General features: G+C 35.0%; 109 protein-coding genes, 1 other RNA gene, 2 pseudogenes and 1 riboswitch (1 of these 113 running past the window's edge). Of the genes and pseudogenes, 40 read left to right on the plus strand and 72 right to left on the minus strand.

The window, feature by feature from the left end; genetic code table 11:
* Nucleotides 1-340: 340 nt before the first annotated feature.
* Entirely contained in the window at nt 341-1240 is a 900-nt protein-coding gene (locus CD29_RS11435; RefSeq protein WP_036186830.1) for a DMT family transporter, read from the minus strand.
* 100 nt (nt 1241-1340) lie between these two features.
* Between CD29_RS11435 and CD29_RS11440 the strand changes: the two genes are divergently transcribed.
* Both CD29_RS11440 and CD29_RS11445 read left to right on the plus strand, forming a co-directional pair.
* Nucleotides 1341-2063, plus strand: a complete 723-nt coding sequence (locus CD29_RS11440) for an MgtC/SapB family protein (RefSeq protein WP_036186832.1) — start codon at nt 1341-1343, stop codon at nt 2061-2063.
* A gap of 14 nt (nt 2064-2077) precedes the next feature.
* Entirely contained in the window at nt 2078-3079 is a 1002-nt protein-coding gene (locus CD29_RS11445; protein WP_036186834.1) for a cation diffusion facilitator family transporter, read from the plus strand.
* 77 nt (nt 3080-3156) lie between these two features.
* Here CD29_RS11445 and CD29_RS11450 read toward each other — a convergent pair whose 3' ends face one another.
* From CD29_RS11450 to CD29_RS11465, 4 genes are all read right to left on the minus strand, one after another.
* The gene (locus CD29_RS11450; protein WP_036186837.1) at nt 3157-4317 is read right to left on the minus strand and encodes an iron-containing alcohol dehydrogenase; all 1161 of its coding nucleotides are present in this window, start codon (nt 4315-4317) and stop codon (nt 3157-3159) included.
* Nucleotides 4318-4436: 119 nt separating this feature from the next.
* Complete coding sequence (locus CD29_RS11455; protein ID WP_036186840.1) at nt 4437-5681, minus strand: Glu/Leu/Phe/Val family dehydrogenase; 1245 nt, start codon at nt 5679-5681, stop codon at nt 4437-4439.
* Nucleotides 5682-6052: 371 nt separating this feature from the next.
* On the minus strand, nt 6053-6427 hold the full coding sequence (gene yugI, locus CD29_RS11460; RefSeq protein ID WP_036186843.1) for a S1 domain-containing post-transcriptional regulator GSP13: 375 nt from the start codon (nt 6425-6427) through the stop codon (nt 6053-6055).
* Between the two features lie 209 nt (nt 6428-6636).
* The gene (locus CD29_RS11465; protein ID WP_036186845.1) at nt 6637-6897 is read right to left on the minus strand and encodes a DUF1871 family protein; all 261 of its coding nucleotides are present in this window, start codon (nt 6895-6897) and stop codon (nt 6637-6639) included.
* A gap of 86 nt (nt 6898-6983) precedes the next feature.
* Between CD29_RS11465 and CD29_RS11470 the strand changes: the two genes are divergently transcribed.
* From CD29_RS11470 to CD29_RS11505, 8 genes are all read left to right on the plus strand, one after another.
* Nucleotides 6984-8162 (plus strand): MalY/PatB family protein, encoded by a 1179-nt coding sequence (locus CD29_RS11470; protein ID WP_328286486.1) that lies wholly within the window; start codon nt 6984-6986, stop codon nt 8160-8162.
* 283 nt (nt 8163-8445) lie between these two features.
* Nucleotides 8446-9927: an ATP-binding protein gene (locus CD29_RS11475; protein ID WP_081976233.1), complete on the plus strand. Its 1482-nt coding sequence runs from the start codon at nt 8446-8448 to the stop codon at nt 9925-9927.
* The gene (locus CD29_RS11480; RefSeq protein ID WP_036186853.1) at nt 9924-10589 is read left to right on the plus strand and encodes a response regulator; all 666 of its coding nucleotides are present in this window, start codon (nt 9924-9926) and stop codon (nt 10587-10589) included. The genes CD29_RS11475 and CD29_RS11480 overlap by 4 nt, the downstream gene beginning before the upstream one ends.
* Before the next feature lie 182 nt (nt 10590-10771).
* On the plus strand, nt 10772-11815 hold the full coding sequence (locus CD29_RS11485) for a DctP family TRAP transporter solute-binding subunit (RefSeq protein ID WP_036186855.1): 1044 nt from the start codon (nt 10772-10774) through the stop codon (nt 11813-11815).
* Nucleotides 11816-11885: 70 nt separating this feature from the next.
* On the plus strand, nt 11886-12917 hold the full coding sequence (locus CD29_RS11490) for a DctP family TRAP transporter solute-binding subunit (protein ID WP_036186858.1): 1032 nt from the start codon (nt 11886-11888) through the stop codon (nt 12915-12917).
* Between the two features lie 75 nt (nt 12918-12992).
* Complete coding sequence (locus CD29_RS11495) at nt 12993-13490, plus strand: TRAP transporter small permease (protein ID WP_036186861.1); 498 nt, start codon at nt 12993-12995, stop codon at nt 13488-13490.
* Nucleotides 13471-14757: a TRAP transporter large permease gene (locus tag CD29_RS11500; RefSeq protein WP_036186864.1), complete on the plus strand. Its 1287-nt coding sequence runs from the start codon at nt 13471-13473 to the stop codon at nt 14755-14757. The genes CD29_RS11495 and CD29_RS11500 overlap by 20 nt, the downstream gene beginning before the upstream one ends.
* Before the next feature lie 9 nt (nt 14758-14766).
* Nucleotides 14767-15966 carry an MFS transporter gene (locus tag CD29_RS11505; protein ID WP_328286487.1) on the plus strand — a complete coding sequence of 400 codons (1200 nt, stop codon included), beginning with the start codon at nt 14767-14769 and terminating at the stop codon, nt 15964-15966.
* 142 nt (nt 15967-16108) lie between these two features.
* Here the strand turns inward: CD29_RS11505 and CD29_RS11510 are convergent, their stop codons facing one another.
* Both CD29_RS11510 and CD29_RS11515 read right to left on the minus strand, forming a co-directional pair.
* Entirely contained in the window at nt 16109-16330 is a 222-nt protein-coding gene (locus CD29_RS11510; protein WP_036186867.1) for a hypothetical protein, read from the minus strand.
* Nucleotides 16331-16350: 20 nt separating this feature from the next.
* Complete coding sequence (locus CD29_RS11515) at nt 16351-16938, minus strand: peptidylprolyl isomerase (RefSeq protein WP_036186870.1); 588 nt, start codon at nt 16936-16938, stop codon at nt 16351-16353.
* 179 nt (nt 16939-17117) lie between these two features.
* Between CD29_RS11515 and CD29_RS11520 the strand changes: the two genes are divergently transcribed.
* Both CD29_RS11520 and CD29_RS11525 read left to right on the plus strand, forming a co-directional pair.
* Complete coding sequence (locus tag CD29_RS11520; RefSeq protein ID WP_036186873.1) at nt 17118-18377, plus strand: MFS transporter; 1260 nt, start codon at nt 17118-17120, stop codon at nt 18375-18377.
* Nucleotides 18378-18471: 94 nt separating this feature from the next.
* Nucleotides 18472-20322 carry a transglycosylase domain-containing protein gene (locus CD29_RS11525; RefSeq protein WP_036186876.1) on the plus strand — a complete coding sequence of 617 codons (1851 nt, stop codon included), beginning with the start codon at nt 18472-18474 and terminating at the stop codon, nt 20320-20322.
* Nucleotides 20323-20447: 125 nt separating this feature from the next.
* Here CD29_RS11525 and CD29_RS11530 read toward each other — a convergent pair whose 3' ends face one another.
* Nucleotides 20448-21011, minus strand: a complete 564-nt coding sequence (locus tag CD29_RS11530; RefSeq protein WP_036186879.1) for a DUF5366 family protein — start codon at nt 21009-21011, stop codon at nt 20448-20450.
* A 163-nt stretch (nt 21012-21174) separates the two neighbouring features.
* Here CD29_RS11530 and CD29_RS11535 point away from each other — a divergent pair, with 163 nt between their 5' ends.
* From CD29_RS11535 to mnhG, 7 genes are read left to right on the plus strand one after another with little or no spacing between them, the layout of a single operon-like run.
* Entirely contained in the window at nt 21175-23592 is a 2418-nt protein-coding gene (locus tag CD29_RS11535) for a Na+/H+ antiporter subunit A (protein WP_036186882.1), read from the plus strand.
* Nucleotides 23579-24001: a Na(+)/H(+) antiporter subunit B gene (locus CD29_RS11540; protein WP_036186884.1), complete on the plus strand. Its 423-nt coding sequence runs from the start codon at nt 23579-23581 to the stop codon at nt 23999-24001. The genes CD29_RS11535 and CD29_RS11540 overlap by 14 nt, the downstream gene beginning before the upstream one ends.
* On the plus strand, nt 24001-24342 hold the full coding sequence (locus tag CD29_RS11545; protein ID WP_036186886.1) for a Na(+)/H(+) antiporter subunit C: 342 nt from the start codon (nt 24001-24003) through the stop codon (nt 24340-24342). The genes CD29_RS11540 and CD29_RS11545 overlap by 1 nt, the downstream gene beginning before the upstream one ends.
* Nucleotides 24335-25825: a Na+/H+ antiporter subunit D gene (locus CD29_RS11550; RefSeq protein WP_036186888.1), complete on the plus strand. Its 1491-nt coding sequence runs from the start codon at nt 24335-24337 to the stop codon at nt 25823-25825. Before CD29_RS11545 ends, CD29_RS11550 begins: the two co-directional genes overlap by 8 nt.
* Before the next feature lies 1 nt (nt 25826).
* Nucleotides 25827-26306, plus strand: coding sequence for a Na+/H+ antiporter subunit E (locus CD29_RS11555; protein WP_036186890.1), 480 nt, complete (start codon nt 25827-25829; stop codon nt 26304-26306).
* Nucleotides 26303-26584, plus strand: coding sequence for a Na(+)/H(+) antiporter subunit F1 (locus CD29_RS11560; protein ID WP_036186892.1), 282 nt, complete (start codon nt 26303-26305; stop codon nt 26582-26584). The genes CD29_RS11555 and CD29_RS11560 overlap by 4 nt, the downstream gene beginning before the upstream one ends.
* On the plus strand, nt 26568-26933 hold the full coding sequence (gene mnhG / locus CD29_RS11565) for a monovalent cation/H(+) antiporter subunit G (protein ID WP_036186894.1): 366 nt from the start codon (nt 26568-26570) through the stop codon (nt 26931-26933). The genes CD29_RS11560 and mnhG overlap by 17 nt, the downstream gene beginning before the upstream one ends.
* 223 nt (nt 26934-27156) lie before the next feature.
* On the opposite strand, the gene CD29_RS11570 is transcribed toward mnhG, so the two are convergent.
* Complete coding sequence (locus CD29_RS11570) at nt 27157-27366, minus strand: hypothetical protein (RefSeq protein ID WP_036186900.1); 210 nt, start codon at nt 27364-27366, stop codon at nt 27157-27159.
* Between the two features lie 94 nt (nt 27367-27460).
* The gene (locus CD29_RS11575) at nt 27461-28975 is read right to left on the minus strand and encodes a leucyl aminopeptidase (RefSeq protein ID WP_036186903.1); all 1515 of its coding nucleotides are present in this window, start codon (nt 28973-28975) and stop codon (nt 27461-27463) included.
* Nucleotides 28976-29123: 148 nt separating this feature from the next.
* Between CD29_RS11575 and CD29_RS11580 the strand changes: the two genes are divergently transcribed.
* A complete protein-coding gene (locus CD29_RS11580; protein ID WP_036186905.1) occupies nt 29124-29600 on the plus strand; it encodes a divergent PAP2 family protein in 477 nt (158 codons plus the stop codon).
* A 38-nt stretch (nt 29601-29638) separates the two neighbouring features.
* Here the strand turns inward: CD29_RS11580 and CD29_RS11585 are convergent, their stop codons facing one another.
* The 3 genes from CD29_RS11585 to CD29_RS11595 all read right to left on the minus strand — a co-directional run bounded on the left by CD29_RS11585 (nt 29639) and on the right by CD29_RS11595 (nt 31612).
* Nucleotides 29639-29968 (minus strand): YuiB family protein, encoded by a 330-nt coding sequence (locus CD29_RS11585; protein WP_036186907.1) that lies wholly within the window; start codon nt 29966-29968, stop codon nt 29639-29641.
* Nucleotides 29969-30512: 544 nt separating this feature from the next.
* On the minus strand, nt 30513-31016 hold the full coding sequence (locus CD29_RS11590) for an NUDIX domain-containing protein (protein WP_036186909.1): 504 nt from the start codon (nt 31014-31016) through the stop codon (nt 30513-30515).
* Nucleotides 31017-31234: 218 nt separating this feature from the next.
* Nucleotides 31235-31612 (minus strand): HesB/IscA family protein, encoded by a 378-nt coding sequence (locus tag CD29_RS11595; RefSeq protein WP_036186911.1) that lies wholly within the window; start codon nt 31610-31612, stop codon nt 31235-31237.
* Nucleotides 31613-31773: 161 nt separating this feature from the next.
* Between CD29_RS11595 and CD29_RS11600 the strand changes: the two genes are divergently transcribed.
* Complete coding sequence (locus CD29_RS11600) at nt 31774-32472, plus strand: DUF2225 domain-containing protein (RefSeq protein ID WP_036186913.1); 699 nt, start codon at nt 31774-31776, stop codon at nt 32470-32472.
* Nucleotides 32473-32520: 48 nt separating this feature from the next.
* On the opposite strand, the gene CD29_RS11605 is transcribed toward CD29_RS11600, so the two are convergent.
* Nucleotides 32521-32757, minus strand: a complete 237-nt coding sequence (locus tag CD29_RS11605) for a NifU family protein (protein ID WP_036186915.1) — start codon at nt 32755-32757, stop codon at nt 32521-32523.
* An 87-nt stretch (nt 32758-32844) separates the two neighbouring features.
* Here CD29_RS11605 and CD29_RS11610 point away from each other — a divergent pair, with 87 nt between their 5' ends.
* On the plus strand, nt 32845-33171 hold the full coding sequence (locus CD29_RS11610) for a YuzD family protein (RefSeq protein WP_408056622.1): 327 nt from the start codon (nt 32845-32847) through the stop codon (nt 33169-33171).
* Between the two features lie 84 nt (nt 33172-33255).
* Here CD29_RS11610 and CD29_RS11615 read toward each other — a convergent pair whose 3' ends face one another.
* On the minus strand, nt 33256-34329 hold the full coding sequence (locus CD29_RS11615) for an NAD(P)/FAD-dependent oxidoreductase (RefSeq protein WP_036186917.1): 1074 nt from the start codon (nt 34327-34329) through the stop codon (nt 33256-33258).
* 269 nt (nt 34330-34598) lie between these two features.
* Here CD29_RS11615 and CD29_RS11620 point away from each other — a divergent pair, with 269 nt between their 5' ends.
* The gene (locus CD29_RS11620) at nt 34599-34835 is read left to right on the plus strand and encodes a YuzB family protein (RefSeq protein WP_036186919.1); all 237 of its coding nucleotides are present in this window, start codon (nt 34599-34601) and stop codon (nt 34833-34835) included.
* A 959-nt stretch (nt 34836-35794) separates the two neighbouring features.
* Here CD29_RS11620 and CD29_RS11625 read toward each other — a convergent pair.
* Both CD29_RS11625 and CD29_RS11630 read right to left on the minus strand, forming a co-directional pair.
* Nucleotides 35795-36562 carry a TIGR01457 family HAD-type hydrolase gene (locus CD29_RS11625; protein WP_036186921.1) on the minus strand — a complete coding sequence of 256 codons (768 nt, stop codon included), beginning with the start codon at nt 36560-36562 and terminating at the stop codon, nt 35795-35797.
* Nucleotides 36559-37011: a DUF86 domain-containing protein gene (locus CD29_RS11630; protein WP_036186923.1), complete on the minus strand. Its 453-nt coding sequence runs from the start codon at nt 37009-37011 to the stop codon at nt 36559-36561. Before CD29_RS11630 ends, CD29_RS11625 begins: the two co-directional genes overlap by 4 nt.
* A gap of 89 nt (nt 37012-37100) precedes the next feature.
* Here CD29_RS11630 and CD29_RS11635 point away from each other — a divergent pair, with 89 nt between their 5' ends.
* A complete protein-coding gene (locus CD29_RS11635; RefSeq protein WP_036186925.1) occupies nt 37101-37367 on the plus strand; it encodes a DUF3055 domain-containing protein in 267 nt (88 codons plus the stop codon).
* A gap of 49 nt (nt 37368-37416) precedes the next feature.
* Here CD29_RS11635 and CD29_RS11640 read toward each other — a convergent pair whose 3' ends face one another.
* The 9 genes from CD29_RS11640 to CD29_RS11680 form a co-directional block, all read right to left on the minus strand.
* On the minus strand, nt 37417-37776 hold the full coding sequence (locus tag CD29_RS11640) for a YutD family protein (protein WP_036186927.1): 360 nt from the start codon (nt 37774-37776) through the stop codon (nt 37417-37419).
* A gap of 31 nt (nt 37777-37807) precedes the next feature.
* Nucleotides 37808-38734 carry a lipoyl synthase gene (lipA, locus tag CD29_RS11645; protein ID WP_235801822.1) on the minus strand — a complete coding sequence of 309 codons (927 nt, stop codon included), beginning with the start codon at nt 38732-38734 and terminating at the stop codon, nt 37808-37810.
* 194 nt (nt 38735-38928) lie between these two features.
* The gene (gene yunB / locus CD29_RS11650; protein WP_036186931.1) at nt 38929-39705 is read right to left on the minus strand and encodes a sporulation protein YunB; all 777 of its coding nucleotides are present in this window, start codon (nt 39703-39705) and stop codon (nt 38929-38931) included.
* Nucleotides 39706-39775: 70 nt separating this feature from the next.
* Entirely contained in the window at nt 39776-40879 is a 1104-nt protein-coding gene (locus CD29_RS11655; protein WP_036186934.1) for an HD-GYP domain-containing protein, read from the minus strand.
* 50 nt (nt 40880-40929) lie between these two features.
* Nucleotides 40930-42291 (minus strand): bifunctional metallophosphatase/5'-nucleotidase, encoded by a 1362-nt coding sequence (locus tag CD29_RS11660; RefSeq protein ID WP_036186935.1) that lies wholly within the window; start codon nt 42289-42291, stop codon nt 40930-40932.
* A 58-nt stretch (nt 42292-42349) separates the two neighbouring features.
* On the minus strand, nt 42350-43171 hold the full coding sequence (locus CD29_RS11665) for a sulfite exporter TauE/SafE family protein (protein WP_036186936.1): 822 nt from the start codon (nt 43169-43171) through the stop codon (nt 42350-42352).
* The gene (locus tag CD29_RS11670) at nt 43171-44031 is read right to left on the minus strand and encodes a DUF72 domain-containing protein (protein WP_036186937.1); all 861 of its coding nucleotides are present in this window, start codon (nt 44029-44031) and stop codon (nt 43171-43173) included. The genes CD29_RS11665 and CD29_RS11670 overlap by 1 nt, the downstream gene beginning before the upstream one ends.
* 250 nt (nt 44032-44281) lie before the next feature.
* Entirely contained in the window at nt 44282-46873 is a 2592-nt protein-coding gene (locus CD29_RS11675; protein WP_036186939.1) for a polynucleotide kinase-phosphatase, read from the minus strand.
* Entirely contained in the window at nt 46870-48228 is a 1359-nt protein-coding gene (locus CD29_RS11680; protein ID WP_036186941.1) for a 3' terminal RNA ribose 2'-O-methyltransferase Hen1, read from the minus strand. The genes CD29_RS11675 and CD29_RS11680 overlap by 4 nt, the downstream gene beginning before the upstream one ends.
* A 287-nt stretch (nt 48229-48515) precedes the next feature.
* Here CD29_RS11680 and CD29_RS11685 point away from each other — a divergent pair, with 287 nt between their 5' ends.
* Together CD29_RS11685 and CD29_RS11690 are read left to right on the plus strand one after the other, a co-directional pair.
* Entirely contained in the window at nt 48516-49739 is a 1224-nt protein-coding gene (locus tag CD29_RS11685) for a hypothetical protein (protein ID WP_036186944.1), read from the plus strand.
* 11 nt (nt 49740-49750) lie between these two features.
* Nucleotides 49751-50932, plus strand: a complete 1182-nt coding sequence (locus CD29_RS11690; protein ID WP_052124128.1) for a TRM11 family methyltransferase — start codon at nt 49751-49753, stop codon at nt 50930-50932.
* A gap of 76 nt (nt 50933-51008) precedes the next feature.
* On the opposite strand, the gene CD29_RS11695 is transcribed toward CD29_RS11690, so the two are convergent.
* The 7 genes and pseudogenes from CD29_RS11695 to CD29_RS20280 form a co-directional block, all read right to left on the minus strand.
* A complete protein-coding gene (locus CD29_RS11695; protein WP_036186946.1) occupies nt 51009-52007 on the minus strand; it encodes an HNH endonuclease in 999 nt (332 codons plus the stop codon).
* A gap of 362 nt (nt 52008-52369) precedes the next feature.
* Nucleotides 52370-53296, minus strand: a complete 927-nt coding sequence (locus CD29_RS11700; RefSeq protein WP_036186949.1) for a TIGR03943 family putative permease subunit — start codon at nt 53294-53296, stop codon at nt 52370-52372.
* A gap of 14 nt (nt 53297-53310) precedes the next feature.
* Entirely contained in the window at nt 53311-54312 is a 1002-nt protein-coding gene (locus tag CD29_RS11705) for a permease (protein WP_052124129.1), read from the minus strand.
* A gap of 299 nt (nt 54313-54611) precedes the next feature.
* On the minus strand, nt 54612-55811 hold the full coding sequence (locus tag CD29_RS11710; RefSeq protein ID WP_036186952.1) for a GTP-binding protein: 1200 nt from the start codon (nt 55809-55811) through the stop codon (nt 54612-54614).
* Between the two features lie 70 nt (nt 55812-55881).
* A pseudogene (gene rpsN / locus CD29_RS20015) lies at nt 55882-56151 on the minus strand (30S ribosomal protein S14).
* Nucleotides 56152-56233: 82 nt separating this feature from the next.
* A complete protein-coding gene (rpmG, locus tag CD29_RS11715) occupies nt 56234-56383 on the minus strand; it encodes a 50S ribosomal protein L33 (RefSeq protein WP_036186954.1) in 150 nt (49 codons plus the stop codon).
* 208 nt (nt 56384-56591) lie between these two features.
* A pseudogene (locus CD29_RS20280) lies at nt 56592-56732 on the minus strand (penicillin-binding transpeptidase domain-containing protein); the annotation flags it as partial.
* 167 nt (nt 56733-56899) lie between these two features.
* Between CD29_RS20280 and CD29_RS11720 the strand changes: the two are divergent.
* Nucleotides 56900-58087 carry a metal ABC transporter solute-binding protein, Zn/Mn family gene (locus CD29_RS11720; protein WP_036186956.1) on the plus strand — a complete coding sequence of 396 codons (1188 nt, stop codon included), beginning with the start codon at nt 56900-56902 and terminating at the stop codon, nt 58085-58087.
* 295 nt (nt 58088-58382) lie between these two features.
* A complete protein-coding gene (locus CD29_RS20705) occupies nt 58383-58511 on the plus strand; it encodes a site-specific integrase (RefSeq protein ID WP_235801826.1) in 129 nt (42 codons plus the stop codon).
* 174 nt (nt 58512-58685) lie between these two features.
* Here the strand turns inward: CD29_RS20705 and sufB are convergent, their stop codons facing one another.
* The 7 genes from sufB to gltB all read right to left on the minus strand — a co-directional run bounded on the left by sufB (nt 58686) and on the right by gltB (nt 70402).
* Nucleotides 58686-60083, minus strand: a complete 1398-nt coding sequence (gene sufB, locus CD29_RS11725) for a Fe-S cluster assembly protein SufB (protein WP_036186959.1) — start codon at nt 60081-60083, stop codon at nt 58686-58688.
* Between the two features lie 21 nt (nt 60084-60104).
* Entirely contained in the window at nt 60105-60548 is a 444-nt protein-coding gene (sufU, locus tag CD29_RS11730) for a Fe-S cluster assembly sulfur transfer protein SufU (RefSeq protein WP_036186962.1), read from the minus strand.
* A complete protein-coding gene (locus tag CD29_RS11735; protein WP_036186965.1) occupies nt 60538-61761 on the minus strand; it encodes a cysteine desulfurase in 1224 nt (407 codons plus the stop codon). Before CD29_RS11735 ends, sufU begins: the two co-directional genes overlap by 11 nt.
* Nucleotides 61761-63068 carry a Fe-S cluster assembly protein SufD gene (sufD, locus tag CD29_RS11740; protein WP_036186968.1) on the minus strand — a complete coding sequence of 436 codons (1308 nt, stop codon included), beginning with the start codon at nt 63066-63068 and terminating at the stop codon, nt 61761-61763. The genes CD29_RS11735 and sufD overlap by 1 nt, the downstream gene beginning before the upstream one ends.
* A gap of 20 nt (nt 63069-63088) precedes the next feature.
* Nucleotides 63089-63868, minus strand: a complete 780-nt coding sequence (gene sufC, locus CD29_RS11745) for a Fe-S cluster assembly ATPase SufC (protein ID WP_036186971.1) — start codon at nt 63866-63868, stop codon at nt 63089-63091.
* 525 nt (nt 63869-64393) lie between these two features.
* The gene (locus tag CD29_RS11750) at nt 64394-65872 is read right to left on the minus strand and encodes a glutamate synthase subunit beta (protein WP_036186973.1); all 1479 of its coding nucleotides are present in this window, start codon (nt 65870-65872) and stop codon (nt 64394-64396) included.
* Between the two features lie 15 nt (nt 65873-65887).
* On the minus strand, nt 65888-70402 hold the full coding sequence (gltB, locus tag CD29_RS11755) for a glutamate synthase large subunit (protein WP_036186975.1): 4515 nt from the start codon (nt 70400-70402) through the stop codon (nt 65888-65890).
* A 119-nt stretch (nt 70403-70521) separates the two neighbouring features.
* Here gltB and CD29_RS11760 point away from each other — a divergent pair, with 119 nt between their 5' ends.
* Nucleotides 70522-71424, plus strand: coding sequence for a LysR family transcriptional regulator (locus CD29_RS11760; protein ID WP_036186976.1), 903 nt, complete (start codon nt 70522-70524; stop codon nt 71422-71424).
* 55 nt (nt 71425-71479) lie between these two features.
* Here the strand turns inward: CD29_RS11760 and CD29_RS11765 are convergent, their stop codons facing one another.
* From CD29_RS11765 to CD29_RS11810, 10 genes are all read right to left on the minus strand, one after another.
* Nucleotides 71480-72364 (minus strand): MetQ/NlpA family ABC transporter substrate-binding protein, encoded by an 885-nt coding sequence (locus tag CD29_RS11765; RefSeq protein ID WP_036186978.1) that lies wholly within the window; start codon nt 72362-72364, stop codon nt 71480-71482.
* Between the two features lie 80 nt (nt 72365-72444).
* On the minus strand, nt 72445-73113 hold the full coding sequence (locus CD29_RS11770; RefSeq protein ID WP_036186980.1) for a methionine ABC transporter permease: 669 nt from the start codon (nt 73111-73113) through the stop codon (nt 72445-72447).
* Nucleotides 73106-74131: a methionine ABC transporter ATP-binding protein gene (locus tag CD29_RS11775; protein ID WP_036186982.1), complete on the minus strand. Its 1026-nt coding sequence runs from the start codon at nt 74129-74131 to the stop codon at nt 73106-73108. The genes CD29_RS11770 and CD29_RS11775 overlap by 8 nt, the downstream gene beginning before the upstream one ends.
* A gap of 240 nt (nt 74132-74371) precedes the next feature.
* Nucleotides 74372-74476, minus strand: a riboswitch (SAM riboswitch).
* Nucleotides 74477-74534: 58 nt separating this feature from the next.
* On the minus strand, nt 74535-74837 hold the full coding sequence (locus tag CD29_RS11780; protein WP_036186983.1) for a thioredoxin family protein: 303 nt from the start codon (nt 74835-74837) through the stop codon (nt 74535-74537).
* A 133-nt stretch (nt 74838-74970) separates the two neighbouring features.
* The gene (locus CD29_RS11785) at nt 74971-75312 is read right to left on the minus strand and encodes a toprim domain-containing protein (RefSeq protein ID WP_036186985.1); all 342 of its coding nucleotides are present in this window, start codon (nt 75310-75312) and stop codon (nt 74971-74973) included.
* Nucleotides 75313-75440: 128 nt separating this feature from the next.
* On the minus strand, nt 75441-75821 hold the full coding sequence (gene gcvH, locus CD29_RS11790) for a glycine cleavage system protein GcvH (protein ID WP_036186986.1): 381 nt from the start codon (nt 75819-75821) through the stop codon (nt 75441-75443).
* A 320-nt stretch (nt 75822-76141) separates the two neighbouring features.
* The gene (locus CD29_RS11795) at nt 76142-76498 is read right to left on the minus strand and encodes an arsenate reductase family protein (RefSeq protein WP_036186987.1); all 357 of its coding nucleotides are present in this window, start codon (nt 76496-76498) and stop codon (nt 76142-76144) included.
* 90 nt (nt 76499-76588) lie between these two features.
* Nucleotides 76589-78370, minus strand: a complete 1782-nt coding sequence (locus tag CD29_RS11800; protein ID WP_036186988.1) for an acyl-CoA dehydrogenase family protein — start codon at nt 78368-78370, stop codon at nt 76589-76591.
* A gap of 147 nt (nt 78371-78517) precedes the next feature.
* Complete coding sequence (locus CD29_RS11805) at nt 78518-79690, minus strand: acetyl-CoA C-acetyltransferase (protein ID WP_036186990.1); 1173 nt, start codon at nt 79688-79690, stop codon at nt 78518-78520.
* 69 nt (nt 79691-79759) lie between these two features.
* On the minus strand, nt 79760-82144 hold the full coding sequence (locus CD29_RS11810) for a 3-hydroxyacyl-CoA dehydrogenase/enoyl-CoA hydratase family protein (protein ID WP_036186992.1): 2385 nt from the start codon (nt 82142-82144) through the stop codon (nt 79760-79762).
* A 321-nt stretch (nt 82145-82465) separates the two neighbouring features.
* Here CD29_RS11810 and CD29_RS11815 point away from each other — a divergent pair, with 321 nt between their 5' ends.
* Together CD29_RS11815 and CD29_RS11820 are read left to right on the plus strand one after the other, a co-directional pair.
* Complete coding sequence (locus CD29_RS11815) at nt 82466-82780, plus strand: thioredoxin family protein (RefSeq protein WP_036186993.1); 315 nt, start codon at nt 82466-82468, stop codon at nt 82778-82780.
* A 156-nt stretch (nt 82781-82936) separates the two neighbouring features.
* Nucleotides 82937-83140: a 2-hydroxymuconate tautomerase family protein gene (locus tag CD29_RS11820; RefSeq protein ID WP_036186994.1), complete on the plus strand. Its 204-nt coding sequence runs from the start codon at nt 82937-82939 to the stop codon at nt 83138-83140.
* A 1152-nt stretch (nt 83141-84292) separates the two neighbouring features.
* On the opposite strand, the gene CD29_RS11825 is transcribed toward CD29_RS11820, so the two are convergent.
* Nucleotides 84293-84988, minus strand: a complete 696-nt coding sequence (locus CD29_RS11825; protein ID WP_036186995.1) for a YjjG family noncanonical pyrimidine nucleotidase — start codon at nt 84986-84988, stop codon at nt 84293-84295.
* A 91-nt stretch (nt 84989-85079) separates the two neighbouring features.
* Between CD29_RS11825 and CD29_RS11830 the strand changes: the two genes are divergently transcribed.
* The gene (locus tag CD29_RS11830; RefSeq protein ID WP_036186996.1) at nt 85080-85595 is read left to right on the plus strand and encodes a C39 family peptidase; all 516 of its coding nucleotides are present in this window, start codon (nt 85080-85082) and stop codon (nt 85593-85595) included.
* A 223-nt stretch (nt 85596-85818) separates the two neighbouring features.
* On the opposite strand, the gene CD29_RS11835 is transcribed toward CD29_RS11830, so the two are convergent.
* Both CD29_RS11835 and CD29_RS11840 read right to left on the minus strand, forming a co-directional pair.
* A complete protein-coding gene (locus CD29_RS11835) occupies nt 85819-86706 on the minus strand; it encodes a 5'-3' exonuclease (RefSeq protein WP_036186997.1) in 888 nt (295 codons plus the stop codon).
* A 109-nt stretch (nt 86707-86815) separates the two neighbouring features.
* Complete coding sequence (locus CD29_RS11840; protein ID WP_036186998.1) at nt 86816-87535, minus strand: hypothetical protein; 720 nt, start codon at nt 87533-87535, stop codon at nt 86816-86818.
* Between the two features lie 320 nt (nt 87536-87855).
* Here CD29_RS11840 and CD29_RS11845 point away from each other — a divergent pair, with 320 nt between their 5' ends.
* Both CD29_RS11845 and CD29_RS11850 read left to right on the plus strand, forming a co-directional pair.
* Complete coding sequence (locus CD29_RS11845) at nt 87856-89181, plus strand: SPFH domain-containing protein (protein ID WP_036186999.1); 1326 nt, start codon at nt 87856-87858, stop codon at nt 89179-89181.
* Between the two features lie 15 nt (nt 89182-89196).
* Nucleotides 89197-90306, plus strand: coding sequence for a primosomal protein N' (locus CD29_RS11850; RefSeq protein ID WP_036187001.1), 1110 nt, complete (start codon nt 89197-89199; stop codon nt 90304-90306).
* A 48-nt stretch (nt 90307-90354) separates the two neighbouring features.
* On the opposite strand, the gene CD29_RS11855 is transcribed toward CD29_RS11850, so the two are convergent.
* Nucleotides 90355-91119 carry a metallophosphoesterase gene (locus tag CD29_RS11855; RefSeq protein ID WP_052124130.1) on the minus strand — a complete coding sequence of 255 codons (765 nt, stop codon included), beginning with the start codon at nt 91117-91119 and terminating at the stop codon, nt 90355-90357.
* Nucleotides 91120-91271: 152 nt separating this feature from the next.
* On the minus strand, nt 91272-91553 hold the full coding sequence (locus CD29_RS11860) for an EAL domain-containing protein (protein ID WP_036187003.1): 282 nt from the start codon (nt 91551-91553) through the stop codon (nt 91272-91274).
* A 346-nt stretch (nt 91554-91899) separates the two neighbouring features.
* Between CD29_RS11860 and CD29_RS11865 the strand changes: the two genes are divergently transcribed.
* The gene (locus CD29_RS11865; protein WP_036187005.1) at nt 91900-92481 is read left to right on the plus strand and encodes a GNAT family N-acetyltransferase; all 582 of its coding nucleotides are present in this window, start codon (nt 91900-91902) and stop codon (nt 92479-92481) included.
* Nucleotides 92482-92594: 113 nt separating this feature from the next.
* Here CD29_RS11865 and CD29_RS11870 read toward each other — a convergent pair whose 3' ends face one another.
* Together CD29_RS11870 and CD29_RS11875 are read right to left on the minus strand one after the other, a co-directional pair.
* On the minus strand, nt 92595-93437 hold the full coding sequence (locus tag CD29_RS11870; RefSeq protein ID WP_036187070.1) for an aldo/keto reductase: 843 nt from the start codon (nt 93435-93437) through the stop codon (nt 92595-92597).
* Nucleotides 93438-93458: 21 nt separating this feature from the next.
* Entirely contained in the window at nt 93459-94661 is a 1203-nt protein-coding gene (locus CD29_RS11875) for an MFS transporter (protein ID WP_036187006.1), read from the minus strand.
* A 196-nt stretch (nt 94662-94857) separates the two neighbouring features.
* Between CD29_RS11875 and CD29_RS11880 the strand changes: the two genes are divergently transcribed.
* The gene (locus CD29_RS11880) at nt 94858-95229 is read left to right on the plus strand and encodes a winged helix-turn-helix transcriptional regulator (RefSeq protein ID WP_036187008.1); all 372 of its coding nucleotides are present in this window, start codon (nt 94858-94860) and stop codon (nt 95227-95229) included.
* Between the two features lie 111 nt (nt 95230-95340).
* Here CD29_RS11880 and CD29_RS11885 read toward each other — a convergent pair whose 3' ends face one another.
* The 3 genes from CD29_RS11885 to ssrS form a co-directional block, all read right to left on the minus strand.
* Nucleotides 95341-97938, minus strand: a complete 2598-nt coding sequence (locus CD29_RS11885) for a cation-translocating P-type ATPase (protein ID WP_036187009.1) — start codon at nt 97936-97938, stop codon at nt 95341-95343.
* Nucleotides 97939-98291: 353 nt separating this feature from the next.
* Nucleotides 98292-98933: a sporulation membrane protein YtaF gene (ytaF, locus tag CD29_RS11890; RefSeq protein WP_036187012.1), complete on the minus strand. Its 642-nt coding sequence runs from the start codon at nt 98931-98933 to the stop codon at nt 98292-98294.
* A gap of 133 nt (nt 98934-99066) precedes the next feature.
* Nucleotides 99067-99256: non-coding RNA, 6S RNA (gene ssrS / locus CD29_RS20025), on the minus strand.
* 304 nt (nt 99257-99560) lie between these two features.
* Between ssrS and CD29_RS11895 the strand changes: the two genes are divergently transcribed.
* A complete protein-coding gene (locus tag CD29_RS11895) occupies nt 99561-100967 on the plus strand; it encodes a peptide MFS transporter (RefSeq protein WP_036187015.1) in 1407 nt (468 codons plus the stop codon).
* A gap of 106 nt (nt 100968-101073) precedes the next feature.
* On the opposite strand, the gene CD29_RS11900 is transcribed toward CD29_RS11895, so the two are convergent.
* The 4 genes from CD29_RS11900 to CD29_RS11915 form a co-directional block, all read right to left on the minus strand.
* A complete protein-coding gene (locus CD29_RS11900) occupies nt 101074-101583 on the minus strand; it encodes a YfiT family bacillithiol transferase (RefSeq protein ID WP_036187016.1) in 510 nt (169 codons plus the stop codon).
* A 66-nt stretch (nt 101584-101649) separates the two neighbouring features.
* Complete coding sequence (locus CD29_RS11905) at nt 101650-103170, minus strand: succinate CoA transferase (RefSeq protein ID WP_036187017.1); 1521 nt, start codon at nt 103168-103170, stop codon at nt 101650-101652.
* A gap of 180 nt (nt 103171-103350) precedes the next feature.
* Nucleotides 103351-104274: a LysR family transcriptional regulator gene (locus CD29_RS11910; protein WP_036187020.1), complete on the minus strand. Its 924-nt coding sequence runs from the start codon at nt 104272-104274 to the stop codon at nt 103351-103353.
* A 197-nt stretch (nt 104275-104471) separates the two neighbouring features.
* Nucleotides 104472-105188, minus strand: a complete 717-nt coding sequence (locus CD29_RS11915) for a bifunctional nitric oxide dioxygenase/dihydropteridine reductase 2 (RefSeq protein WP_036187022.1) — start codon at nt 105186-105188, stop codon at nt 104472-104474.
* 407 nt (nt 105189-105595) lie between these two features.
* Here CD29_RS11915 and brnQ point away from each other — a divergent pair, with 407 nt between their 5' ends.
* Together brnQ and CD29_RS11925 are read left to right on the plus strand one after the other, a co-directional pair.
* Entirely contained in the window at nt 105596-106912 is a 1317-nt protein-coding gene (gene brnQ, locus CD29_RS11920; protein WP_036187024.1) for a branched-chain amino acid transport system II carrier protein, read from the plus strand.
* Nucleotides 106913-107034: 122 nt separating this feature from the next.
* Nucleotides 107035-107511, plus strand: coding sequence for a hypothetical protein (locus CD29_RS11925; protein WP_036187025.1), 477 nt, complete (start codon nt 107035-107037; stop codon nt 107509-107511).
* A 626-nt stretch (nt 107512-108137) separates the two neighbouring features.
* On the opposite strand, the gene CD29_RS11930 is transcribed toward CD29_RS11925, so the two are convergent.
* Nucleotides 108138-108578, minus strand: a complete 441-nt coding sequence (locus CD29_RS11930) for a CoxG family protein (protein WP_036187027.1) — start codon at nt 108576-108578, stop codon at nt 108138-108140.
* A gap of 286 nt (nt 108579-108864) precedes the next feature.
* On the opposite strand from CD29_RS11930, the gene CD29_RS11935 reads away from it, so the two are divergent.
* Nucleotides 108865-110379 (plus strand): stalk domain-containing protein, encoded by a 1515-nt coding sequence (locus CD29_RS11935; RefSeq protein ID WP_081976232.1) that lies wholly within the window; start codon nt 108865-108867, stop codon nt 110377-110379.
* 42 nt (nt 110380-110421) lie between these two features.
* On the opposite strand, the gene CD29_RS11940 is transcribed toward CD29_RS11935, so the two are convergent.
* From CD29_RS11940 to CD29_RS11970, 7 genes are all read right to left on the minus strand, one after another.
* The gene (locus tag CD29_RS11940) at nt 110422-111360 is read right to left on the minus strand and encodes an ABC transporter permease (protein ID WP_036187032.1); all 939 of its coding nucleotides are present in this window, start codon (nt 111358-111360) and stop codon (nt 110422-110424) included.
* Nucleotides 111347-112249, minus strand: coding sequence for an ABC transporter ATP-binding protein (locus CD29_RS11945; protein ID WP_036187033.1), 903 nt, complete (start codon nt 112247-112249; stop codon nt 111347-111349). The genes CD29_RS11940 and CD29_RS11945 overlap by 14 nt, the downstream gene beginning before the upstream one ends.
* Nucleotides 112250-112951: an ABC transporter ATP-binding protein gene (locus CD29_RS11950; RefSeq protein ID WP_052124131.1), complete on the minus strand. Its 702-nt coding sequence runs from the start codon at nt 112949-112951 to the stop codon at nt 112250-112252.
* A gap of 1 nt (nt 112952) precedes the next feature.
* Entirely contained in the window at nt 112953-113318 is a 366-nt protein-coding gene (locus CD29_RS11955) for a GntR family transcriptional regulator (RefSeq protein ID WP_036187037.1), read from the minus strand.
* A 185-nt stretch (nt 113319-113503) separates the two neighbouring features.
* Nucleotides 113504-114085 carry a hypothetical protein gene (locus tag CD29_RS11960; RefSeq protein WP_036187039.1) on the minus strand — a complete coding sequence of 194 codons (582 nt, stop codon included), beginning with the start codon at nt 114083-114085 and terminating at the stop codon, nt 113504-113506.
* A 521-nt stretch (nt 114086-114606) separates the two neighbouring features.
* Complete coding sequence (locus CD29_RS11965; RefSeq protein WP_036187042.1) at nt 114607-115224, minus strand: nitrite reductase; 618 nt, start codon at nt 115222-115224, stop codon at nt 114607-114609.
* Nucleotides 115225-115249: 25 nt separating this feature from the next.
* Nucleotides 115250-115343 carry the 3' end of a heavy metal translocating P-type ATPase gene (locus CD29_RS11970; RefSeq protein WP_036187044.1) on the minus strand. Its footprint extends 2333 nt past the window's final position, so the window shows 94 of its 2427 coding nt (coding positions 2334-2427); the start codon falls outside the window, past its right edge; the stop codon is at nt 115250-115252.

Below are 115343 nucleotides of genomic sequence, written 5' to 3' on the forward strand. Positions count from 1 at the left end.
GGCACGCCGCCAGCGTTCGTCCTGAGCCAGGATCAAACTCTCCATAAAAAGAAAATTTGATAAAGCTCAAATTTTTTCAGACATTCAGTCGAATGTCTGAAAAAACATCTGCTGGCATCAATTTTGATGTCCAAAATTTTGTTTCTATAATAGAAACGTTTAATTCATTAACGTTTTGTTGTTCAGTTTTCAAGGTTCATGTCGCTGTTTCTTAACAGCAACTTTTATATAATAACATGTCTCTAAAACAAAATCAAGTATTTATTTTATCAATTTTCTTTAAAAGAAAACTGCTTTGTTTTAAGGACAAGTAATAATATACTATATTATTTTTTATATATCAAGCTTTTTTATAAAAAAACTTTTTTATTAGTTTTAGATCAACTACAAATAATGTTATACCAAGCAAAACAACAATACCGCCAATTATTTGAGATGGCATTAAATTTTCAGAGAAAATATAATATGCTAAAATTGCAGCTCCAATCGGTTCAAATAATACAGCAATAGAAATTACATTTGTACTTACCCATTTAATAGCCCAATTAAATAATGTATGTCCTAATAAATTTGGAATGATTGCAAGTAATAAAAACCACATCCAGTTCATTGCAGAGTATGGTCCAAATGATTCTCCTTTTAATAGAACGTAAAAAAATAAACAAATAGTACTTATTGAATATACAACCATCGTATATGTTATTAATGATATTCTTTTTCTCACCTCTTGTCCAAATAATAAATACGCAGTAATAAGCGCACAAGCAATGAGTGCTAGCATGTCTCCATACAGTGCGATTCCACTAACTTGGAAATCCCCCCAACTAATTAGGAAACTTCCAAATATTGCGATTAAACCTGAAATGATCGTTTTTACTGAAAGAGGCTCTTTAAAGAAAAAATATGTGCCTACAAACGCAAATAAAGGTTGCAAGGTAACTAATACGGTTGAGCTTGCAACTGAAGTGTAATTTAACGATTCAAACCAAAGGATAAAATGAAACGCCAAAAAAATACCAGCTATTGATGAGAATAGCCAATCCCGTCCTGTTATTAACTTCAATTCTTTTGTATATTTCATGAAAAAGATTGGACTCATTATTAAGACCGAGAACAACATTCGATAAAAAGCAATTACTCCTGCATCCGCTTGTGCTAATTTAACGAAAATCGCAGAAAGTGAAATAGATATAACACCGATAAGTATTGGTATGTATGGATGAATCAATGGTTTATTCATATATTGTGGTCCCCAATCATATAATGATTCCTTAACTATTTATTATTACATTTTGTCAAATTTCCATAAAGTTAGCAATACGTAAAAAGGGGGAATCATTATGCACTTGCTTACAACTGATACTTTTTCCCTTGAAGTGCTAATCAAATTATTAATTGCTGCATTTTTAAGTTTGATCATTGGAATTGAGCGTGAATTAAAAAAGAAACCCGTTGGATTAAAAACTAGTCTAGTTATTTCTACGTTCAGTTGTTTATTAACAATTATTTCGACTGATACTGCGTATAATGTACCTTCTCGGGAGGATATTAATATTACACTCGATCCACTACGATTAGCAGCACAAATTGTAAGTGGTATTGGCTTTTTAGGAGCAGGTGTTATTTTAAGAAAGGGTAACGATAGTATCACCGGATTAACAACCGCAGCCATGATTTGGGGTGCAGCGGGCATCGGAATTGCAGTAGGTGCGGGATTTTATGTTCAAGCGTTTATCACAGTAGTAATCGTAGTAATTGGAATAGAAGTGATTGCACCTTTAATGTGGAAATTTGGTCCAAAACGATTACGCATGCGAGATGTATCTATTAAAGTTCAATTATTCGATCAACAAAATATTAATAATTTACTGAATTTCATGAAAGAAAATGACATGTATATAGATAATATTCGAATAAAAGACGTACAGTCTCCAGCTGAACATTTATTATATGAAGTAGATATAAGATTTTCCATTTTATTGAAAGTTGATACATTTGCTCTATTTAGTTTACTTCATTCCCTACCATATATTAAAAATATCGAAATAGAGATTTTAGCGTAATTGGAGGAAATTATATGAGTGAAATCTTTAAATTACTTAAAGGCGGAAACAAACCATCATTAGTGGCCGCATTTGTAAACCTTTTTTTAGGTTTACTTAAAGGTGCTGCCTATTTCTTCACTGGAAACGTTGCTATGTTTGCTGAAATGATGCACTCCCTGGGAGACTCTGCCAACCAGTTTTTCGTTTTTATAGGTTCAGCACTTTCTAAGAAAGCTCCAACTAAAAGATATCCTAACGGATTTGGGCGAGTAGTCAATCTAGTTTGTTTAGGAGCAGTTTTAATCGTAGCTATTCTTTCATATGAGACCATTAAAGAAGGATGGCATCACTTTTTACACCCAATAGAAAGCTCAGAGGGTATGTTCATTGCATTAGGAGTATTAGCAATTGGTTTCATTTTAGAAGCCTTTGTACTTCATAAAGCTGCAAAAGAAGTTCTTCACGAAGTCGGTAAGGAACATGCAGGTCTTCTTGCAATACCTAAATCCATCGCTTACTTAAATCGTGCTAAACCTGCAACAAAGCTTGTTTGGATGGAAGATTTAGTTGCTACTAGCGGTAATATTCTAGCCTTTTTAGCAATTGTTATTGCATATTTCACTGGGTTCTATGCATTAGAAGGGCTTATATCTATGGTTATTGGCTTAATGATGTTTTATGTTGTTGGGCGAGTATTCCTAGATAATGCTCGAGGCGCTATCGGTGAAACAGATGAAGAAATGTTAGTTCATATCGGTAATATGGTAATGGAAGACCCACACGTTACTGATATCCAACGATTAGAAGTCGTAAAAGAGGGAGAATTTTTACATGTGGAGCTAGTTGCTGAAACAGACCCCAATCAGTCTTTAGCCTATCTTGATGATGTTCGGGATCACCTAAAAGATTTAATACTTAGTCAAAAAGGTGTTAATAAAGTCACCATTGCTTTCGATGAGGAAGATGGTATAACTGAATGGAAACATTATAAAACAAAGGATAATACAGATAGTGATCGTAAAGAGAGTTTCTAAAGCAATTCATAAGTTAGCCTATTAAAATAACTGGGAGTATCTTGAACGTTTTACATTCAAGATACTCCCTTTATTTACTATAAAGACATCTCCAAAATTTTTCTTACATCTTCAGCTTGGAGTTTTTTAAATACACCTAGTGGCCTAGCCATTGCTTTTTCAACAAGTATATCTAATTTTGAATCGTCTATTTCATAATCAGCTAATCTACTTGGTGCGCCAATTGAAATCCAAAACTCACTTAGGCGATTAATTCCTTCATATGCAATTTCCTCTGCGGATTTCCCTTCCGGATTAACACCGAAAACGCGGGTTGCTAATTGAGCAAAACGATCTGGGTTTACATGAACATTATGTCTCATCCAATTAGGGAATAAAATTGCTAACCCTCCACCATGTGGAATATCGTAAACAGCTGATACTGCATGCTCAATATCATGTGTTGCCCAATCACCTGTTGAACCCATAGATAAAAAGGTATTTAATGCAATTGTTCCTGAAAGAAGAATTGTTTCACGGAGTTCGTAGTTCTCTAAGTCATTTACTAGTTTAGGTCCAGTTGCTATAACTGTTCTTAAAACTCCTTCACACATCTCATCTGTAACTGGTGTATTTGTAGCATTGTGGAAATATTGTTCAAACACATGAGCCATCATATCAACAATTCCGTATACCGTTTGGTTTCGAGGTAAAGTAAATGTATAAGTAGGATCTAGTATTGAAAATTTAGGGAATACAAATGGGCTACCCCAACCAAACTTCTCCAACGTTTCTTCATTTGTAATAACTGAGCCAGCGTTCATTTCTGAGCCAGTGGCAGCAATAGTTAAAATCGTTCCAAGAGGTAGCGCATCCTTCACTTCCGCTTTTTTAATAACGATGTTCCATGGATCTTCATCAATCATCGCTCCAGCAACAATTAATTTCGAACAGTCAATAACTGATCCACCACCAACAGCAAGCACAATATCAATTTCTTCTTTTTTACAAATTTCAATACCTTTACGTGCTGTACTTACACGCGGGTTTGGTTCTACACCACTTAATTCGAATACCTTCATTTTTAAATTTTCTAAAATAGTCATTACTTCATTATATAAATCGTTTCTTTTAATACTTCCTCCACCATAGACGACTAATATTTTATCCCCGTACTTTGGGAGCTCCTTTTCTAGTTGTGTAATTTGTCCTTTCCCAAAATGTAAGCGGACTGGATTATAAAATGTAAACTCGTTCATTAGTAAAACTCCCCTTTTCATATATTCAACAAACAACATATCATAATAACTTTACCCAAAATTAAAAAAGGCTATGTAAAAGAGATTAAAATTCCCTTTTACATAACCATAATAAACAATTACACCCAGCCACGGAAACGAGAAGCTTCCGCAGTACGGCGAACACCCACCATATACGCCGCTAATCGCATATTAATATTGCGAGTTGTTGCAGTTGTATATACATTCTCAAAGGCTTCGACCATTTTTTGATATAACTTTTCTGATACTTCTTCTTCAGACCAATAGTAACCCATGTTATTTTGAACCCATTCAAAATAAGAAACTGTTACACCACCAGCAGATGCTAATACGTCTGGTACTAAAAGAATTCCGCGATCAGTTAAAATTTTAGTTGCCTCTGCAGTTGTTGGCCCGTTAGCTGCTTCAACAACGATATTTGCTTTTATTTCATTTGCATTTTCAGCAGTGATTTGGTTTTCAATCGCAGCTGGTACTAAAATATCACATTCAAGTTCTAATAATTCTTTGTTTGTAATTGTATTTTCAAACAGTGTTGTTACTGTTCCAAAACTATCACGGCGATCAAGTAAATAATCAATATCTAATCCTTCTGGATCATGAAGAGCACCATAAGCATCAGAAATTCCGATTACTTTTGCACCTAAATCACTCATAAATTTCGCTAAGAAGCTTCCAGCATTACCAAAACCTTGAATAACAACGCGTGCACCCTGAATATCAATGCCACGTTTTTTTGCAGCTTCTTGAATAACGATTGTTACTCCTTGAGCTGTTGCTCTATCACGGCCTTGTGAACCACCTAGTACGATTGGTTTTCCTGTAATAAAACCTGGTGAGTTAAATTCGTCCATTCGACTATATTCATCCATCATCCATGCCATAATTTGGGCATTTGTAAATACGTCTGGAGCTGGAATATCTTTTGTTGGTCCTACAATTTGACTTATTGCTCGAACATAGCCACGGCTCAATCTTTCGAGCTCTCCCATCGACATTGTACGTGGATCACAAATAATTCCACCTTTACCTCCACCATAAGGAAGGTCAACAATACCACATTTTAAAGTCATCCACATTGAAAGGGCTTTCACTTCATCTTCATTAACACCAGGATGGAAACGTACGCCACCTTTTGTCGGTCCTACTGCATCGCTATGTTGTGCTCTATAAGCAGTAAATACTTTTGTCGTTCCATCATCCATTTTCACTGGAATACGCACATGTAACATACGAAGTGGTTCTTTTAATAATTCATACATTGCTTCATCATAACCAAGCTTATTTAGCGCTTCTTTAATAACATCTTGTGTAGATGTAAGAAGGTTTAGATTCTCAGACATTTAAATTCGCCTCTTCATTCATATAATATTTAATGTCGCACATATTGTAACATACATTGCTACAATATGGGATTTTAAAAGCATAATACTATGCAATCAATTACTTAGAAAATCACTTTCAAAACTATTATATTTATAATATCAATTATCCGTTATTTTGTTAGATAATTCAAATGAGAGCAGATGCTGCGGTCGCCTACTTTTCATTTTTCACTAATCAATAATGTACAAGTAATACATACATTATTTTTATGTTAGAAATCTATATTATTATTTCGCTTCTATAACAGTTTCTATACACACCAACGAAAAGAGGCTATCTTGAAAGATTTTAATGATTCTTTCAAAATAGCCCCTTACTATTCGACTACTTATTGACCTGATTGTTCAATCCAATCTTGTAATTTGTCCCTTAATGATTTAAAACCATTAGCATCATTTTCATCTACACGTTCTTGCAATGATTTTCTTGGTTGAACTTCTTTCTTTTTTTGTAGTGGTGCTTCTTGTAGTGCACGGGTTGATAAACTAATTTTTTCTGAAGTTCCATCAATTTCTAAAATCTTTACTTGAATTACGTCACCGATTTTTAAGTAATCCTCAATATCCTTCACAAAACCGTATGTGATTTCTGAAATATGGACTAGTCCTTGTGTTTCTTCATCCAACGCTATGAAAGCTCCATATGGCTGAATTCCCGTTACCTTTCCCGCTACTACTTCACCTACTTCGTATTTTTTTGCCATAGCGAATTTCCTACTTTCTAATTCTTACGTAAATGTCATGTTAAATTATAACATACAGTAGGGTTCATTAACAAAAATTCATCACATTTGGTTGAAATATTCAAACATTTTAATAAACAAATGTAGAGTGAAAAAGATGAATCACAAATAGGGTATCTAATTAGTGAGCTTCACTAATATAAGACACCCTACTTATATAATCTCTGAAGCTATACAATGCACTTAGCTTCAAATTTAATAGCTATTAATTTATATGAGATGGAGACACACTCTTCAAAAGGGATCCATAATTCAAATGAATGCTCATAGATAGTTTGTATCAATTTTGCTAGTTTTGAAGGATCATCAATACTTTGAAGAGCTGCAACGACATCAGCCGATTCAGTATCATAATTATCAGCACCAATGTGAAACGGGTCCCATTCTTGTATAGTTACCAAAGCTTTTTGATTCATCAAAATATTGTCCATTTTTTCACCTATTACACTTTTATACTTATTCGTTATGGTATCATAGAATATAAAAATAATAAATGAAATGAGTGATAGTTTTGTCTTTGAATTTTGATGCGCTTTATAATCGGAAGAATACCAACTCTCTAAAATGGGACCAATTTAAGGATCGAATAAGAGATAAATATAACGTCCATGATTCTGATGATATTTTACCAATGTGGGTTGCTGATATGGATTTTGCTATTCCACATGTAATTACGGATGCAATTAAAGAAAGATTAGATCACCCAATTTTCGGTTATTCCTATGTGAGTGATACATGCAAACAAGCGATTCAACAATGGTTTGAAAAACGCCATAATTGGTCTATTGATCCAAAAACAATTTTATTTCACCAAGGAGTTGTTCCTGCGATAGCAACAGTTATCGAAACATTTACTGAACCGGGCGATAAAATATGTGCCTCTACCCCTGTATATCCTGCTTTCTTCTCGATTCCGAAAGCACAAAAAAGAGAAGTTGTTACATGTGATTTAGTTGCTAATGAGAATGGTTATGAATATGATTTTGTTGCGTTAGAAGATGCATTTAAAACTGGAGTAAAAGTTTATATACTCTGTAACCCGCATAATCCAGGTGGAGTTGTTTGGTCACAACAAGATCTTGAAAAACTTGTACAGTTATGTATCAAATATGATGTATTACTTCTTTCAGATGAAATTCATGCAGATATAGTGTTTGATGGATATAAACATATCCCTACATTAACTATTAAAGATGCAGACAAAGCTAAAATTGTTACTACCATTGCACCTACTAAATCATTTAATATTGCAGGAATCCATGCGGCAATGATGGTTGTGCCTAATGAAACGTTACGATTAAAACTAACAGAAAATTTACAAGCTCATGGCCTAGGCGAAATTAATTTATTAGCCTCAGCTGCAGTGCAGGCTGCTTATGAAAAAGGCGAAGAATGGTTAGATGCAATGATTCAGTATACTTCCAATAATATGGACTACGTTGTGGAAGAGTTAAACAAAATAGATGGAATAACTGTAACAAAACCAAATGCAACCTACTTAATATGGATTGACTATAGTAAAACTGGAATTACTGAAAGCGAAATGATGCAACGTTTACTGGTAAAAGGTAGACTTGCTATAGAACCTGGGACAAAATATGAAGAAGCTGGTAGAGGATATTTACGAATGAACCTAGCATGTCCTTTTGAAACAGTTAAAGATGGCGTAGAAAGATTTAAAAAAGCATTATCTTAAAATAACAAAAAGAACAAGGAGAATACTATTCCCTTGTTCTTTTTATTATTATAGAAAATACTTTTTTCAATATCCTCTTTCAATGCTAAATTTTATTATTTATAATTATGATAACTATTATCTTTTTTTCAAATAATAGAAATATTAAGTAATATTAAAAATGAGGTGTGTCTTTGTTGTAAAAATACAACAACACATTATGGCTAAAAAATCATTAAAATTCAAAATGTTCTTGTTTTCCTTTGTAATTGTGTTTTTTTCAATACTTACAAGTGGCATGATGATGATCCATAATATATCAGGTGCTTTTGAGAAGGAATTCGGTTCACGAGCTATTGCAATTGCAAGAACTGTCGCAAATATGACAGATATACAAGACACTGTCGGTACGCATAACGGCTTTGAAGTTATTCAACCAATTGCAGAAAGAATTCGTCTTGCTACTGATGTAGACTATATTGTTGTTTTTGATATGGATGGCGTTCGATATTCGCACCCATCTGAAAGTAGAATTGGGACAATCTTCGAAGAAGCTCGAAAAAATGAGGCAATGTCTCAGCGTGAATACATTTCCAAAGCAATTGGTGTCCAAGGACACTCCATTCGCGCGTTTGTACCTATTATGAATAGTCAAGCAACAAAACAGGTCGGAGTTGTAATTGTAGGTATTCTTTCACCCACTTGGTTTAATTTATTGTCTTATTATCAATCGGATTTGTATATTTCATTGTTCTGGGGATTATTAGTAGGTGTAATTGGAGCGATTATTCTTGCTAATCACATAAAAAAGCAAACTTTAAATTTGGAACCTTATCAAATCGCTCGAATTGTACAAGAACGCTCAGCTATTATGCAAGCAATGGATGTAGGAATTCTTGCAACTGACGCAAACGGGAAAATTACCTTTATTAATAGAATAGCAAGACAATATACACACTATTTTGGTAAGAACAGCACATTACAAGAAATTTTTTATAATACGTGGTTAGCTGAAAAGAAGATTGAGAGACATGAAAGTTACCGGCCTTTATTACTTTTTGACCAAATGTATTTAGTACGTACATTCCCTATTTTAATCCACGACAAAAACGCTGGTTATCTAATAATGATTACAGATCGGCAAGAAGCTCATACATTGGCAGAAGAATTGACTGGAGTAAAAGCACTTGTTGACTCCTTAAGGGCACAGCACCATGAATTCTTAAATCGATTACATAGTATTGCTGGTTTAATACAACTTGATCGAAATGAAGATGCGCTTAGCCTAATCATTGATGAAATAACCGATGAAGAAGATGTCGTTCAAAAATTACGCGATAAAATTCTAGAGTACTCTATGCAAGGTTTACTACTGGGAAAACACTCCCGTGCAAAAGAACTTGGCGTACATCTTACAGTAGATGATGAATCCTACTTTCTCGATTTTATGACAGGTTTTTCAAGTGGTGACCTCGTTACAATCATAGGAAACTTAATTGATAATGCGATGGAAGCTTGTTTAACAAAGGAAATACGTGATGTAAATATACTTATACAAGGGGATCAAAACTTCCTTTATATTGAAGTACAAGATAGCGGTAAAGGAATTGAAGGAAATCTAGAAAAAATATTTGAATACGGGTTTACTTCAAAACAACAAGATGGACATGGCATAGGGTTAGCATTGGTTAAGCAAATCGTTGAGTCCAACAAGGGATCCATTGAAATTATGTCTGAAGTAAATATTGGTACAACGATAACTGTTAAAGCCGGGGTGATGAAATGACAATTTCTATTTTTATAGTAGAAGATGATCCAATGGTACTTGAAGTAAATAAAAGTTTTTTAAATAGATTGACAGGCTTCACACTAATAGGTGAAGCCCAAACTTGTGATGAAGCATATAAACGGATTGCCAAATGTAAACCTAATTTGGTGCTTTTAGATATGTACTTACCAGATAAACCTGGGATTGAATTATTACAAAAAATTAGAAATGAACAGCTTCCATGTGATGTGATTATGGTTACCGCAGCAAGAGATACAAAATCTGTACAAGATGTTATTCGTATGGGAGCATTTGATTATTTAATAAAACCATTTCGATTTGAACGATTTCAAACGGCATTACAAAATTATGCTGAAACAATAAAGAAATTAAGAACAACAACTAATATGAAACAAGAAGATGTGGATAAATGGTTTGGTCATACTCAAGATGAAGTTTCCCTTCCAAAAGGATTAAATGACCTTACAATGAAGCAAATACTGGATGGACTTATAGAGAACAATGCTGCCATCACATCTGAACAATTAGCACAAAACGTAGGAATGGCTCGAGTAACCGTTCGAAAGTATTTAGACTTTTTAGCTGGAAAAGGAAAAGTGCATATTGATTTAAAATATGGTACAGTTGGTCGCCCTACAAAATATTATTCAATTAAATAACCTTTAAAAAGCTTATAAACTCTTCGTTTATAAGCTTTTATTTTGTTTTATAACAGTACCAATACAATGTTTTTTGTTATATACCACAAAGAACAAAATGTTCATTAAGTTCATAATATTGTTCATTTTGGTTTTTTTATTAATATAAAACTTAATTACACCACTTTGTAAGGAGGATGTGGATGAAAAGAGTTTTAGGGATTTTCATTCTTTGTTTCCTTTTTACAATTCCATGGATTTTACTCGTTTCGATTCAACCGGAGGATTATCCCTATGATTATGAGCAACTAAGTGAGAACGAACGCCTTGTTATACGATTTTCACATGTAGTTGGTGAGGATACGCCAAAAGGAATGGCTGCTCGTAAATTTGCTGAATTAGTAAAAGAACGTAGTAATGGCTATATCGAAGTTCAAGTGTTTTCAAATGGGAATTTATATAAAGACGGCGAGGAAATGAATGCGCTTTCTCGTGGTGACATTCAACTAATTGCACCAGCGATTTCAAAGCTGACAGAATACGTTCCTGAAATTTCTATTTTTGACCTTCCCTATGCGTTTCATTCCTTAGACGAAGTGCATGAGTTTGTAGAAACAAAAGCAGGTCAAACATTAGTAGAAAGATTAAAAGCACATAATTTATACGCAATTAGTCTTTGGGATAGTGGTTTTAAGCAAATGAGTAATCGAATTCGCCCAATCCATCATTATGACGATATTAAAAGGTTAACAATGCGGATCATGCCTAGTGACATTTTAGAAAAGCAGTTTAGTAGTTTAGGTGCATTCCCAAAAAAGTATGATTTTAATGCCGTTTATAATGAACTGCAAAAAGGTTCTGTCGATGGACAAGAAAATACCTTAACAAATATCACAAGTAAGAACATCTACTCTTTACAAGATTATTTAACCATTAGTAATCATGGTTATTTAGGATACTTCGTTCTATTTAACTTAGATTTTTGGAATAGTTTGGATGAAGATGTAAAGCAACTTCTAACTGAAACATTTCAAGAAGTGCAAGAGTGGGAATGGAAACTCACGAATCAGTTAAACAAAGAGACTTTGCAAAAAATTGAAAACTGTGGATGCATTGAGCTCCATTATTTAAGTCAGGAAGATATGCTTGAGTGGGAAAAAAGATTCGAACCCTTATATAACTACTATAAACAAAATTATGGCGACGAATTTATAAATGCGCTTCCCAAATATCAAACTGACACCTAAAACTTGGTTATTAAGAGATTTTTCTCTTTTAACAATATATCTACTTATTTCTTTAAGGGGGACAAAGAAAATGAAAAAATGGTTACTGCTTACAATCATTAGTGCCTTTGCACTTGTATTAGCAGCATGTGGTGGCGGTAGTGGCGCTAAGTCTAGCGAAGACTACACTAAAGAGAACCCATTAGTAATTAAATTCTCTCACGTTACTGCAATTGATAGTGTTAAAGGTAAATCTGCAGATTATTTCGCACAATTAGTTGATGAAAAAACAGATGGTCGTGTAAAAGTTGAAGTTTACCCTTCTTCTCAATTATACGGAGATGCTGACGAACTAGATGCTTTAATGTCTGGGAACGTACATATGATCGCTCCATCTGTAACAAAGATGGTTAAGCTTGATCCACGTTGGCAATATGTTGACATGCCTTTCTTATTCCAAGACGCTGAGCATGTTCAAGCATTCTTCGATTCAGAAGTAGCGCAAAGCTTATTTAAAGCTGATGCTTTAGCTTCTAACGATATTATGGGTAAAGCTTTCTGGCCAAATGGTTTTAAAAACTTTTCTTCTAACAAAAATCCATTAGTTAAACCAGAAGATTTCGCTGGTCAAAAATTCCGTGCACAAGCAGGGAAAGTATTAGAAGCCCAATTTAAAGCTTTAAATGCTGGTTCAGCAACAATTTCTTTCGGTGAAACTTACGCTGCATTACAACAAGGTACTGTAGATGGTACAGAAAATCCACATAACAACTTCGACACAATGAAGTTCTATGAAGTTCAAAAATACTATTCTACTTCTGCTCATGGTCGTCTAGACTATGCAATCTTTGTAAACAAATCATTCTGGGAGAAAATGCCTGAAGATTTAGGAAAATTAGTAGACGAGGCTCTTGCTGAAGCAACTACTTATGCACAAGGCTTAGCTGCAGATGAAAATGCTAAATCATTAGAAAAAATCAAATCAGCAGGTTCTGTTGAAGTTTACGAAATGTCACAAGCAGAACGTGACGTATTAAAAGAAGCTATGCAACCTGTATACGATGAATTCGCTGATGTAATTACTAAAGAATTAATCGATGGTATTGAAGCTTTGAAAAAATAAGCATCGTTAGTTTGAGTGCCCCTTCTTGGTGGCACTCACTTATTATATTTAATAACCCTTAAAGGAGTGAAAACTATGAAACTTTTAACGAAAGCTTGGACATTTCTTGAGGAAGTTTTAGCTGGGGTGTTCTTCTCTATTGGAATACTATTAATTTTTTATGGTGTAGTAATGCGTTATGTTATGAATGACCCACAAGCTTGGGTTGAAGAAGTTGCCCGTTACACAATTATTTGGGGTGTATTTTTAGGTTTCGGTCTTGCACTAAAACACAATCAACATATTCAAGTAGATATTTTATACGATAAATTAAATAATACTGGTAAATTTATTATGAATTTAATAGCTACTGGATTAAGTATCGTTTTCTGTCTCATTTATACATATTACGGGTACGTTCTAGTAGAAAATCGCTTTGCTTCAGGAATGGTATCACTAGATGTTGGAATCCCTATGTGGATTGTTTACTTAATCTTACCGCTATCAGGTGTGCTATTCTTACTTCGCTTTATTGAAAGATTAGTGAACATTCTACGTAGAAAGGGTGAAGAATATGCTAATCCTCTTAATTAGTTTCTTTGTATTATTATTTTTACGTGTACCTGTAGCAATTGGATTAGGGCTTTCTACGATTTTTGTATTGTTTATGTCTGATTTTAATATGAACATGATGCCACAAAGAATGTTCACTGCCCTCGACTCATTCCCAATGATGGCAATACCAGGATTCGTTTTAGCTGGTATTATTATGGCTCGTGGTGGTATTTCTAAATATTTAATTGAAGCATTACGTTCTTGGGTAGGTCACCTTCCTGGTGGACTTGCTGTTGTTACAATTTTAGCTTGTGCTATTTTTGCAGCAATTTCAGGATCTTCACCTGCTACTGCAGCAGCAATCGGCTCAATTATGATTCCAGCATTAATCGCAGGTGGTTATAGTAAAAGATACGCTCTTGGTCTTGTTGCAGCTGGAGGAACTTTAGGTATCTTAATTCCACCAAGTGTACCATTAATTATTTATGGTATTACATCTGAAGAGTCAATCGGTTCTCTATTCATGGCTGGAGTTATTCCTGGCTTAGGTTTGACAGCAGTATTAGTTATTTCTGCAGTCGTTTATGCAAGGAAAAATGGCTTTAAAGGTGATCAAAAAGCTAGTTGGGGTGAACGTGGCCGAAAATCACTTAAAGCAATTTGGGGAGCATTTTTACCTATTTTAATATTAGGTTCTATCTATTCTGGTGCTGTAACTCCTACAGAATCTGCAGTTATTGCAGTTATCTATGGTTTACTTGTTTCAGCATTTATTTATCGTGAAATGAAACTAAAAGATCTTCGTCATATAATCGTAGAGTCTGTTAATGTAACTGCAATGATTTTCCTTATTATCGGTGCTGCTTCTTTATTCGGTTTATATTTAACAAACGCTCAAGTTCCACAAGCGGTAGGTGCTTGGATTGCTGCAAGTGAATTGAACGTATGGATATTCATGTTAATTGTTAACCTACTATTCTTTGTATTAGGTATGTTCTTAGAAGCGGTTTCAATCATTTTAATTACATTACCAATTCTATTACCTATCTTAGATCACTTTGGAATTAACTTATATCACTTTGCTATAATAATGGTAATCAACATGGAACTTGGTATGATTACGCCTCCAGTTGGTTTGAACTTATTCGTAGTAAGTGGTATCGCAAAAGAAAAACTTGGGGTTGCAGTACGAGGGGTAATACCGTTCATTATTTTAATGATTTTATGGTTAGTTGTTATTATTCTATTCCCACAATTATCTCTGTGGCTACCATCTCTATCAAACTCAAGTATTGTTAGTCCATAAAGTAGGTGAGTGATCACATTGAACACAAAGGGGTATTCAATAAAAGATAAACAATTTTGGATAATTGTACTGAGCTTGTCGCTTGCTTCAATGTTCATCTTTGCTGCATTCTACTCGTTTCAGCCACTACTACCCGTACTAACGGATGAATATGGGATATCCGTTTCATCCGCTAGTATGACTATGTCAATAGCAACAATTTCTTTAATAGTAGGGTTAATAGTTTTAGGGTTTTTAGCCGATCGAAATGGACGTGTTTTATTTATAAAACTGTCCATTTTGTTTTCTATCATTCCGATGGTTTTCATCCCTTTTACAGATTCTTTTCTTATACTTATGATTTTAAGATTTATCCAAGGGTTTGCATTAGCAGGGGTTCCAGCCGCAGCATTGGCTTATATCGGAGAAGAAATTAACCCGAAATTTAGTCATATGGCAACTGCTATTTATATAGCAAGTAATCCTCTTGGTGGAATGATTGGTAGAGTATTAACTGGGTATTTCTCAGAAATTCATTGGCAATATGCATTTTATATCTTAACTATTTTTGGGTTATTTGTTTTTCTTTTTGTCTTATTTGCCTTACCTAGATCTAAAAATTTCATGCCTAGTGAAAGACCATTTATGCAAGATATAAAGAGTTTTAGTTTCCATTTAGCAAATCCTAAACTTCTTTTAATGTTCGGACTCGGCATCATACTGCAAATCACATTTACAGGGGTATGGACCTATTTACCATTCCATTTAACATCACAGCAATTTGGATTATCACTAGATTCAATATCTCTAATATATTTTGCTTATGGATTTGGGGTAATAGGTGCTCCATTTGCCGGTTGGCTCTCCAGCCGATATACTTTAGATAAAGTACGTACAATAGCGATATTAGTACTAATTTTCGGTGTTGTACTAACTATTACTTCGTCATTGACGCTAGTGTTAATTGGTATGTGTATACTCTGTTTTGGTTTTTTTACTGCACATTCTCTTACAGCTTCGTCTGTCAACAAAACTGCACAACACTTAAAAGGTAGTGCATCAAGTTTATACTTAGTTTCCTATTATATTGGGGTAGCTTCAGGAAGCTCACTGATTGGTCCTGTTTGGGAAAAGTGGAATTGGAGTGGAATTATTACAATTGCAACAATACTCCCTTTCATTTATTTGTTGTTTTTCCTTTATATGATGAGGAAGGTTACTGTGAAATAAAAAGAGGGATGTCTAGAAAGTAAACTTTCTAGACATCCCTTCTTACTTATAATATTCATCCATCTGCGGTGGTCACATCAAGATGTCACCATCCTCGGCGCAAAGAGGACATCTCAAAAGGCTTTTTCAGACGCCCTCTTTCCTATTCCTGAGTTCTATTCTCTAGGTTTTGCTGTCTTTCACCTAAAATACGATCTTCAATTTCTTTTGCTTTTAATGCTTGTTTTCTTGAAATACGTTTAATCCAAGTAAAAACCAATATACATAAAAGTATTAAAATAAAAAATTCAATTGCTGCTGGAATGTACGCAGTTTTATCTTCTGGAAAATATAAGAAACCTGAATACAAAGCGATAAAATTCATTTAAATCTCATCCTTTAAAATTATTCACTAACAGTGATTGATTCTATTTTAACATCTTCTAATGGTTTATCGCTCATGTTTTTCTCAACGTTCGCAATTTTGTCAACAACGTCCATACCTTCAACGACATGTCCGAATACTGTATGTTTGAAGTCTAACCAAGGAGTACCACCAACGCGTGCGTATTCTTCAATTACTTCTTTTGGATAACCTGCTTGTTCCATTTGTGCAATCATGTTGCTTGGAATATTTTGCATTTGAACAATGAAGAATTGTGATCCATTTGTGTTTGGACCTGCATTTGCCATTGATAATGCACCGCGCAGATTAAATAGCTCTTGACTGAACTCATCTTCAAAAGAACCACCCCAAATAGATTCTCCACCCATACCAGTTCCAGTCGGATCTCCACCTTGAATCATGAAGTCAGTAATAACTCGGTGGAAAATGATGCCGTTATAATACCCAGATTTTGCATGACCTAAAAAGTTTTCTACTGTTTTTGGAGCATGTTGTGGGAATAGTTTGATTTTAATAGAACCTAAAGTTGTATTCATTTCAACTACTACTTCACCAGGGTTTACTTCTTTTGTTAATTGTGGATACATGTCCATCTCTCCTTATTTGCTAAATATCAACACTTTCATTACATCGCTTAAGTTTAACATAGACCATTTATTTTTTCCCCTAATTATACTTTCTACTCTTTTCACTGTTGAATTAGTGTATAATAGACAGAAAATTGAGATTTGAGATTTTCATTGATAACGGAAGAAGTGAACGGTTTATGAAAAACCAAAAGCATAACTTTGTCATTATCCTTATAGCGAATTTTATTGTTGCTGGCTCAACAACAATGATCATGCCATTCTTATCATTATATATTGAAAGCTTCGGAAATTTTTCTGAAAGTTATGTACAAAGATGGTCTGGATTAATTTTTGGAGCAACGTTTGTAACTGCATTTATTATGTCTCCTATTTGGGGTAGAGTCGCTGATAAGTATGGATACAAACCCATCATGATCATGAACTGTTTCGGAATTGCTACGAGTATTTTTTTAATGGGCTATGTACACAATGTGGAGCAATTCTTCTTATTACGATTATTTATGGGGATCACGACTGGGTTTATCCCAACATCAATGGCATTTATTAGTAAGCATACCCCTAAAAACATTGCTGGAAAAACACTAGGAACACTCCAAATGGGTAGTGTTGGAGGAACATTATTTGGGCCAGTCATTGGTGGATTGTTAGCAGATCAAGTTGGGTTTAACTTTACATTTATTTTTACAGCCATAGCAATTATTATTGCTGCATTCCTAATTATTTTTTCTGTACATGAAGCGGAAATTATTAAGAAATCAAAGAATATGATTTACTCACGTAAAAATATTTTATGGACGATATTTCATCATCGTTTAATTTTTAATATTATGCTCGTTACTACTTTCATACAAATAGGGAGTTTCAGTATCCAACCACTCCTTTCTTTATATGTATCTCATTTAACTACGTCGGAGCAGGTTGCCCTTTTAGCAGGAATTACCTTTAGCGCTGCTGGAGTTGGGAATCTCTTATTTTCACGATACTTTGGTCGATTAGCAGATCAAATTGGTTATGAAAAGGTATTAATGGTTTTACTTTTTGTTTGTTTTATCGTTATTATCCCACAAGCCTTTGTTACTTCTTTATGGCAATTAATCGGTTTAAGATTATTATACGGTATTTTTGTAGGTGGCTTAATCCCTATCACTACAGCACTTATTCGCCGAGACGCGCCACTTGAAATTCAAGGTGAAGTTATGGGTTATAATCAAAGCTTTCGATTTTTAGGGAATATTATCGGACCAGTAATGGGAGGCATTATTAGTAGTTTAGCAACCATTTCTTCTGTATTTTATGTTACTGGATTACTATTCTTTATATCTGCAGCCATGGTTTATTATATACGAAAATTACCGAAGCAATATATGGAAGATCTATTAGAGGAACATAGTTCAAGCTTAGAAAGTCATGGTTCGGTCCAAAACAAGACAAAATAATTTCGATAGTACTTTATTCCACTAAATTACAAACCAAAAACTATAAAGAATATGGTATTCTTTCGAGTAGAGAAAGTCTCTTGGGGGAACATCTATGAAACAAATGATAGGTTTTATTTTCATCGTTTGCAGCATCCCAATCCTTTTATTTTTAGGAAATGGTTTAATTAAAGAATTAACGACTTTAGAAGAAAATGAAAGTCAGTTAACTAAAGAAATTGAACTACCAGAAATGAAAGGTACGCTACCTGCAAAGATGTTCGATCGGAACGGAAATATCTTTAACGAAGAATATGTTGAGTGGAGAGAACCCATTCAATTTGAAGATGTTCCAGAAATTATTAAACAACTTTATATTTTAAGTGAAGATACAGAATTTTATCGACATATTGGATTTGACTTAAGCGCAATTGCAAGAGCGTTTGTTGTAAACACCTCAAGTGAATCAATTGAACAAGGTGGTAGCACTATTACACAGCAACTTGTACGATTGCGTTACTTATCGACGGAGAAAACGTACGAAAGAAAGTTAATGGAACTGTTTTATGCCTATAAATTAGAACAACTTCACGACAAACAAACTATTTATGAAATGTATTTAAACGAAATGTATTTTGGGAATCGCGTGTATGGAATTGGCTCTGCTGCAACTTACTATTTTCAAAAACCTTTAGAACAGTTGTCAGTTGCTCAAATGGCATTTATAGCAGCAATACCAAACAATCCATCCATTTATGATCCATTGAAACATTTTGATAATACAAAGGCTAGACAGGAACGATTGATTGATACATTAGCAGAGAATAATGTGATCACAACAGAAGAAGCCGCTAAATACAAACAAGAAAATATAACCCTACACTTAAAATCTAAAATACAGCAACATCCTGCCTACAGTACATATGTTCTAGAAGAGTTAAAGTGGCTTATCGCCTCCAATGAGGGACTTGATGTCAAATTAGATCAAACACAATCCGAAGATGAGCGTATTCGTATCATAAATGAAATAGAATCTAAGTATGAGGAAGTTCTAAATGCAGGAATTGAAATCCACACAGCACTTGATCCAGTAAAACAACATGCGGATCAACAGAAAATTGATTCCATCCTTTCGGTAAAGGACTTACAAGCGAGCGCAGTAGTGATAGATAATAGGACTCGGGAAATCGTCAGTTTATATGCGGGAAAAAATTATCAAAAATTTGAATTCAATAGAGCTTATCAGGCAACGAGGCAACCAGGATCTTCCTTTAAGCCATTAATCGTGTATGCCCCCCTTTTTGAAACGACTAAATATACACCAAACTCTATAGTAAGTGGAGGGCCAATTTGTATTGGTAATTTCTGTCCTCAAAATTATAGTGGAGCGATTTATGGCAATGTAAGTATTTCTACAGCATTTAAACATAGTTATAATACCTCTGCAGTGCGGTTGATGAACACCATTGGTATTGAAACAAGTTTTCAGTATTTAGATCGTTTTCATTTCAACTCTCTAGTAGAGCAAGATTATTCTTATGCAGCTGCATTAGGTGGGTTAACATACGGAGTCTCAGCACTGGAAATGGCAGATGCATTTAGTAGCTTTATCGATGGAAATTACGTGAGGGCACATAGTATACGGAAAGTGACTGATTTAGAAGGTAATGTTTTGTATAGTTGGCCAACTGAAAAAGAAACAATTTGGTCACCTCACACCGTTCAATATATTCGTTCTTTACTAAGCGATGTTGTAACTAGTGGGACTGGCGTTGGATTATATTCAAATTCGTCTTACATAGGTGCAAAAACTGGCACAAGTAACGATTATCGAGATTTTTGGCTTGCTGGTTTAACACAAGAATACACTTCCGCTGTATGGCTTGGTTTCGATCAACCAAAATCGATGTACTATCTAGAAGATGATCAAATTCATTACAAAATATTTAATGCTATTATGTATTGAAAACAAAATTAATGCGTATTGAAAGTGTGTAACTATTCATAGTAAATGTCTTAAACACATATTCGAAAATCTTACATTCATAAACAATGAAAAGAGCTCTTATCAACTAAGATAAGGCGCTCTTTTTAATTTGCAAATGGCAAACTCGCTAAAATTCCATTATAAAGTTTTAATAATATATACAATATAAAAGTTGTAAAAATAGACCAAAAAAGTATCTCAAAGAAAATAATCCCAATCATACCAGTCATACTCATAAATCTGCTCATTTTGTAGGTGGTATAGACAAAATAAACAAATACAGTAATTGCAAATACTCCTATTAATACATTAACAGATGCAATTCCTACTACTGAAAGCAGGGAACCGAAAAAAAAGATTACATACCCACCCCGCGCAGCACTCATAGTTTCTCCTATTTTATCTTTAGAGAAAAATAACATCCCTACTTCATGTATTGTTTGTCCGATTAATTTTAATGCTGAAAACAGCATAAAAAAACAAAGTGATAAAACGATTAACAAAAATACACGTAATTCTATGTCAGATAAAAACTCTCGCATTCCTGCGTAAACACCTATAGAAGATAATAAAGGTAGAATTTGATTAACTATAAAAATTCCAAAAGATAAACTAAATAAAATAATAGTGAATAGTGGTAAGTAACCATACAAATATGGATTTTTCATAAATACGTCCTTATCATTTCAATTCTATATCAACATTTTATCATATTTAAAATGAATACTATCAAGTTAGTTTTGAACATATCAGTGCATAATTACACTATTTACAGTATAATTTAAACTATTCCGAAATTTTGTTTTAATTGAGAAAGGAGGATTATTTATTTTGTTACAAATATTATGTCTTTTCATTCCCATAATTGCTGCCTTTTTTATGCCTTTTCTCTTTAAGAAGATTAGAAATGTACATACTGGCTGGTTTGTTTTAATAGTTCCACTGTTTCTAGTTGTCTATTATTCAACATTTATACCTGCAGTTTCAAAGGGCGAAACAGTAATTGAGCAATTAAGTTGGATTCCATCACTTGGTATTTCCTTTGTATCCTATATTGATGGGTTAAGTTTATTATTTTCATTATTAATATCAGGAATTGGAGCATTAGTTGTTCTTTACTCAATCTTTTATTTAAATCGTAAAAAAGAACAACTTCATAATTTCTATATTTACTTATTAATCTTTATGTCAGCGATGTTAGGCGTAGTGCAATCTGATAATATGATTACCTTATATTTCTTCTGGGAACTAACGTCTATTTCATCTTTCTTATTAATTGGATATTGGTTTAATCGTGATAAATCACGTTTTGGAGCCCTTAAGTCAATGATGATTACAGTCGCTGGTGGAATGCTTATGCTCGGAGGATTTGTTCTACTTTCTTTAATGGGAGGAACATTTTCTATTCGTGCTTTAATTGAACAAGCACCACAGCTAGCAACTAATGATTTATTTATTGTTGCACTTGTCTTGATTTTATTAGGTGCGTTTACAAAGTCTGCTCAATTTCCATTTTATATTTGGTTACCAGATGCAATGGAAGCGCCAACACCTGTCAGCGCATATTTACATTCTGCAACGATGGTTAAGGCGGGTATTTATTTAGTTGCACGATTTACACCAATATTCGCCTTATCTGAAGTTTGGGTATGGTTAGTAGCAGGAATTGGTTTGTTAACACTATTCTGGGGTTCATTCTTCGCATTGAAACAAACAGACTTAAAAGGAATTCTTGCGTTTTCAACGGTGAGTCAATTAGGTTTAATTATGTCATTACTTGGTGTTAGTGCAATCGCTTATCATATTGACGGAGCAGAAGATACTGTATTTAAATATGCAGCATTTGCAGCGATTTTCCATCTAATTAACCACGCTACGTTTAAAGGAAGTTTGTTCATGATTGCAGGTATTGTCGATCATGAAACAGGCACTCGTGATATCCGTAAACTAGGTGGACTAATGAGCCTGATGCCTGTAAGTTTTACAGTTGCTTTAATAGGAAGCTTTTCAATGGCAGGTTTACCACCGTTTAATGGCTTCTTAAGCAAAGAGATGTTCTTAACTGCTATGCTTTCGGTTACTGAATTTGATTTATTTAATTTCTCGACATGGGGACCTCTATTCCCAATTATCGCTTGGGTTGCAAGTGTGTTCACATTTATTTATAGCTTTTACTTTGTATTTAAGACATTTACAGGAAAACTTAATGTTGATCAATTACCTACTAAGCCACATGAAGCGCCAATTGGTATGTTAATCTCACCTGTGCTCTTAGCTGGCCTTGTTGTTACAATATTCTTTATTCCTAATATTGTAACGGATACGTTTGTTAAACCAGCTGTAGTTGCTATTCAACCATTCTTATATTCTAGTCCTTATGATGTGAATATTCATGTTTCGGCTTGGCATGGCCCTACAACTGAATTGTATATGACTATTGGTATTGTTGTCGTAGGTTTATTATTATTCTTAACATTATCGAAGTGGCAAAAACTATATAGTGCACTACCAGAACGTTTTACTCTTAATCGTTTATATGACTTCACAATTAATGAATTATTAGGTTCTTGGATGACACGTTTTTCAAAATTATATATGACAGGTTCTATTCGTAAATACTTAGCTTATATGTTTACAGCGATTCCTGTAATCGTCATCGGAACACTAATTGTAAAAAATGCATTTGCATTTAAATTTGAAGGTTCCTCACCAATTCATTTATATGAAATAATTCTTATTTTAGTGTTGGTTATTGGAACAATTACTACAGTCTTTGCTAGATCGCGTATTACTTCAATTATTGCATTAGGTGCAGTTGGCTATACAGTTTCACTATTCTTTGTCATATTTAACGCACCTGATTTAGCACTAACACAACTTGTAATAGAAACGATATCGGTAGCATTATTCTTGATGGCATTTTACCACTTACCAAAATTTTCAAAAGTGGAAGAACGTACTCGTTTCAAATTTGGTAGAGCCTTTGTATCAATTGCTGTTGGGATAATGGTGACTCTTGTTGCATTATCAAGTCACTCGCAGAAGTTTATAGAATCTATTTCATCTTACTACAAAGAAACAGTCTATTCTGAAGCAGGTGGAGGAAATATCGTAAACGTTATTTTAGTTGATTACCGTGGATTTGATACTTTGTTTGAAATAGCTGTACTAGCTATTGCAGGTATATCAATATTCGCAATGATTAAATTACGTTTAAGCAGAAAGGAGAAAAATTATGAAAGTAAATAACGTCATATTGCAGTTCACTGCAAAAATCGTCTTTTTCATTATTTTCTTCTTCGCTATCCATATTTTCTTTGCTGGACATTATACACCAGGTGGCGGATTTGTTGGAGGCCTTGTAACAGCAAGTGCAATTGTATTATTAATTATTGCCTTTGATTTAAACACTGTTCAACGCCTTCTTCCAATAAACTATGTTTACTTAGTTGCAATTGGTTTGATCTTAGCTTTAGGAACAGCTGCAATTTCAATGTTTGTTGATCAGCCGTTCTTTACACACTTTTTTGATTATTTCTATTTACCTTTGTTCGGAAAAACATCGCTCCATACTGCAGCTTTGTTCGATTTAGGTGTCTATCTGGTTGTTGTTGGTGTTACGATGACCATTATTCAAACGATAGGGGATGATGAATAATGGAAATTATTATGGCATTCGTTTGTGGATTTTTATTTATGTCCGCGATTTACTTAATTCTCTCAAGAAGTTTATTAAGAATTATTATTGGAACTGGACTATTAAGTCATGGTGCTCACCTACTCATTATTACTATGGGTGGATTTGGAGGAAATAACCCTCCTGTGTTAGCGGATGGTGTTACAGAATATGTTGACCCACTTCCACAAGCGTTAATCTTAACAGCTATTGTTATTAGTTTTGGTGTAACTGCATTCTTTCTAGTGTTGGCATATCGCTCGTACCAAGAGTTGAAAACGGATGATATGACTCAAATGAAAGGAAGTGAAGATCATGAATAACTTTCTTTTGTTACCTATCATCATTCCATTTTTCTTTGCAATGATTTTAATGTTCGGTCAAAAGAATTTGAAATATCAACGGATTACAACAATATTAGGTTTAATAATCTCCATTATTTGCGCATTTGCTCTATTGTTTAATGTAAAAGAAAATGGTCCTCAATCATTGACACTTGGTAGTTGGCCAGTTCCGTTTGGTATTACCATGGTTTCTGATATGGTATCAGCGTTGTTAGTTTTAACAACTCTTTTAATCACTTTCTTTATCGTTTGGTATGGCTTCGGTTCTATCGGCAAAGAACGTGAACGTTTCTTCTATTATCCTGGTGTAATGTTTATTCTTACTGGAGTTAATGGAGCATTTACAACAGGTGATATTTTTAACTTGTTTGTATTTTTTGAGGTTCTCTTAATGGCTTCTTACTTACTTATTGTTCTTGGTGGCGAAAAGGCTCAACTTAGAGAATCTATTAAATATATATTAGTGAATGTAATATCTTCTGCATTATTCGTTATTACAGTTGCTTATTTATATTCTGTAGTTGGTACTTTAAATATGGCAGATATATCAGTGAAAATTACTGAAATTAACCAACCTGGAATAGTTACAGTTATTGCTGTCCTTTTCTTATTGGTATTTGGTATGAAAGCAGCAATATTCCCACTTTATTTCTGGCTACCAAATGCTTATGCAGCACCCCCAATACCAGTACTTGCTTTGTTCGGTGCTTTATTAACAAAAGTTGGGGTTTATGCAATTATGCGTACATATACGCTATTCTTTACCCATGATCTAGCCTTTACTCATGAATTACTACTTGTACTCGCTATTCTTACTATCATCGCTGGTAGTATAGGTGCACTAGCGCATTTTGATGTTAAACAGATTATCATTTATAACATCGTCATTGCTGTAGGAGTAATATTATTTGGTGTAGCCCAAATGAATGAAGTTGGTCTAGAAGGTGCAGTTTTCTATTTAATCCATGATATGATTATTAAAGCTGCATTGTTTATGTTGATAGGCATTGTGATTTATGTAACAGGAACGACAAACCTAAAGAAAATGGGCGGTTTAATGAAAAATTATCCGTCACTTGGTTGGTTTTATTTAATCGCTGCTCTAGGGTTAGCTGGAGTACCACCTTTAAGTGGTTTTATTGGTAAGCTTTTGATTATTCAGGGAGGCTTCCAAGCAGGAAATACTTGGTCGAGTATTTTTATATTAGCCTCTAGTATAGTTGTTTTATTGTCAGTAATTCGAATCTTTATCTATGCATTTTGGGGTGAACAAGGACAGGTTTCAAACAATATCAATAAAACAACCTTTAACATTATGTTCTTCCCTACTGTGCTCTTAGTGTTTATTTCAATTTTATATGGTGTTGGTACTGAATTCATTGTTCCGTTTATGGATGATGCAGCAAAAGTATTATCCGATCCGTCCATCTATACTGATGCAGTGTTGAAAGGAGGAAACTAATATGTCCTTTCAAATATTATTGAATATATTTTTAGCTTTCCTTTTAATGTTTTTAACATCTAACTATTCACCATCTGGTTTCGTTATAGGTTACTTATTGGGATTACTCTCAATAATTGCACTAAGAAGATTTTTTAAATATCGACTATATATAGGACGAGTTTGGGCAGTAATATTATTAATCTTTCTTTTTATAAAAGAACTGATTTTAGCCAATATTTCTGTACTGGTGCTTGTTTTAAGACCTAAATTAGAAATGCAGCCTGCCTTCTTTAAGTATGATACTGAGTTAAAAGAAGAATGGGAAATAACACTGTTATCAAGTTTAATAACATTAACCCCTGGTACAGTTGTTGTGCATGTATCAGATGATAACAAATCTCTATTTATCCATGTAATCGATAGTAACGATATTAATGAAACAATTGATTCGATTAAAAACTCCTTTGAAAAGGCAATTTTGGAGGTGTCCCGCTCATGACATATTTTATTTGGACTGCCATAGTAATTATTGCAATATCAATGGTTGCTCTTACTTATCGTGTAGTAAAAGGCCCAGCACCTTCTGATCGAGTTATCGCTTTAGATGCGCTAGGTATAACACTCATATGTATTGTTGGCTTATTTTCTATTTTAGTAGGTACTAATTTCTTCTTAGAAATTATCTTACTACTAGCTATTTTATCGTTTATTGGGACAGTAGCCTTCTCTAAATTTATAGAGAAAGGGGATATTATTACTCGTGACGATTCTCGCTAATATTCTAGTTATATTTTTTATCTCAGTTGGTCTTTTGTTTATCGTTGTAACAGTAATTGGTCTTATTCGATTACCTGATTTGTATTCAAGATCACATGCAGCTTCCAAAAGTTCAACTCTAGGTGTTATGTGTATTCTATTAGGTGTATTTTTTCACTTCTGGTTAAAGGAAGATCATTTTAACCCAGGTATTCTTTTAGGGATTGTGTTCCTATTCATCACCGGTCCGGTTGGAGCTCATATTATGAGCCGTTCTTCATATATTGCAGGAGTAAAACCTTGGTCGGGTACAGTTCGTGACGATTTAAAAGAAGAATTTAAAGGGAAAATTAAAAAAGAAAAATTATAAATAAAGAAGCACAGTAATCCCGAGCTTCTGTTACAGTTAAAACTTGATTAGTTTTTCTTTGGAGCATCTTATAGGTGCTCCTTTTATTTGGCTAAATCACACTTTGTAGTTATTTTTAACATAATAAAAAACCGAGCAAACTGATGCTCGAAATCATCCTTTAAAGTATTTATTTTCATAGTTGTTAACACACAAAAAGCGCGAACAAGTCGCGCTCTTAGCTTTAATAATATCTACGATGATGTCTTCTCGGATAGTGATAATATGGAGGGTACGGATTATATGGATAATATGGTGGTCTGTAGTAGTTTGGATAACGATAATTATCTTGGGTAAGAACATTACCTAGAAAACCGCCTAAAAACCCACCTAAAAATGGATAACCAAAACCATAACCGCCGCCCCCATAGCCGCCTCTATTATAATATGACATACTATTCCTCCTTTTCTTTAGTAACATATGTAAGAAAAGGAGGTGTAGTTATGCTGTTGCCTATTACGAAATTAGCTACTATTTAAAAACTATTTCAGCCTTGGTGTATGTCTTTGAAACGTTCTATAAATGTTGCCATTGTTCTAACCATGACACCAGTCCCACCTTTTGGACCTAAGTCATGAGCAGATTTCGCATCAGAAGTTCCGGCGATATCTAAATGAATCCACGGTGTATTTTCAACAAACTCACCAACAAATCCACCACCAAATATCATATGACCATCGCTACCTGGTGAATTGATTAAGTCAGCAACATCTGACTTCCGGATACGTTTTTTATCATTTTCTGTTAATGGCATACCCCAAACAAATTCACCTGTTTCGATGCTTGCTTCCATAAATGCATCAAAGAATGCTTCATTGTTAGATAGAGCACCTGTTTTATCATAACCTAAAGCTGTAATTACTCCGCCAGTAAGAGTTGCTACATCAATTAAGTAATTAGCACCTTGTTGTTTTGCATAAGTTACTGCATCTGCAAGTACAAGACGTCCTTCAGCATCTGAATTTAAATTTTCAACAGTTTTTCCACTATAAGTCGTAATGATATCATCTGGTTTCATGGCATCACTTGAAATCATATTATCTGTAGCACCAATTACAGCGACAACATTTTGATTTGGTTTTAGTTCGCCAACAATTCTCATTGCACCTAGAACTGCTGCAGCTCCTCCCATATCACCTTTCATGCCAACCATTCCAGTTTTTGGTTTGATAGAGTAACCACCAGTATCATAAGTTACACCTTTACCAACTAATCCAATCACTTCTTCCCAATTTTTCGTCGCTTTATATTTTAACGTAATCAGTCTTGGTTCAATAGATGATCCTTGGTTAACAGCTAAAATTGCACCCATTCCAAGTTCTTCAAGTTCAGCTTTGTTTAAAATTTCTACTTCAAAGCCGTAATCATTTGCCAATTGCACAGCATAATCTGCTAAATCTGGTGCTGTTAATAGGTTTGGTGGACGATTAACTAAGCTTCTTGCTTCATTTACTGAGTCCGCATAAACTTTACCAGTATTAAAGTTTGAAACGACATCATTGATATCTGATTCTGTCACAAACTCTACAGTTTCAATATACGTATCTGGTTCATTTGACGTTGTTTTATAATGAGGAACTGTATAATATCCCATTCCAATTCCTTGAGCTGATAAAAATGCAATTTCCTTTTCATCTATTGGTGCTGCTGTAAATGATTCTAACCAAATTGAAACGTTTGTTGCTTTTAATTTTTTTAATTCTTTCCCTACCAATCCAAATGTTTCTCTCAGGTTTTGGCGAGTTAACGTTTTTTGGTCACCCAATCCCACAAATAAAATTCTTTTTAAATTTGCGTTTTGAGTATTCAAAGGAATTTTAGTTAGTTTTTTTGAGTTTGTTTCAATATCACCTGATTTGATCCATTCATCAATAGCAGTTCCAAAGTAGGAAATAAATTGTTCCCATCCCTTCACTTGATTGGAATTTTTCCTTACACCTACAATTAATAATTCAGATGTAGCGTTTTCGAATGTTTTCGTGTCTTTTATAATATTTTTCATTTTGACATCCTCCCCTTGTACCTATTTTATAACAAAATTTAAATTTACAATATTGATAAGTAAATTTAATTTAGAATCCGTTTTTTCTTCTGAGATAATTATGCTATACTTTACTCTATATAATTAAGAAAGGTAGGGATTTTTCGCTTTGGCATTATTACAGAATACACCTTTACTTTTAGCACTATTTTCTATTCTGTTTGCACAATTCATCAAAGTTCCTATTCATTTCGTTTTAACGAAACAGGTGAATTGGTCGTTATTAAATTCTACAGGAGGTATGCCAAGCTCCCATTCAGCAGCTGTAACTAGTTTAGCAACTGCAGTTGGGTTTGAAACCGGCTTAGGCTCCCCTACCTTTGCAGTAGCAGCAATGTTTGCAGGTATTGTTATGTATGATGCTAGTGGTGTACGTTACCAAGCAGGACAGCATGCTGCAGCACTAAACCAAATTCGAGACGACTTAGCTGTTTTTTTTAGAGAGATCTCTAGATGGCCAGATAAATCCGAAGACGAAAAACATGAAGAATTGAAAACCTTGTTAGGACACAAACCTAGCGAAGTATTATCTGGTGCTGTTACAGGTATATTAATCGCAATCATTTATTACAATTTTATAGGGTAAAAAAAGTGCCATCGAATCTATCGATAGCACTTTTTTTATTAGAACATTCGGTATCCACTTTTTCGTAAAAACAAGATAACAATACCAGCAACAATCGCTCCTGCAAATCCTCCAGTTAAAATCGCAATATCAACGATTTGTAATGAAAGTATTTTATCCCATAACGCAGGAAAAGCCGTTCCTGCCTTAAATATGTAATCTAAGAAACTTACTTCATCAATGATAAAAATTACAACGATTGGGTAAAGAATTGCCATGAGCCACGTCATGCGAAGTAGCATGTTTAATAGGAATCCAATACCAAAGAACATAACAAAAAATAGTACAACCGATATGATTAACTGTACTATAGAAACTGAACCGCTCATATTTATGTATACCTCCGATTTTCTCATAACTAGTGTAACCTATATAGGTTACGCTTTCAAATAGAAAAGTAGTGAAAGAATGGTCACAAAAGTCCTTTTGTGACCATTCTTTTGCGACGAGCAGCTACCGCAGCGCAGGAGCAAAATGATCTAATCTATAATTACTTGTCCCATTTCAAATTAGAAATTATTTACCCGACGAAATCCGGATACGACATAATTAAAATTATGTGCAAGCTTCGCATAATTCCAGTTAAGTCGTAGGTTAATTGTGGTAATTATCAATATCGAACATTTCATTAAACAACATGAAAAAAGCTAGCGGCCCACAATATGTGAACGCCAGCTTAATAGATTACACCGCTTTGATTGCCTTACCATTTACAAATCTACCTGACCCGTTTCAAACATTTTCAACACAATAAATAAGCTCAATAAATTAAAAGTAGGCTCGGTCAATTTTAATAAATTATGAATCTATGGTTGTTTGTATGCACCAAGTAAAATTTGATTATTACTACAAAATACTAAAAAATTCGACATACTATATTCCTTTATTGAAAAATAGTTTATAGGTTGAATATTCGAATACATCTCCGGGATTAATATCTTCTCTCTTATTTAGTTGGTGTTTGAACAGATCGTGGCTAGCCATTTCTTGTAACATGACAGAGGCTTCCCCTCCATTGACTAGTTCTTCAACAGTTAACCATTTCACCTCTGAAATTTCTTTTTCTTGGATTTTGATAGTTTGGTTGCAATCGATCGGTTGGCAATAAAAAATTGCCATATTATCACTGATATCTTGTCTAATAACTCCCGTCCGCAAACCAATTAACCCTGTCACTTCACAATCAATTCCAGTTTCCTCTTTTACTTCACGTACCACAGCTTCGTCAGCAGTTTCACCAAATTGCACAAAACCTGCAGGTAATGACCATATTCCTTTTAAGCCACTATATGTCTTTTTAACGACGAGCCATTTCCCTTCAGAATTAATTACAATCCCTGCTACTCCAAGCCAAACTTTCCCTCGTTCAGTCCTCATCATAATCCCCCTTCACTCAAAACTTCCTATATTTATTATACAGTTTACGGTATTTGTTCAAAAACTGCATTTCGTTTATACAAAAAAAAGCCTCCTTAATTCATCATGTTTAAAAACATCACAAATCAAAGAGACCTAGTATTTACAACCTTTTTTTCCTTCGGGTTGTTTATTTATAATCATTTAGGATTGAGTACACGCTAATGTCTCATTCAGATTTATTCACAAACTTCCGGATTTCCTGTAACCTTCGCAGTTCTAAATGAAGTTCCACAGCCACATGATGCAATCGCATTCGGGTTGTCGATTGTGAAACCGCCGCCCATTAATGATTGCTTATAGTCAATTTTTGTACCCATTACGATTGGTGCATCTTCACGGGAAACAAGAATTTTAATGCCGTGTTGTTCATCTATGAAATCCTGAGCTTCATCATAGTTAAAATCAAAATTCATACCATAAGATAGCCCACTACATCCTCCACCATGTACAAGGACACGTAAATATGACCCTTGCTCTTCATTATGCTCTTGCATTTCCTTAATACGGAATGATGCCGCTTCTGTTAAATCAATTACCTTCTTTTCACTTGTCATCCCAGTCACCTTCCTTCTCTTGCTACATATATGATAACAATTATATACTTATTAATTCAACAATACTGCTTTTTGAAAAATATAGGTATTTTGTTCCGCAAACAATTAACGATAGCTGTTATAATAGTCTTACAGATTTAACAAGAGGAGTGTAAAGCATCATGGAAATTACACCGTTCTATGAAAAGCAAATTGTTTGTATTAACTGTAATAAAAAATTCCCTTCAAACAAAGTGCGTACAAAATTTATTAAAATTGACCATACAGAATCCGATTTCCGGCCAATTTACAGTGATTCTAAAGTCAATGCATTATTTTACAATGTATTTGTCTGTGAGCATTGTGGGTTTTCCTTTACAGAAGACTTTACGAAATATTTCGCTCCTGGAGTTCGTGAGGTCATTCAGGAACAAATTACAAAGAAATGGATCCAACACAATTTTAATGGTGAACGAACGATTTCTCAAGCAATCCAAGCATTTAAACTAGCATTGTTATCCGGAACGTTTAAAAAAGAAAAATTTGTTTCACTAGCAGGAATAGCACTGAGGCTTGCTTGGATGTACCGTTCATTAGAAAACGAAGATCAAGAAATGCGCTTTATGAAAATGGCCCGCGATTATTACATTGAATCTTTCTCTGTTGAAGATTACGAAGGAACCCAAATGTCCAGTGTTCGAATTATGTACATGATTGCAGAGCTTTCTAGACGCATTAATGATTTAGAAAATGCAACACGGTTTTTCTCCAAAGTTATTGAAAAACAAAGTATTGGTGGAGAGGCAAAATTAATCGATATGGCGAAGGACCAATGGCAACTAGTCAGAGAAGAACGTGAGAGATTGAGAGAAGAAGTTTAAATGAAAAAAGCTGCCTAATTGATTTCAATTAGACAGCACTTCGTAATGTTAGAATACTTGCTCTACTTCAATAATGCCAGGTACTTCTTCTAAAAGAGCACGTTCAATACCAGCTTTTAATGTGATTGTAGAACTAGGGCAGCTACCGCATGCTCCTAGAAGGCGTAAACGTACAATTCCATCTTCTACATCTACTAATTCACAGTCTCCCCCATCGCGTAATAAGAATGGGCGTAATTTATCTAAAACTTCTTGCACTTGTTGTTTTTGTTCTAATTCTGTCATTTCCCTCGACTCCTTTCATTAAAATCATTATAATGTGAAGAAGTGAAAAAATCCAATAGTTAAGTTAGAAAGGTTGTTAGATTGATTATGGAAAATAAACCTTTAATTGAAGTGTTTGGAGCAGATATTCTTTGTGCAAGTTGTGTCAATGCACCATCTTCAAAAGATACATATGAGTGGTTACAGGCAGCCATTACTCGCAAATACCCAAACCATCCGTTTGTGATTCGATATATTGATATCGAACAACCACTAACCGATGAGCGTGACCAAGAGTGGGCAGAACGTATTCAAAATGATGAATTTTTCTATCCACTTGTCCTTATTAATAGCGACGTAATTGGTGAGGGCTACATTCAACTTAAACCTGTATTCAATGCATTAGAAAATCTAGGATTTGTACCAGTAGAATAAGAGAAGAAGCAGATTGCTTCTTCTTTTTTATTATTCTTTATATCGTCTGCTCTAAAGAACATCAATTGTGTGAAAAGTTTCACATTATAGATCAACTTGTCGTTTATAAAACCAAAGATAACCGGACTTCATTAATCGAGCAATACGGCCAGTTACTGCCATATCCATTACTAGTGCAAATCCTTGTTTTTTACCTAAAGAACCTAATGAGCCTTTTAGTTTAATTTCAGGCATTTTTTCTGGTAGAGGTTCATTTTTATACTTTGCTTTTAACGCTTTAACCGCATATTCAGCTTGTTCTTCGGCTAGTTGCGCACTCGGTGGTAGATTTGATGAAGCACAATCTCCAATGACATAAACATTCTCATCATTCATTAATTGAAAATATTGATTTACGATTGGTCGTCCTTTTGAATCCTTTTCAATGTCTTCCATCTCTCTAACCACTTTTACTGGTTGGACTCCAGCTGTCCACACTGCAGCATCTACAGGTATTACTTGATCATGATTATGTAAAGCGCCTTCTTCAACCTTAGTAATATTGGATTCTGCAATTACTTCCACATTATTTTTATCAAACCATGATTTAATATAGTTACTTAACTTCTCAGGGAAATCTCGTAGAATTCGATTTGAACGGTCAAATAATTTTATTTTTAAATCTGCTCTACTTTCGCGAAGTTCACTTGCTAACTCAATTCCGCTTAACCCAGCACCAATAATTCCTACTGTAGACCCTGCTGGTAAGCCACAAAGTTTTTCGAAGGTATTACGTGACTTAGCAATTGTTTGAATACTGTACGTGTATTCCGCGGCTCCAGGAACGCCATGATAATTATCTTCACACCCTAAACCGATTACTAGGTCATCATAATATATTTCTCTATCTTCATTTAAATAAACAACTTTTTCTTTCGTATCAATTTTCGTAATTTCACCAAATACTCTTTGAAGTCTAGGATGCTCTGGAAAATCTACACGAACCTCTCTGTCTGTTGATGTTCCTGCAGCTAACGCATAAAATTCTGTTTTCAAACTATGAAATGGTGTACGATCTACTAATGTAATCATAGTATCTTCTGGGAAGTTATTTGGTAATAATCGAAGTAACATTCGCATATTGCCATAACCTCCACCCAATAAAACTAAGTTCTTCATATAACTCTCCCTTATCTTTGTGAAGTTCACAAATAATACAAATTTGAGTATATCTCATTGTGATGCTTTTCACAATATCTTTTGTGAAAAATTTCACAAAAGAGGTTTATCAGTGTTCTCCTTCATGAACTTGAGGTTTTTATTAGTTAGATAGACCTACAATTTGTTTTGGCAATCTTCGAATGTATAAGGTGATGTTAATAAAGGATAAAACTGATAGATTGACGAAATTTAAAAAACAGAGTAGCATTTTGATGAGGTGAACTCCATTGAATCCACTAGTAGAATTTTGTATTAGTAATCTAGCAAACGGTGCACAAGAAACCTATGATATATTAGAAAACGATCCAAATGTCGACGTGCTTGAATATGGTTGTTTAAGTTACTGTTCTGTTTGTGATAGCACTTTATATGCACTCGTTAACGGTGATATTGTGGAAGCAGATACACCTGAAGAGTTAACGAAAAAGATTTATCAATATATAGAGGAAAATCCTCTTTTCTAAATAAAGGACGATTCGAAAATTAGTTACTTTTTTCGAATCGTCTTTTAATTTATTATATGAGGGATGCGGGTTAAGGGACACTATCTTTCGAAATCCTAAGGAATTGTCTAGTAAATGCGATTTACTGGACAAAACTTTTGGATATCCCGAAAAGGTGTCTAGTAATGAGGGGTTACTAGACAATAAATTTAGAAATCCCAAGTAAATGTCTCATAGAGGCGCTTCTACTAGACAGTACCACCACGATTTTCACGCCAACTGTCTCATAGAACACTTCTACTAGACAATACCGCCTGCGAATTCCTTCCAAATGTCTCATAGAACCCTTCTACTAGACAGAACAGCCTGCGAATTCCTTCCAAACGTCTCATAGAACCCTTCTACTAGACAGAACAGCCTGCGAATTCCTTCCAAATGTCTCATAGTACCCTTCTACTAGACAGAACAGCCTGCGAATTCCTTCCAAACGTCTCATAGAACCCTTCTACTAGACAGAACAGCCTGCGAATTCCTTCCAAATGTCTCATAGTACCCTTCTACTAGACAGAACAGCCTGCGAATTCCTTCCAAACGTCTCATAGAACCCTTCTACTAGACAGTACCGCCTTGATTCTCACTCCAAATGTCTCATAGAACCCTTCTACTAGACAGAACAGCCTGCGAATTCCTTCCAAACGTCTCATAGAACCCTTCTACTAGACAGTACAGCCTGCGAATTCCTTCCAAATGTCTCATAGAACGCTTCTACTAGACAGTTCAGCCTGCGAATTCACTCCAAATGTCTCATAGAACCCTTCTACTAGACAGTTCAGCCTGCGAATTCACTCCAAATGTCTCATAGAACCCCTCTACTAGACAGTACAGCCTGCGAATTCACTCCAAATGTCTCATAGAACCCTTCTACTAGACAATACCGCCAAAATTTCCCTTCCAATTGTCTCATAGATCGTCCATCTTCTTTACAGCTCTACCTCATCCAAATCCGCAACACAATACGTCGGTATTGCATCTTTCTCCAAGGCAACTTCAGTGCTTGTCACACCTGTATTTACATGAATAGTGTCACATCCAAAACGAACCCCGCACAAAATATCTGTATCATAATTGTCTCCAATCATGACCATATCTTCTTTATCATAGCCATATTCTTCTTGGATTACTTCTAACATGACTGGTGAAGGCTTTCCGATAAACATTGGCTCTACACCGGCAACACCAGCAACTAACCGCACAAACGAGCCGTTTCCTGGTAAGAAGCCAAGTTCAGTTGGGAATTTTATATCTTCATTTGTCCCGATTAATTTTGCTCCATTTTGTACAGCCATGCTTGCCTTAGCCAGCTTCATATAATCCACTGCTCGGTCGATCCCCATGACTACAACATCTACTTCAGATTCATTGGAAATAGTGATTCCTTCTTCTTTAAAAGCGGTTTCTAATCCCTCAGAACCAATCATATAAACTTTTGCTTCTTTGTAATTTTGCGCCACGTATTTTGCAGTAGTTATGGCACTTGAAAAGATTCTAGAGCGATCTGTTTCAATCCCAATATCACCCAAAGCTTGTTGTAATTGTGATGGAGTTTTCGAAGAATTGTTTGTAATAAAGTAATATTCAAGCCCTTTTTCTTGCAGACGATGAACAAAACGAACTGCAGATTGAATTCCTTCTTTCCCTCTATACACAGTTCCATCTAAATCAAAACAATAGGCTTTATAAGTTTTCATTCATGATTCTCCGGTAAAAACGCTGAAACTGGTCCTAGTTCATTCTCAAGATAATTTTTTACATAGTCAGAGAACTTCGCTAAACTTGCTACATTTTCATTTAACGCTTGTAATATTAATTCATTATCTACTTCGACAAACTCTCTAACTAACATTTTACGAAGAGCAACCACTTCTTTTAAAGGTTGTTCCATTTCTGTTGGGATTACTTTTTCATCAAGTAAAATATCTATAATATCATCATAACTTCCAGGATCTCTCATGATAAATCCATCAATAATTAAATTCCCCACATCCATTAAAGATTCAATTGTATTATGTCCAATTCTTTGTAGCGCAAGCTTTGAAACTTCATTATTTAACCAATCATTGGAACCTTCAAATAAGTTTAATAGTTCATCCAAATGATTTAATGTTGTGATAATTTTATTACGATCGACAAAATACATGTCATGTTGCCCCCATTCAATCAATTAAGTTGATAGTCGTTTCTTTTTTATAGTACCATATTCTTATGAATTGGGAGGAATAAAACAGAATGGAACGTTTTTTCTTATATGATGACACAGAAGATACAAAAACAAGATTTGTTAGTTTTACTGGAAAATTAATTCGTTATGATTTAGCTATTGTTCAATCAAGACGATTCTTCGGAAAAGTTCTCGTTTTGGATATGCAATCAAGTCGATTTGCGATTATCGGTCCAGATGATTTAGATGAACCAGGTTATTTAGAATATGTTTACAATAAAACCGAAGAAGAAGCAGAAGATTTACGTGAATATTTAACAGAATTACTAGCCTAAAAGAAAAGGACCTTTCTCCAATAGAGTTAGGTCCTTTTACTTTTACTATTTAAACTTGGGCTTGCTTTTCAATATCTTGAGATTTAGTATTCTCATTGCTTTCAACTTTAGATGGTACCTCTACTTGACGAGGTGCTCTACCAACCTTTTTCAAGATAAAATAGGCACAGCCAAAATTACAGTACTCATATAAGTAGTCTTCAAACGAGCTGATTTTAGTATCAAATGTAGATTTTTGATTACGGTCATCGAAGAACCCTTTCATTCGTAATTGGCCATAACCCCAATCTCCAACAATATAATCATATTTAGCTAATACATCAGAGTAGCGTGCTAAAAATACATCTTCTTGAAAACCATCACGGACATTTTCTATTATTTCATAAGCAAATCCATCTGCGATAATCATCGAATTCCCCCTTTTTCAGCAGCACTACATTTTATCCTTCAAATTGAAGTTGTCTGTTTTTCGTTGCTTCATTTACTTGTTCGTCTGCATGATAACTACTACGTACTAAAGGGCCCGCCTGACAATGTTTGAAACCTTTTTCCATCGCAATTTTGCGCAATTTACCGAATTCTATCGGTGAATAATATTTTTTGACAGGAAGATGCTTTTTAGTTGGTTGTAAATATTGACCGATAGTCATAATATCCACATCATTTGCACGTAAATCGTCCATTACTTCTAAAATTTCATCCCAAGTTTCTCCAAGGCCAATCATTAATGATGATTTAGTAGGAACTTCAGGTTGCATTTCTTTTGCACGACGTAAAAATTCTAACGAACGATCATACTTCGCACGAGCACGAACTCTTGGCGTAAGACGGCGAACTGTTTCGATATTATGATTTAAAATATCTGGCTTCGCATCCATTACCATCTGTAAATTTTCTTCAATCCCACCTAAATCAGATGGTAAAACCTCTACAGAAGTTTGAGGTGACTTACGACGAATGGCACGGATTGTTTCAGCTAAGATGCCAGCGCCACCATCTTTTAAATCGTCACGTGCTACCATTGTAATAACAACGTGCTTTAAATTCATGATCTCTACTGAATCCGCAACGCGTTCTGGTTCTGCTGTGTCCAATTCGTTTGGTAAGCCTGTTTTTACCGCACAGAAGCGACAAGCACGTGTACAAACTGCGCCCAGAATCATCATTGTTGCAGTTCTACGTTCACCCCAACATTCATGGATATTCGGGCAACGAGCTTCCTCACAAACCGTATTAAGATTATTTTCACGCATTAACTTTTTTAAGCCTTTATATTCATCATTTGTATTTAACTTTATTTTCAACCAATCTGGTTTACGTAAAATTTCGTCTTTATTGCCAACTGTCATTGTTATTCTCCTTTTCATATTGCGACTGTCGCAAATACCCTTCGTAGTAAGCCTCAAAAACTCCGCAATTGCGAAAGCTTTTTGTCGCAGTTAAAAATTTCTACAAATTCTACTAAATGAAGTTAAAGCATATGTTGTCAATTTAACATATTAAAACTATTGTAACAATTATCTCACTTCCATTGTACAATAATGTCATAATTTTTAGGGAATTAATTTGGATCTCCTGGTAATGGCACTGGTACCTCTATAGATGGTTGTGCACCGTCTCCCCCACCTGACCAAATATGTGGAACTGGACTTTGCACAAGGCCGATTGCAACAGGAATATATTGTTCAACAGTGGCTGTCTTACTAGCGAATGGTACAATAATTTGAACATTTACATTTATTTGTATCCCTACTTCTACTTTTGCATTATTAATGCCAAACTCAGTAATATCAGAAATAATATTACTACTTACATTTCCGATTATATGGAAACGAATGGGTATTTTTGGTCCTAAGTTCCCTAAAATAGGAAGGTTAAGCGCTTGGCCTAATGGAACAAAAAAGACAATCCCATCACCGGCTTCCATACTCCCAACATCATACTGAACATTTTCTAATTCAGGTAGATGACTTAAATCCCCTTGCTCTGCTTCTTGCAAATGCAACTTTACTAAACTTACTATTTCAGCTCTTTCTTTATTGATAATCTCTGTATTGAACTTCGTTGTTACCATTTCATTTGAATTGGTTGGTACATTTTCAATCACTTCATGTACGTTCATAACCGTTTTTGCACTAATTGCACGACTAACAACATGCGAGGCAATTTTATAGGTTTGAATTTCTGCGTAATCTAAATAGACAGGTAATAACCGATCATTTACATAAAATAAAAATAATATGATACATGCAATGAAACTTAAAAGGAAAATTGCTATTTTGTTCGATTTTCCTGATTTCCTCGCATGATATTTTCTTTTCGTTCCACGGGAAAACATATTGTTCGGCGGCCTTCGAGAAAACAAAAAATCTCCTCCTATTCTATAAAATATGAACAGGAGGAGAGTTCTATTCGACAGCTGCAAGGTAATCGGGTTCAATCTTTTCAATCAAAACTTGAGGGTGTTCTTCTAGATTAATCATATATGTAGATTTTACTAGCGTATTATTTTCTTCAAAAATACGAACTAATGGAAGCGATGAATTGTTTAGATTTTGTTTTGCTACTACACCTCTTCTGCCATCTGTTAGCAAAACAATCGTTCCATTTGGATAATGCACAATACATCGTTTGAAGGCTTCCACGCACTTTTTATCGAATATTTTCCCGCTGCCAGATTCAATAAGTTGAACCCCTTCAGAAGGAAGCATTTTATTTCTATAAACACGATCAGATGTTACTGCATCAAATACATCTGCTATTGCAAGTATTTTTGCATATGGATGAATATCTTTTTCAACAAGTCCTCGAGGATAACCGCTTCCATCAAGTCTTTCATGATGCTGAAATGCACAATGCGCAACTAATAAAGAAATGGAATGTAAGTTTCTTAATATATCAAAACCAAACGTTGTATGCTGCTTCATCGTCTCAAATTCTTCATCGGTTAATCGCCCTGGTTTAAATAAAATACTAGTTGGTATTTGCAATTTCCCAACATCATGTAACATTGCACCAATTCCGATTAATTTCAACTCTTTATGGGGGTACCCAAGTTCTTTTGCAATTGCTAGGGAGTATAGTGTCACTTGGAAAGAATGCTGATATAAGTACTCGTCATATAAAAAGGAATCTGTTATGATTGTTAACATTTCTTTACTATTTAAAATAGAATCTAACAATTCATCAACGAGTTTTCCTATTTCTGATGATTGTTGGTCCAGAATATAGCTCGCTTTCTTTCCCTCAACCCCTTTTAGCTTTTTAAAAGATTCTGTAATTTTTTTTACTGCACCCAATCTTTTTTGAACTGGGATCGATTCACGAACTTCAATGCCTTTTGAGATTTTGTCCTCAATGTACACATATTTAATATTTAATTGTTTTAATCGATTAATAATTTGCTGTGATACAACTACATCTTTCTGAATTAATGGCCGACCTGATTCGTTCCAAATCGTATTTGCGATTATCATTCCTGGTTGTAGTACATCGAGTGAAATTAGTCTCATTTAGTAAAGCTCCAATCATTAGCATAAATTAGCGGATTTAAACCTTTTAGCTAAAGATGTTTTTCACCATAAGTTGATAAAATATCTCTTAAAAATAACGGTAAATAATATTTCTTTTTTGCATCTTTAAAACTAGGGAAAAAATATCCGAATGTAAACATGTCTAAGGTAGCAAGTCGATATGTTTTGTCCATATCTGCAATTTGCCCACCTATTAATAATTCGCCATCTTCATTAAGCGAGAAATGATATGTAAGTAGCTTACCGAAAATCGCTCCTCTAAATCCTAATCCTTTTAGTTCTAATAGAGGCCACTCATCGTTATTAGAAAGTAATAGCACTTCTTTCATTTCATTTCCGCTTAATTCTATAACACAGGCATTAATCGGGTGTGGTAATATTTTATGGATATCGTATTTTGTTACAATGCCTTTTTTTAGTCCGCCTAAAAAAATTCCTGCATTAAACATAACACAGTCTGCGCCTGTAAATTCCTGCATACATTTTGCAAATAACCTTGAGAGGTTTGAATGATGGAACCATTCTTTGTTGTATGTTTTCGATGTACGAAATACTGGTTGATTTAATAATTCCTTGCCTGTAGTAGCAAGTGATTCTACAAAATTCCCTTCCTGTTCAATCTCAGGTAAAAGGGCGTTTTCTATGACTATTTCTTCTTTTTTAATGACTATTCTTTTTTGCTGATCGAATTGTATTTGTAAATGCCCTGTATATGCCCCAAATTTCCCACATCCTGTTAGTAACACATTGTCAATCAGTTTCCCTTCTAAGAACAAATGATGAGTGTGAGATCCTAATATTACATCAATATCAGGGCATTCTTTTGCTAACAGTTCATCATCTGTAATTCCTAAATGAGATAAACATAAAACAATATCGACATGTTCTTTTAGTTGTTTGACGTTGGTTTTAATTGCTTCTTTTGGATCTTCAATGTTCCAATTTAGTTCATCATAGAAGGCCGGGAACATCGCAGTTGCACCTATTACACCAATTTTAGTTCCATATTTTGTTGTTAATATAGTATAGGGTTTAAGCCAATTAGGATCTTTCCCAGTCTTTGAATGTAAATTTACAACAATGACATCAAAATTTGCTTCATCATATAGATGGTATAAATCATCATGTTCTAAGGTGATTCCTTCATTATTACCAATTGTTACAACGTCGTATTGTGCTTCATTTAACATTTCCACATTCCCTTTACCAAGGGTTGCTTCAGTAAATATATTTGAACGATCCATATGGTCTCCAATATCTAAAAGGAAACTAGGCTGTCCTAATTTTGCAAAGGCAATTCGTTGTTCTTTAATATAATATTGCATTCTTGGCCAATACTCGAAGTGGCTATGTATATCGTTTGTATGAAAAAAATGTATTGTTTCAATCATGCTCGCCACCATCTTTCAATAATCAATTACAAAATGTCATTCTTTGTATCCGCCAGTGTTAAAATAATCCATCTAAAATAGAACGAATACCAAGCAATAATAAAATAATTCTTAAAGCAAATATAAGTGTTTCGGATTTCATCTTTTTATTTAATGAGGCTCCAATCTTTGCACCCACATATGCTCCAATAATAATAGGTATTGTATAAATCCAAGGCACATTCCCTAATGCTATGTGTGATCCCGAGTTAACAATTGATGAAAGGAAAACCATAAACATAGATGTTGCAACTGCTACGTGTGGTGGGAAATGGAATAGTAAAAGCATAGCTGGTACGATCATAGACCCGCCACCAATTCCAAATAATCCAGAAGAAAAACCTACAACAAAAGTTAATAAAAGCGCGAACCAAATTGGATAGCCGTAAATATATTCTTTCCCAGAATGATCAATAAATTGCTTCTTAGTACCATGTTCTACAAACCAATTTACTGGTTTTAGTTTATCCTTAACTAGTAATAATGTAGATAATACAATTAATAAAATACCAAAATATAAATTAAAGGAAGGTAAATCTAAAAATTGGTTGACCCATGCACCTAACATCGTTCCAGGTATACTACCTATAAAAAAGATGAACCCACTCTTGTAATCTACTGTTTTTGACTTCATATAAGATAGGGTTGATGACAATCCCGTAAAAATCATCATAATAACAGAGAGTCCTACTACGCTTTGAGGTGTTAAATCAGGAATAAACCCAAGTGAAAGTCCTATAAAAAGTGTTGCAGGAACTAATATGACTCCCCCGCCTAATCCAACAAGTGCCCCAATAATTCCTGAACAGAGTGCGATAATTGCTAATAATATAAATTCCATTACATATCCCCTTCAAAAAGATCTAATTGTTTTGGTGACAAACCACTATATTCTATATCTAACATTCTCATAAGCTGCTTCGCATTGTTCGCGGCATGGTGACCAGAATTATTATTGAATAGTACGTAAATATCTTTAGTCTGTTGCCCTAGCTCATGAATCGCCTGTACGATTTGGCTAAGTTCTTCTTCATTGTAATCATATAAAAATCTGACTTCTCGCCAGTTCTGCTGATTGCCTGCATTTCTCCAACCATGAATATTGCGACCATGTATGCGAAATAATACCTTTTCTTCCGTCGTAGACACACTTACTAGAGGTACAGATCCACTTCCCGCCTGAGGTTCATCACAAACCGAATGGATAAGACGATTATCTCTCAAAAATTGAAGCATTTCATCCCGATTTTTTTCTGAATACCATGTTTGATTTCGAAATTCGATTGCTATTGGAAACTCGCCTAGTTGTTCCTTCACATAGCGAATGTATGTTACATTTTTTCCTTGGCAATCATACCAAGGTGGAAATTGAACAAGTACCATCGCTAATTTCCCTTCTTCTTGGAAAGCTCTTGCACAAGCTCTAAAGGCTTCAAACATGTCATTACGTGTGTCAAACGGAAGTTCATCCCTTAGATGACCTGTAATTCCTTGATATGCCTTTAATACGAATTGAAAATTTGATGGTGTTTCTGCGCACCATTTCTTCACATATTGTTCTTTTGGGATGGCATAAAAGGACGTGTCAACTTCAACAATTGGAAAATGTGCACTATAGTTAAATAGCTTATCCTTTACTGTAGATGTTTCACTATATAAAGAAGGATGATCTCCCCAACCTGTTAAACCTACATATATCAAGAAACCCCTCCTTTATCAATATTTTTTTCCGGAGTAACCATCCATAGACTCCAACAGTATGATCCAGCATTTTGTTGTGACTCTATGAATCAGTGAGATGGAAAGACCAACCACTGATGGAAGTTTTACTTTATAATATCACAGATAAATGATAGTTTTTCACCTTTTAGATGCTATTATGTACAAAAAAAGTGAGTCAGCAGCATGAGACTCACTTATTGCAATTCTTCAATTAAATTCACAAGTTACTTTACAATCTAGGATCAACAGGATCAGATTCTAGAGCGAGTACACCAAGTGCACATTCATGAACTCTTGAAATAGACTCACCGTTTACGAATCTTTGAACTCCTTCTACTCCTAAAGCGAATTCTTTTAAGGCATTTTTTTGTTTTTTACCAGTATTTCTATGTTTTAATCTTTTTAAATTTTCAGGTTGTAAGTAATCCATTCCATAGATGATATGAAGATATTTACGACCTCTCACTTTTATGGCAGGTTGAATTAATCTTCCCTTATACGTTGAGATGAATGTTTCTGGTTTGATGACAATTCCCTCATGGCCGTCACTTGTCATTTCTTCCCACCATTTGATAACATCTTCTTCACTCGCCTGGTCTTCAATGACCATATACTCAGTTTTTACAAACAGCGAATCTATTGCATGGAACTCTCGATTCTTTTCCATATGCCATGTATGTGGTTTATCAAAGAATGTTTCTTTACTATGTGCCAGTAAATGGAACGGTGCAATTTGAATTTCGTCAATGGTATGGATGTCCCAGCAGTATTTTTGAAATACTTCTTTGAATACGTGGGCATTCTTTAGTTTTTCATCGTACTCTTTTAACCATTTTTCGAGATTTTGGTTATCCCCAACCGCGCTTTCAAGCTTATGCATTAATATGTTTCGGTCTAAAATTGCATTTTCAGATACATGAGCATACTGTTTACTAATTAATTCTTTTGCTTTTAAATTCCACGGCATAATTTCAGCATCTAGTAGGATAAACTCTGTATCATTATTGTCGAAGTAATTGCTAGCAGTTAGCCCTTTATTAATTTTTAAAAGGATTGTTCGTTCCATTTCTTCATCAAAGAATCGCCTTCCAGTACGGGTATAAATTACACCTAGCGTTTCTCGACCAATATATTTTAGTCCAGCTTCATTATCTTTAAATAACAACAAAATCCCCCTACTACCCATATGCTTTTTCTCAGCAACTAGTCTTTGAATACCCAAATTTCTGTAGTAATCAATCGCTTCTCTCGGATGTTCAAGGTAATTTTCCAGAGATGAAGGTGTTGGTGTTGGACTCATTGTTGGCGGAATGTACACTAATTCTTCTATTGGTACCGTGTAATGTGACACAGTATCAAGTGCAGGAATTACATATTCTTTTGAAATACTTATTTCACCAAGAATATCTGTTCCAACAGTATATCCTTCTATAAATTGCGCAATGTTTGGTGGATTCAACCTTTGTTTCTTAAATTCATCAAAAGGATTGTTTGTTCCATCAGTGTAATCTTTTTGCGCTTTGACAGAAACAAATTCTTTTTCAGGGTACTGGAATGCAGTTAGTTCCCCCCCAAATACAACCCCTTGGTCTATGTTAATTGTATTGTTAATTGCAAGTGGTTTCGGTTTTGGATCGTGACCCCAAAGTATTAATGTGCTATTTTTATGATGAATTGTCCAATCCTTCCGAATCGGTTTACCGTTTTCATCTAGCCCTTCATTGTCTCCATATCGGCAAAAATCACTTATGTCATAAGACTGTTTTCCTATGAATTCATCTTTTATTCCTGCATGAGTACAAACTAAAGTAGGTACACCATTTTTCGTTAATACATAGTGAGAAGGAGCATTAATAAGCAATTCTTTTAATGATTGTTTTAATGATTTAGCTACTTCTTCACCATATTGTTTCTCGTATAAAATAAATTCTTCTTCAACAAATTCATCTCCATGACTTAGGGTTACTTTCCGTCCATCTAACCAGCGTGCAATTTTCCAACCATGATTACTGTCTATCATGTAGGCAAGTCCATTATTTACATGACGTAAGAAAAATTCCATTGTTTTGAGAGATTGTGGTCCGCGGCTCATAATATCACCGAGGGAAAGAAACTTTTTCCCTTCTGGGTGAATGTAAAACTCCTCGTGATTTCTTTTGTACCCTAACTTTACTAGCAGTTGAATCATTTCACTATAACAACCATGAATATCACCAATAATGTCTATTCCATTACCTATTTCTAAATGAACCGGATTATTGCTTCTTACGATTTCAACTGCACTGCTATTAGAAATCGTATAAGTAGCGAGGTATCCTTCTTTTTTGATAAACCGTTTTTCTCTTTTAAATACTTGATATTGTTGTTTAATTCTTTTGATGCCTCTTGGATTTTCACGATTTTTATCTCTAGTAAGCAAATCATTCTGATCTACATCCATGATGATAGAAACAATCGGAACATGATTAGCTCTAGCTATTGCGATATACTTTTTACGATCGTCAGGATATAAATGAGTGGCATCTACAAAAGTAAGTTTGTTCAATCTACATCTTGATTGGATGATTTGATCTAAAATTGAAAAAGCTTCTGCTGATATGTGTTGATATTGATCATAAAGAATATCCGCTTCATCGCGCTCACTTCTTTGATAATCAATAAAATCAATATCACCAACTAATATTCTACATTCATCTGAGCTAATCACTTCAGAAGTTAGAATATCGCCCTTTTTTACAAGTTCACGTAAAAGAGTTGATTTCCCACTATTTGAAGGACCAATGAGTAATACGATTCCGGCATAAGGTAAATTTATTTTCATTGGTTTAGCTCCTTTCGTGTAAATAAACAAGCCTGAGTTGGGTACCCATGTAGTTCATGTTCTTCACCAATGCCATCAAATGATAATTCGTATTTATGGCCATTGTTTTTACACCACGTTTTAAATTCTTCTCTTGTCCATTCAAAACGATGATCAGGATGCCTGTAATCCTCATCCATCTCGTAAACTTTATTGTATTCTTTATTTGGCGTCGTAATAATTAGTGCTTTTGGTTTATAGTCAGTTATTATTGTTTTCATTACTTTTTCAAGCCTGTACTCATCAATATGTTCAATTACTTCGCAAAGTACGATGATATCTTTATCTTTTAGTCGTTCATCATAATAAAATAGTGAACTAATAATTTGCTTTGGTTTCACGAAATGACTTTGCTGCTCATTTTTTTCAAAACGTTTACGAGCTGAAATTGAAGCTGTTTGTGATGGTTCCACTGCTAATATTTCCTGTACACCATTAATGAAACCTAACTTCTCTGAGAGCTTTCCTTCACCTGAACCGAGGTCAACGATACTCTCTTTGTTTGGTAATTGGTTTATGATTGAAACTATTTTTTCATATCTTAAATCATTTAAACGGATTTTATGATCAGATTTTTTAAGGGGCTCATTATCTGCACGTTGATCTTGCTGTTCTACTAAGCTGTAAAGTTCCTTAAACCGTAATGCTTGTTGGTATATGAACTCTCTTTGTGGATGATTGTCTAACCAGCCCTCTCCAAAACGTTCCAATTTTTCTATCTCTTTTTCATCTATATAATAATGTTTGTAATTATCTAACACTGGGATTAGTACAAAAAGCTGTCTCAGCCCCATTTGAAGCGTCGTAAAACCTTTTAATTTAATGAAACGTGCTGAACTTTCACTTTTTAAGTTCATATTGTAGTCGGCTTCACCGTAAGTAATTTCAACATCGTATCCTAACGGTTGAAATAACTCCAATATCGCTCTGTCTGAAAATTTAGAAGCAAGTGGCCCAAAGCCAAATTCAAATTGGAAGGCATGGTTTACCCATTGTTCATATTCTTCATGAGGTTTCCCATTTAACGCTGTACCGAGGGCAGATCTTAGAAACGTACAAAAAATACTACTTACAACAAATTCTCGATCATTTATATAGGAAGTAATATCATAAGTTTGTGAGTTATTTCTTGAAAGTTCAATGGGATCCGGCGTTACAAAAAAAGTGACATCAATTTCTTCATCGGTAAACTTACTAAAAAACATCCGGACATAGTGTCCATTTACATCTCTTTCATAAAGATTATTCGGATTTTTTGCTAATAGGTAGGAAATAACTTTTACATCTTGTCCTATTGCACGAATCGATAATTGCATCGTTAAATACACCCACTTTCAACTAATGGTTTTAGTTCCCTTTTATTCAATTTAACATATTAATCCAATTTTCACCTCAGCAAACAATCTATACTGGACATAAAAAAGTGTCTCCAGAAACATCACGAAATCATCCTCAAATGGAAAGAATTTTTCGCAGAACAATGCGCTAACGAGAAAATTACATAAGAACATACGTTTGAAGTTTTTCAACTTTTTGATACTACCATTACAATTATTATGATAATATAGTCATATGTCCTTTTTAAGGAGAGGTGAATTTATATATGGCAACATCCGTTACTACGAAAAATAATAGAGGCTTATCAGGAACATTTGCTCTTAATAAAACCGAGCCAATCCACAGATGGTATAAATACGACGAAGGTTATTCTAGTGAATTTATTATAAATGAATTTGAAAAATTACCGATAGAAGCTCAAACGCTTTTTGAACCATTTGGCGGATCGGGTACAACCCCATTAGTAGCCGCACAATATGGAATTCAATCATTCTTTAGCGAAATTAATCCATTTATGGCTTTTGTTACAGAAACAAAAATTAATACGGTAAGAGCAGCACATCAAAGAATGGATGTAGTTATAGGAGAACTTTTATCCTTAAAAGAAAGTGTACTCGGTAATCTAGATTTCGAACCCCTTATTGGTGTTTCTTATGATGGCTTTGAAAAGTTTTACAAACCTGAAGTATTAGCAAAACTTTTGGCCATTAAGAAACTTTTAACTAATCTAAATGATCCTCTATCAATAAATATTTCCAAAATCGCACTAGCTTCTATTGCCATAAAGGTTTCTAACATGATTAAACGTGGCGATTTAAGATATGCAAAAGAAAATGAGAAAAAACAAGAAGACTTTAATGTTTTGGTTCATTTCATCAATAAATTAGAAGATATTATTTACGATATAGAAAACCATTCAGGCTCAATCCAATCTAATACTACATTTATTCACTCAGATGCTAGACAAGCCATCTTACCGCAAGAAGTAGATTGTGTTATCACTTCTCCACCCTATTTGAATGGCACAAATTATATTCGAAATACAAAGTTGGAGCTAAAGCTTTTAGATTTTGTTACAACTGAAAAGGATTTACCTTTCCTTCACTCTGGAGGAATAATGGCGGGAATAAACAGCGTATCTAATCGCCGAAACATACCAATTATCTTAGACGAAGTAAAAGGTTATGTAGAACAATTAGAACCAGTTGCTTATGATAAAAGAATCCCCATTATGGTTGCTGGGTATTTTTATGATATGAATATTGTTTTTCAACAACTAAAACAAACCATACGTAATGATGGGATATTTGTTTTAGATATCGGAGATTCTCAATTCGCAGGTGTTCACATTCCAACTGATTCGATATTATCTGAACTTGCTGCTAAACATGGCTTTATACAATACGATGAAGAAGTTCTACGTACTAGAAGATCTAAAAATCAGATGATTCTATCGCAAAAAGTACTGCGCTATCAGTTAAGAAAGTGAGGTGCTAATAATTGAATAGTGTAATTACAAAACAAAAATCACTTTCTGAAATAGATATGTTTAAACAGAAAGCTGAACAGTTCATGACAGCAATGCCTTACAGAGAAAAGCCATATGGTGGACGCAACTGGGGGCATGCATGGCACTCACTTTGTTCATACCATGGAAAATTAAAACCCTCTATTGCACATTTCCTTATCAAAGAGTTTACTGAAGAAGGACAAACAGTTCTTGATCCTATGAGTGGTGTAGGGACAATACCATTTGAGGCGTGTTTACAAGGTAGAATAGGGATTGGAAATGATTTAAGTGAAATGGCATATGCTGTAACAAAGGCAAAGTTGGAGACGGCAAATAAAGAGCGGGTTAATGATTTAGTAAATGAACTAGAGGATTACATTAACGAAAATTTAGTTGAGTATTCACCGGATGATATTCCTTATTCTGACTTTGGTCTAAACGGGAAAATCCCAGATTACTTCCATCCTGATACTTATAAAGAAATACTAACTGCTCGAGTATTTTTTAGAGAGAGAAAAACAGAATCTAGTGAAGCAGCATTTATTTTTTCTTGTTTTTTACATGTTCTACATGGCAATCGACCTTATGCTTTATCTAGAAATTCCCACCCTTTAACTCCCTATGCACCAACAGGTGAGTTCATTTATAAAAATGTAGTTCAACATATTAAAAATAAAATTGCGCTTTCTTATAAAAAAGGTGAATGGGATAATTTTCAAGAAGGGCAAGCGATTTTTGGAGACTTATTTAATTTAGAAGGAAAAGTAAGTAATGTAGATGCAATTATTACCTCTCCTCCTTTTTTTGATTCTATTAAATTTTATAGTAGTAATTGGTTGCGATTATGGCTTTCTGGATGGGAACCGAAAGATTATCAAAACGCGGAAATAAGATTTTTAGAAGGAAAACAAAAAAAGGATTTAAATATTTATAATACATTCTTTAATATTTGCAATAGCTTGTTAAAAGAACAAGGAATTGTAATTCTCCACTTAGGAAAATCAAAAAAATGCGATATGGCTACTGAATTAGCAAAACGTGCCACTGAACACTTCGATGTTGTTTATATTGGCAATGAAGATGCTAAAGACTTTGAGAAGCATGGAATATCGGATAAAGGTTCAACAACAGACCATCAATTTTTGTTTCTTAAGAAAAAACTCCCAATTTAAGGGAGTTTTTTTAAAAGTGTTATTGTTGTTGGTTAATTGTGAACACACTTTCATACGTAGATTCGACGTAGTAAAATTATTTTAGTTCCTTGTTGGCTAAATCAACCCAAACACTGGAAATTGTTTTGGAATATTGAAAAAAGTCAAATCCGATTTCTTTTAAAAGCCTGTTTCTCAGTTTAATAATCTCCCCAAGATATCTACTGTATTTTGCTAATAATTCATCAACTACTTCTGGATCACTTAACCGATTTATTGCTTCAGGGTTATATGTTGGGGGTCCGGATAATAACTCAAATCCAAAGCCAGTTAATATTGCAAGCCGCTGAATTTCACTAGTATTATAAAACTCTGTTGGCCAGCTTCCCGACTTTTCTCCATTACATTTGCGACATAGTAAAGTAGCATTTTTAGTGTTTAAAGGCCATAAATAATAAACTGGTAAAGTATGATCTAATGGTCTTTCAATTGAGCTCTCCACGTTTGAAAGGTCTTTATTACATTTAAAGCATCGATAATTATACCTTTCATATATTTCTTTACTATTTATTTTTTCATGTCCTGACAAATCCATATACATTCTTCTCTTTTGAGCCGCTTCTCTATGTTGGTCAGATGTTCTTGTTCCATTTTTTATACTGTTATAAATCTTTTTACATAGTCTACATTCTCCCTGTCTTCCCGAGTTCCTTGAACTGTGGTTATCGAAAAATGATAATGGCTTCATCGTATTACAAACTATGCAATATTTAAATTCTTCCGCTTCATTAACATATTCCTCATGAAGAACGGTAAAATCGCCACTTTCTGCAATTACCTTAGCACCATCTTGCTCTACTTCCATATCGTACTTAAAGAAGGTTGTCTCACCATCAGTATGTATTAAGTAATTACATTTATCACATTCAATTTCGAACTCTCCGTCTAATTGATCTTTTCTAACAGTTATGAAGTGTTCACAATCAGGATTTAAACATTGAAATCCTTTAAATACTACATCGCCCATTCCTTTTACATGATCTGCCCTAATTTGACCATGTTTTTTGACTTTACTGTATGGTTTTCTCCTAGACATAAATAAGCCCCCATTCATTATTACTATTATACATACAAAATTAGAGGGAATGGGAATTTGGCAAACCTTGAAACAATTAGTGTGAAAATAAAATTAAAATTGGAGTAGAAGTAGAAGTAGAAGTTGTTAGAATAAAATATATTGAACTAACCTAGAATGGCAATATGCTCTTAGTGGAACTTGTATATTACTGAACAAATGAAAAAGACGAACTTTAAAAGTTCGCCTTCTTCACCACTGAATATTACTTAATCGGCTCGAAATCGGCATGAATTCGGCACAAAGGATTAACGTACAAAAATACAAGTGACAGTAGTATGATACAACTAGTAAATTTGGGCGTATTGATTAATACTTATTATTTACTGTACCAACGTTTGAATAGGGAATATATAAGGTTCGTTCGGCTCATTAATCACATCCCAACTTGTTACTTTGACAATTGGCAATTCATATCCATCATAGTTTCCTACAGCTAATACCCCTTCAATTTCTAACCACGAATCTTGTTGTAATTGATCAGCTCCTTCAAATTCGGTTAAAAAGCCGATGACACTCGCATCCGCAACGCAATGAGTAATAAAAAACCTAGATAGTACAAGCTGGTTTACTGCAAATTCACCTTCTTTAAAGACAAAGCCACTCAATTTAATAGTTCTGCCAGCAAAAGCCTCTGGATTTTCGTTGATCCTACTATAATACGAAATAAATATGTCTTCACTCATGTCAATTATTTCAGAATCCTGGAGCCATCTTTCTTTTTCTTTTAGTTCACCTTCCGTTAAATAGTTATTGTTAACAAGTGGTATATGATCACTTGAATAGATATCAATATTTTCTTTTTCAGTTAATGACTCCGAATTCTCCATGAGCGATTCTTCAAACGACTTCTCCTCTTTTTGTCCACTACTAATCTGCGATAGTATGGATCCTTTGTTTGCCGCAATCGAAGAATCTAAAGTTGCTGGAGGAATAGTAAATCCCGTTATAAGCGGAAAGGCTACAATTGCGAAGCCAATGATTTTCGCAAAATTCCAATGACCATGTCCATGATCATGACTGTGGCTACAATGAACCGAACAAACGTGATGGGTACGCTTCCCCTGAAAGATTCTTGGCAGTTGAATCATAAATAAAATAAAAAAGATTCCCACAGCAAGCTTACTCATAAAATCGTATTTTGGATTAATGTACTTCGCGATATCACCTGTCAAATGGAGATTGGCAAAAAACAACGTAAATAGTCCGATTAGTACCGCTTTTAATAAATGCTGAGTGTTTAATTGCATGGATTCATTCCTTCCTAAAGAAAACTCGTTAAGTAAACAAATGTAAATACAATTGAAGTAATCAGCATAAACAATACAAATACAAATTTTGCTTTAAACACACTGAGTAACATGATTGTATTTTTCAAATCAATCATCGGTCCATAAACAAGAAAGGCTAAGATAGATGTAGAAGGAAAGATGTTTTTAAATGATGCACCAATAAATGCATCTGCTTCAGAGCATAATGATAAAAAATAAGCCAGCGCCATCATGACAATCGTCGAATGAATTAAGCCATCTCCAAATAGGAATAGGAATTGCATGGAAACGTACGTTTGAAGTAAGGCTGCCACGAAAGCACCCAAAATTAAATATTTACTCATATCAAAAAATTCATCGATTGAGTGCTTAAACATTTCACTTACTCTCGTTCCAATTAGTTGTCTTTTACCCTCTTTCAAAAAAGCATTTTGATTTTTATTCATCCGCTTTAACTGATTAGATTTATATAAAAAACTGACTACAAGTGCAATGGCTACTGCTGCAACAAATCCAACACCCATCCTATATAAGGCCATTTCCAAATCATTACCAAAAGCCATATAGGTGGATAAAATAACAATTGGATTAATTAATGGGCCGGTTAATAAAAAACCGATTCCAGCGTAAAGTGGAACCCCCTTTTCAATCAATCGTCGAACAATTGGGACAATACCACACTCACATGCCGGAAAAAGTGATCCAACAAAACAGCCCATAAATACTGCTAAAATTTTATTTTTAGGTATGAAAGCTCTAATATGGTCCTCAGTGATAAAAATTTGAATAAATCCGGCTATTAGCACGCCAATCAATACAAAAGGAATTGCTTCAATTAAAATGCTAAGAAAAATTGTATTAAATTGATTAAATGATTTTGGTAGTGTAAATACGTCACTACTTGAAAAAATAGGGACCATAAACATAATACTTATAGAAATTCCTAACATAAATACGACTAAAAATTGAGTAGAAATCTTCAATTTAGATTGCATCGAATCTCCTCTTTCAAGAATTGGATTTGATTTATCAATACTGCTTGTCTACATTTTCGGGAAACGAAAGATTGTTTTCTCAATAGTGTATTTATTTTAAATCGTAATAATTCCTATTTATAATCTATTTTTTGGACATAAAAAAATCTCCCGATTTTGCTTAAAATAAACAAATATTGGGAGATTAATGATGAATTCAGTTAAGTTTCAATCTATTAAGTAAAAAAATTTCAAATTCTGTTCATTTTTTTAATGTATGAATTTACAAAATGAACCCTAGCAAAACAAAAATTTATGATTTATGATTTTTGAATTATCCAATTATAAGGATCTTCTAAATTTCCCCAAGATGCATTGAATTCTTCCGTTGTTAATAGACATTGGTCTAATTCCTTCGTAATCATTTCTTTATCTAAATTCATTCCAATTATGACCAATTTTGTCATACGGTCGCCGAATTCTAAATCCCACTCTTCTTGTATTTCAGGGTTATCTAATAGTATTTGTTTTTGTTGCTGTTCCGATAAAGCGGCTACCCAATATGAGACTGGCTCAATATTAACTGAGGGACCCGCTTGAGAGAATAAAATGGTATATTCGTTGTGGGCTGCACTCCAAATAAGACCTTTCGCTCGCACAATCGATAATGGCATTTGTTCACTCCACTCTTTAAATCGTACTGGATGGAATGGTATTTTTCTTGTATAGGTGAAAGAAGATATCCCGTATTCTTCGGTTTCAGGTGTGTGGTTTTCGTGACCTAGCTGTAACTCTTTTAACCATCCAGCAGAATTGACAACACAATCAAAGTCAAATTGCCCTGTATTCAATATTTCTTTTGGATCTATTTTACCATTTATTGTACGAATAATTTTTGCCTCTGGTTGCAATATGCGAATAATCCGTTCTAATTTTTCTAACTCTACCTCTGAAACCAAATCACATTTATTTAATATTAACACATCACAAAATTCAATTTGGTCAATTAATAAGTCAGCTACTTCACGGTCATCTAATTCCCCAACAGCCTCTTTCCTATCCAATAAGCTTTCACCAGATTGGAAGTCGTGCCAAAAACGATTTGCATCGACAACCGTTACCATTGTATCTAACGTACAAATTTCCGGTAGATTAATACCTGATTCTTCATCGTAATATGAAAATGTTTGGGCAACAGGAATCGGTTCACCTATACCAGTTGATTCAATCACGATATAGTCAATTTCACCAATGTCGACCAGATTCTGCACTTCAATTAATAAATCCTCACGCAATGTACAACATATACATCCATTGGACATTTCAACGAGCTTTTCCTCTGTCCTAGAAATACCACTACCTTTTTTTACAAGCTCTGCATCAATATTAATCTCACTCATATCATTCACTATTACGGCTACTCGAAGATTTTGTTTATTTTGTAAAATATGATTTAACACCGTTGTCTTCCCAGAACCTAAATAACCGCTTAAAACTGTAACTGGAATTTTTTTCGCCATTAATACTTCCCCTTTTTACTTTCAATTCAACTCGAAACCGTACTTCTATCTTGAAGTAGAACAATAATCTTTACCAACTGGATTTTTTCACACCAGAAATTTGCCCTTTATGTGCGTATTCTCTAAAGGCAATACGAGACATCTTGAATTTTCTCAAATAACCTCTTGGTCTTCCTGTCACTTCACATCTGTTTTTTAAACGTGTCGATGATGAATCCCTCGGAAGTTTTCGAAGTGCATCATAATCCCCTTTTTCTTTTAGTTCTTTTCATAGATCGGCGTACTTTTTTACCACTTCTTGGCGTTTTTGTTCTTTCACGATTTTGGACATCTTCGCCATATATGTCCATCTTTTTTAAAGTGTAATCATTACGATTTAAAATTAACTATATTTCACCCTGTAAAAAGTCCATTTTATAACCTTATTTTGTTTCTCGATGCAACGTACGTTTTTTTAAACGTGGGCTATATTTCATTAGTTCGATACGCTCTGGATTTGTTCGTTTATTTTTGGTTGTAATATAATTTCGATCTCCAGTTTCTGTACATGCTAAAGTGATTTTAACTCTCATCTTCGTTCTTCCCTCCTAATAAGCCATTTAAACAGAGAAACTAAATCGTAACTATTACGATTTAATTTCTAAAAAAATAATCCCTCATAATGGAATTAAAGTACGTTGTAATTATAAATAGTAATCATTACTATTTGCAAGTATTTAATTATACTGTTTCAAACAATTTGTGAAGGTGGATTTAATTTCCTAAATAAAGATGAATTGGGTACCTTCTATTTTGTACTTTTTGGGCAGTTCCTGTTTTCCCACCTATCTGCAATCCATCACAGAATGCTTGTCGACCTGAACCATTTGCCACTACTGATTCAAGAGCATTACGGCCTTGTGCAGATATTTCTTCGCCCAAGTAATTACTAGAGGAACATTAATCCTGAATAGAAGTTTTCTACTCTATTGATACATTTGTTTAACAAGAAAAATATTTTTTTTAATTTTATTGTTGCAATATGTGTTAAGTTTGGATAATATTTAGTTTGTAAATAGTAATCATTACGATTTAGAAGGGAAGAAATAATGAATAAATATTTTTTGATACTACTAGCTTTATGTTTTACCCTACTAACAGCATGTAACAGTACTACCGTTCAAAATGAAGGGTCAAATGAAATTGCAGAAGAACAAACAAAATTAAAAGTTTACACTACCGTATATCCGTTAAGCTATTTTACGGAACGTATTGGTGGCGAGTTTGTTGAAGTTAAATCCATTTACCCTCCAGGTTCCAACGAACATACATTTGAACCAACGCAACAAGATATGATTAAGATTGCAGAGGCAGACGTGTTATTCTATATAGGGTTAGGTCTTGAAGGTTTTATTGAACAGGCACAAGAGGCATTGAATGGCCAAAAAGTTGAGTTTATTGCCACTACAGCTAATGTACCTGAAAAAAAGTTTAATATGAGTACAGGTCATTCACATGATGAACACTCGGGAGATGGTCTAGATTCTCATACAGAGGATGAACATTCTGAACATAGTGAAGATGCTCATACAGAGGGTGAACATTCCGAACATAGTGAAGATGCTCATACAGAGGATGAACATTCCGAACATAGTGAAGGTGAGCATTCAGAAGATGATCATGCTCACGAGGAAGTAACTAGTGAATCTAAAGATGAGCATTCTTCCCACGATGAAGACAGTCATGAAGGACATCATCATCACCACCATGAGATAGATCCTCATGTTTGGCTATCTGTATCAATTTCTGAAGATCTTGCATTATCCATCAAAGATGCACTTACAAAAAAAATGCCCGATCAAGCTGATACATTTGAAGCAAACTATCAAACTTTAGTAGAAGAATTAAAAGCTTTAGATGATAAGTTTAAAGAAATGGTGGCTCTAGCTGACACACATACATTTTTTGTATCACATGCTGCATTTGGATACATAGCAGGTGAATACAATTTAAAACAAGTACCTATTGCCGGTCTGAATTCTCAAAGTGAACCTTCACAAAAGGAATTAACGGAAATAGTTGATCTAGCAAAGGAATTAAATATTAAAAATATTTTATTTGAACAAAATGTTTCCTCAAAATTAGCTGAAATTATTCAATCCGAAATCGGAGCTGAAGCGTTGATTTTGCATAATCTAAGTGTACTTACAAAAGAAGATATTGCTAGTAATGAAACATATTTCACCTTAATGGAACAAAATATCGAAACTTTAAGTAAAGCTTTAAGCAATAAATAATTTCCTTTTCATTAAAAACTTATTTTGATTAGTCTACTCTTTAAAAAACACGTTACAATTTGTAGCGTGTTTGTTTGTTTAATGATGAAGGATAATTTTTTTAAGTTCACGCCTTAAGGATGTTGGTCAGTCTTTAGGAGTGAACTATTCTCACTATATAAAAAATGAGGATTCTTCCTCCTTTAAATAGCCCATTTATTGAATAACTTTTCTTACAAAATTCGCTACTTAGCAACAATTAATATGCAAACATTATAACGGTCAATATCTAACACCTTCCACTTTTCATTATACGATTCGTGAATATTGCAAAAAAGCTGGTGTAGATTATAAAGGTACGCACGTTTTTCGACATACACACGCAGTTTTGTTACTTGAATCAGGTGTAAGTCTTAAATATGTATCAAATCGCTTTGGGACATAAGACCATCAAAACAACAGCAGATAAGTTATCTTGAAAAAATAGAAGAAGACGAACTTCAAAAGTTCGCCTCCTACATTAAAAGATAAAACACAATCGGCACAAAATCGGCTCGAAAGTTATTTCACCATATATAATAACCTTTCAAACCCCTGATATACAAAGGTTTTTCCTACATTAACCGATTGAACCTTCCATCTCGAACTTGATTAAACGGTTCATTTCAACCGCATATTCCATTGGAAGTTCTTTTGTGAATGGTTCGATGAAGCCCATTACGATCATTTCTGTAGCTTCTTGCTCAGAAATACCACGGCTCATTAGATAGAATAATTGTTCTTCAGATACTTTTGAAACTTTTGCTTCGTGCTCTAAAGATACATTATCATTTAGTACTTCGTTATAAGGAATCGTATCAGATGTAGATTGGTTATCCATGATTAACGTATCACATTCAATATTAGAACGTGCACCTGTTGCCTTTTTACCAAATCTAACGATACCACGGTAAGATACTTTACCACCGTGTTTTGCAATAGATTTAGAAACGATTGATGAAGATGTATTTGGTGCTAAGTGAATCATTTTTGCACCAGCATCTTGGTGTTGACCTTTACCGGCAATTGCGATTGAAAGTGTCATACCACGAGCACCTTCACCTTTAAGAATACAAGCTGGGTATTTCATTGTTAATTTAGATCCGATGTTACCATCAATCCATTCCATAGTACCGTTTTCTTCAACAACCGTACGTTTTGTTACTAGGTTGTATACATTGTTAGCCCAGTTTTGGATTGTAGTGTAACGGCAATATGCATCTTTTTTAACAATAATCTCAACTACTGCTGAGTGAAGTGAGTTTGTTGTGTAAACAGGAGCTGTACATCCTTCTACATAGTGAACACTTGCACCTTCATCAACAATAATTAAAGTACGTTCGAATTGACCCATGTTTTCAGAGTTAATACGGAAGTAAGCTTGTAATGGTGTTTCTAATTTAACACCAGGTGGTACGTAGATGAATGATCCACCAGACCATACAGCTGAGTTTAATGCTGAGAATTTGTTATCTGATGAAGGGATCACTGTACCCCAGTATTTTTTGAAAATATCTTCATTTTCTTTTAACGCTGAATCAGTATCTTTGAAAACAATTCCTAAATCTTCAAGATCTTTTTTCATGTTGTGATATACAACTTCTGATTCGTACTGAGCTGATACACCAGCTAAATATTTTTGTTCTGCTTCTGGAATACCTAATTTATCGAAAGTTGCTTTAATTTCTTCAGGTACTTCATCCCAAGATTTTTGAGTAGCTTCAGATGGTTTTACGTAGTAAGTAATTTCATCAAAGTTTAATGCAGAAAGGTCGCCACCCCATTGTGGCATTGGTTTTGAGTAGAAAATTTCTAACGCTTTTAAACGATAGTTTAACATCCACTCTGGTTCATTTTTCATATTTGATATTTCACGAACGATATCTTCGGTTAATCCACGTTTTGAACGGAAAACTGATACGTCCTTATCATGGAAGCCGTATTTATAATCGCCGATTTCAGGCATTTTCTTTGCCATTTTCTCTCCTCCGTTCAACCCTTATTTTGGTTCTTCTTTTACGCCTTTTTCCATTGCTTTCCAAGCAAGAGTAGCGCATTTAATACGTGCTGGGAATTTAGCAACACCTTGAAGTGCTGCTACATCCCCTAATTCATCGATTATATCTTCATCAATATCTTCACCAAGCATCATTTTCGAAAAGACATCGGCATAGTTTAGAGCTTCATTAATATCTTTGCCCTTAATAGCTTCTGTCATCATTGATGCGGATGACATCGATATTGAACATCCTTCTCCATCAAATCTTGCATCCTCAACAATTTCACCATTTAGTTTTAATGTCAGATGAATTCTGTCACCACAAGTAGGATTATTCATATCAATGGTAACACTATTTTCATCTAACGAACCTTTGTTACGAGGTTTTTTATAATGGTCCATGATGACGGAGCGATATAGCTGATCTAAATTATTAAAAGACATCGTTAAAATACTCCTTCGCGCCTCGCAGACCTTCTACAAGACGATCAATATCTTGTTTCGTATTATAAATGTAGAAGCTTGCGCGTGCTGTTGCTGAACACGATAGCCATTTCATAAGTGGTTGAGCACAATGATGACCTGCACGGATTGCAATACCATTCATGTCTAGAACTGTTGCTAAATCATGTGGATGGACGCCTTCTAAATTAAACGTAATTAATCCACAACGTTGGTTCGGATCACGAGGTCCATAAATAGATAAACCACCGATTTTATCCATTTCTTGAAGTGCATATTCCACTAGTTCATGTTCATGGTTTGCAATATTTTCAAGTCCAATTTCAGTTAAGTAATCTATCGCTGCTCCTAAACCAATAGCTCCAGCAATGTTAGGTGTACCACCTTCAAATTTCCAAGGTAGTTCCTTCCAAGTAGATTCATATAAATCAACAAAGTCGATCATTTCTCCACCAAATTCAATAGGATCCATTTCTTCTAATAGCGCTTCTTTACCATATAAGACGCCAATACCAGTTGGACCACCCATTTTATGGCCGGAGAAGCCTAAGAAGTCAGCATCTAAATCTTGTACATCAATAGGCATATGAGGTGCAGCTTGAGCCGCATCTACTACAATAATCGCACCATGTGCATGGGCAATTTCAGCGATTTCTTTGATTGGGTTGATTGTTCCTAAAACATTAGAAGCCATTGTAATCGCAACGATTTTTGTTTTATCAGTAATCGTATTACGAACTGTTTCTAAAGTGATAGTACCATCTTCCTCAAGATCAAGATATTTCAGAACTGCCTTTTTCTCTTTAGCAAGTTGCTGCCATGGAATCAGGTTAGAATGGTGCTCCATATATGAAATAATAATTTCATCGCCTTCTTCTACATGCTGTCTTCCATAACCAGAAGCTACTGTATTAAGTGAAGTAGTTGTACCTCTTGTATAGATAATCTCTTTTGTCGACTTAGCATTAATAAACTTACGAACTTTTTCACGTGATCCTTCGTAAGAGTCTGTTGCGCGATTACCAAGTGTATGTACACCACGATGTACGTTAGAGTTATCTAAATCGTAATACCTTCTAATTACATCAAGTACTTGTTTTGGTTTTTGAGATGTTGCAGCACTATCAAGGTAAACGAGCGGATGCCCGTTTACTTCTTGATTTAAAATTGGAAAATCTTTTCTGAATTCATTCATTAACGAACTTTCCCTTCGATTACCTTCGTCAATTGTTCTTGTACGCTCTTAATCGGAATGCTTTGAACAACTGGCGCTAGGAAACCATGTATAATTAAACGCTCAGCATCGGCTTTAGAAATACCTCTACTCATTAGGTAGAATAATTGGATAGGATCCACACGTCCTGCAGATGCAGCGTGTCCAGCCATTACATCATCTTCATCGATTAATAAAATTGGGTTTGCGTCTCCACGAGCATTTTCAGATAACATTAATACACGTGATTCTTGAACCGCATTTGATTTTGAAGCTCCGTGCTCAATTTTACCAATACCATTGAAAATCGATTGAGCTGACTCTCTCATAACACCGTGTTTCAAGATGAAACCTTCAGAGTTTTTACCCCAGTGACGAATTTCAGTAGTGAAGTTTTGCTTTTGTTCACCACGGCCAACTACTACAGTTTTAGTATTAGCATTTGAACCGTCACCTACTAAATGAGTAATACTTTCTGAAATTGTATCTGAATCATTCATAAGACCTAATGCCCAGTCAACCTTAGCATCACGTAAAATATGACCACGACGGTTTACATAAGTAGTAAATCCTTTTGCTAAAACATCAACAGCACCAAAGTTAACTTGAGCATTGTCTAATGCAATCACTTCTTCAATGATGTTAGCTTGCCCTTTAGATTCTGAAACTGTAGAAACGTAAGTCTCAACATAAGTTACACTTGAATTTTTATCAGCAACTAATAGTACGTGGTTGAATAAAGACGCATCTTCGTTGTCATTGATAAATACAACTTGTAACGGTTTTTCTAAAACAACGTTTTTCGGAACGTATACAAATACTCCTCCGTTTACTAACGCTGCGTGATAAGCTGCTAATTTATGCTCATCAACTTTTACAGCTGTTGTCATGAAATATTGTTTTACTAAATCACTATGTTCACGAATAGCTGTTTGAATATCAGTAAAGATGACACCTTGAGTTTTTAACTCTTCAGATACTTTTAGGAAAGCAGGTGTATTGTTTCGTTGAATATAAAGGTTTTCTTGACCTTCGATATCAATAACTTCTCTTACTTCGTCTGAAAGTTCATCTAATGAGCTAAATGTTGCACTTTCAACTGTATGGTTTGGAAACTCTAAAAAGTTCCAGTTTGTAATATTTGTTTTATCTGGTGTTGGCATTGGAAGTTCTGTAGCTTTTTCAATTGCACTCACACGAAAATCAGTAAACCATAAAGGTTCATTGTTTAATTGTGAGAATGAACGTACTTCGTCAACTGACAATGCCAATTTTGTTTCAACTGTCATTTTAGTTCCGTCCTTTCTCCTTATGCTTCTTGTTCTACCGTTTCGTCTTCAATACCAAGTTCTTTTTTAATCCAGTCATAACCTTCAGCTTCTAAACGGTGTGCTAATTCTGGACCACCTGATTTAACAACGCGGCCTTGCATCATTACGTGTACATGATCTGGTGTGATGTAGTTAAGTAAACGTTGGTAGTGAGTAATTGCTAAGCAACCAAATCCTTCACCGCGCATTTCGTTAATACCTTTAGCAACAACTTTTAATGCATCGATATCTAAACCAGAGTCAATTTCGTCAAGTATTGCGAATGTAGGTTTGATCATCATTAATTGTAGAATTTCGTTACGTTTCTTTTCCCCACCAGAGAACCCTTCGTTTAAGTAACGTTGAGCCATGTCTTGGTCCATATCTAAGAAATCCATTGTTTTATCTAATTCGCGGATGAATTTCATTAATGAGATTTCATTTCCTTCACCACGACGAGCATTTATAGCAGAACGCACAAAGTCTGCATTTGTTACACCAGAAATTTCTGATGGATATTGCATAGCTAAGAACAGACCAGCTTGTGCTCTTTCGTCAACTTCCATTTCAAGCACGTTTTCTCCGTCTAATTCAATTGTACCTTGTGTTACTTCATATTTTGGATGCCCCATGATTGCTGACGCTAACGTAGACTTACCTGTACCGTTAGGACCCATGATTGCATGAACTTCGTTTGTATTAATTGTAAGGTTTACACCCTTAAGAATTTCTTTGTCTTCAATCGATACGTGAAGATCTTTTATAACTAGTGTAGACATTATTTTCCCTCCGATTGTACTTTGAATGGTAAAACCATTACTAATTTATTATCATTCTAATCTTAACCGAAAACCCATGAGCATGCAAAGCATTTATTCGCAAGTGGATTTCCCACGATAAAATCCAATTAAATAAAGAAAATTTTAAAGCATTTAATAATGTTAATAAATGGTTTCTGACGAAATTTGCAATCATCTATTTTCAATAAACTTTTTCTAATTGAGAATATAATTCAATCAGAGAGAGGTATAATTTTTTTGAAAAATAGCAATATGTATAGAATACCCGAAAAGGATGAATTCTTATCATAAACAACAAAAACAATTGATTCCTAAAATGGCTACGGTTTTTTATCTTGTGTAAATTCGTTTTTGTATGAAGTGAAAGGAATTAGTGTTAAGGGGAATATTTCCAATGAATCACACACCATTTGTCCTTTAGGCGACCTTCAAACAAAAAACAAACAAGCTAAAGCACAAAAAAAGCGTTTCCCGGTATGGATTAGATCCGAAAAACGCCTAACATTACTTTTTAACTTCTGAAGATAAAAACTCATCAACACTCTCAGCAACTGCTCGACCTTCTTTGATGGCCCAAACGACAAGACTTTGGCCACGCCTTGCATCTCCTGCAACAAACACTCCATCAACATTTGTTTTGAAATCTCTAGCGGATGCTTTTACTCGATTATTTGTAACAGTCACACCAAATTGAAGTGGCAATGATTTTTCTACACCATCAAAACCAATGGCTACAAATATAACCTGTGCCGGCCATACTCTTTCAGTTCCAGGAATTTCCTTAAAATAATAAAACCCGTCTTCACCTAAAATCTTTTCCATATGAATTGTATGAAGCTCTTTTACACAACCATCTTTGTCTGAAATGATTTTTTGTGTTTGTATACAATATTCCCGTGGATCTTCTCCTTGAATTGCTTTTGCTTCCTCATATGCATAATCTAACTTATATACATTTGGATCTTGTGGCCATGGTGTGTCTTCTAATCTTGTTTTCGGCAATTGAGGATGTTTTCCAAATTGGACGACAGATCGTGCTTTTTGACGTATAGCTGTAGCCACGCAATCGGCTCCCGTATCGCCACCTCCAATAACAATTACATCTTTTCTCTTTACATCTATCGCAAGGTCATCTTTAAAATTTGAATCTAGTAAACTCTTAGTCACACCTGTTAAATAGTCCATAGCGTAATGAACACCTACTGCTTCACTACCATCAATGCGCAGTTTCCGTTGTTCTTGAGCACCTGTACATAAAATGACCGAATCATAGCGCGAAACTAATACCTTTGGAGAAATATCCTTTCCGATTTCGGTATCTAATACAAATTTAACCCCTTCTTGCTGAAGTAACTTAATACGACGTTCAACTACTTGCTTTTCGAGCTTCATATTTGGAATTCCATACATTAATAGCCCACCTGCTCGATCGGCTCGCTCATATACTGTTACTTTATGACCTAGGTGATTTAACTGATCAGCTGCAGCCAATCCTGCAGGACCTGAACCGACAATCGCCACCTTTTTACCGGACCTGTGCAATGGAATTCTGGGTGTAATCCAATTATTTTCGAATCCTTTATCAATAATAGAACGTTCAATGGATTTGATTGCTACTGCAGGTTCATTTAAAGCAAGTGTACATGACCCTTCACAAGGGGCTGGACATACACGACCTGTAAATTCCGGAAAATTATTCGTCATTTGAAGACGTTGTAAAGCCTCTTTCCAATGCCCTTTATATACTAAATCATTCCATTCAGGTATGACATTTTGAATTGGACAACCTGCAGCTGTTCCACGAATTTCTATCCCCATGTGGCAAAATGGTATGCCGCAATCCATACAACGTGCACCTTGAGTTTGTAATGCTGCATCTGATAGCCGTTTTGTATATTCATTCCAATTGTTAATTCGCTCTATTGGAGGCTTTTCTTTCGTAGTCTCTCTCTTATAATCCTTAAATCCAGTAGGTTTACCCATGCTTGAATCCCCCCTTTATTTTAAAATGACTTCTTTAGCGCCAGTTGTTTCAATAAAAGCTTGCATTGCAGCATCGTCCTCAGTAAGTCCAATTAATTTATGTCTATTGATTTTTTCAATCATCGTTTGATAATCTGTTGGAACAACTTTAATGAATTTAGGAACGAATTGATTCAATTTTGCTAGTATGTCGAGAGCAATTGTACTATCCGTTTGTTCTAAATGTTCGATAATCATTGAACGAACTAAACTAATTTCCTCTTTCTCTGTAAGTTTTTCAAATTGGACCATCTCCATATTACAACTAGCTTTTAAGTTAGCTTCATCCGTAGGTAAAACATATGCAATCCCACCACTCATTCCGGCTGCAAAGTTTTTCCCCACGTCTCCTAAAATCACGACTCTTCCACCTGTCATATATTCACAACCATGATCCCCGATTCCTTCAACGACGATATTAGCACCACTATTTCGAACTGCAAAGCGTTCTCCAGCACGTCCATTAATAAATGCGGTACCACTTGTTGCACCATATAAGCATACATTACCTGCAATGACGTTTTTCTCTTGCTCCCCTTTGATGGGAGCGATGGCAACTAACTTACCACCAGATAGCCCTTTACCAAAATAATCATTCACATCGCCAATCACAGAAAGCGTCAGACCACGAGGAGCGAATGCGCCAAAACTTTGACCTGCATGACCACTGAACTTCAATGTAATTGTGTTTTCTTTTAAACCTTCCTCACCGTACTTTCTAGTTATCTCACTTCCGATTATTGTTCCAACTACTCGGTCTGTATTTTTAATCTCGTATTCTAGCTCGACCTTCACTTTTTCCTTAATGCTTTTTTCAACTTTAGCTAACAACACGCGCATATCCAACGTGTCATCAATTTGAAGGTCTTGATCTTGTTGTTTTGTTTTCGTTCCTTTTACTTGATAAAGTAATGAAGATAAATCTATTTGGCTTGCTTTCCAATGTTTCTTTGCACGCTTACTCACTTGTAATACATCTGTTCGTCCAACCATTTCTTCTACAGTTCTGAAGCCCAGTTTTGCCATGTATTCTCGCATTTCTTCAGCTACAAATTTCATATAGTTCACAACATATTCTGGTTTCCCCGTAAATTTTTCACGTAACTCTGGGTTTTGTGTCGCAACCCCCACTGGACAAGTATCTAAATGACAAGCTCGCATCATCACACACCCTAATACAATCAATGGTGCCGTTGCAAAACCGTATTCCTCTGCACCGAGTAATGCTGCCATCACAACATCTTTTCCCGTCATTAACTTTCCATCAGTCTCTAACGTTACTCGATTACGAAGTCCATTTAACATCAACGTCTGATGCGCTTCTGCTAACCCTAATTCCCATGGTAATCCTGTATGTTTTATTGAAGTTTTTGGGGATGCTCCTGTACCACCATCATATCCTGATATAACAATTACATCTGCCCCACCTTTTGCTACACCTGCTGCTATTGTTCCAACGCCTGCTTTTGCAACTAATTTAACGGAAATACGTGCATAATGATTAGCATTTTTCAAATCGTATATAAGCTCGGCTAAATCTTCAATCGAATAGATATCATGATGTGGCGGAGGGGAAATTAATCCGACGCCTGGTGTTGATCCACGCACTTCGGCCACCCAAGGATATACTTTATTACCTGGTAGTTGACCACCTTCACCAGGTTTAGCTCCTTGAGCTACTTTAATTTGTAGTTCTTCTGCATTTACTAAGTAATGTGATTTCACTCCAAAACGGCCAGATGCAATCTGTTTTATGGCACTGTTGCGGTTATCTCCGTTCTTATCGATTTTAAACCGCGCAGGGTGTTCCCCACCTTCTCCAGAATTAGAACGTCCACCAAGACGGTTCATTGCAATGGCTAAAGTTTCATGAGCTTCTTGTGAAATCGAACCAAAAGACATCGCTCCTGTTTTGAAACGTTTTACAATCGAATCCACTGATTCAACTTCTTCTATAGGAATTGGTTTTACATCTTTTCTAATTTCAAATAAATTTCTTAAAAATCCTACCCTTTCTTCATTTGCCATTTCAGCAAACATTCGGTATAGCCCAATATCATTTTTGCGAGTTGCCCATTGTAATGTATGGATGGTTTTTGGATTAAAAGCATGATGTTCGCCATTTGCACGCCATTGAAAATCACTACCTGATTCTAATTCCTCAGTTGAGTTAAGGGCCTCTGCATGGCGCTTAAATGCTTCTTCCCCAATAGTTACAAGATCAATCCCATCAATTTGCGAAGCAGTGCCTGTGAAATACTTATCAATCACCTTTTTACTAATCCCTACAGCCTCATAAATTTGAGCACCACGATAAGATTGAACAGTTGAGATCCCCATTTTTGACATTACTTTTACGACACCATCAGTTATCCCTTTACGATAGTTTTTCACTGCATCTTTGTAACTTAAGCTAAGATGTCCATCTTCAACTAGGTTAGAAATCGTTGCATAGGCTAAGTATGGATTTACCGCATCAACACCAAAACCAATAAGGGCGGCGAAGTGATGTACTTCACGAGCCTCACCACTATTTGCAATAATACTAACTTTTGTTCGATTCCCTGTACGAACTAAATATTGATGTAATCCACTTGCCGCTAGCAAAATTGGAATTGTTGGTGTATTTGGATCTTCTAATTCGTCAGATAAAACAATTAAACTCATACTTTCTTTAATTGCGATTTCTGCTTCTTTAAAAATTCTATCTAACTCATTTTCCAAAGATTCCAAAAACTCTAATGAGATTACTCTACTTCTAAAATACTTATCATCTAATTGAACAATTTGATTGTATTCATTTGTAGTTAATATAGGTGATTCCAAAAAAATGCGCTTTACATTTTTACTATTCGGATATAGTAAATTCCCTTCCGCACCTAAAAGGGTCATCGTTGAAGTGACAATATGTTCTCGAATCGAATCAATTGGGGGATTTGTTACTTGTGCAAATAATTGCTTAAAGTAATTAAATAAAGATTGAGGTCGATCTGATAACACAGCTAATGGTGTATCGTTCCCCATCGAGCCGATGGGATCTTTTCCGCTAGAAGAAATCGGATGAATATACTTATGAACATCTTCATAAGTGTATCCAAATACTTTTTGCCTCAGCGTAAGTTGTTGAATCTCCCGCTTTTCTTCACTTTTGCTATGAATTGAGACTTTATTTTCCTCTAACCATTGTGCGTAAGGTTCTTTACTTGCCATTTCACTTTTTAAATCATCGTCTGATATGATTTTCCCTAACTCCAAGTCGATTAAAAGCATCTTACCTGGACTTAACCGTTCCTTGTATAATACGTTTTCTTCCTCAATATCAACGACACCAACCTCAGATGAGAAAACGATCATATCATCTTTTGTCACATAATATCGTGCTGGTCGCAATCCATTACGATCTAGTATAGATCCTATTTGTTTACCATCTGTAAAACATATTGCTGTGGGGCCATCCCAAGGCTCCATTAAATTCGCGTGATATTCATAAAATGCTTTCTTCTCTTTTGTAATATGGGGGTTTTCAGTCCACGGCTCTGGAATTAACATCATTGCTGTATGGGCAGGAGTACGACCCGCTAGAACAAAAAATTCAAAGGCATTATCTAACATCGATGAATCTGAACCTGACTGATCGATAATTGGTAACACTTTTTGTAAATCCTCTCCAAATGCCTTTGAGATAAACTGTTGTTCACGTGCAGTCATCCAATTAACGTTTCCGCGCAATGTGTTAATTTCACCATTATGAACAATGTAACGATTTGGATGAGCGCGTTCCCAGCTTGGAAATGTGTTTGTAGAATAACGAGAATGTACAATAGCAAATGCAGAGATAAAACTCTCATCTTGCAAATCAATGTAAAATTCACTTACTTCCCTCGGTGTTAACAAACCTTTAAATACTATTGTTTGGCTTGACATGCTAGGGCAATAAAATTTCAAATTATTGTTTTTCGACCAATTTTCCGCTTGTTTACGAATTAAATATAGTTTCCTTTCAAAAGCTTGCGAATCTGTTACATTGTTTGCTCTTATAAATACTTGCCGTACAATAGGTGCTGTTCTTTTTGCAGTCTCACTTAATATTTCCTTGTTCGTCGGAACAGTTCTCCAATCTATTAGACTTAGACCTTCTTGTTCTATTAACTGATTGATTTTGTTTTCAATCGTTTGTCTCTCTACTTCGTTTTCAGTAAAAAATAGTTGCCCAACCCCGTACTCACCTCTTTTTGGTAACTGCAACTCAGTACAATTCACCTTAAAAAAAGCATCTGGAATTTGAACCATAAGCCCTGCCCCGTCACCTGTTTTTCCGTCGCCTCCGCGTCCCGCACGGTGTTCTAAGCGACATAACATTTCCAACCCGTTTTTGACAATCTCATGGGACGCATTCCCCTTTATGTTTGCGTAAAAACCAATACCACAAGCATCATGCTCAAACGTTGGATTATATAGGCCTTGTGCGTTTGGAAGTTGATGAAACGTCATACTTTTCCCCCCATATCTTCAAATTTAACGTATTTACATTTTATTGCATTTAAACTAATATTAATAATATATAGTTTAAATGGAATTAATCTATTTATGAGATAAAAGGGGTGGGAATATTGGAATTACGGCAATTACGATACTTTGTGGAAGTGGCAGAAAGAGAACATATTTCTGAAGCTGCTGAACATCTACATGTAGCCCAATCTGCGGTTTCTAGACAAATTGCAAATCTAGAAGACGAGCTTGGTACACCACTTTTTGAACGAATTGGTCGAAATGTTAAGCTAACGCCGATTGGAAAATTATTTTTAGAACATTGTATTACCGCATTGAAGGCAATTGACTTTGCAGCTAAACAAGTGGAAGAATACCTAGATCCAGCAAAAGGAACGATTAAAATCGGTTTCCCTACAAGCTTAGCAAGTTATGTACTACCAACCGTTATTTCAGCCTTCAAAAAAGAGTACCCAGATGTTTCGTTCCATTTAAGACAAGGGTCTTATCGATTTTTAATTGATGCTGTGAAAAACAGAGAATTAAATCTTGCATTTTTAGGACCTGTCCCTCCAAAAGATGAAGTGATTGACACTATGATATTATTTAGCGAAAGCATTCACGCCTTATTACCTGCAAATCATCCATTAGCTAAAAGAGAAAGCATTAACCTTTCAGACTTACGCAACGAGAAATTTGTGTTATTCCCAGAAGGTTATATTTTACATAAGGTAGCAATTGATGCATGTAAATCAGTTGGATTTATGCCAAACGTTAAGTCTGAAGGTGAAGATATGGACGCATTGAAAGGGTTAGTGGCGGCTGGAATTGGCATAACACTTCTACCTGATAGTTCCATTAACGATACAATTCCAAGGTTTACTGTAAAAGTACCGATTGAAAATCCTCAAATCACTCGTACGGTAGGTATCATCTATCCAACAAATCGGGATATGGCTCCTTCCGAACAAGTATTTTTAGACTTTGTTAGCAACTTTTTCTCTCGTTTAACACAATTTAGATAGAAAAACAAAAGAAACTCTTGGTACAATTACCAAGAGTTTCTTCTATTAAAATATATTATTCAGATACAGGAACTACTGCTCCGCTCCACTCGTTAACGATGAAATCTTGAACTTGTTTTGAACGAAGAACTTCAACTAATTTTTGAATAGCTGGGTTATCTTTGTCTTCAGAACGTACAGCAATTACGTTTACGTATTTTGATTCTGAACCTTCAATTGCAATTGAATCTTCAATTGGATTAATACCAGCATCGATTGCGAAGTTTGAGTTGATAACAACTGCATCTCCTTCGCCTTCTTCGTAGTAAGTAACTAACATTTCAGGGTTTGATCCGTTATCAATTACAATATTCTTTGGATTTTCAACAATATCATCCGTAGTTGCAGTTGTTTTCTCAATTCCGTCTTTAAGTTTAATTAGACCTTCAACTTCAAGAAGTGATAAAATACGGCCTTGGTCTGTTACAGAGTTTGAAATAATAATTGTTGCACCATCAGGAAGTTCATCTAATGATTTGTATTTTTGTGAATAGATACCGATTGGCTCAACATGGATTCCACCAGCATTTACAAAATCATAACCTTTTTGTGCAATTTCATCTTCTAAATAAGGAATGTGTTGGAAATAGTTTGCATCTAATTCACCAGAATCTAAATCTTGGTTTGGCATTACATAATCTTGGTAACCTTCAATAACTAATTCAATACCTTCTTCAGCTAAAATCGGTTTTGCTTGCTCTAAAACTAACTCATGAATACCAAAAGAAGCACCTACTGTTAATGTAACTGGTTCTGTATTTTCAGAAGTTGTGTTTTCTGTATTTGTTGTATCTTCATTTGTAGAAGCGTTGTTTTCAGTTGTTTTCTCTTCAGCAGTACCACATGCAGCTAATACTACTACTAATAACGATAAGATTAAAAATGATAATAATTTTTTCATTTCGTAAAACTCCTCTTATTTTCTTTTTATATGTGATTGGCTTATGCCATGAACACCAAATTGTTGTAAATTTTCTCAGTTTAGCGTTTATCAATTTTAGTTGTAATAAAATCACCAATGAACTGAATGATAAAGACGATCACTAGGATAAAAATTGTTGCTGCTAAAGTAACGTCATCTCTACTTCTGTTAAATCCATCGATGTACGCTAATTGACCTAAACCTCCTGCTCCAATAATCCCTGCCATTGCTGTATATCCTACAAGCGTTACAGCTGTCACTGTAATTCCTGATAATAAAGCTGGAAGTGATTCTGGAATTAGCACTTTCCAAATAATTGTCGACGTTTTTGCTCCCATGGACTTGGCAGCTTCAATTACACCTTTATCAATTTCACGTAGTGCAATGAGTACCATGCGTGCGTAAAATGGTGCTGCACCAATTATTAGCGCTGGTAAAGCCGCATTTGTACCTCTTATTGTTCCCATTAAAAATTTTGTTAATGGAACTAACAAAATAATTAACACTATAAATGGAATGGAGCGAAAGATATTTACAATAGACCCAGTAATGAAATTTGCTACTTTGTTTGCCCAAAGCTGATGTGGACTTGTTAAAAACAATAAAATCCCAATAGCTAAACCTAATACAAACGTTGCAACAGTTGAAATTGTGGTCATATACACTGTTTCATAGGTTGCTTCCCACATTTTTTCCCAGTTAACATTCGGAAATAATTGATTAAGCATGTTCAATCACCTCCGTTTGTATTTCAAGCGATTCTAGATGAAGTAAAGCTTCTTCAACTTTTGAATCTTTTCCATTCAGTTGAATAATTAGGTTTCCGTAAGACCCTTTAGTAGTTTGTGAAATACTACCGTGAACTATATTCACTTCAATATCAAATTCTTTTATTAAATGTGAAATAATAGGTTGTTCTGATTTTGTTCCTATAAACGTTAACTTCACAAGCTTACCCGATGTAAAATGTTCTAGTATTTGTTCAATCGATTCCTTCGCTTCTTTTTTACCTGAAACTTGCATCACGAAGTTTTTCGTAATTGGAGCTTGTGGATTTTGGAATACTTGAAGTACTTCCCCTTGTTCCACTACACTACCTGCTTCCATTACTGCAACACGATGACAGATTTTTCGAATGACGTGCATTTCGTGTGTAATTAGAACTATTGTTAATCCGAGGCGTTTGTTTATATCAAGTAATAACTCTAGAATTTGATCGGTTGTTTCTGGATCTAGCGCGCTTGTCGCTTCATCACAAAGTAACACTTCTGGATTGTTTGCAAGTGCTCGTGCAATCCCAACACGTTGTTTTTGTCCTCCAGAAAGCTGGGATGGGTATGACTTTTCTCTGCCTGATAATCCGACCAATTCGATTAGTTCATTTACTCGTTTCGTACGTTCTTCCTTTTTAACACCTGCAATTTCCAGTGGAAATGCAATGTTTTCTTCTACCGTTCTAGACCATAAAAGATTAAAATGCTGGAAGATCATGCTGATTTTTTGACGAGCAGCTCTAAGTTTTCCACCAGAAATAGATGAAATCTCCTGTCCACCCACAAGCACTTTACCGCTAGATGGTTTTTCTAAACCATTTAACAGTCGAATCATCGTACTTTTGCCGGCACCACTGTAACCAATAATTCCAAAGATTTCGCCTTGTTGAATGGTAAGACTAACATCTTTAACAGCAGTAATTTCTCCGTTTTTCGTTTTATAAAGTTTCGATATATTTTTCAACTCAATCATGAGGTTAACTCCTTTAACCAGATACGTTACTGTTAACGTAATCTTCGTTAATTAAATGTAATCATTCACTTAATATTCCATAATTCATATGGATTTACTAATAATTAACAATAATGAATCCTGAATGATGTCCATTTTTTTATAACATCACACTTTTTATTATGCTGTTTTATAAACATAAAAACCCTTCTACTTTGATAAGTAGAAGGGATAATTTACACAATAAAAGCAATCTGCCTTCTCTTATCTGTCAAAGTTAAAACTTTGAGTGATTTGGCACCTTTCCACAAATGTGATGGTTGCCGGGCTTCATAGGGCACTTCCCTCCGCCTCTCTTTATAAGAGTTAAATATTTAGTTTTATTATGAATGTTACTTTATCATGGATATAAACACTCGTCAATCTATTTTTTTAGTTTTTCATAAATATTTTGTACTGATTGAAAGGCATAAATTTTTTCTTCTACGTTTCCTTTTCGACTAATTAGTAAACATGGCACACTTTCGATTTTATATTCGATTGCCAGATCCTCTAGAAAGTTTATATTTGCTTGACCAATTGGGATCTCTGTTACAACATTCTCGATTACTTCCATCATTTTTGATGCAACTGCGCAAGTTCCACACATTGGGGTATATAAATAAAAAGCAGTGACATTATTTTGCACTAGGTTTTGTTCCCACTGTGCTCGATTCCATTCTTCCATGGCACTCATCCTATACTCTAATCATTTATATATATCTTAACAAAAAAAGATGAGGGTGACGAAAATTCGCTATACACGAATTTTGCGACACCCTCCCCGTTCTATAACTAAATTTGAAACATTTCCAACAAATTTAGACTAAGTATCGCTTATGCACAGAAAATCTAGCTTCCCTAAGTCTTTGTGCCAAAACTTTACTTGGTACATTCGCTACCTCTATATATGTTCTTGGAATCAATAAGTGGACAGCTTCTGAGTAAATTCTTTTTGTAAGATTTCTTAACCTTTCACCTGATTTATCCGCATCAAAGAACGTATAGAGCTTACATTCCTCATAAGGCTCAATCAATTCAAGTAACGCATCCTCACTAATTGTCCCATTTGTGCAAACGATTTGCACATCTTCAGATATAATAGGGGCTAACTTTAACATATCAGATCGACCTTCAACAATAATACACTTCTCAACAGTCATATTACTCACCTCACGAATTGTAACTACCTATTCTAAGATATAAAACGGTGATAAAGAGAAAGTAATGGTAATGTATTATATTATTATGTTAAAAAAACGCCAGTTCATTTATCCTGGCGTTTTACTTATTATTCTTCGATTAATTCGTCGTATTGTTCTGGAGTAAGTAATTCATCAACTTCAGAAGCATTAGTTAATTCAACAGTAATCATCCATGCTTGTTCATATGGAGATTCGTTTACTAACTCAGGGCTATCGTCTAGTTCAGAGTTAACTTCAACAACTTTACCTGATACTGGTGCATAAAGTTCTGAAACTGTTTTAACAGATTCTACACTACCAAAAGGTTGGTTCAATTGAATTTCATCGCCTACCTGTGGTAGTTCAACGAAAACGATGTCGCCTAATTCAGATTGTGCAAAATGTGTAATTCCGATACTTGCTTTACCATCTTCAACTTTTACCCATTCGTGTTCTTTTGAGTAACGTAAATCTTTTGGTGTGCTCATAAAACCCCTCCAACGTATGTAGTATTTTCAATTTAAGTTTGCCATAACTTCAACATAAAAACAAGATACTGAAATTAATTTCACAAATAGATTTAGTTGGAAAAGGCGAACGTTATTTCAAATTGCATTTGAAGACGTTGACTCCTACAGGAATTGCACAAGCCATGTGACTGCAGAAAGTTTTAAGAAAAGGAGTCTAAAGTCGCCACTTCAAAAAAACATCCCCCACATCACAGAACGAATGATAACATAACTAATTCACCTAAATGTTCGTGTTTTTAGTTAGAAAACCGAATTTTGAAACTATTTCAATCAACCATTTATATCCACACTTCTTCAAATTCTTGTTCTTTAAAGCCAAGTGTAACTTTTGTCCCATCTGAAACGATAGGTCTTTTAATTAGCATTCCGTCAGATGCTAAAAGTTCTAATTGCTCAGATTCTGACATCGTCACTAATTTGTCCTTTAAACCTAAGCTTTTATACTTTTGACCTGATGTATTAAAAAATTTCTTTAAAGGAAGTCCACTAGTTTTCCACAACGTCTCCAGCTGTTCTTTCGAAGGTGTTTGTTCCACAATATGAATTGCTTCATAATTTACACCATTTTCTTCTAACCATTTTTGTGCTTTCTTACATGTCGTGCACCTTGGGTATTGTATGAATTGAACTGTCATAAGTACGCCTCCTATAATGCTAAATAAAGATTGAAGTAAGTATAACAAATGAAAAGGTACCCTTAAAGTTTGAAGGGTACCTTAAAATAATTATACTACATACTTTTCTACTTCGATTAGTTTTTCAGATGCTTCACGTTTTTTCAAGATTAAATTGTAAGGGTTAAATCTAGTTAATTTACGTAAAGCAGATAACATCATGCGGCCAATATCTCCATCAGCTGATGCAATGATCGTTTCTTTTGCTTCTTTCTCAATTTCAGCAAATGCTTCTTGACAGAAAATTTCTGTATAAAGAATTTTTTGCTTGGATTTTTCTAAACCATCGCGTTCAATTGCTTTTGCAGTACGGATTACTACAGATTCCATCGCAAATAGTTGGTTTGCAATATTAGCAATATTTACAAGAATTTCTTGTTCTTGCTCTAGTTTTGCTCCAAATCTTTGTGCTGCAATCCCTGCAGTTAAAATTCCAATTTTCTTCGCATTTTTCACAAGATATTTCTCTTGTGCAAGAGCTTCTTCACCAATTTCCTCAGGCATTAGCATCAGTAACTCTTCTTGTAAATCTTGAGCTACTTTTAGAAGTGGTAATTCACCTTTTAGCGCTTTTTTCATAAATGTACCTGGTACAATTAGTCGATTAATTTCGTTTGTACCTTCGAAGATTCGGTTAATACGAGAATCACGGTAAATACGTTCAACTTCATACTCAGACATGAATCCGTAACCACCATGTAATTGTACTGCTTCATCAGAAATATAATCTAAAACTTCTGAACCAAATACTTTTGCAATTGAACATTCAATTGCGTACTCAGAAACAGCAGCTGCAATAGCTTTAGGATCTTTTTGTTCTTCTGAACTTAAACCGCTCATCACTTCATCGTATAAACCAACTGTGCGGTAGTTTAATGATTCAGATGCATAAAGATGAGCTGCCATAGTAGCTAGTTTCTCTTTTGTTAGGTTGAAGCTTGATAGTTTTGTTTTAAATTGTTGGCGTTGGTTAGTATATTGAACAGCTAGTTCAAAAGCTCTTTTTGAACCTCCCACTGTTCCAACTCCTAATTTATAACGACCAATATTTAATATATTAAAGGCGATAACGTGCCCTCTTCCTATTTCACCAAGTAAATTTTCAACTGGCACATGTACATCTTCTAAGATTAATGTACGAGTTGATGAAGATTTAATCCCCATTTTCTTTTCTTCTGGACCAACGGAAACTCCTGGGTATTCACGCTCTACGATAAATGCAGTAAATTTTTCGCCATCAATTTTTGCGTAAACAACAAATACATTAGCAAAACCTGCATTTGTAATCCATTGCTTTTCACCATTTAGTACATAGTGTGTTCCAGCATCATTTAACTTAGCAACTGTTTTTGCACCTAATGCATCAGATCCTGAACCTGGCTCTGTTAGTGCATAAGCCGCAATCATCTCACCACTTGCTAATTTCGGTAAGTAATTTTTCTTTTGTTCTTCATTACCGAACAATACGATTGGAAGTGAACCAATTCCAACATGTGCACCGTGAGTTAATGAAAACCCACCTGCTACCGACATTTTTTCACCAATTAATGCTGAAGAAATTTTATCTAAACCTAAACCTTCATATTCTTCTGGAACATCGGCAGCTAGTAATCCAAGTTCTCCTGCTTTTTCCATTAATTTTAAAGAGTGTTCAAATTCATGGTTTTCTAGTTTTTCTACTAAAGGAACCACTTCATTTGTAACGAAATCTTCTGTTGTTTTTGCAATCATTTTTTGTTCATCAGTAAAATCCTCAGGAGTAAATACTCGATTTACATCGACATCTTCAATTAAGAAACTTCCACCCTTAATAATGTTTGTTGTTTGCACCATAACTAATTTCCTCCCCTTATTTGTTGTGCCAGGATTGTACCTGGCACATTTGCGATTTACTACGTTCTCAAGAGCAAAATCTATATAGAAAAGCTAGGTAAGTGCTCGGAGGCAACGGGAGCACTACCTAAAGCTGATCTAACTTTATTAAACTACTTCGAAGACACCTGCAGCGCCCATTCCGCCACCGATACACATAGTAACTACTCCATATTTTTTACCTTGTCTTTTTAGTTCATGGATTAGTTTTAAAGTTAAGATAGCGCCTGTTGCACCAAGTGGATGGCCTAATGCGATGGCTCCACCATTAACATTAACCTTTTCCATATCGATACCTAAGTGGCGTACTACTTGAACTGATTGAGAAGCAAATGCTTCATTTAACTCCCAAAGGTCGATATCATCTTGTGAAAGACCAGCAATTTTCAGAGCTTTTGGTACAGCTTCGATTGGACCAATCCCCATTACCTCTGGTGCTACTCCACCGACAGCAAATCCTAAGAATTTAGCCATTGGATTAAGACCTTGTGCTTCTGCTTCTTCACGGTCCATCACTAAAACTGCAGCCGCACCGTCAGAAGTTTGAGATGAATTCCCGGCAGTGACTGAACCTTTTACATGGAATGCCGATCTTAATTTTGCTAAACCTTCCACTGAAGTTTCAGGACGCACACCCTCATCTGTATCAAAAGTAAATGTTTTCTTTTGTAATTTATTGTTTGCATCTACGTAATGTTGGACAACTTCAACTGGTACGATTTCATCCTTAAATTTTCCTTCTTGGATTGCTTTTAGTGCTAATTGATGAGAACGTACAGCAAACGCATCTTGGTCTTCACGACTGACGTTATAACGATTCGCTACTTCTTCTGCTGTATGCCCCATACTCATATAGTACTGCGGTGCTTCTTCGGCTAATTTAGGATTTAAACGAATTGTATTTCCTGTCATAGGAATCATACTCATCGACTCAACACCACCAGCAATAATTGCTTTTGAATGCCCTAACATAATACGTTCTGCAGCATAAGCAATCGATTGTAAGCCAGATGAGCAAAAACGATTGATTGTAAGTGCAGGTGTCGTATCTGGTAAACCAGCTAATGCTCCGATATTACGTGCAACGTTCATCCCTTGCTCTGCTTCTGGCATCGCACATCCCATTATTAAATCATCTATAGGACCTGTATAACCTGCTCTATTCAATGTTTCCTTTACAACAAGTGCACCAAAATCATCAGGACGCATTGCTGCAAGAGAACCTTTTTTTGCTTTACCGATTGGCGTTCGTGCACCGGCTACGATAACGGCTTCGCGCATAAGTTTGTATCCCCCTTCACCTTAACTTTGTTGTAGAATATATGATCTTTTGTTTTGATGTTCAATGTTCTAATTGCGAAGTGGCTTACCCTTCACAAGCATATGTTGCATTCTTGCTTGTGATTTAGGATCTGCAACAAGCTGTAAAAATGCTTCACGTTCTAGATTTAGAAGATAATCTTCTGTCACTTCAGTCCCGTATGGTACTAATCCACCAGCAATTACGTATGCTAGTTTTTTAGCAATTTTTAAGTCGTGATCACTAATATATCCAGATTGGTACATACCTTGTGCACCAAGTAATAAAGTCGCATAACCAGGTGCACCTACTACTTTCACTTTCTTTGGTACAGGAGGAACATAGCCAGCTTCATAGATAGCTAACGCTGCTTGTTTCGCATCGTGAATTAAGTGATCTGGATTAACTGAAATTCCATCTGCAAAGCTTAAGAAGTTATTATCTCGCGCTTCCTCACCAGAAGTTGAAACTTTCGCCATAGCAATTGTTTCAAATACTTTTGTTGCTATTGCTTGATAGTCAATATCAACACCATTTGGCAAACCTTTTAGGAATTTTTCATATAGTGCGATGTTTCCGCCACCACCTGGGATTAGCCCTACACCGACTTCAACAAGACCCATATACGTTTCTGCAGACGCTTGAATGTGAGTGGCAGGTAAACATACTTCTGCACCACCACCAAGTGCCATTCCAAACGGTGCAGCAACTACTGGCTTTTTACTATATTTGATTCGACGCATCGCTTTTTGGAAGGAACGGATAACGAAATCTAATTCGAAAATGTTATCATCCTGAGCTTCCATTAATATCATCGCAAGGTTTGCACCAACACAGAAATTTTTCCCTTGGTTTCCGATCACAAGTCCTTTATAGTTCGCTTCTACTTCATCAATAGCAAAGTTAATCATTTGAACGATATCAAGTCCAATTGCATTTGATTTTGAATGGAATTCTAGTAGAGCAATACCATCACCTAAATCTATTAAACTAGCACCAGAATTAGATTTGATCACACCGTGTTTTTTCTTGTAGCGTTTTAGATCTATTACTTTTTCGTTCGTTGGCACTTTTTCATATTGGGACCCATTATAAAATGCTAAATCGCCATCGATTTCTGTATAGAATGAGTCCACACCATTCGCTAGCATTTCTTTAACAAATGAAGGGACTTCACGGCCTTCTTGCTCCATTCTTTCAACCGATTGTTTTACTCCGATTGCATCCCACATTTCAAATGGTCCTTGTGTCCAGCCGAAGCCCCATTTTAATGCGTTGTCGATTTCTACAATATTGTCAGCGATAATACCTGTTAGCTCTGCAGAATAAATTAAAGTAGGAGCAAAGATATTCCACAATAATTCACCTGTACGATCTTTTGCATAAACTAACGTTTTCACCTTGTTTGGTAAGCCTTTTACCTGCTTCGCCATTTCAATTGAAGGCGTTTGAAGTTTTTTCACTGGACCATATTCAAGTGAATTGATATCAATTTCAAAGATTTCTTTACCTTTTTTAACAAAGAAACCTTGACCAGATTTTGCTCCAAGCCAACCGTTTTCAACCATTTTTTTCATAACTTCTGGTACATCGAACACTTTTTTTTCTTCTCCAGTTGTTTGGTCGTAAACCGTTTTTGCAACATGTAAAAAAGTATCTAAACCAACCACATCAAGCGTTCTAAAAGTCGCTGATTTTGGACGGCCAATAAGTGGTCCTGTTACAGAATCAACTTCTCCTACTGTATAGCCGCGCTCAATCATTTCGCGTAATGTAACTAATAAACCATACGTTCCAATACGATTTGCAACAAAGTTAGGTGTATCTTTTCCTATTACTACGCCTTTTCCTAGTACATCTTCTGCAAATGTTTTTACAAATTGAACAATTGCCGGATCTGTATGTTCAGTAGGAATCACTTCTAATAGTTTCAAATATCTTGGTGGATTAAAGAAATGTGTTCCTAAGAAATGCTTTTTGAAATCTTCCGAACGTCCCTCAACCATCGCGTTTACACTGATTCCTGAAGTATTTGAACTGATGATTGTACCTTCTTTTCGTACAGCATCCACACGTTCAAATAGATTCTTTTTCACCTCTAAATTTTCAACTACAACTTCAATAATCCAATCGACATCTTTTAATTTATCTAAGTCATCTTCTAAGTTACCTACTGATAATAGGTCAAGACTTTTCTTGGATGTTAATGGAGCTGGCTTTTGTTTTTGAAGTTTTTGTAGTGCAGATAGTGCAAAACGATTACGGAATGCAGGGCTATCTGTTGAAAGTCCTTTTGCTTCTTCTTCTTTCGTTAATTCTTTTGGAATAATGTCTAATAATAATGTTGGAATTCCAATATTCGCTAAATGCGCTGCAATACCAGAACCCATAACCCCAGAGCCAAGTACGGCTGCTTTTTGAATTTTGTAAGTCACGAGCACATCCCCTTTCGTCACCCTTTGAATGAATACTCATTCATTTTTTGTGTAAAAAAATAAAAGTTGTTGTTTGGATCGAATTCGATCCCTTTCTTTAGCGGATTTCTTATTGCTATATGTACGTCCGCTTAAAAACACACCTTTTCTCTCTTTAGTGTAGAATATTTTGTCAGCTTTTTCAATCACTTTCTTTTCAATTTTCTAAAAATTTAAATAGATTAGTAGAAAAATATGATGAACAACTCTCCCTCGTTCTAGGCAAATTTCTTTTCGGAATTACATAATCCATGTACACTACTTGTAAGGAGCGTGATAATAATGAAAGAAATAACTTCTCTTGAACAATTTAATGAACTAATTAGTTCTGAACAACCGGTAATCGTTAAATTTTATGCAGGTTGGTGCCCAGATTGCACTCGTTTAAATATGTTTATTGATCCTATTATTGAAGAATATGCTCAATATGCATGGTACGAAATCAACCGCGATGATTTCCCAGAATTAGCTGAAAAATATCAAGTAATGGGTATTCCAAGTTTACTAATTTACAAAAATGGAGAAAAATTAGCTCACTTACATAGTGCGAATGCAAAATCTCCTGAAGATGTTATTGGTTTTTTACAAGCTCAATAATTAATTTGCGGTAATGTACGAACGGCTATCTTTCTATTCTCTTATAGGGATTAGAAAGATGGCCTTTTCTTTTTAAGTTAAATAAATTTACAAGATGGAAGTAGAAGCAACGATAGATTACAATTAATGTAATAATAGGAAAGGGGATAGAAAGAAATGCCATATGTAAATATTAAAATTACAAATGAAAATGTAACACCTGAAAAGAAAGCACAGCTTATTGCAGGCGCGACTCAATTATTAGTTGATGTATTAGGAAAAAATCCTGCTACTACGGTTGTTGTTATTGATGAAGTGGATACAGATAACTGGGGGATTGCTGGTGAGACAGTGACGGAAAGAAGAAAAGCTGGGAAGTAGTTTTTTATTGTATTGGATACATTCTTTGGTTTTAGTTTAAGTGATCTTGCATAATTTGATTTGGCACATTTGTGCAATGAGAGCGGCTCTCTGTTACCTTTGAAGCGGGTTTTCTTTCCGTTTGGGCACTGAGAGACGTGCTCTGTTACCTTTGAAGTGAATTTTCATTTCACTTGGGCACTGAGAGCGGCTCTCTGTTACCTTTGAAGCGAGTTTTCATTTGATTAGGGCACTGAAAGCGGCTCTCTGTTACCTTTGAAGCGAGTTTTCATTTCACTTGGGCACTGAGAGCGGCTCTCTGTTACCTTTGAAGCGGATTTTCTTTTGATTTGGGCACTGAGAGCGGCTCTCTGTTACCTTTGAAGCGGGTTTTCTTTCCTTTTGGGCACTGAGAGACGTGCTCTGTTACCTTTGAAGTGAGTTTTCATTTCACTTGGGCACTGAGAGACGCTTTCTGTTACTTTTGAAGCAGGTTTTCATTTGATTAGAGCACTGAGAGCAGCTCTCTGTTACCTTTTGGAAGTTATTTCGGTTTGTATTGGCACATACAACACTTCTATGTTACCTTTCGTCTCCCTTTTCTGTTTGCCGGGGCACATAGAGCTCCTCTATGTTACCTTTCGAATCTAATTTCTGCTTGCTGGGGCACATAGAGCTCCTCTATGTTACCTTCCGAATCTAACTTCTGCATGCCAGGGCACATAGAGCTCCTCTATGTTACCTTCCGAATCTAACTTCTGCATGCCAGGGCACATAGAACGCTTCTATGTTACCTTTCGTCTCTCATTTCTGTTTGCCGGGGCACATAGAGCTCCTCTATGTTACCTTTCGAATCTAATTTCTTCTTGCCGGGGCACATAGAGCGCTTCTATGTTACCTTTCGTCTCCCTTTTCGGCTTACCGGGGCACATAGAGCTCCTCTATGTTACCTTCCGAATCTAACTTCTGCTTGCTGGGGGCACATAGAGCTCCTCTATGTAACCTTGCGAATTCAAATTCGGCTTACCAGGGCACATAGAGCTCCTCTATGTTACCTCCCAATCTAATTTCTGATCCCCGAAGCACATAGAGCGCCTCTATGTTGCCGTCCAGCTCCTACTTCAAGTTGTTGGGGGTATAAAAACTCTACTAATCCCTATAAACCGATATCTTTTACTCAGTGATCTTCAAAATATCCTTAAGTTCCGTCAACTGCCGAATCTCATAAGTTGGCTCAACGTCAATATTTTTCTTTTTATAATGAGGGTTAAACCAACAAGTATCAATATCCGCATTAAATCCACCTTGTATATCAGATGTTAACGAGTCCCCAATAATTAATGTGGTGCCCCGCTCACATTTCTTCAACTGACCAAACACATAGTCAAAAAACTCAAACTTTGGCTTCTGAAAACCTATTTCTTCAGAGACAAAAACATGTTGGAAATACGGTGCTAAGCCGGAATCCTTTAATCTTTTTTCCTGCGTCGACACGACTCCATTTGTGACAATAAATAGGTCATACTTCTCATATAAATCTAGAATTAATTCCATTGCACCATCTATTAGTTGATGTCCTTCATCTAAATAACTTCTATATTTCCTTTCAAATTCAACACCATCAACCTTTTTTCCGTAATGTTCAAAAAATATAGCAAATCTCGTATTCAACAATTCTTCTCTGCCAATTTTACCTTCTTCATGAGCTCGCCAAAGTCCAGTGTTGAACATTTTATAGGTTTCTTTCATATCATCTGTTAAGGGAATTTGTAATTCCATAAAAAGTTTTGACAATGCTTCATTTTCCGCTTGACCAAAGTCAAGCAATGTATCATCAAGATCAAATAGTAATGTTTGGTATTGCTTCAATGTCGCTACCTCCAAGTTGAGCTGAATCTATGTTATAATCAATTTTCTAATAATAATATTACACTATGCCATACATTAAAGGTGAGAAATCATGAAAGTCCAACTTAATATCGCTGGTTTTTCCCAATATGACAGTACTATATTACAAAAGTATCAATCTTCCGCATGTGGACCAACCACAATCTACGTTATTTTACGATATTTATTAAAAAATTCCTCAGAATTAAAAAATATTAATGAACTATACAATATACTTGGCGGCACAAAGATTGGCCTATTTAAATGGAGGCTCATTAAGCGACTGCGAAAGCTTCTAGGTTCAAATTGGAATGTTTCAGAATGCTCGCTTCAAGAAGCGTTACATCAGATTGATATAGGACGCCCCGTGGCATTAAAATTTGATCAATATTTTTCTTTTCAATGGAGATCAAAGCACACATTTAAATACCATTGGGTTCCATTAATTGGTTATGAATGGAAAAATGATGAATTATTTTTAATCGTCCATGATAATGGTTCGAGAACAAGAAAGAGTCAAATTCGAAAAGTTCCGTACTCGGTTAATATCAAAGTACTGTCTTTTGTAAAAATAGAAGCCAATATCTAAAAGATATGAACTATTGGGTGCATTATTATGATAGCTTCTTTCAGTGTATAGTTTGTATGACAAGTAGCTCGAGATCGCACTCCATCCCATTACAAGAAAAATAACATAAACACAGCAAATTCCACATATATATTTCTTATGCCATTAATTTTTCTCTCGTGAAAAGTTAATAAAATAGGGTGCAATTTTGAAATTTCACTTTCAAGTTTGCACCCTCTTATTATTATGCGAAAGAATATAAAGACTTCGCATGCTTGACGATTAATCTAAATCCTCTTTGTTCAAGTTCATCAAAACGAGTTGTAGAATAATCCTCTAACAATAATTCCTCTAAATGTGCATCAATCTCCATGCCAGTTTCAATTGTCGCTAATTGATGCGAAAGTTTTAACATCTCAACGTTTTCGGCAATTTTTGTCCGTTGCGCAGGTTTTAACTTCTCCAGATTATTTAAAACCTCATCAATTGAACCATAATTTTGGATTAACTGTAGCGCTGTTTTAGGCCCAATTCCTTTTACTCCAGGGTAGCCGTCACTAGAATCACCCATAAAAGCTTTCACATACGCAAATTGTTGTGGTTCAATTTGGTATTCCTCTTTAAAACGTTCTTCCGTATACACGTCGTACTCTGTGTAACCTTTTTTTGTAAACGCAATCGTTGTCGCGGGATTTAACAATTGTAGTAAGTCTTTATCGCCACTAATGATCGTAATATCCGCGTCATCTTTCCACTTCTCTACCATGGAACCAATTGTGTCGTCTGCTTCCATACCTTCTACACCGAAGTTTTTCCAACCAATCATTTCTGAAACCTCTTTTGCCATATCAAATTGAGGTAGCATTTCTTCTGGAGGTGCCGGACGGTTTGCTTTATAACCATCAAACAATTCATTTCGAAACGTTTGTGCCCCCATATCCCAACATACAGCTAAGTGAGTCGGTTTCATTAAACTTTGAGCTGTTAAAACATGTCGTGCAAATCCTTGCACACCGTTTGTAGGTGTCCCATCTTCTAATCTTATATATTGACCCATTGCACTTGAAGCAAAAAATGAACGGAATAATAATGCCATACCATCCACAACTAATAAATGTGGTTTCTTTGTCATAATAAAACCCTCTCTATCATGTAGTCCTATTATTATAACAAATTACTAATGTTTAAGTTGGTATGGTTTACTGGAAATATATATATCTACTAGTAGAGTATTCTTCTATTTAGATCCGTTTTTCTCTCCATTGATTTAATTTAGCAACCATCCTGAAGACGAATGACTTTGCAATATACCCTGAAAACACCGTTACTTCACTACCACCAAAATAAGAGCTGCAGCGAATTGAAGATTCGAGATCCACTCCACCAAAGTCGTATACTGAAAACCCAAGATTCCGGAACATCTTCATATTTTCCCAACATAACAATAAATTTGACTTATTAGACTCGTCCAAATTTATATTAGCTACATATAAAAGTAAAGTGTTTTGTCCATCAGCTACATAAACACGATATCCTAATGTTTCATTTGTATCGTTTTCAATTTTCGTTACGATTAGCGCATCTTGATCTCTTAAAAGTAGTAGCGATTGAAATTTAGAACGGTTGATTTTATCTATACTTGTATTTATATTCTCATTATAAAATCGTTGGAAATCTCTTATTTGTTCATCGGAAGGATTTTTTATTGGTATGATTTTATATTTATCAATATTATATTCAAATAAGATATCCTTCGTTCCATTTGGAAGATTATTTAAAAAAGTTGCTTCATCTTGTTGCAAATCTACATGAACTGTACGTTTACTTTGCAACCTACGACTCGGTTTTAGGCGATGTGTATAGCAAGAGACTTTTGCTTTATATCTACTCTTAACTCTTTTATTTTCAAAATATATATCATTCGTCGGTATAGTTAGAAAGTTTCTATTAATTTGCAACATATCGTCTACCCCTCCATTAATAAATTTAGTATCCTTTTTTTCTTACTTCATTTAATTTCCCTGGAAATAACCGATGATTCGACAACCTGCAATTGGTTAAATCAATTTATCTTCATCTATTCAAAATATATTCTTCATTTTATTATTTAGAACAAAGTTGCTAGTTTTTTATCAAACAAACTTATATAAATGAAAAGAACTTTCTCATACTTTTATATAGAGATTTCAGAAAAACTTTAACGTTTTATAAATCTTTCGAAAATTTCAATAAAAACAATAGTATAATGTCTTTATAAATATGTATTTGGAGGGATCTTGCGATGGGTTTACTGAGAGCTGGGGTCGGTGCATTATCAGGTGTACTAGCAGATCAATGGAGAGAATATTTCTATTGTGAATCAATGCCTGCAGATGTACTAATTACAAAAGGTGAAAAACGTACGGGAAAACGAAGCTCCAACCGAAAAGGTAGCAATAATATTATTTCAAACGGCTCAATTATTGCGGTTAATGAAGGACAATGTATGATTATTGTTGAACAAGGAAAGATTGTTGAGTTCTGCTCAGAACCTGGTGAATTTGTTTACGACACATCAACAGAACCAAGTATTTTCTACGGAGATTTAAATGAAAATATTAAAAGAAGCTTTGAATCTTTAGGTAAACGTTTCACATTTGGCGGTGAACCAGGGAAAGATCAACGTGTGTATTATTTTAATAAAAAAGAAATCCCAGGAAATAAATACGGAACACCTACACCGATTCCTTTCAGAGTTATTGATCGTAACATTGGGCTAGATATCGACATTTCCATTCGATGTCATGGTGAATATTCCTTTAAAATTATCGACCCTATTCTTTTCTATACAAATGTAGCTGGAAATGTAGAAGATGATTTCAAGCGAAACACAATCGAGGGTCAACTGCGTTCTGAACTACTAACTGCTCTACAACCTGCTTTTGCAAAAATCTCAGCAAGTGGAATTCGTTACAGTGAATTACCTGGACATACATTAGAACTTGCTAAACTATTGAATGAAGTGCTCTCTGAAAAATGGGGGCAAATACGAGGAATTGAAATTGTATCCTTTGGAATAAATTCTGTTAAAGCTTCTGAAGAAGATGAAAACATGATTAAACAGCTACAAAGAAGTGCTGTTTTCCGTAACCCGAATATGGCTGGTGCAACATTAGTTGATGCTCAAAGTGAGGCAATGAGAAACGCAGCTAAAAATGAGGGTGGTGCATTTGTTGGCTTTGCTGGTATGAACATGGCACAGCAAGCTGGTGGCTTAAATGCTAGTAACTTGTTCGCTATGGGCCAAGAGCAACAGCCCGCGCAGCAAGCACCAACACAACCAGCTGCCAATACACCTTCAGCAGATAAATGGAAATGTTCTTGTGGCACGGAGAATACTGGTAACTTCTGTTCTGAATGTGGATCAAAGAAACCTGTGGATGATTCCTGGACGTGTAATTGTGGAACTGTTAATAAAGGGAAGTTCTGTATGGAGTGTGGAACTCCTAAACCATCAAACAAAAAAATCATCTGTGACAAATGCGGCTGGGAGCCACAAAATCCGTCTTTAACTCCAAAATTCTGCCCTGAATGTGGTGATGTCATTAACGAACAGGATCATCAATAAGGAGGTGCACAGAACATGACCCATGAACGTCAAGAAGAATATTTAAAAGAAGTTGACGAACATGATGCGAAATGCCCTACTTGTGGCGCATCCATTCAGTTTAATCCCTCATCTGGGAAGCTGCATTGTAACTATTGTGGTTACGAAGAAGATGTAGTTCAGCCAGAAGCATTGGAAGATCAATTCGCAAAAGAATTAGATTTTAATCAAGCTGAATCACAAAAAAGTTTTGAATGGGGTAAAGAAAAAAAGGTTGTTATTTGTGATGCTTGTGCGGCTGAAATGATTTACGATGCACTCGAAGTGGCCAATGTCTGTCCTTATTGTGGTTCAAACCATGTGATGGAAGCAGCAGCAGAAAACTCATTAGAACCTAATGGCATTATCCCTTTTGCTGTAACTAAGGAACAGGCAAATGTGAATTTCAGAAAGTGGATTAAAAGAAAATGGTTTGCGCCAAACGAAGCAAAACGTTCGGCAAAAGCAGATGCATTTTCTGGAGTCTATTTACCTTATTGGACATTTGATACAAACACTCGCTCAAGTTACACTGCACGCTACGGTAAAAATCGTACCGTAACAGATAAAGATGGAAAAACACATGTTGAAACAGACTGGTATAACACAAGTGGTACTTACGAAAGATTTATCGATGATCATCTTGTTCGGGCATCGAGCCGTTACAATGAAAATATTCTAAGACAAGTAGAACCATTTGGAACGAACCAATCTCTTACATTTAACAAGGATTTTCTCCATGGGTACATCGCTGAGCGTTATAGTGTAGGTTTAGAGGACGGTTGGTTACAAGCGAAGGCAGAAATTCGTAAACAACTGCATCAGGAAATCGATAGTCATATTCGAATGAGACATAATGCCGATAAGGTTTCAAATCTACAAGTTTCAGTAGTTTATTCAAAGGTTAAATATAAATATTTAATGTTACCATTATGGCTATCCTCATTTAAGTTTAAAGATAAAATCTATCAATTTATGGTAAATGGACAAACAGGTAGAGTTGGTGGGCAATCTCCTATTTCACCAATTAAAGTTGTATTTGCTGTATTACTAGGACTGATTGCTGCTGGAATAGTAATTTATCTTTACAATGAAGGCTATATTTAAATCCATTAATTTCATATATGAAAAGGCACTTCTTTCACTAGAAGTGCCTTATATTTTGACTGTATATGAAAATACTTCTTCTTCTCTCTTAGCAGCATATACCGTTAGCTCATTCGAACCTTTCGTAATAACAACACCATGAAGTTGACCATTTTCATAAATGACCCCACCATCTATGCCAATTTTTTTATGGCAAGGTGAAACCCATACGTCATAACTTTTGTTTTTATTTAAATTTGGGGTCGGTGTGTGACCGAAAACAACAATTTCTTTTGCTAGATGAGGAGTTGAATGAAATTCATCTCTTATCCAGTAAAAGTTTTCTTCTTTTGTCTCTTTAAAATCTTCTACATGAACATCAATCCCAGCATGAACAAATAAATAGGAATCCCATTCATAATATACTTTCAAGTTTTTAATAAATTCAAGTTCTACAGAAAATTGCTCCTTTACTTTTGAGGCCAACTCTAATACATTCACATCACTAAAAATAATGTTTTCCTTTAACTCGGGAAATAAACTATGTATCGTTGCAGTTCCACCAACTTTTTCATGAAAAAAAAATTCTGAAGACTTTTCTGTATTATTCAGCCAATACAATAAAATCTGCTCATGATTTCCACTAATCGCAATGGCTCCATAATTTTTCGTAAGATCCATAACCTTTTGTAAAACTTTCAAGCTATCGGGACCACGGTCAATATAATCTCCTAGAAATACAAGTTGTTCTTCTTCTGGATTCCATTTGGTCAAAATGTTCTCTAGTAGTTCATAATTACCATGAATATCACCAACGACAAACACTTTATCCATCTAACACACATCCCAAATTAGTTTATATACTAAACTTCGCATATCAAAATGCTCAGTAACCACTTCTAATGTATTCCGATGTATCTATTATAATACACATGTAATGTGAATGGTGACTTATATCACCAAAAAAAGACAGACATAAAGTCTGCCTAAGAAAATTTATATAAGTTAAGTGCGCTAATAATATGTTTTGAATTATTTTGGATGCTTTCATAATTATCAATAAGCTCTCCATAAGGGAGGGGTTTACTCATTAAAAAACCTTGTATATAATCACACTTGTTTTTCACTAAGTAATGTAACTGTTGTTCTATTTCTATTCCTTCTGCAATACCCTTCATGTTTAAATGTTTAGCCATTGTTAGAATCATATCAACGATTATTGGTTCATTTTCAGTATGCGAATAAATGTTGTTAATAAGAAGCTCCATTAATAGATGAATCGTTACATAATTTTCTTGACCGAATACTCCATATAATTGCTAACTAAAAATCGTTGCACAATTAATAATATGAATGTAATAGACACATAGGTTATTATATTTTTAAGAGAATCATCATCTAGAGTATATTTCATCAAATATCTTCGAACTATGTCGCATGATATATTAATGACCAATAACAAATGTTATATATCATAATACCAATTAGTAATTAATAAATAAATAGCTTTTTCAATAAATTGTAAATTTTAGCAACTGCTGTATTTAATTGTTTATGTGGCACCAGTTTGGGCGTATTTTTAATATTAAACTTGCATTTAAGGAGTGAAATGGTATGGAAATTCTAGAAAATGAAATCGTTAAACTGGAACCTATTAATCTTTCTCATATAGAGGGGATATTCAAGGCAGGGTCTGACCCAGTAATTTGGGAGCATATGTCTGTTGAGCTACTTAATAGAGAAAGTGTAATTCAATACGTTCAAGATGGTGTGAAAAAGCGAGAAGCAAAAACGGACTATGTGTTTGTTATTATTGATCAGAGTACTAGGGAAATTGTGGGAGCCACTTCTTATATGGATATATCTCTACAGCATAAGCGATTAGAAATCGGCTCAACTTGGTTAAGCCCTAAGGTCTGGCGCACAACTATTAATACAAACTGTAAGTATCTACTATTAAAGTATGGGTTTGAACAATTGGGTTTGCAACGTATCCAAATTAAAACAGGTCACGAAAATATTCGTTCCCAAAAAGCAATTGAAAGGATAGGAGCGACGAAAGAAGGGATACTGCGAAATCATATGATCCGAAAAGAAGGAACGATTCGCCATACGGTTATGTATAGTATCATTAGTGAAGAATGGGATCAGATTAAAGAAAGATTTGAAAAAGTATTATTGAAGGTAGAGAAATAGTCTACTAGTATCTTGAGAAAACAAAGTAACGGTATAAAGGTATTAACAATTATAAAAAAGTGTAGAGAAAAATACTCTTTTCTCTACACTCCAAGCACCTGTAAACGAAGATTTTAAAAATCAAAATTATCTGGGTCTGGCCCTACACGATGATTTTGATTTAATCCATCTATGACTTCCATCTCATCATTCGTCAACTCAAAATCAAACACATTCACATTTTCAATAATTCTATGCTCTTTTGTTGATTTTGGAATTGTAACAACCCCGTTTTGCAAGTCCCAACGTAAAATAACTTGGGCGACAGATTTATTATGCTTGTCCGCAATTTCCTGTAAAACTTCGTTATCTAGCAACTGCCCCTGCATTAATGGTGACCATGCCTCTAGCTGAATACCGTTATTTTGACAAAATGCATGTAACTCTTTTTGAGTCAAGCGCGGATGATATTCTACTTGATTGATCATCGGTTTAATTTCAGCATCCTTCATTAAGTCTTCCAGATGGTGAATTTGAAAATTACTTACACCAATTGCTTTTACTCGACCTTCTTTGTAAAGTGTTTCTAACGCTCTCCAGGCATCTTTATATTTTCCTTCAACTGGCCAATGAATCAAATATAAATCTAAATAGTCTAATCCAAGTTTCTTTAAGCTTGTCTCATAGGCAGTTATTGTTGATTCGTATCCTAAATCTGAATTCCAAACTTTTGAAGTGAGAAATAACTCTTTTCTTCTGATACCTGCTTCTTTTAATCCTTCTACGATTCCATTGCCAACACCTTCCTCATTGGCATAAATTGCAGCAGTATCTACACTGCGGTATCCATGTTTAATCGCCGTTTTTACTGCGTTCACTAATTCAGGACCTTCCTCAACTTTAAAAACTCCTAGTCCAAACCAAGGCATTTTCACACCATTATGCAAAGTTGTAGTATCTTGTAAATTGTTAATCATCATTATAATACCTCCAATATTTTATTCAGCTTTATTTTTACTTAATTGATCCTTTCGTTCCAAAGCACTGCTTAACCTAGATAAAACTGCAGCCATTAAAACCATGATTGCTCCAATCCAAGAAGTATGAATAAGTCCTATCGAGTTAGTAATAATACCTCCTAAATAGGAGCCAATCGCAATTCCGGCATTAAATGCAGCAATATTTATTGCAGAAGCCACATCCACTGCACTTGGAACAAAGCGCTCAGCTAACATGACAACATATACTTGTAAGCCTGGCACATTCATAAATGCTAACAGTCCCATAAGAAGGATAGTTATTGATCCAGCAATTTTAAATGGAGCTGTAAACATTAATATAAACAAAATGACTGCCTGTACTAAAAACATATAGAACAATGCACGAATAGGATTTTGATTCGACAACTTGCCGCCAATCATATTCCCAATCGCAATCGTAATTCCGTAAGCTAATAAAATGACAGCTACAGTTCCTTCCTTAAATCCAGTAATATCTTGAAGTAATGGTGATAAGAAAGTAAATACAACAAAAGTTCCTCCATAACCTAATGCCGTAATAATAAATATAAGCAATAAACGCCCATTTTTTACAAGCTTAAGCTGATCTCGAAAAGAAGTTTTCACACCTTTTCGTAAATTAGATGGAACAAGAATGCTATTTGCAATTAAGGCGATAACACCAATGATAACAATCGTAATAAAGGCCGTTCTCCATCCTAACTGCTGTCCAATAAAAGTACCCAATGGAACACCAGTTACTGTAGCTACAGTAAGGCCAGTAAACATAATTGAAATGGCACTAGCCCTACGAGTTTTGGGAACTAAATCGGCAGCAATGGTAGAGCCAATTGACATGAAGACTCCATGTGATAATGCTGAAATTACACGTGCTACTAGCAATAACCCAATTGTTGTAGAGATTGCTGCAATTGTATTACCAATGATAAAGACAATCATTATCCATAGTAATAACTTCTTCCGTGACATTCTCGTTGTCAAAGATGTTAATATAGGAGCTCCTATCATTACTCCTAAAGCATATATAGATACAGTTAATCCTGCAGTGGTAACTGGAATACTTAAATCGTTTGCAATAAGAGGTAATAATCCAACGCTGATGAATTCAGTAGTTCCAATTGCAAAAGCACTAACTGCCAAAGCAAGCAATGCTAACGTACTTTGTTTTTTACTTAAAGCCATATAATTTCCTCACTTTCTATATAAATGAATACTTTCCTTTCAGCGAATAATAAGTTTTGCAAGAAAGTATAGTTGAATCGGCCGGCAAATGTTATTATGTGATATATCATTTATGAAGAAAAGTACGCACTTTTATGTAATATAGACACCAAAAAGTAATATAGGTACTTTTTTGTACCTATAAAAGGAGGACATTATGGAAAAAAAGAAATACAATATTTCGGTTGAAGCGACTTTAGAAGTGATAGGTGGAAAGTGGAAATGTGTGATTCTCTGCCATCTTACTCACGGAAAAAAAAGAACAAGTGAATTAAAGCGTCTCATGCCAAATATCACACAAAAAATGCTCACTCAACAGCTACGAGAGCTTGAAGATGATGGTGTCATTAATCGAATTGTGTACAATCAAGTTCCACCTAAAGTTGAATACGAGCTTAGTGAATACGGACGAAGCTTAGAAAATATCCTAAATTTACTATGTACATGGGGTGAAAATCATTTAACGAAAGTATATGGAGATAAATTTTCTGTTTTAGAAGATAGTGTGTTGAATGATCAGCTTAAGTAAAAGAAGTCAAAGTTTAGGTCACTTAGGGATTGAAAAGCAAAACATAAAAGACCCAAGTCCTGTAGAATACCGAACTTAGGTCCTTTAGATAGGTTGAATTTTTAATTTGTACTATTCATTTGTTCTAAAGAATATTTTATCTATTTGAATAATAATTACTGGAATGAACGCTAGTCCATAAACTGTTAATAATTGTGTATGATTTAATACTGCGGATTCAAATAAGCCTGTAATAAGTACCAAGTTTAAAAGTGTAAAACCGATGAGGAAAGCAATCCAGACTGTTAAATTTGTGAAGATTCCTATTTTAAAAATAGATTGCTCTGAACGACAATTAAATCCATGGAACAATCTCGATAAGCATAATGTTGCAAATGCCATCGTAGTACCAACTGTTGTATCACCTGTAGATAACCCACTTTGGAAGGCGATGATGGTAACTGCTGCAATAACTAGCCCTTCAAAACCAACCTGTGAGGCGAATTTTTTATTTAATAACGGCTCGTGTATATTTCGCGGTTTTTCCTTCATGATTTTCTTGTTGTGCCTCTCTAAACCAATGGCAATGGCAGGTAAACTGTCTGTTAATAAATTGATAAATAATAGATGCTCAGGTGCAAATGGAACTGGTAGCGCAAAAAGTGTTGCGTAGAGAACAACGAAAATTGCACCCGCATTACCGGATAATAAAAACATAATCGAATTTTTTATATTCGCGTATATACTTCTTCCATTGGAAATTGCTTTTACAATCGTTAAAAAATTGTCATCTGTTAAAATCATTGATGATGCATCTTTTGCTACTTCTGTTCCTGTTTTCCCCATAGCGACACCTATATCTGCTTGTTTCAATGCAGGGGCATCATTTACTCCGTCTCCAGTCATCGCTACAACATGACCTTTTTCTTGCCACGCTTTAACAATGCGAATTTTATGTTCAGGAGATACACGCGCATAAACCGAAATGTGCTCTACTTTTTCTCGTAATTCTTTATCCGATAATTTATCAATTTCTTTTCCTTCGATTGCTTCTGAAGGATCTTTTAAAATACCAATTTGTTTTGCAATAGCTGTTGCAGTAATTTTATGATCCCCTGTAATCATGACAGGTTTAATGCCTGCCTCAATACAGTCAGCAACAGCTTGAGCAGATTCCTCGCGAGGGGGATCCATCATTGCAATTAACCCAACAAAAGTAAAGTTATTTTCATCATTTTCACTTATTCTTGGTGAAGATACGTCTTTATAAGCAATAGCTAGAACTCGTAGTCCATCATTTGATAATGTATGAGTGGCCTCTTGAATCTTCTCAAGTTGTTGTTTCCTAATAACTGAGCTACCATTGGAAGTTTCAATTTTACTAATGTGAGGTAAAAGAACATCTACTGCTCCTTTTGTAATCATTACGTAGTGATTGCCCATTCGGTTAACCGTACTCATTAATTTACGAGTTGAATCGAATGGTATTTCCCCGACCCGATTATGAAGACCTCGTATAATTCTTTCATTTAGTTGATATTCTTGTCCTAAATTGACTAGCGCTAATTCAGTGGGGTCTCCTATTTGTTTACCATCTGCAATTATCGCATCATTGCATAATAAAGCCATATCAACCAATTTCTTATGAAGCCCATTGTTCATTTGTAACTGGTCATATGAGAAGATTTCCTCGCCTAAAAATACTTTTTGAACGGTCATTTTATTTTGAGTAAGCGTTCCTGTTTTATCTGAACAGATGATTGAAACACTTCCAAGACTCTCTACTGCATGCAGCTTACGCATAATGGCATTTTCTTTTGCCATGTTTTGTGTTCCAAAGGCAAGAACAATCGTCACGATAGAACTTAATGCTTCTGGAATAGCCGCAACAGCTAAAGATACAGCAAACATAAAAGAATCAACTAGCTCACGCCCGCGTATTAAATCTAGTGCGAGAATGATCACACAAAGTATTATTATCCCAATCGCAAGTCGTTTTCCAAATTGCTCAAGACTCACTTGAAGAGGTGTCTTTTTCTCCTTCGCACTATCTAGTAAACTAGCAATTTTACCAATTTCAGTATTCATACCGATAGAGGTAACGATCGCTTGACCTCGACCATTTGTAACAAAACTACCTGAGAAGACCATATTTTTCCGATCGCCAAGTGCTAATTCTTCTTCGTTAATAGTAGACACCATTTTATGAATGGCAAGTGACTCACCCGTTAATGAACTTTCGTTAATTTGTAAATTATAGCTTTCTGTCACTCGACCATCAGCACTAATAAAGTCACCAGCTTCTAATAGAAGAATATCCCCTACAATAACCTCTCTTGATGGGATTTCAACAACTTGTCCATTCCGCAAAACTTTAGAAATAGGAGCTGCTAATTCTTTTAAACTATTTAAAGATTTCTCCGCTTTTATATGTTGAATTGTACCAAGTACAGCATTTAAAGTAATAACAACAATAATTACGATAGAACTATCAAAGTCTCCAAGAAACATTGAAATTACGGCAGCTGCAATTAAGATGATAACTAAAAAATCTTTAAATTGTTCTAAAAATATTTGTACTGCATTTTTCTGTTTACCTTCTTTTAGTTCGTTATATCCATACTTTTTGTGTCGCATTCGAACCTCATAATCTGTTAACCCATGTTGAGTTACGTCCAATTTTTTCATAACCTCTTGTACAGATTCTCTGTAATGTTCTGTTACATTCATTAGATTATCCCTCCAGTTCTATTAAAATGGATTTCTACTTTAATCGGGTGAAGCTAGTAATTTGATCTCTCAATATAAACAAACTTATGGTTGTAAACTCTAAAATATTCTAACTAGATAAAGATAATTTCCTCCGAACTAGAATTAAATCGTAATAATACTCTCCTTGTATTAGAATCTTCAATTCACTTCATAGAGAAAAAAGAGATACGAAGGGTTACTTTTGGTGATTAACTAATAGGAGTAATAGACTTTGATATGCTAAGTTATAAACTTGGTTTTCATCAAAAAAACGTTAATCTTCACAATGAGGATTAACGTTTTTTGTAGTCAATAAATTATTTAGACTATGTTTAAATTTTTATTATACCAATTAAAATTAAAACAATTCCCGGTAGAAATGTGAGACTCTTCATCCATTGAACATTTCTAAAAATTCTCCCTATATTTATGCCAGCTAAAACAAACAACGTGCTCGAAACAGTTATGACAATTGAAAATAAGATAGGAGGCAAGTCAATTAATGCGGCACCAATACCCGCACCAAAAGAGTCCAATGATAAAGCGAGTCCTAAAAAAAATGCTTCTCTACTACTAATAATCCCAGATTTATCAAAATCCGCTTCCATTGGTCTTTTTAAAATTTTAATCACAACCGATATTGATCTAATTTCAAATTCAATGATTTTCACATCTTTATGATTTTCATTAGAAGTTTTTTCGATTTGTGATGTAAAAAATTGATAAAGGACCCAAATCCCAATTCCAATAAGTATAATTCCACCAATGGTTTCTCCAGCTTCATATGAAATAAATAGTTCGATAAATGAACCAAATACCATTGCTAATAGCAATAAGATAAAGGTACATGACGAAATAATTAATAATGACTTAATTGGAATGCTAACTTTACGCATTCCATAGGTTAAACCTACAGTGAAACTATCTAGGCTTACTGCAAATCCTAAGAGCATCAAAGTAACTAAATCACCCATTACTTACTCCTTTCAGACAAGGTTACTTCCTTATGTTATGAACGGGAATTACATAATGACATTTTATTAAAGTAATAAAAGAAAAAAGAAAAAAGCACCCTGTTTGAACAGAGTGCTTTGGAATCTTTATGTAAGGCAAGCCGCCTTGCCGTAATATTGATAGAAAGTTTTAAACCACCACTCCTCAAAGTGGGTGTTCGCAAAAGTTTTCCTGTATATCGTCAATCACGAATGTGACGCTCGCCATTCCAACTTCGATCTAAAACTCCCTTTTACAGCTTAAAGGTTAAAACTTAATATTCGTACGTACAACGCAGCTTTAATGTTATATTACGATATCGTTAACCCTTGTGCAAGTAAGTATTTTTAAAGAAAAAAGTCAAAGGATATTTCTTGGTTTAATAGGAATAACCTTTCCAATAATACCATTCAACCATCATGCTGTTCTGATAATTACTTCTTTTTACTATTCCATAGTGATCATCTGTTAGATCATAATCTATAGAATATAATAAACATTAACATTTTTCTTAATATTATTTCTTATTGAAATTTCATTGACATTTTTAAAGATTACCTATTACTATTGTTATACTAAAATAATATAAAGCAGCTGGAGGGATTCATTTGGATACAACCTTAGCGAGACAAACAGAAAAACACCCTCCTGGATTATATCTGTTATTTATGACAGAAATGTGGGAGCGTTTTAGTTATTATGGCATGAGAGCAATCCTAATTCTCTACTTAACAAAGTCGTTAATTAGTGGTGGATTAGGTATGGATGAAGGTACGGCTCTTATGTTATACGGATTTTTTACTGGAGCAGTTTATTTTACACCATTAATCGGTGGTTTTCTTTCTGATAGATATTTAGGTCAACGATTAGCTATTACAATCGGTGGTATTACGATGGCATTAGGAAACTTTGTTCTATTTGCCAACCAAAGTTTCACTGCCGTATATATTGGATTAGGTCTACTTATTATAGGAAACGGGTTTTTTAAACCAAATATTTCTACTATAGTAGGGGAACTTTATGGGCCAACAGACAAACGTCGTGATGCTGCCTTTACGATTTTCTATATGGGAATTAATACAGGTGCATTCTTTGCCCCACTATTGATAGGCGCGATTACTGATAAATGGTTTGCCATATCAACAAATGGAATCATTGAGTACGGTTATAAATACGGATTCCTTGCTTCTGCAATCGGGATGGTTATTGGACAAATTCTATTTAATGCATTAGGAAATCGATTCTTAGGTGATATCGGTAAAAAACCAGTTGGTAAACCGGAAGTGTCTACCTCTGGTGAAGTAGAAAAACAAAAGTTAACTAAGAAAGAGAAAAACAGAACGAAAGTAATTTTCATCTTAGCTGCATTTGTTGTTTTCTTCTGGGCTGGATTTGAACAAGCTGGTGGAGCACTTAGCATTTACACAGATAAATTTATTGACCGTACAGTTTTCGGATGGGAAATTCCAACATCTTGGTTCCAATCGGTTAACCCATTATTCATTATTTTATTAGCTCCAATTGTTTCGATGCTTTGGGTTAAATTATCAAATTCGAAACGCGGTGATCTTCCAGTTCCTACAAAAATGGGGATCGGTATGATCTTACTTGGGGTCGGGTTTATCGTCCTATTATTTGCAATTATGCAAACTGGTAGCGATGAAACGAACATCACAGTAAAAGCGAATATTATGTTTATTGTCATGACTTACTTCTTCCATACAATCGGTGAGTTATTCTTATCACCTGTAGGCTTATCCTTTGTAAGTAAATATGCACCTATTAAGTTTGCATCATTATTAATGGCGGTTTGGATGGCAAGTTCTTTTGTTGCCAATATCCTTGCTGGTCAACTAGGTGCAGTCACTTCCAGTCTTGGATATTTTGAAGTATTTGCAGTCATTGGAGCTGCAGTTATCGTCCTTGGTCTAATACTTCTATCACTATCTAAGAAATTAGTGAAAATGTTAGGCGACGATGAAGTTGAACATGAAGGAACTGTAAAAGCAAATTAATATATACATGATTAAAAGGTCAGCCATGTACTTGGCTGGCCTTTTTCTCGGTTTGAATTTAAAAAATGGCTTATCGAATTACGACAAGCCAATTTTAAATATCTTGTTATAGTGATAATGCAATTTTAATATGGGCTAAATGATGTTCTTCATGCCAACATAATTTCGCAAGTTTTTTAGAAACTTTTACTTCACCGTTTGTTTGGTGAGTAAAGATGCGATCTAATTGTTCCTCAGTTAAAGTATTACCTAAAGATACAATTCGTTCATTTATTCCTTCTAGCATTCTAATAGAACTTTCTACAGGAAGCTCTGTATCTGGTTGAATTGCCCACTTTTCTTCATCAAACCCAGGTACTGTAGGATTATCATCTGTTAATGCAAGCTTCAAACGCTGATACATATTTAGCTGAGAATCTGCAATGTGATGAACAAGTTGGCGAACATTCCATGCACCATCACGATATGTTTTGCCTAACTCCTCATCATTTAAAGAGTCAACAGTTTCTCTTAGTCGAGTTGTATAAGTCGCTATTTTCTCTAGCCATTCTTGGACATTTTCTAAGGTTACTTTTTCAGGAACTTGTAATTCCCCAATCGGGTATTTTACATTCATTTTCGATCCCTCTTTATCTATTTGTAATATCTTCTTCAAAAGGCTAGTTACTAAAATCAATAGTAATTAATTATTTATCTTTTCTTCTTCCAATAACATTGTACCTTTTTCTTTTAGGTTAGTATGGAATGAGAATGCTTTTTCTAGAATGTGTGGTGTATGACCGCCCACTTTCTCTTTTGCTTCCTCAAAGTACGCACGTAATTGTGGTCTGTAAGATGGATGTGCGATTTCAATAAGTTTTTCTGCACGCTTCACTGGTGGAAGTCCGCGAAGATCTGCATATCCTTGCTCAGTTACAATTACGTCTACGTCGTGCTCTGTATGGTCAGCATGTGAAACAAATGGAACGATTGCTGAGATTGCTCCGTTTTTCGCTAAAGAAGGTGTTACAAAGATTGTGATTCTCGCGTTACGAGCAAAATCACCAGAACCACCAATTCCGTTCATCACTCTAGTTCCACTTACGTGAGTAGAGTTAACGTTTCCGTAGATATCTACTTCAAGAGCAGTGTTAAATGAGATTACACCTAAACGACGGATTACTTCTGGGTGATTAGAGATTTCTTGAGGTCTGAACATAATTTTCCCTTTGTATTTCTCTAAATCTTCAGCTAGTGATTCTACACGTTTCTTAGAAAGTGAGAATGCTGTACCCACTGCAAATTTAACAACACCCGCATCTATAAGATCAAATACGCCATCTTGTAAAACTTCAGAAGCTACTTCAATATCTTTAAATTGAGAAGTTTTCATGCCATTAAGAACGGCATTCGCAACTGACCCTACACCAGATTGTAGTGGTGCTAAAGAATTTGATAATCTTCCTTCTTTTACTTCATTCGCAAAGAACTCTAATAAGTTATCTGCAATTTGTTGTGTTTCTTCATTTGGCTCAAATAATGGTGATGGAATATCAGGCTGTTCTGATAATACAATACCTTTTACTTTAGCCGGATCTACTTTAATTCCGATTTCTCCGATTCTATCACCTACGCTATAAATCGGAATTTCTCTACGCTCACCTTGTTCTTTTAGTACATAGATATCATGAAGACCTTCGTACGCACTAGGAGCAGTTGTATTGATTTCAATGATAACGTTTTCAGCTTTTTCGACAAAAATTGGTGAGTTACCTACAGAACCCGTTGGAATAATTAAACCATCTTCAGTAATCGCAGCTGCTTCGATAATTGCATAATCGATTTTACCTAAAGTACCTTTTCTAACTTCTTCTGCTGTATGTGATAAATGCTGGTCAATATAGAAAAGTTCACCTGCATTAATTTTATTACGCATAACAGCGTTACCTTGGTAAGGAACACGTAAATTAATGATTCCTGCTTCAGCCATAGATTGGTCAGCAGTTGGTCCTAATGATGCTCCAGTATAAAGGTTAACTTTGAATTTCTCATTTTCACCGCGCTTAGAAAGAGCAAGTGGAAATTCTTTCGGCTCACCAAATAGTGTAAAACCACTCATTCCAAGGTTCATTCCGTCTTCGATCCATGATGCTGCTTCTTCAGCAGAAACAACTTTGTCTAAAAACGCTTTGTTTCTGATAATTTGACTTAAATCTTTTCCCATTAACAATCACCCCGAATTAGTTTGTGTTTAGTATTTACATTTTAACTTTTGGCAACCATAAATGTTATTGCCAAAGAGCAATCCCCATTGCATGAATATTCTCAGTTGTTCTACTTTCATTGTATAGATGACTACATTATAAGTCTATGTGTTCATTTCTATGATAATGATAGAAAAAAACTATAATACAAAACTATGCAATGAATGCATTGCCTCTTTCTCTGTATTAAAGTGAAGTTTTTCGATTTCACGTACCAATAACTTTATAAATTCACGGGATGCATAATGCATATAACAATTCTTTTTCATCACAAGGAAAACTTCTCTAGTCAAAGTTGGTTTTTCAATCTGTTGGAAGAATAAATCGTTCGTATCATAAAACTCAAACAATGTACGAGAAACAATGCTACGTCCAACGCCACTTCGAACTAGATTTAAAATGGACTTAATACTAGATGTTTCAACAATAGGCTCTAATGTTTTATCAATTTCAGAACTAGCCTTATTCAACATTTTCCTACACTGATGCATACTTGGAAATAAAATAAGTGGTCCATCTAAAACAGAAGTAAATTGGACTTTTTGTTCTTCACTCTTCTGATTACTGATAAGATAGAATTCCTCATCATACAGCTTCGTACCATGCAGCAGGTCCTCTTGATTGAATTGGAAACTAATCCCGAAATCCGCTTGATTTTCTATGACTACCTTTTCTACTTGATCTGTCGATTCAACAAACACTCTAATGTTCGGATAAAGCTGGTTAAATGGAATACACAATGTCGTTACTAAATCAGTTATTTCCCCTGGTAACACAGCAATTTTCAATTCTCCGATTTCACCTTTAGAGAATGCGGCAATTTGAGAAGATATATTTTGGATAGAATTTTGAATATTTAATGCCTCTTGTTGAACAATTTCTCCTACCTTTGTCAGTTCAATTTTCTTGCCAACACGGTTAAAAAGCGAATATCCTATCTCTTTTTCAAGCATCTTAATTTGATGACTTAAAGTGGGTTGTGAAATACCTAATTTTTCAGCTGCTTTTGTAAAATGTAGTTCTTCACTAACCATCAAAAAATATTCCAAATGTCGCAATTCCAAACTTCCCACTCCTCTCTAGTAACTTTCTATATCCATGTATATTTATCTAAGAATCTAGTTATTAAGTTATTCTTTATTATAAGAATTATCACACAATTTCCCATATAAAAGCAAAAAGAGTGCAAGTCAAATTTAATTTAGTTAGATTTAACATCAAAAAAGAGCACTAATCATAATTGATCAATGCCCTTTTCCTATTAAACTGTAAAATTAGAAGACAAAAAATTAGGTAGTTGATTTTCCCGCTTATCGAGCATAATCTGTTCTGGTTGGATGCCTTGTTCACGCAGCACTTCGATGTTTTGTACTAGGAAATCATCACTGCCTACCACATAGAAGATACCTTCCTTGTCTGTAGCCAATGTTTTCACTACTTCATAATATTCTTTACGGTTATCAACGAATTGTGCCGCGAACTTTTTGTCAGGAGTGGATTTAAAAATATTAGTGAATAAGAAATCCTTTGACGAATCGATGTTCAAGGAATGAACTTGGTTTACGTTGTCAGCACGTTCAAAATATTCAAGTACAAGCGGTCTGAAAGTTGCTAAGCCAACTCCTGATGACAGCAGGTAAACATTTTTGTTTTCTCTTTTAAGAGGAACATTTGAATGAGTTTTAAATATAGCCACTTTATCGCCGACTTTAAGATTTCTTAAGATAGACTTAAACTCAGAGCATTGTTCTTTAATGCGTGTTGTAATACCAATTGCATTTTCGTAAGGCAGTGTAGAAATTGACAAATGGCGCACCAGGCTTTTGTTCGGTTTATCTCCAGCATTGAATCCTTCCAATCCGAAGTGAGTGTGAGAACCTTCCTCCCATATAAAACCTTCTGGAACTTCGAGCATATACGTTCTAACTTCTGGCGTTTCCTCAATAATCTTGTTTATTTTTGTCCAATATATTTGCATTGTATAATCCCCTTTTCAAATCTACATCCTTATTTTATATTATACAATAATTGATAATCATTCTCAATTATTCGGATTGTTTGTTTTTAAATTTAAATGGAAAATTAAATTTCGACTTTTCAATAAGAAAGCGTGACGTGGCATAAGAAATGCAAATCAGTTTAATGGACAATATGGATGGAAATTCAAGCAGAAGTACATATTAGACCTCTCTATTTTAAAAAACATTTAGCAAAGCAATAGCGATTTAATATTATTTTTTAAATTACACAAACTAAATCACATCTAACAACTGAAATAGTTTTGGATTATTCTAAAAAAACTTAATATTATTGCTTTTTATCAGACTATAGGCATCGTCCAACTTAGTTGTTATACTACAAGTTATTTTATATAAGGAGAAAGAAATGCCTAAACTATCTAACCAAGAATTACTTATGATTATTTTTATGTTATTTTCTATGTTTTTCGGTGCAGGTAACTTAATTTTCCCTGCATTTTTAGGAAATTCAGCTGGGGTTGAATTGTGGATTTCACTATTAGGATTCATTATCACTGCGGTTGGCTTACCTATTTTAGGAGTCATTGCAATAGGAAAAGCTGGGAGCTTACATACACTAGCAACCCGCGTACACCCTTGGTTTGCAATCATATTCCCAGTATTAATTTATCTTTCAATCGGTCCTGGCTTAGCAATCCCTAGAGCGGGTACAGTAGCTTATGAAATGAGTATCAAACCATTCTTACCGGAGAATTTAGCCGATAGTGTAATGATGTTATTTATTTATACTGTTGTATTTTTTGCAATTGTTTTATGGCTAAGCTTATCACCATCAAAACTTGTAGACCGTTTTGGTAAGCTATTAACACCGATATTATTAGTTCTTATTGTCATCATCTTTGTAAAAGCTATTTTTACACCAGTAAATCCTTATGCATCCGCAACCGAGTTATATGCAACGAATGGTTTCTTCCAAGGTTTCCTAGATGGCTATCTAACTATGGATGCTCTTGCTGCACTTGTATATGGAATTGTCGTGGTCAATACAATTCGTGCAAAAGGAATAAAAGACAATGCTTCCATTTCGAAATACATGCTGTTTGCTGGACTTGGAGCAGGGATTTTATTAGCTGTCATCTACGGTATTTTGACTTACTTAGGTGCATCGGTATCTTCTATTGAACAATTAGATAACGGTGCCGAAGTATTAACCGTTGTTATGAATCAGTTGTTCGGCCCAACTGGGATTATATTATTGGGACTATTATTTACAATTGCCTGCCTATGTGTATCGATTAGTTTAGTTATTTCATGCGGTGAATACTTCTCGAAACTATTACCTATTTTCACTTATAAAGTTTGGGCTGCGATTACTGCCCTTGTGAGCTTTTCAGTGGCAAATTTAGGTTTAAATCAGATTTTGGCTATTTCTGTACCTATTTTAGGGATGATTTACCCTTTAGCAATTGTCTTAATTGTTTTAGGATTATTCAATCGTTATTTAAATCATTCAATTTATTTTTCTGCCATCGTTTTTACAGCCATTTTTAGTATAGTTGAAACTATAAATGTAACTTTCTTAGACAAATCTTTATCAAAGACATTAACATTCATCCCTCTTTACGATCAAGGTGTTGGTTGGGTTATACCGGCTATCATTTGGATTGTTGTTGGTGGTGTAATTGGGATAGGGAAAAATATTAAACCAGAAGATATTACTTAGGGGGTCCTAGCGCTAGTCAAAAATAATTTTGACTGGCGTTTTTCTTTTAGAAATAAATAGAGGGATTATACACTTTTTATTGAATTATTAAGCAGTTAAACCTTAAAGGAGCTAGATAAAAAGTGTCTTTATTCACCATACTTGTGGCCGATCAACCATTGACCGAAGTGGATCATAGCGGCATAACTAAAATTACTGTAAGAGAATTGAAAAAGTTATACCCAATAACAGAAAATACACCAGTGCAAGCATGGCATACGATGGACGATGATGCTCATGTTCTACATGCACCAGACGAATCTGCCTTCGGACAATTAAGAGTCGCTTTATGCAAAGTACCACCTTATGATTTAGAGTTTTATAGCGAAAAAGAATACATATATTGGGTCGAAGGAAATTGGAATGAAAAGTTTTTAAATGATTTTTGGGAATATATAAAGAAGGAATTTTCATCGAGTCAAAACGTTGAGTTGTTGAGGTTTTGGGCAGGCGATGGGGAACAGAAATTGAAAAAGCTTTCTATACCTATTAATGAAATTGAATTGCATGATCTTGAAGGAGTAAAACTTGAAGATAAAATTCGGGTTAGGTTTATATAGGTTGAAATTAAATTGATACTAATTGAAATTTGGGGTATTTTAAAACATGAAGTGTTCCGTGAAGGGGGGTTATGAGACATCCCGCTTCACTTTACACCTCAAGTGTCTTTATAGTCATGTTATTTGGACAACTCGGCTTCACTTTACACCTCAAGTGTCTTAATAGTTATGTTATTTGGACATCTCCGCTTCACTTTACACTCAAGTGTCTTAATAGTCATGTTATTTGGACATCTCCGATTCACTTTACACCTCAAGTGTCTCAATAGTCATGTTATTTGGACATCTCCGCTTCACTTTACACCTCAAGTGTCTCAATAGTCATGTTATTTGGACATCTCTGCTTCACTTTACACCTCAAGTGTCTTAATAGTCATGTTATTTAGACATCTCCGCTTCACCTTACACCTCAAGTGTCTTAATAGTCATGTTATTTGGACATCTCCGCTTCACTTTACACCTCAAGTGTCTTAATAGTCATGTTATTTGGACATCTAAGCTTCACTTTACATATCAACTGTCTAATAAATCGTACTAAGTACTAAGCTAGATCCTTAAGTGGTACTTCCCCCAAATATCCCAAAACACAAAAAAGAAGCCAACATTTCGGCTTCTTCTTTAAAATACTATGAAAATACTACAATTTTACGAGCAATGGATTCTGTTAAACGAGATGCTACCTTTGGAACAGCCCATTTAATGATTGGCGTTAATAACGCGCCTGAGATTCCACCGGCATTTACTTCTACCGTACAAGTCATTGTAGTTTTCCCACTCAACTCTTCAGCAGTAAAATGCCCGCTACCCGTAAAATTATCAGATAACCCTTTTAACTCAAACTTAATATTTGAAGGTTCGTTCCATTCCGTAATGTCTACTTGAGCTTGAATTGTTTTCTTAATCCCTTTTACGTTACCTTCAAAAGTCCAAATCGATTGCTTTTCATCAATGATTTCATGTTCTTTATAAGCTGGCACTGCTGTTGCCCATTTTTCTAGATCGCTAACATACTCCCAAACTGCTTGTACATCTACTGGAATTTCTACTGTATGTGTTCCCGTTGCCATCATAATCCCTACTTTCATTGCAATATATGTAATTTATATTTCTATAAAATCTAATTATTACACAAAAAGTATAAACTTACATTACTATCTATTCAAAATATCTATGAATAAAATATATCTCCCCACCAAAAGTTAACCTTTACACAGCTAGTTTTATCACTCCAATGTTTACCACGAAAAAAATTAGTTTAAAAACGTCTTCTGATTACAATCATATTAGGTGGAATTTCTTTTACAATTACTAGTGCTGTTATTGTAATATATGAAGTAATGGAGGTTGTTTTTAATGAATCTATTAAAGAGGAAGTGGATGATCAGCACGATTGCGATTGTGATTTTCAGTTTTTTGTTTCTAAGTACGCCAACAACAAAAGCTACAGAACAACAATATACTACCTCAACTTCAGAAGTATACGTGGATGGTAAGAAAGTTAAGTATCCTGTCTTGCCTATACTTAAAGACGGGACAACTTTAGTTCCATTTAGAGAGACTTTTGAGGCGATGGGGGCAACTGTTGAGTGGGATCCAAAAGAATTTGCAGTTTTCGCAAATAAAGGAAACACAAACTTAAAATTGATAATTGATTCTACGACTGCTCAAATTAATGGTGAAACACGAAGTTTGATAGCTCCACCTATTTTATATAAAGGCAAAACAATGATTCCATTACGATTTGTAGGGGAAGCATTTGTTGGGGATGTTCAATATGACCCTAATAGCAAAAACATCAATATTACGATGCCAAAATATGCTATTGAATTCTTTGCAAAAGAGCAAGGAAAGTTAACAAATGTAACTAATGTTCAGAATGTAATAATGTCTGGAAACAGAAGATTATTAGTTAGTGATAATCCAGAAATATTAAGTCCAACTACTCTCAGTGGCGACAATGTTACTTTATCAAATGACATTGTCATGGTTAACCAAAGTACAATGGATCATCGAGTGTTCGGCTGGCATATCAATCAATTCGATGAAGAAGTTACAGTGGGGATAACAATTGAAAATGTATCAAGTAATACCTCATTTAAAATAGACTCCCTAAAAGGAATAAAGAAAATTACCTCAACCGGATTTTACGACCTTGACGTAGGGCTTCCGATTTCAGAGGCTTTACTAGATGACCGATTAAATCAAATAAATTTAATAAACGAACCAATTATGCCTGGTCAATCATTAACTTTAGATAGTTTTCTATTGAAGCCAAATGAACTGGTTGGATTTTTATATGATCTAACGGTGACAAAAGAATCTGGTAACGGTGAGTTAACTTATGTAATCAGAACTGTAATTAGTAAGGATGGTAGTGACTTAACGGCAATAAAGTCATCACCAATTAACCTAGATCATAAAAATCCACATCCACGTGGGGTGTGGTCAAGTTCTGAATTAATTGCAACATTACCTACCTACAATGTAAATGAAGGTGCAGAACTGTCCTATACGATTTCGAATGGAGAAACAGATAATCTTTTTAACTCTGCAACTAGCTTAATAACTCCTTCTATTGCAAATAAAGGACATTTTGGTGCTGTTTATAAAATAAAAATCCCTTACATTAATCATTTTCATGAAGAAAACACTATACGAGTTAGACTCGGCAGTAGGGGCGGTTTATATAGCGGAACTGTTAAAACGGCAGAAGGAATTTTCAATATTCCTCCCCTAGATCCTATGAAAGATGTTGTAAAAGTTATGGATTATCAAACAACGAATAATGAGGGCATTATTGAACTCGACATTGTTCATGCAGGTGGCTCGTCGTTGCCGATAGTGATTAATATCATTACACTAGACTAGTCATATAAACAAGGCACATCAAATCGATGTGCCTTGTTTTGTCTATGCAGTTACATCGCGTCTTATAAAGTACGTAAAGCTAACTGCTAAAAAGATAATAGCGTATACGATATTTACTACAATAGCAAAGTTCAATGTTAAGTCTGGAATGATAGCCATCATTCCTGGTTGGAATTGTGTGAGGTCATTAGCAAACCAAATGAATTTAGCAAAATCATACCGTGCGATAAACATCGTAATTGCCGATCCCATAAGTAAAATGACAAGGGATAAACTGACTGCTAATGTACTTGAACCAAATATTGTACCGAGCATAAAGGCAAATATTGTGGTCATAAATATCGACGCAGCATTTAACAGTATATTTTGCACAAAGTGTGTCTCTACAATTTGCTCAACAACTTGCCCGTTTACTACCGATAATGTAATCGCCTCACCAGTGTTAAATAGAATGAAACTTCCGATAAGAGCAACTACAACACTTACAGCAAAGAGTGCAACTCCATATAAAAGGGATGCAACTAACTTTGACAATAAAATTTTCCAACGTGCAACAGGGCGCGTTAATAACATTTTAATAGTTCCAGTCCCAAATTCATTGGATACAATTGATGCAGCAATAACCATTGTGAAAATACCAACGACCGTTAAGATAAAGGATAACAAAAGATCTACAACTTGATGGAAAGTCGTCGCATCGACAGTTGGTAAATCATTGGCAATCCTATATTCAGTCATCAGGATTTCTTCATTGATATACTGAATGTCTTGTTCTGCTAGGCCTGGAAAGTTTAACTGTGCATTATACTCAGCAAGTCGTTTGTTATTTTCTTCTTGGCGAAGTTCTGGTGTGTTCTGGTCTACAGCAAAATATTTACTTATGCCTAGTAATGCGACTACACCCAAAAGTACTAAAATCATCATAATCCAAGCATTTTTTTGTGCCCAAATTTTAATCCATTCATTTTTAACGAATCGCATCAATCGCACCTCCACCAGTCATTTCGATAAATTGATCTTCTAAACGTTTAGTAATCGGTTGAATTGTATAGATATCAATACCTGCTTCCACAAGTTTGCGTACAAATTTTGGCACTTCATCTTTAGAAATCGTAACAACAAATCCATCATTTTGTGACTTGGCTTCTTCACCTGCTAAGCTAGCAAATTTCTCTTTCTGACCAACCTCTAGGTAGTATTCGCTAACCGTTTCTTCCGTTAACTCACGAATGTTAATAATTTCACCGTTTTGAATTACAGCAATGCGATCAACAATTAGTTCAATTTCAGATAATAAATGGCTTGATACAACAATCGCTACATTGTCTTCCTTTGCAATTTTTTGTAAATACATACGAAACTCACGTATACCAGCTGGGTCAAGGCCATTTGTTGGCTCATCTAATATTAAAAACTTTGGACTATGCAACATTGCTTGTGCAAGACCAAGTCTTTGGCGCATCCCAAGGGAATAGGTTTTTACCTTTTCATGAATACGGTTTTCTAACCCAACATTCTTCACAACTTCATCGATCCGTGATTTCGGAACGTTATGCATGCGGGCAAAGTGCTGCAAGTTTTTATAACCGCTCATATATTTATACATTTCCGGATTTTCAACAATCACACCGACATTGCTTATTGCTTGCTCAAAGTTTTTCTGCAGTGATGTTCCATTAATAATGACTTCTCCACTTGTAGGATGCATAAGTCCTGTCATCATACGGATTGTCGTTGTTTTCCCAGCTCCATTTGGCCCTAGAAAACCTGTAATTTGACCTGGATAAAAGTCTAAATTAACATTTTTTATTATGTGCTTTCCTTTAATCGTTTTGTTTAAATTTTTAACTTGCACAATTGGCGTTGTCATTTAACGCACCCGCTTTCCGTATAGGTTTTTCATCCAATTGACTGTATCCTCGCCGCGCTCATGACGTATTTCTTCTACAACATCCATCGCACAAAGATGACCGTCTTTTAGTAACATGACTTGATCTAAAATCGGCTCAACTTCATTCACTTCATGGGTTGAAAGAACAACAGAACAGTGCTCTGTATCAATGAATTTAATAATTGCTTTTAGTAAACTTTCTCTTGCTAATGGGTCAAGCCCAGCAAAAGGTTCATCCATAAGATAAAGTTCGGCATTCCGCCCTAAAAATGCTGCTAATTTCATCCGTCCGCGATTTCCTTTGGAAAGGTTGCCTAGCTTCACATTTGTTGGGACCTGTAAAAAAGATGCGACTTCTTTTGCTTTTTCCTTTGAGAAGTCATCGAACTGGCTTTCATAGAAGGCAAACACTTCATCGCCTGTTTGTTTCTCATAAAACAAGTCGATATCGGGAAGGTATGCGATTTTATTCGTATGACGGCGAGTGACTTTTTCACCACCATTAAGTTCAATCTTTCCTGAAGATGGTGCTAAAATACCCGCCATTAGTTTTAACAACGTCGATTTTCCACTACCATTTTCTCCAATTAGTCCAACAATCTGACCCTGGGGGATTGAAAAGGTTAACTGTTCTAAAATCGTTTTCCGTTTATATTGAAATGACAGTTGCTGTACCTCCATATTAATTGCCTCCTTTCTTACTTTTAAGCACTTCGATAATCTCATCAAGCGTAAAGCCAAAAGACTCAATGGATGTGATGAACTGCATCGCCACTTGTTCTTTCATTTGTTCACGAATTGTGTGAATGACCCCATCATCCGTCGTTATAAATGTCCCCTGTCCTCGTTTTGTTTCAGTTAGCTCCATCATTTCCAACTCCTTATAAACGCGTTGCACCGTATTGACATTAACACCTGACTCAAGGGCAAATTCACGAACAGAGGCTAACTTGTCGCCCGGTTTAAGCTTCCCTTTTATGACATCCCCACAAATCGATTCAACAAGCTGTAAGTAAATGGGGCGATCCTTTGCAAAATCTATAGTCATCGTGTGATCACCCTTTCAATCCACTTGCATGACAGCATATAAACTAAAATAACTACCGCGGCCATAATAATTTCTTCAACGATATAAAAATCAAAATACAATGACATTGCTATTTTGTTTTCAGCAAATGTCGGTAAGTATTTGTTAAGTTGTGATAGCGGCACTTTCCCGATTTGTAAAAATGGCTAGTTTGGTAAACGGTTTAGCAACTCGATTATGAAAAGAACCGCTATGAACAGCACGACATAACTTAGCTTTCCAATATATCTTGATAATTGGGTATTCAGAGCAATCCATAAAAGAGTAATGACAATAAAGAAAATGTACATCGTGATTGCTAGAAACAGACCCGCAAAGCCAAAGACAAGGTATTGTAAGAACGTACCTACGATCAAATCACCTACAAAAAACAATCCAATATAAGGAATAAAACATAATGCAATCATAGTAAGTCCATGATAGATAAGTTTCGCACCAACTAATGAATAAATTGACTGACTGTTATGAAGCCAGAGCTCTTTTAATTTAATGTCACGATTCAAACTACTTGAAAACAGACCAACAGAAAGTAATACAATCGAAACTGCTGCAACCATGGACATTGATAAACGTACATCAGGTACATTGTAATAAGCCGTATTAGGGAAAAACTGAACAACTAGAAGTGGACCTAAAAACACAACAATCACTATAAGCGCAGCCAAACCATAATTGAATAACGCATAATTTCGATATTCCTGTACTAATAGACCAAGAAATTTCTGCATACTGAACCTCCTGTAATGGTGTACTAGTGACATAGTACACTATAGATTTAAGAAGTGCAAGGAGAAAAGTAAATTTTTTGAAATAAAGGTGTTTGTTATGGCTGGTAGTTGTGGGGCTAGAAGCAGGTTAATTTTTGAGTTGCTCATAAATTGACAAATGTTGATCGTAACTGGGGAATTGTCGCTCATAAAGAGGCCGAAGTTGATCATAAACTTCGGAAAGTTGATCGTATTGCACGGCTAATTACAGAGTTGCTCATAAATTGACAAATGTTGATCGTAACTGGGGAATTGTCGCTCATAAAGAGGCCGAAGTCGCTCATAAACTTCGGAAAGTTGATCGTATTGCGCGGCTAACTATGGAGTTGCTCATAAGTTGTCAAAAGTCGCTCGTAACTCAGGAAAACTCGCTCATAAACTCCAGAAAGTTGATCGCAATCCCCAGCTAATTATATAGCTGTCCCCAAAATTAAAAATAGGCGCTAATCCTTGATCCCAGGATTGCGCCTTATCATTGTTTATTAAGTTATTAATACGTCTCTATCTATCCGTTTTAAAAACTTATTGAAAGTTTCTCGCTTTTTACCCAATTCCGAATAAACAGCAATAATCTTATCTACTGTATCGTACAGTTCTTCGGGTGTAAGATTTTCCTTAAGTAAATAGCCTACCTCTGCGTCTTTCCCTTTTGCTTTTCCACCAATATATAAATTGTAATGGTCTCTGATTTTCATCACACCTATGTCGCTTAACATAGGTTCACCACATCCAACGGCACAACCTGTATAGGCAACTTTTAAAGTAAATGGAACAGCAACCCCAGCAATACGACGATTTAACTCTTTTGCAACAGGCATTCCTTCTTCTTCCTCACCTTTGCAGAAATTACAGGTTCTTAAACTTTTTACGAAGTTTCCTACTGGATAACATGCTAAACCGACACTCTGAAATTCTTCTATAATCTCATCTTTTTTAACTTCTGGAATTTCTATATAAAGTTGTTGGAAGGTCGTTAACTCAAGCTCATCATCTTCATTCATATATTTTGATATTGTAAGAAGTTGTTTTGCGTTAAGTTTTGCTCCGAATCCTATTCCACCATTTATAGCAATCTTAACTTTTTCAACATGATCCTCCAAAGCTTTTCCTCCATCCCCCAACACTCTATTTCTTTAATTTGACTCTTTGTAATCGCAATGAGTTTAATACAACCGATACAGAACTGAACGCCATCGCTGCGCCAGCAACCCACGGTGCA

It is taken from the genome of Ureibacillus manganicus DSM 26584, assembly GCF_000772945.1.
Classification (GTDB): domain Bacteria; phylum Bacillota; class Bacilli; order Bacillales_A; family Planococcaceae; genus Ureibacillus; species Ureibacillus manganicus.

Bases quoted from the DNA above. Each gene is read 5' to 3' on its own strand.
- CD29_RS11435 (WP_036186830.1), bottom strand. From the start codon at position 1,240: ATGAATAAACCATTGATTCATCCATACATACCAATACTTATCGGTGTT.
- CD29_RS11440 (WP_036186832.1), top strand. From the start codon at position 1,341: ATGCACTTGCTTACAACTGATACTTTTTCCCTTGAAGTGCTAATCAAA.
- CD29_RS11445 (WP_036186834.1), top strand. From the start codon at position 2,078: ATGAGTGAAATCTTTAAATTACTTAAAGGCGGAAACAAACCATCATTA.
- CD29_RS11450 (WP_036186837.1), bottom strand. From the start codon at position 4,317: ATGAACGAGTTTACATTTTATAATCCAGTCCGCTTACATTTTGGGAAA.
- CD29_RS11455 (WP_036186840.1), bottom strand. From the start codon at position 5,681: ATGTCTGAGAATCTAAACCTTCTTACATCTACACAAGATGTTATTAAA.
- yugI (WP_036186843.1), bottom strand. From the start codon at position 6,427: ATGGCAAAAAAATACGAAGTAGGTGAAGTAGTAGCGGGAAAGGTAACG.
- CD29_RS11465 (WP_036186845.1), bottom strand. From the start codon at position 6,897: ATGGACAATATTTTGATGAATCAAAAAGCTTTGGTAACTATACAAGAA.
- CD29_RS11475 (WP_081976233.1), top strand. From the start codon at position 8,446: ATGATCCATAATATATCAGGTGCTTTTGAGAAGGAATTCGGTTCACGA.
- CD29_RS11480 (WP_036186853.1), top strand. From the start codon at position 9,924: ATGACAATTTCTATTTTTATAGTAGAAGATGATCCAATGGTACTTGAA.
- CD29_RS11485 (WP_036186855.1), top strand. From the start codon at position 10,772: ATGAAAAGAGTTTTAGGGATTTTCATTCTTTGTTTCCTTTTTACAATT.
- CD29_RS11490 (WP_036186858.1), top strand. From the start codon at position 11,886: ATGAAAAAATGGTTACTGCTTACAATCATTAGTGCCTTTGCACTTGTA.
- CD29_RS11495 (WP_036186861.1), top strand. From the start codon at position 12,993: ATGAAACTTTTAACGAAAGCTTGGACATTTCTTGAGGAAGTTTTAGCT.
- CD29_RS11500 (WP_036186864.1), top strand. From the start codon at position 13,471: ATGCTAATCCTCTTAATTAGTTTCTTTGTATTATTATTTTTACGTGTA.
- CD29_RS11510 (WP_036186867.1), bottom strand. From the start codon at position 16,330: ATGAATTTTATCGCTTTGTATTCAGGTTTCTTATATTTTCCAGAAGAT.
- CD29_RS11515 (WP_036186870.1), bottom strand. From the start codon at position 16,938: ATGTATCCACAATTAACAAAAGAAGTAAACCCTGGTGAAGTAGTAGTT.
- CD29_RS11520 (WP_036186873.1), top strand. From the start codon at position 17,118: ATGAAAAACCAAAAGCATAACTTTGTCATTATCCTTATAGCGAATTTT.
- CD29_RS11525 (WP_036186876.1), top strand. From the start codon at position 18,472: ATGAAACAAATGATAGGTTTTATTTTCATCGTTTGCAGCATCCCAATC.
- CD29_RS11530 (WP_036186879.1), bottom strand. From the start codon at position 21,011: ATGAAAAATCCATATTTGTATGGTTACTTACCACTATTCACTATTATT.
- CD29_RS11540 (WP_036186884.1), top strand. From the start codon at position 23,579: ATGAAAGTAAATAACGTCATATTGCAGTTCACTGCAAAAATCGTCTTT.
- CD29_RS11545 (WP_036186886.1), top strand. From the start codon at position 24,001: ATGGAAATTATTATGGCATTCGTTTGTGGATTTTTATTTATGTCCGCG.
- CD29_RS11550 (WP_036186888.1), top strand. From the start codon at position 24,335: ATGAATAACTTTCTTTTGTTACCTATCATCATTCCATTTTTCTTTGCA.
- CD29_RS11555 (WP_036186890.1), top strand. From the start codon at position 25,827: ATGTCCTTTCAAATATTATTGAATATATTTTTAGCTTTCCTTTTAATG.
- CD29_RS11560 (WP_036186892.1), top strand. From the start codon at position 26,303: ATGACATATTTTATTTGGACTGCCATAGTAATTATTGCAATATCAATG.
- CD29_RS11570 (WP_036186900.1), bottom strand. From the start codon at position 27,366: ATGTCATATTATAATAGAGGCGGCTATGGGGGCGGCGGTTATGGTTTT.
- CD29_RS11575 (WP_036186903.1), bottom strand. From the start codon at position 28,975: ATGAAAAATATTATAAAAGACACGAAAACATTCGAAAACGCTACATCT.
- CD29_RS11585 (WP_036186907.1), bottom strand. From the start codon at position 29,968: ATGAGCGGTTCAGTTTCTATAGTACAGTTAATCATATCGGTTGTACTA.
- CD29_RS11590 (WP_036186909.1), bottom strand. From the start codon at position 31,016: ATGAGGACTGAACGAGGGAAAGTTTGGCTTGGAGTAGCAGGGATTGTA.
- CD29_RS11595 (WP_036186911.1), bottom strand. From the start codon at position 31,612: ATGACAAGTGAAAAGAAGGTAATTGATTTAACAGAAGCGGCATCATTC.
- CD29_RS11600 (WP_036186913.1), top strand. From the start codon at position 31,774: ATGGAAATTACACCGTTCTATGAAAAGCAAATTGTTTGTATTAACTGT.
- CD29_RS11605 (WP_036186915.1), bottom strand. From the start codon at position 32,757: ATGACAGAATTAGAACAAAAACAACAAGTGCAAGAAGTTTTAGATAAA.
- CD29_RS11610 (WP_408056622.1), top strand. From the start codon at position 32,845: ATGGAAAATAAACCTTTAATTGAAGTGTTTGGAGCAGATATTCTTTGT.
- CD29_RS11615 (WP_036186917.1), bottom strand. From the start codon at position 34,329: ATGAAGAACTTAGTTTTATTGGGTGGAGGTTATGGCAATATGCGAATG.
- CD29_RS11625 (WP_036186921.1), bottom strand. From the start codon at position 36,562: ATGAAAACTTATAAAGCCTATTGTTTTGATTTAGATGGAACTGTGTAT.
- CD29_RS11630 (WP_036186923.1), bottom strand. From the start codon at position 37,011: ATGTATTTTGTCGATCGTAATAAAATTATCACAACATTAAATCATTTG.
- CD29_RS11635 (WP_036186925.1), top strand. From the start codon at position 37,101: ATGGAACGTTTTTTCTTATATGATGACACAGAAGATACAAAAACAAGA.
- CD29_RS11640 (WP_036186927.1), bottom strand. From the start codon at position 37,776: ATGATTATCGCAGATGGATTTGCTTATGAAATAATAGAAAATGTCCGT.
- lipA (WP_235801822.1), bottom strand. From the start codon at position 38,734: ATGAAAAGGAGAATAACAATGACAGTTGGCAATAAAGACGAAATTTTA.
- yunB (WP_036186931.1), bottom strand. From the start codon at position 39,705: ATGTTTTCCCGTGGAACGAAAAGAAAATATCATGCGAGGAAATCAGGA.
- CD29_RS11655 (WP_036186934.1), bottom strand. From the start codon at position 40,879: ATGAGACTAATTTCACTCGATGTACTACAACCAGGAATGATAATCGCA.
- CD29_RS11660 (WP_036186935.1), bottom strand. From the start codon at position 42,291: ATGATTGAAACAATACATTTTTTTCATACAAACGATATACATAGCCAC.
- CD29_RS11665 (WP_036186936.1), bottom strand. From the start codon at position 43,171: ATGGAATTTATATTATTAGCAATTATCGCACTCTGTTCAGGAATTATT.
- CD29_RS11675 (WP_036186939.1), bottom strand. From the start codon at position 46,873: ATGAAAATAAATTTACCTTATGCCGGAATCGTATTACTCATTGGTCCT.
- CD29_RS11680 (WP_036186941.1), bottom strand. From the start codon at position 48,228: ATGCAATTATCGATTCGTGCAATAGGACAAGATGTAAAAGTTATTTCC.
- CD29_RS11685 (WP_036186944.1), top strand. From the start codon at position 48,516: ATGGCAACATCCGTTACTACGAAAAATAATAGAGGCTTATCAGGAACA.
- CD29_RS11695 (WP_036186946.1), bottom strand. From the start codon at position 52,007: ATGTCTAGGAGAAAACCATACAGTAAAGTCAAAAAACATGGTCAAATT.
- CD29_RS11700 (WP_036186949.1), bottom strand. From the start codon at position 53,296: ATGCAATTAAACACTCAGCATTTATTAAAAGCGGTACTAATCGGACTA.
- CD29_RS11705 (WP_052124129.1), bottom strand. From the start codon at position 54,312: ATGCAATCTAAATTGAAGATTTCTACTCAATTTTTAGTCGTATTTATG.
- CD29_RS11710 (WP_036186952.1), bottom strand. From the start codon at position 55,811: ATGGCGAAAAAAATTCCAGTTACAGTTTTAAGCGGTTATTTAGGTTCT.
- rpmG (WP_036186954.1), bottom strand. From the start codon at position 56,383: ATGAGAGTTAAAATCACTTTAGCATGTACAGAAACTGGAGATCGAAAT.
- CD29_RS11720 (WP_036186956.1), top strand. From the start codon at position 56,900: ATGAATAAATATTTTTTGATACTACTAGCTTTATGTTTTACCCTACTA.
- sufB (WP_036186959.1), bottom strand. From the start codon at position 60,083: ATGGCAAAGAAAATGCCTGAAATCGGCGATTATAAATACGGCTTCCAT.
- sufU (WP_036186962.1), bottom strand. From the start codon at position 60,548: ATGTCTTTTAATAATTTAGATCAGCTATATCGCTCCGTCATCATGGAC.
- CD29_RS11735 (WP_036186965.1), bottom strand. From the start codon at position 61,761: ATGAATGAATTCAGAAAAGATTTTCCAATTTTAAATCAAGAAGTAAAC.
- sufD (WP_036186968.1), bottom strand. From the start codon at position 63,068: ATGACAGTTGAAACAAAATTGGCATTGTCAGTTGACGAAGTACGTTCA.
- sufC (WP_036186971.1), bottom strand. From the start codon at position 63,868: ATGTCTACACTAGTTATAAAAGATCTTCACGTATCGATTGAAGACAAA.
- CD29_RS11750 (WP_036186973.1), bottom strand. From the start codon at position 65,872: ATGGGTAAACCTACTGGATTTAAGGATTATAAGAGAGAGACTACGAAA.
- gltB (WP_036186975.1), bottom strand. From the start codon at position 70,402: ATGACGTTTCATCAACTTCCAAACGCACAAGGCCTATATAATCCAACG.
- CD29_RS11765 (WP_036186978.1), bottom strand. From the start codon at position 72,364: ATGAAAAAATTATTATCATTTTTAATCTTATCGTTATTAGTAGTAGTA.
- CD29_RS11770 (WP_036186980.1), bottom strand. From the start codon at position 73,113: ATGCTTAATCAATTATTTCCGAATGTTAACTGGGAAAAAATGTGGGAA.
- CD29_RS11775 (WP_036186982.1), bottom strand. From the start codon at position 74,131: ATGATTGAGTTGAAAAATATATCGAAACTTTATAAAACGAAAAACGGA.
- CD29_RS11780 (WP_036186983.1), bottom strand. From the start codon at position 74,837: ATGGAAGAATGGAATCGAGCACAGTGGGAACAAAACCTAGTGCAAAAT.
- CD29_RS11785 (WP_036186985.1), bottom strand. From the start codon at position 75,312: ATGACTGTTGAGAAGTGTATTATTGTTGAAGGTCGATCTGATATGTTA.
- gcvH (WP_036186986.1), bottom strand. From the start codon at position 75,821: ATGAGCACACCAAAAGATTTACGTTACTCAAAAGAACACGAATGGGTA.
- CD29_RS11795 (WP_036186987.1), bottom strand. From the start codon at position 76,498: ATGACAGTTCAATTCATACAATACCCAAGGTGCACGACATGTAAGAAA.
- CD29_RS11800 (WP_036186988.1), bottom strand. From the start codon at position 78,370: ATGGTGCAAACAACAAACATTATTAAGGGTGGAAGTTTCTTAATTGAA.
- CD29_RS11805 (WP_036186990.1), bottom strand. From the start codon at position 79,690: ATGCGCGAAGCCGTTATCGTAGCCGGTGCACGAACGCCAATCGGTAAA.
- CD29_RS11815 (WP_036186993.1), top strand. From the start codon at position 82,466: ATGAAAGAAATAACTTCTCTTGAACAATTTAATGAACTAATTAGTTCT.
- CD29_RS11820 (WP_036186994.1), top strand. From the start codon at position 82,937: ATGCCATATGTAAATATTAAAATTACAAATGAAAATGTAACACCTGAA.
- CD29_RS11830 (WP_036186996.1), top strand. From the start codon at position 85,080: ATGAAAGTCCAACTTAATATCGCTGGTTTTTCCCAATATGACAGTACT.
- CD29_RS11835 (WP_036186997.1), bottom strand. From the start codon at position 86,706: ATGACAAAGAAACCACATTTATTAGTTGTGGATGGTATGGCATTATTA.
- CD29_RS11840 (WP_036186998.1), bottom strand. From the start codon at position 87,535: ATGTTGCAAATTAATAGAAACTTTCTAACTATACCGACGAATGATATA.
- CD29_RS11845 (WP_036186999.1), top strand. From the start codon at position 87,856: ATGGGTTTACTGAGAGCTGGGGTCGGTGCATTATCAGGTGTACTAGCA.
- CD29_RS11850 (WP_036187001.1), top strand. From the start codon at position 89,197: ATGACCCATGAACGTCAAGAAGAATATTTAAAAGAAGTTGACGAACAT.
- CD29_RS11855 (WP_052124130.1), bottom strand. From the start codon at position 91,119: ATGGATAAAGTGTTTGTCGTTGGTGATATTCATGGTAATTATGAACTA.
- CD29_RS11860 (WP_036187003.1), bottom strand. From the start codon at position 91,553: ATGGAGCTTCTTATTAACAACATTTATTCGCATACTGAAAATGAACCA.
- CD29_RS11865 (WP_036187005.1), top strand. From the start codon at position 91,900: ATGGAAATTCTAGAAAATGAAATCGTTAAACTGGAACCTATTAATCTT.
- CD29_RS11870 (WP_036187070.1), bottom strand. From the start codon at position 93,437: ATGATTAACAATTTACAAGATACTACAACTTTGCATAATGGTGTGAAA.
- CD29_RS11875 (WP_036187006.1), bottom strand. From the start codon at position 94,661: ATGGCTTTAAGTAAAAAACAAAGTACGTTAGCATTGCTTGCTTTGGCA.
- CD29_RS11880 (WP_036187008.1), top strand. From the start codon at position 94,858: ATGGAAAAAAAGAAATACAATATTTCGGTTGAAGCGACTTTAGAAGTG.
- CD29_RS11885 (WP_036187009.1), bottom strand. From the start codon at position 97,938: ATGAATGTAACAGAACATTACAGAGAATCTGTACAAGAGGTTATGAAA.
- ytaF (WP_036187012.1), bottom strand. From the start codon at position 98,933: ATGGGTGATTTAGTTACTTTGATGCTCTTAGGATTTGCAGTAAGCCTA.
- CD29_RS11900 (WP_036187016.1), bottom strand. From the start codon at position 101,583: ATGAATGTAAAATACCCGATTGGGGAATTACAAGTTCCTGAAAAAGTA.
- CD29_RS11905 (WP_036187017.1), bottom strand. From the start codon at position 103,170: ATGGGAAAAGATTTAAGTCAAATTATCAGAAACAAAGCGTTTTTAGAC.
- CD29_RS11915 (WP_036187022.1), bottom strand. From the start codon at position 105,188: ATGCAAATATATTGGACAAAAATAAACAAGATTATTGAGGAAACGCCA.
- brnQ (WP_036187024.1), top strand. From the start codon at position 105,596: ATGCCTAAACTATCTAACCAAGAATTACTTATGATTATTTTTATGTTA.
- CD29_RS11930 (WP_036187027.1), bottom strand. From the start codon at position 108,578: ATGGCAACGGGAACACATACAGTAGAAATTCCAGTAGATGTACAAGCA.
- CD29_RS11935 (WP_081976232.1), top strand. From the start codon at position 108,865: ATGAATCTATTAAAGAGGAAGTGGATGATCAGCACGATTGCGATTGTG.
- CD29_RS11940 (WP_036187032.1), bottom strand. From the start codon at position 111,360: ATGCGATTCGTTAAAAATGAATGGATTAAAATTTGGGCACAAAAAAAT.
- CD29_RS11945 (WP_036187033.1), bottom strand. From the start codon at position 112,249: ATGACAACGCCAATTGTGCAAGTTAAAAATTTAAACAAAACGATTAAA.
- CD29_RS11950 (WP_052124131.1), bottom strand. From the start codon at position 112,951: ATGGAGGTACAGCAACTGTCATTTCAATATAAACGGAAAACGATTTTA.
- CD29_RS11955 (WP_036187037.1), bottom strand. From the start codon at position 113,318: ATGACTATAGATTTTGCAAAGGATCGCCCCATTTACTTACAGCTTGTT.
- CD29_RS11960 (WP_036187039.1), bottom strand. From the start codon at position 114,085: ATGCAGAAATTTCTTGGTCTATTAGTACAGGAATATCGAAATTATGCG.